This is a genomic window from Pseudomonas kermanshahensis, assembly GCF_014269205.2.
GTDB lineage: Bacteria > Pseudomonadota > Gammaproteobacteria > Pseudomonadales > Pseudomonadaceae > Aquipseudomonas > Aquipseudomonas kermanshahensis.
This window is the reverse complement of sequence record NZ_JABWRY020000001.1, coordinates 1-114,852: the sequence shown is the minus strand read 5'-3', so window position 1 is coordinate 114,852 and position 114,852 is coordinate 1. Positions and strand designations below refer to the sequence as shown.

108 protein-coding genes, 7 tRNA genes and 3 rRNA genes (1 of these 118 only partly in view) are annotated in these 114,852 nt (G+C 60.5%); 41 read left to right on the top strand and 77 right to left on the bottom strand.

From position 1 onward, the window contains the following. The 49 genes from secY to tyrS form a co-directional block, all read right to left on the bottom strand. Positions 1–911, bottom strand: partial view of a preprotein translocase subunit SecY gene (gene secY, locus HU764_RS00590; protein ID WP_003257108.1) — the 5' portion only. The gene continues 421 nt to the left of window position 1, outside the view; 911 of the gene's 1,332 nt are visible here — the first part of the coding sequence; it begins with the start codon at positions 909–911; the stop codon falls past the left edge of the window. Next, positions 912–1,346: a 50S ribosomal protein L15 gene (rplO, locus tag HU764_RS00585; protein WP_003255461.1), complete on the bottom strand. Its 435-nt coding sequence runs from the start codon at positions 1,344–1,346 to the stop codon at positions 912–914. It abuts the gene before it with no gap. A gap of 3 nt (positions 1,347–1,349) precedes the next feature. Beyond that, complete coding sequence (gene rpmD / locus HU764_RS00580; RefSeq protein WP_008089798.1) at positions 1,350–1,526, bottom strand: 50S ribosomal protein L30; 177 nt, start codon at positions 1,524–1,526, stop codon at positions 1,350–1,352. A gap of 2 nt (positions 1,527–1,528) precedes the next feature. Beyond that, entirely contained in the window at positions 1,529–2,029 is a 501-nt protein-coding gene (rpsE, locus tag HU764_RS00575) for a 30S ribosomal protein S5 (protein ID WP_003255465.1), read from the bottom strand. A gap of 3 nt (positions 2,030–2,032) precedes the next feature. Continuing rightward, positions 2,033–2,383 carry a 50S ribosomal protein L18 gene (gene rplR / locus HU764_RS00570; protein WP_008089801.1) on the bottom strand — a complete coding sequence of 117 codons (351 nt, stop codon included), beginning with the start codon at positions 2,381–2,383 and terminating at the stop codon, positions 2,033–2,035. Between the two features lie 10 nt (positions 2,384–2,393). Beyond that, positions 2,394–2,927: a 50S ribosomal protein L6 gene (gene rplF / locus HU764_RS00565; RefSeq protein WP_027594874.1), complete on the bottom strand. Its 534-nt coding sequence runs from the start codon at positions 2,925–2,927 to the stop codon at positions 2,394–2,396. 12 nt (positions 2,928–2,939) lie between these two features. After that, positions 2,940–3,332, bottom strand: a complete 393-nt coding sequence (gene rpsH / locus HU764_RS00560; protein ID WP_027594873.1) for a 30S ribosomal protein S8 — start codon at positions 3,330–3,332, stop codon at positions 2,940–2,942. 209 nt (positions 3,333–3,541) lie between these two features. Next, positions 3,542–3,847 carry a 30S ribosomal protein S14 gene (gene rpsN / locus HU764_RS00555; RefSeq protein ID WP_012316516.1) on the bottom strand — a complete coding sequence of 102 codons (306 nt, stop codon included), beginning with the start codon at positions 3,845–3,847 and terminating at the stop codon, positions 3,542–3,544. Between the two features lie 13 nt (positions 3,848–3,860). Continuing rightward, positions 3,861–4,400 (bottom strand): 50S ribosomal protein L5, encoded by a 540-nt coding sequence (rplE, locus tag HU764_RS00550; RefSeq protein WP_003255474.1) that lies wholly within the window; start codon positions 4,398–4,400, stop codon positions 3,861–3,863. A gap of 20 nt (positions 4,401–4,420) precedes the next feature. Then, positions 4,421–4,735 carry a 50S ribosomal protein L24 gene (gene rplX, locus HU764_RS00545; RefSeq protein WP_003255476.1) on the bottom strand — a complete coding sequence of 105 codons (315 nt, stop codon included), beginning with the start codon at positions 4,733–4,735 and terminating at the stop codon, positions 4,421–4,423. A gap of 11 nt (positions 4,736–4,746) precedes the next feature. Further along, positions 4,747–5,115 (bottom strand): 50S ribosomal protein L14, encoded by a 369-nt coding sequence (gene rplN, locus HU764_RS00540; protein ID WP_002555479.1) that lies wholly within the window; start codon positions 5,113–5,115, stop codon positions 4,747–4,749. A gap of 23 nt (positions 5,116–5,138) precedes the next feature. Then, on the bottom strand, positions 5,139–5,405 hold the full coding sequence (gene rpsQ, locus HU764_RS00535) for a 30S ribosomal protein S17 (RefSeq protein ID WP_003255478.1): 267 nt from the start codon (positions 5,403–5,405) through the stop codon (positions 5,139–5,141). A 2-nt stretch (positions 5,406–5,407) separates the two neighbouring features. After that, on the bottom strand, positions 5,408–5,599 hold the full coding sequence (gene rpmC / locus HU764_RS00530) for a 50S ribosomal protein L29 (RefSeq protein ID WP_002555481.1): 192 nt from the start codon (positions 5,597–5,599) through the stop codon (positions 5,408–5,410). Next, positions 5,599–6,012, bottom strand: a complete 414-nt coding sequence (rplP, locus tag HU764_RS00525; protein ID WP_003255479.1) for a 50S ribosomal protein L16 — start codon at positions 6,010–6,012, stop codon at positions 5,599–5,601. The genes rpmC and rplP overlap by 1 nt, the downstream gene beginning before the upstream one ends. A gap of 12 nt (positions 6,013–6,024) precedes the next feature. Next, entirely contained in the window at positions 6,025–6,711 is a 687-nt protein-coding gene (gene rpsC / locus HU764_RS00520) for a 30S ribosomal protein S3 (RefSeq protein WP_003255481.1), read from the bottom strand. 13 nt (positions 6,712–6,724) lie between these two features. Next, positions 6,725–7,057, bottom strand: a complete 333-nt coding sequence (gene rplV, locus HU764_RS00515; protein ID WP_003103908.1) for a 50S ribosomal protein L22 — start codon at positions 7,055–7,057, stop codon at positions 6,725–6,727. 11 nt (positions 7,058–7,068) lie between these two features. Then, entirely contained in the window at positions 7,069–7,344 is a 276-nt protein-coding gene (gene rpsS, locus HU764_RS00510; protein WP_003255482.1) for a 30S ribosomal protein S19, read from the bottom strand. 16 nt (positions 7,345–7,360) lie between these two features. Next, positions 7,361–8,185 carry a 50S ribosomal protein L2 gene (gene rplB / locus HU764_RS00505; protein ID WP_027594872.1) on the bottom strand — a complete coding sequence of 275 codons (825 nt, stop codon included), beginning with the start codon at positions 8,183–8,185 and terminating at the stop codon, positions 7,361–7,363. A 14-nt stretch (positions 8,186–8,199) separates the two neighbouring features. Then, on the bottom strand, positions 8,200–8,499 hold the full coding sequence (gene rplW, locus HU764_RS00500; RefSeq protein WP_003255484.1) for a 50S ribosomal protein L23: 300 nt from the start codon (positions 8,497–8,499) through the stop codon (positions 8,200–8,202). After that, complete coding sequence (gene rplD / locus HU764_RS00495) at positions 8,496–9,098, bottom strand: 50S ribosomal protein L4 (RefSeq protein ID WP_003255485.1); 603 nt, start codon at positions 9,096–9,098, stop codon at positions 8,496–8,498. The genes rplW and rplD overlap by 4 nt, the downstream gene beginning before the upstream one ends. A 12-nt stretch (positions 9,099–9,110) precedes the next feature. Beyond that, positions 9,111–9,746 carry a 50S ribosomal protein L3 gene (gene rplC / locus HU764_RS00490; protein ID WP_027594871.1) on the bottom strand — a complete coding sequence of 212 codons (636 nt, stop codon included), beginning with the start codon at positions 9,744–9,746 and terminating at the stop codon, positions 9,111–9,113. Positions 9,747–9,826: 80 nt separating this feature from the next. Continuing rightward, positions 9,827–10,138, bottom strand: a complete 312-nt coding sequence (gene rpsJ, locus HU764_RS00485) for a 30S ribosomal protein S10 (RefSeq protein ID WP_003186070.1) — start codon at positions 10,136–10,138, stop codon at positions 9,827–9,829. A 141-nt stretch (positions 10,139–10,279) separates the two neighbouring features. Then, positions 10,280–11,473 carry an elongation factor Tu gene (tuf, locus tag HU764_RS00480; RefSeq protein WP_016484647.1) on the bottom strand — a complete coding sequence of 398 codons (1,194 nt, stop codon included), beginning with the start codon at positions 11,471–11,473 and terminating at the stop codon, positions 10,280–10,282. A 27-nt stretch (positions 11,474–11,500) separates the two neighbouring features. Then, positions 11,501–13,645: an elongation factor G gene (gene fusA, locus HU764_RS00475; RefSeq protein ID WP_027595471.1), complete on the bottom strand. Its 2,145-nt coding sequence runs from the start codon at positions 13,643–13,645 to the stop codon at positions 11,501–11,503. Positions 13,646–13,675: 30 nt separating this feature from the next. Further along, the gene (rpsG, locus tag HU764_RS00470; protein WP_008089143.1) at positions 13,676–14,146 is read right to left on the bottom strand and encodes a 30S ribosomal protein S7; all 471 of its coding nucleotides are present in this window, start codon (positions 14,144–14,146) and stop codon (positions 13,676–13,678) included. A 106-nt stretch (positions 14,147–14,252) separates the two neighbouring features. Continuing rightward, the gene (gene rpsL / locus HU764_RS00465) at positions 14,253–14,624 is read right to left on the bottom strand and encodes a 30S ribosomal protein S12 (RefSeq protein ID WP_003255492.1); all 372 of its coding nucleotides are present in this window, start codon (positions 14,622–14,624) and stop codon (positions 14,253–14,255) included. Positions 14,625–14,835: 211 nt separating this feature from the next. Next, the gene (gene rpoC, locus HU764_RS00460) at positions 14,836–19,035 is read right to left on the bottom strand and encodes a DNA-directed RNA polymerase subunit beta' (RefSeq protein ID WP_186682785.1); all 4,200 of its coding nucleotides are present in this window, start codon (positions 19,033–19,035) and stop codon (positions 14,836–14,838) included. Between the two features lie 64 nt (positions 19,036–19,099). After that, positions 19,100–23,173: a DNA-directed RNA polymerase subunit beta gene (rpoB, locus tag HU764_RS00455; RefSeq protein WP_027595469.1), complete on the bottom strand. Its 4,074-nt coding sequence runs from the start codon at positions 23,171–23,173 to the stop codon at positions 19,100–19,102. Then, the gene (locus HU764_RS00450; protein WP_155951450.1) at positions 23,173–23,343 is read right to left on the bottom strand and encodes a hypothetical protein; all 171 of its coding nucleotides are present in this window, start codon (positions 23,341–23,343) and stop codon (positions 23,173–23,175) included. The genes rpoB and HU764_RS00450 overlap by 1 nt, the downstream gene beginning before the upstream one ends. Before the next feature lie 50 nt (positions 23,344–23,393). Continuing rightward, positions 23,394–23,759 carry a 50S ribosomal protein L7/L12 gene (gene rplL, locus HU764_RS00445; protein ID WP_007957596.1) on the bottom strand — a complete coding sequence of 122 codons (366 nt, stop codon included), beginning with the start codon at positions 23,757–23,759 and terminating at the stop codon, positions 23,394–23,396. A gap of 78 nt (positions 23,760–23,837) precedes the next feature. Continuing rightward, positions 23,838–24,338 (bottom strand): 50S ribosomal protein L10, encoded by a 501-nt coding sequence (gene rplJ / locus HU764_RS00440; protein WP_027595468.1) that lies wholly within the window; start codon positions 24,336–24,338, stop codon positions 23,838–23,840. Between the two features lie 198 nt (positions 24,339–24,536). Next, positions 24,537–25,232, bottom strand: a complete 696-nt coding sequence (gene rplA / locus HU764_RS00435) for a 50S ribosomal protein L1 (RefSeq protein WP_027595467.1) — start codon at positions 25,230–25,232, stop codon at positions 24,537–24,539. Then, positions 25,232–25,663, bottom strand: a complete 432-nt coding sequence (rplK, locus tag HU764_RS00430) for a 50S ribosomal protein L11 (protein ID WP_027595466.1) — start codon at positions 25,661–25,663, stop codon at positions 25,232–25,234. Before rplK ends, rplA begins: the two co-directional genes overlap by 1 nt. Positions 25,664–25,782: 119 nt before the next feature. After that, the gene (gene nusG / locus HU764_RS00425) at positions 25,783–26,316 is read right to left on the bottom strand and encodes a transcription termination/antitermination protein NusG (RefSeq protein ID WP_003255501.1); all 534 of its coding nucleotides are present in this window, start codon (positions 26,314–26,316) and stop codon (positions 25,783–25,785) included. Between the two features lie 9 nt (positions 26,317–26,325). Continuing rightward, positions 26,326–26,694, bottom strand: coding sequence for a preprotein translocase subunit SecE (gene secE / locus HU764_RS00420; protein WP_027595465.1), 369 nt, complete (start codon positions 26,692–26,694; stop codon positions 26,326–26,328). Between the two features lie 44 nt (positions 26,695–26,738). Beyond that, a tRNA-Trp gene (locus tag HU764_RS00415) sits at positions 26,739–26,814 on the bottom strand. A gap of 54 nt (positions 26,815–26,868) precedes the next feature. Beyond that, on the bottom strand, positions 26,869–28,062 hold the full coding sequence (gene tuf, locus HU764_RS00410; RefSeq protein ID WP_016484647.1) for an elongation factor Tu: 1,194 nt from the start codon (positions 28,060–28,062) through the stop codon (positions 26,869–26,871). 87 nt (positions 28,063–28,149) lie between these two features. Beyond that, positions 28,150–28,225 (bottom strand) — tRNA-Thr (locus HU764_RS00405). A gap of 29 nt (positions 28,226–28,254) precedes the next feature. Beyond that, positions 28,255–28,328 (bottom strand) — tRNA-Gly (locus tag HU764_RS00400). A gap of 24 nt (positions 28,329–28,352) precedes the next feature. Further along, a tRNA-Tyr gene (locus HU764_RS00395) sits at positions 28,353–28,436 on the bottom strand. Positions 28,437–28,588: 152 nt separating this feature from the next. Beyond that, positions 28,589–29,014 (bottom strand): hypothetical protein, encoded by a 426-nt coding sequence (locus tag HU764_RS00390; RefSeq protein WP_099452742.1) that lies wholly within the window; start codon positions 29,012–29,014, stop codon positions 28,589–28,591. 7 nt (positions 29,015–29,021) lie between these two features. Further along, positions 29,022–29,771, bottom strand: coding sequence for a pantothenate kinase (locus HU764_RS00385; protein WP_027595483.1), 750 nt, complete (start codon positions 29,769–29,771; stop codon positions 29,022–29,024). After that, the gene (gene birA, locus HU764_RS00380; RefSeq protein WP_186682783.1) at positions 29,761–30,720 is read right to left on the bottom strand and encodes a bifunctional biotin--[acetyl-CoA-carboxylase] ligase/biotin operon repressor BirA; all 960 of its coding nucleotides are present in this window, start codon (positions 30,718–30,720) and stop codon (positions 29,761–29,763) included. The genes HU764_RS00385 and birA overlap by 11 nt, the downstream gene beginning before the upstream one ends. 156 nt (positions 30,721–30,876) lie before the next feature. Beyond that, positions 30,877–30,992, bottom strand: a 5S ribosomal RNA gene (gene rrf / locus HU764_RS00375). A gap of 128 nt (positions 30,993–31,120) precedes the next feature. Beyond that, positions 31,121–34,013 (bottom strand): 23S ribosomal RNA (locus tag HU764_RS00370). A 229-nt stretch (positions 34,014–34,242) separates the two neighbouring features. Beyond that, positions 34,243–34,318, bottom strand: a tRNA-Ala gene (locus tag HU764_RS00365). Between the two features lie 6 nt (positions 34,319–34,324). After that, positions 34,325–34,401 (bottom strand) — tRNA-Ile (locus tag HU764_RS00360). Between the two features lie 77 nt (positions 34,402–34,478). Then, a 16S ribosomal RNA gene (locus HU764_RS00355) occupies positions 34,479–36,015 on the bottom strand. The 16S, 23S and 5S rRNA genes sit together here with 2 tRNA genes alongside, the layout of an rRNA operon. 571 nt (positions 36,016–36,586) lie before the next feature. After that, the gene (gene tyrS / locus HU764_RS00350; protein ID WP_027594419.1) at positions 36,587–37,786 is read right to left on the bottom strand and encodes a tyrosine--tRNA ligase; all 1,200 of its coding nucleotides are present in this window, start codon (positions 37,784–37,786) and stop codon (positions 36,587–36,589) included. 217 nt (positions 37,787–38,003) lie between these two features. On the opposite strand from tyrS, the gene HU764_RS00345 reads away from it, so the two are divergent. After that, entirely contained in the window at positions 38,004–39,425 is a 1,422-nt protein-coding gene (locus HU764_RS00345) for a peptidoglycan DD-metalloendopeptidase family protein (RefSeq protein WP_099428193.1), read from the top strand. 3 nt (positions 39,426–39,428) lie between these two features. Then, positions 39,429–40,520, top strand: coding sequence for an anhydro-N-acetylmuramic acid kinase (locus HU764_RS00340; protein WP_186681387.1), 1,092 nt, complete (start codon positions 39,429–39,431; stop codon positions 40,518–40,520). A gap of 58 nt (positions 40,521–40,578) precedes the next feature. On the opposite strand, the gene erpA is transcribed toward HU764_RS00340, so the two are convergent. After that, positions 40,579–40,929, bottom strand: a complete 351-nt coding sequence (erpA, locus tag HU764_RS00335) for an iron-sulfur cluster insertion protein ErpA (RefSeq protein ID WP_099455778.1) — start codon at positions 40,927–40,929, stop codon at positions 40,579–40,581. 146 nt (positions 40,930–41,075) lie between these two features. Further along, positions 41,076–42,110 (bottom strand): N-acetyl-gamma-glutamyl-phosphate reductase, encoded by a 1,035-nt coding sequence (argC, locus tag HU764_RS00330; protein ID WP_008089527.1) that lies wholly within the window; start codon positions 42,108–42,110, stop codon positions 41,076–41,078. A gap of 142 nt (positions 42,111–42,252) precedes the next feature. Here argC and hemJ point away from each other — a divergent pair, with 142 nt between their 5' ends. From hemJ to HU764_RS00300, 6 genes are all read left to right on the top strand, one after another. Next, positions 42,253–42,678, top strand: coding sequence for a protoporphyrinogen oxidase HemJ (hemJ, locus tag HU764_RS00325; RefSeq protein WP_186704016.1), 426 nt, complete (start codon positions 42,253–42,255; stop codon positions 42,676–42,678). 26 nt (positions 42,679–42,704) lie between these two features. Then, positions 42,705–43,661: an NAD(P)H-dependent flavin oxidoreductase gene (locus HU764_RS00320; RefSeq protein ID WP_186681383.1), complete on the top strand. Its 957-nt coding sequence runs from the start codon at positions 42,705–42,707 to the stop codon at positions 43,659–43,661. A gap of 68 nt (positions 43,662–43,729) precedes the next feature. Next, positions 43,730–44,512 carry an SDR family NAD(P)-dependent oxidoreductase gene (locus HU764_RS00315; protein WP_186681381.1) on the top strand — a complete coding sequence of 261 codons (783 nt, stop codon included), beginning with the start codon at positions 43,730–43,732 and terminating at the stop codon, positions 44,510–44,512. Positions 44,513–44,576: 64 nt separating this feature from the next. Then, the gene (locus HU764_RS00310; protein WP_027594412.1) at positions 44,577–44,915 is read left to right on the top strand and encodes a histidine triad nucleotide-binding protein; all 339 of its coding nucleotides are present in this window, start codon (positions 44,577–44,579) and stop codon (positions 44,913–44,915) included. A 65-nt stretch (positions 44,916–44,980) separates the two neighbouring features. Beyond that, positions 44,981–45,628 (top strand): 2-polyprenyl-3-methyl-6-methoxy-1,4-benzoquinone monooxygenase, encoded by a 648-nt coding sequence (coq7, locus tag HU764_RS00305; protein ID WP_027594411.1) that lies wholly within the window; start codon positions 44,981–44,983, stop codon positions 45,626–45,628. A 10-nt stretch (positions 45,629–45,638) separates the two neighbouring features. Then, positions 45,639–46,679: a DUF2157 domain-containing protein gene (locus HU764_RS00300; protein ID WP_186704017.1), complete on the top strand. Its 1,041-nt coding sequence runs from the start codon at positions 45,639–45,641 to the stop codon at positions 46,677–46,679. A gap of 40 nt (positions 46,680–46,719) precedes the next feature. On the opposite strand, the gene HU764_RS00295 is transcribed toward HU764_RS00300, so the two are convergent. Continuing rightward, positions 46,720–47,142 (bottom strand): OsmC family protein, encoded by a 423-nt coding sequence (locus HU764_RS00295; RefSeq protein ID WP_027594409.1) that lies wholly within the window; start codon positions 47,140–47,142, stop codon positions 46,720–46,722. Between the two features lie 191 nt (positions 47,143–47,333). On the opposite strand from HU764_RS00295, the gene crp reads away from it, so the two are divergent. Then, positions 47,334–47,978, top strand: coding sequence for a cAMP-activated global transcriptional regulator CRP (crp, locus tag HU764_RS00290; RefSeq protein WP_027594408.1), 645 nt, complete (start codon positions 47,334–47,336; stop codon positions 47,976–47,978). Here the strand turns inward: crp and HU764_RS00285 are convergent. From HU764_RS00285 to HU764_RS00270, 4 genes are all read right to left on the bottom strand, one after another. Then, on the bottom strand, positions 47,975–48,679 hold the full coding sequence (locus tag HU764_RS00285; RefSeq protein ID WP_186704018.1) for a lipoate--protein ligase family protein: 705 nt from the start codon (positions 48,677–48,679) through the stop codon (positions 47,975–47,977). The genes crp and HU764_RS00285 overlap by 4 nt on opposite strands. A gap of 144 nt (positions 48,680–48,823) precedes the next feature. Then, positions 48,824–49,657, bottom strand: a complete 834-nt coding sequence (gene trpC, locus HU764_RS00280) for an indole-3-glycerol phosphate synthase TrpC (RefSeq protein WP_027594406.1) — start codon at positions 49,655–49,657, stop codon at positions 48,824–48,826. Then, positions 49,654–50,703: an anthranilate phosphoribosyltransferase gene (trpD, locus tag HU764_RS00275; RefSeq protein ID WP_186704019.1), complete on the bottom strand. Its 1,050-nt coding sequence runs from the start codon at positions 50,701–50,703 to the stop codon at positions 49,654–49,656. The genes trpC and trpD overlap by 4 nt, the downstream gene beginning before the upstream one ends. A 9-nt stretch (positions 50,704–50,712) precedes the next feature. Beyond that, a complete protein-coding gene (locus HU764_RS00270; protein WP_027594404.1) occupies positions 50,713–51,306 on the bottom strand; it encodes an aminodeoxychorismate/anthranilate synthase component II in 594 nt (197 codons plus the stop codon). Between the two features lie 373 nt (positions 51,307–51,679). On the opposite strand from HU764_RS00270, the gene estP reads away from it, so the two are divergent. Next, positions 51,680–53,569, top strand: coding sequence for an esterase EstP (estP, locus tag HU764_RS00265; RefSeq protein ID WP_186704020.1), 1,890 nt, complete (start codon positions 51,680–51,682; stop codon positions 53,567–53,569). 80 nt (positions 53,570–53,649) lie between these two features. On the opposite strand, the gene trpE is transcribed toward estP, so the two are convergent. From trpE to HU764_RS00220, 9 genes are all read right to left on the bottom strand, one after another. Further along, positions 53,650–55,131, bottom strand: coding sequence for an anthranilate synthase component I (gene trpE, locus HU764_RS00260; protein WP_027594402.1), 1,482 nt, complete (start codon positions 55,129–55,131; stop codon positions 53,650–53,652). Positions 55,132–55,201: 70 nt separating this feature from the next. After that, on the bottom strand, positions 55,202–56,020 hold the full coding sequence (locus HU764_RS00255) for a phosphoglycolate phosphatase (protein ID WP_027594401.1): 819 nt from the start codon (positions 56,018–56,020) through the stop codon (positions 55,202–55,204). Continuing rightward, positions 56,017–56,691, bottom strand: coding sequence for a ribulose-phosphate 3-epimerase (rpe, locus tag HU764_RS00250; protein ID WP_099430855.1), 675 nt, complete (start codon positions 56,689–56,691; stop codon positions 56,017–56,019). Before rpe ends, HU764_RS00255 begins: the two co-directional genes overlap by 4 nt. Positions 56,692–56,898: 207 nt before the next feature. Further along, on the bottom strand, positions 56,899–57,726 hold the full coding sequence (locus HU764_RS00245) for an ABC transporter permease (RefSeq protein WP_186704021.1): 828 nt from the start codon (positions 57,724–57,726) through the stop codon (positions 56,899–56,901). Between the two features lie 11 nt (positions 57,727–57,737). Next, positions 57,738–58,985, bottom strand: coding sequence for an ABC transporter permease (locus HU764_RS00240; protein ID WP_027594398.1), 1,248 nt, complete (start codon positions 58,983–58,985; stop codon positions 57,738–57,740). Positions 58,986–59,138: 153 nt separating this feature from the next. Continuing rightward, positions 59,139–60,173, bottom strand: a complete 1,035-nt coding sequence (locus HU764_RS00235) for an ABC transporter substrate-binding protein (protein ID WP_027594397.1) — start codon at positions 60,171–60,173, stop codon at positions 59,139–59,141. Positions 60,174–60,213: 40 nt separating this feature from the next. Then, the gene (locus tag HU764_RS00230; protein WP_027594396.1) at positions 60,214–61,338 is read right to left on the bottom strand and encodes an ABC transporter ATP-binding protein; all 1,125 of its coding nucleotides are present in this window, start codon (positions 61,336–61,338) and stop codon (positions 60,214–60,216) included. Positions 61,339–61,643: 305 nt separating this feature from the next. Continuing rightward, the gene (locus tag HU764_RS00225) at positions 61,644–62,276 is read right to left on the bottom strand and encodes a response regulator (RefSeq protein ID WP_172960400.1); all 633 of its coding nucleotides are present in this window, start codon (positions 62,274–62,276) and stop codon (positions 61,644–61,646) included. A gap of 7 nt (positions 62,277–62,283) precedes the next feature. Then, positions 62,284–64,671, bottom strand: a complete 2,388-nt coding sequence (locus HU764_RS00220; RefSeq protein ID WP_186704022.1) for a PAS domain-containing sensor histidine kinase — start codon at positions 64,669–64,671, stop codon at positions 62,284–62,286. Between the two features lie 93 nt (positions 64,672–64,764). On the opposite strand from HU764_RS00220, the gene HU764_RS00215 reads away from it, so the two are divergent. Then, positions 64,765–65,763, top strand: a complete 999-nt coding sequence (locus HU764_RS00215; protein ID WP_186704023.1) for an alpha/beta hydrolase family protein — start codon at positions 64,765–64,767, stop codon at positions 65,761–65,763. 140 nt (positions 65,764–65,903) lie between these two features. Here HU764_RS00215 and HU764_RS00210 read toward each other — a convergent pair whose 3' ends face one another. The 3 genes from HU764_RS00210 to HU764_RS00200 are packed head-to-tail and all read right to left on the bottom strand — an operon-like array spanning position 65,904 to position 68,357. Beyond that, positions 65,904–66,668: a TerB family tellurite resistance protein gene (locus tag HU764_RS00210; RefSeq protein WP_186681358.1), complete on the bottom strand. Its 765-nt coding sequence runs from the start codon at positions 66,666–66,668 to the stop codon at positions 65,904–65,906. A gap of 1 nt (position 66,669) precedes the next feature. Beyond that, on the bottom strand, positions 66,670–67,341 hold the full coding sequence (gene murU / locus HU764_RS00205) for an N-acetylmuramate alpha-1-phosphate uridylyltransferase MurU (protein ID WP_186681355.1): 672 nt from the start codon (positions 67,339–67,341) through the stop codon (positions 66,670–66,672). Continuing rightward, the gene (locus HU764_RS00200) at positions 67,338–68,357 is read right to left on the bottom strand and encodes an aminoglycoside phosphotransferase family protein (protein ID WP_186681353.1); all 1,020 of its coding nucleotides are present in this window, start codon (positions 68,355–68,357) and stop codon (positions 67,338–67,340) included. The genes murU and HU764_RS00200 overlap by 4 nt, the downstream gene beginning before the upstream one ends. A 130-nt stretch (positions 68,358–68,487) precedes the next feature. On the opposite strand from HU764_RS00200, the gene HU764_RS00195 reads away from it, so the two are divergent. The 11 genes from HU764_RS00195 to HU764_RS00145 all read left to right on the top strand — a co-directional run bounded on the left by HU764_RS00195 (position 68,488) and on the right by HU764_RS00145 (position 82,473). Next, positions 68,488–71,295, top strand: a complete 2,808-nt coding sequence (locus HU764_RS00195; RefSeq protein WP_027594389.1) for an LPS-assembly protein LptD — start codon at positions 68,488–68,490, stop codon at positions 71,293–71,295. Next, positions 71,276–72,595, top strand: a complete 1,320-nt coding sequence (surA, locus tag HU764_RS00190) for a peptidylprolyl isomerase SurA (RefSeq protein WP_027594388.1) — start codon at positions 71,276–71,278, stop codon at positions 72,593–72,595. The genes HU764_RS00195 and surA overlap by 20 nt, the downstream gene beginning before the upstream one ends. Beyond that, the gene (gene pdxA, locus HU764_RS00185; RefSeq protein WP_186704024.1) at positions 72,592–73,581 is read left to right on the top strand and encodes a 4-hydroxythreonine-4-phosphate dehydrogenase PdxA; all 990 of its coding nucleotides are present in this window, start codon (positions 72,592–72,594) and stop codon (positions 73,579–73,581) included. Before surA ends, pdxA begins: the two co-directional genes overlap by 4 nt. Further along, complete coding sequence (rsmA, locus tag HU764_RS00180) at positions 73,578–74,378, top strand: 16S rRNA (adenine(1518)-N(6)/adenine(1519)-N(6))-dimethyltransferase RsmA (protein WP_027594386.1); 801 nt, start codon at positions 73,578–73,580, stop codon at positions 74,376–74,378. Before pdxA ends, rsmA begins: the two co-directional genes overlap by 4 nt. A 163-nt stretch (positions 74,379–74,541) precedes the next feature. Then, the gene (gene apaG, locus HU764_RS00175) at positions 74,542–74,922 is read left to right on the top strand and encodes a Co2+/Mg2+ efflux protein ApaG (protein ID WP_027594385.1); all 381 of its coding nucleotides are present in this window, start codon (positions 74,542–74,544) and stop codon (positions 74,920–74,922) included. Continuing rightward, entirely contained in the window at positions 74,922–75,788 is an 867-nt protein-coding gene (locus HU764_RS00170; protein WP_027594384.1) for a symmetrical bis(5'-nucleosyl)-tetraphosphatase, read from the top strand. The genes apaG and HU764_RS00170 overlap by 1 nt, the downstream gene beginning before the upstream one ends. A 14-nt stretch (positions 75,789–75,802) precedes the next feature. Further along, a complete protein-coding gene (glpE, locus tag HU764_RS00165) occupies positions 75,803–76,132 on the top strand; it encodes a thiosulfate sulfurtransferase GlpE (protein ID WP_027594383.1) in 330 nt (109 codons plus the stop codon). Positions 76,133–76,415: 283 nt separating this feature from the next. Next, positions 76,416–78,338 (top strand): PrkA family serine protein kinase, encoded by a 1,923-nt coding sequence (locus tag HU764_RS00160; protein ID WP_027594382.1) that lies wholly within the window; start codon positions 76,416–76,418, stop codon positions 78,336–78,338. Between the two features lie 119 nt (positions 78,339–78,457). Beyond that, positions 78,458–79,729: a YeaH/YhbH family protein gene (locus HU764_RS00155; protein ID WP_027594381.1), complete on the top strand. Its 1,272-nt coding sequence runs from the start codon at positions 78,458–78,460 to the stop codon at positions 79,727–79,729. Continuing rightward, complete coding sequence (locus tag HU764_RS00150) at positions 79,726–81,294, top strand: SpoVR family protein (protein ID WP_027594380.1); 1,569 nt, start codon at positions 79,726–79,728, stop codon at positions 81,292–81,294. Before HU764_RS00155 ends, HU764_RS00150 begins: the two co-directional genes overlap by 4 nt. A 60-nt stretch (positions 81,295–81,354) precedes the next feature. Continuing rightward, positions 81,355–82,473 carry a multifunctional CCA addition/repair protein gene (locus tag HU764_RS00145; protein WP_186704025.1) on the top strand — a complete coding sequence of 373 codons (1,119 nt, stop codon included), beginning with the start codon at positions 81,355–81,357 and terminating at the stop codon, positions 82,471–82,473. A 139-nt stretch (positions 82,474–82,612) separates the two neighbouring features. Here HU764_RS00145 and folK read toward each other — a convergent pair whose 3' ends face one another. Together folK and folB are read right to left on the bottom strand one after the other, a co-directional pair. Then, on the bottom strand, positions 82,613–83,122 hold the full coding sequence (folK, locus tag HU764_RS00140) for a 2-amino-4-hydroxy-6-hydroxymethyldihydropteridine diphosphokinase (RefSeq protein WP_027594378.1): 510 nt from the start codon (positions 83,120–83,122) through the stop codon (positions 82,613–82,615). After that, positions 83,113–83,469: a dihydroneopterin aldolase gene (gene folB, locus HU764_RS00135; RefSeq protein ID WP_027594377.1), complete on the bottom strand. Its 357-nt coding sequence runs from the start codon at positions 83,467–83,469 to the stop codon at positions 83,113–83,115. The genes folK and folB overlap by 10 nt, the downstream gene beginning before the upstream one ends. 74 nt (positions 83,470–83,543) lie before the next feature. On the opposite strand from folB, the gene plsY reads away from it, so the two are divergent. Continuing rightward, positions 83,544–84,113 carry a glycerol-3-phosphate 1-O-acyltransferase PlsY gene (gene plsY / locus HU764_RS00130; RefSeq protein WP_027594376.1) on the top strand — a complete coding sequence of 190 codons (570 nt, stop codon included), beginning with the start codon at positions 83,544–83,546 and terminating at the stop codon, positions 84,111–84,113. Positions 84,114–84,119: 6 nt separating this feature from the next. Here plsY and tsaD read toward each other — a convergent pair whose 3' ends face one another. After that, positions 84,120–85,145: a tRNA (adenosine(37)-N6)-threonylcarbamoyltransferase complex transferase subunit TsaD gene (tsaD, locus tag HU764_RS00125; RefSeq protein WP_099452716.1), complete on the bottom strand. Its 1,026-nt coding sequence runs from the start codon at positions 85,143–85,145 to the stop codon at positions 84,120–84,122. A 204-nt stretch (positions 85,146–85,349) separates the two neighbouring features. Here tsaD and rpsU point away from each other — a divergent pair, with 204 nt between their 5' ends. The 5 genes from rpsU (at position 85,350) to HU764_RS00100 (ending at position 93,743) form a co-directional block, all read left to right on the top strand. After that, on the top strand, positions 85,350–85,565 hold the full coding sequence (gene rpsU, locus HU764_RS00120; protein WP_003255575.1) for a 30S ribosomal protein S21: 216 nt from the start codon (positions 85,350–85,352) through the stop codon (positions 85,563–85,565). 312 nt (positions 85,566–85,877) lie between these two features. Further along, positions 85,878–87,860 carry a DNA primase gene (gene dnaG, locus HU764_RS00115; protein ID WP_186681346.1) on the top strand — a complete coding sequence of 661 codons (1,983 nt, stop codon included), beginning with the start codon at positions 85,878–85,880 and terminating at the stop codon, positions 87,858–87,860. 67 nt (positions 87,861–87,927) lie between these two features. After that, positions 87,928–89,775: an RNA polymerase sigma factor RpoD gene (gene rpoD / locus HU764_RS00110; RefSeq protein ID WP_085274068.1), complete on the top strand. Its 1,848-nt coding sequence runs from the start codon at positions 87,928–87,930 to the stop codon at positions 89,773–89,775. 131 nt (positions 89,776–89,906) lie between these two features. Then, positions 89,907–93,650, top strand: coding sequence for a bifunctional diguanylate cyclase/phosphodiesterase (locus HU764_RS00105; RefSeq protein WP_099452713.1), 3,744 nt, complete (start codon positions 89,907–89,909; stop codon positions 93,648–93,650). 16 nt (positions 93,651–93,666) lie between these two features. Next, positions 93,667–93,743: transfer RNA gene (locus HU764_RS00100), tRNA-Ile, on the top strand. A gap of 63 nt (positions 93,744–93,806) precedes the next feature. Here HU764_RS00100 and HU764_RS00095 read toward each other — a convergent pair. After that, on the bottom strand, positions 93,807–94,364 hold the full coding sequence (locus tag HU764_RS00095; RefSeq protein ID WP_186704026.1) for an LbetaH domain-containing protein: 558 nt from the start codon (positions 94,362–94,364) through the stop codon (positions 93,807–93,809). 114 nt (positions 94,365–94,478) lie between these two features. On the opposite strand from HU764_RS00095, the gene HU764_RS00090 reads away from it, so the two are divergent. From HU764_RS00090 to HU764_RS00035, 12 genes are all read left to right on the top strand, one after another. Then, positions 94,479–94,940 carry an Lrp/AsnC family transcriptional regulator gene (locus tag HU764_RS00090; protein WP_085274064.1) on the top strand — a complete coding sequence of 154 codons (462 nt, stop codon included), beginning with the start codon at positions 94,479–94,481 and terminating at the stop codon, positions 94,938–94,940. A gap of 193 nt (positions 94,941–95,133) precedes the next feature. Further along, a complete protein-coding gene (locus tag HU764_RS00085; RefSeq protein WP_186681342.1) occupies positions 95,134–95,496 on the top strand; it encodes a toxin in 363 nt (120 codons plus the stop codon). Then, positions 95,474–95,788, top strand: coding sequence for a helix-turn-helix domain-containing protein (locus tag HU764_RS00080; protein ID WP_027594367.1), 315 nt, complete (start codon positions 95,474–95,476; stop codon positions 95,786–95,788). The genes HU764_RS00085 and HU764_RS00080 overlap by 23 nt, the downstream gene beginning before the upstream one ends. Before the next feature lie 162 nt (positions 95,789–95,950). Continuing rightward, entirely contained in the window at positions 95,951–97,633 is a 1,683-nt protein-coding gene (locus HU764_RS00075) for a flavin monoamine oxidase family protein (protein WP_027594366.1), read from the top strand. A 14-nt stretch (positions 97,634–97,647) separates the two neighbouring features. Beyond that, positions 97,648–98,442, top strand: coding sequence for a carbon-nitrogen hydrolase family protein (locus HU764_RS00070; RefSeq protein WP_186704027.1), 795 nt, complete (start codon positions 97,648–97,650; stop codon positions 98,440–98,442). Positions 98,443–98,682: 240 nt separating this feature from the next. Further along, positions 98,683–100,962, top strand: coding sequence for a pyrroloquinoline quinone biosynthesis protein PqqF (pqqF, locus tag HU764_RS00065; protein ID WP_186704028.1), 2,280 nt, complete (start codon positions 98,683–98,685; stop codon positions 100,960–100,962). Between the two features lie 169 nt (positions 100,963–101,131). Further along, entirely contained in the window at positions 101,132–101,203 is a 72-nt protein-coding gene (gene pqqA, locus HU764_RS00060; protein ID WP_003243383.1) for a pyrroloquinoline quinone precursor peptide PqqA, read from the top strand. A 78-nt stretch (positions 101,204–101,281) separates the two neighbouring features. Next, positions 101,282–102,193 (top strand): pyrroloquinoline quinone biosynthesis protein PqqB, encoded by a 912-nt coding sequence (gene pqqB, locus HU764_RS00055; protein WP_027594363.1) that lies wholly within the window; start codon positions 101,282–101,284, stop codon positions 102,191–102,193. Positions 102,194–102,202: 9 nt separating this feature from the next. Then, positions 102,203–102,958: a pyrroloquinoline-quinone synthase PqqC gene (pqqC, locus tag HU764_RS00050; protein WP_027594362.1), complete on the top strand. Its 756-nt coding sequence runs from the start codon at positions 102,203–102,205 to the stop codon at positions 102,956–102,958. Then, a complete protein-coding gene (pqqD, locus tag HU764_RS00045; protein ID WP_027594361.1) occupies positions 102,955–103,230 on the top strand; it encodes a pyrroloquinoline quinone biosynthesis peptide chaperone PqqD in 276 nt (91 codons plus the stop codon). The genes pqqC and pqqD overlap by 4 nt, the downstream gene beginning before the upstream one ends. Then, on the top strand, positions 103,202–104,362 hold the full coding sequence (gene pqqE, locus HU764_RS00040) for a pyrroloquinoline quinone biosynthesis protein PqqE (protein ID WP_186704029.1): 1,161 nt from the start codon (positions 103,202–103,204) through the stop codon (positions 104,360–104,362). The genes pqqD and pqqE overlap by 29 nt, the downstream gene beginning before the upstream one ends. Further along, entirely contained in the window at positions 104,328–106,151 is a 1,824-nt protein-coding gene (locus HU764_RS00035) for a S9 family peptidase (protein WP_186704030.1), read from the top strand. The genes pqqE and HU764_RS00035 overlap by 35 nt, the downstream gene beginning before the upstream one ends. A 33-nt stretch (positions 106,152–106,184) precedes the next feature. Here the strand turns inward: HU764_RS00035 and HU764_RS00030 are convergent, their stop codons facing one another. After that, positions 106,185–106,343, bottom strand: a complete 159-nt coding sequence (locus HU764_RS00030; RefSeq protein ID WP_007904205.1) for a YqaE/Pmp3 family membrane protein — start codon at positions 106,341–106,343, stop codon at positions 106,185–106,187. Between the two features lie 150 nt (positions 106,344–106,493). Continuing rightward, positions 106,494–107,774, bottom strand: a complete 1,281-nt coding sequence (locus HU764_RS00025; RefSeq protein WP_186681328.1) for an aspartate aminotransferase family protein — start codon at positions 107,772–107,774, stop codon at positions 106,494–106,496. A 211-nt stretch (positions 107,775–107,985) separates the two neighbouring features. Here HU764_RS00025 and HU764_RS00020 point away from each other — a divergent pair, with 211 nt between their 5' ends. Further along, positions 107,986–108,909, top strand: coding sequence for a LysR family transcriptional regulator (locus HU764_RS00020; RefSeq protein WP_085274061.1), 924 nt, complete (start codon positions 107,986–107,988; stop codon positions 108,907–108,909). A 380-nt stretch (positions 108,910–109,289) separates the two neighbouring features. Here HU764_RS00020 and HU764_RS00015 read toward each other — a convergent pair whose 3' ends face one another. From HU764_RS00015 to HU764_RS00005, 3 genes are all read right to left on the bottom strand, one after another. Beyond that, positions 109,290–111,068 carry an acyl-CoA dehydrogenase C-terminal domain-containing protein gene (locus HU764_RS00015; RefSeq protein ID WP_186704031.1) on the bottom strand — a complete coding sequence of 593 codons (1,779 nt, stop codon included), beginning with the start codon at positions 111,066–111,068 and terminating at the stop codon, positions 109,290–109,292. A 123-nt stretch (positions 111,069–111,191) separates the two neighbouring features. Next, the gene (locus HU764_RS00010) at positions 111,192–112,475 is read right to left on the bottom strand and encodes a GGDEF domain-containing protein (RefSeq protein WP_186704032.1); all 1,284 of its coding nucleotides are present in this window, start codon (positions 112,473–112,475) and stop codon (positions 111,192–111,194) included. Positions 112,476–112,736: 261 nt separating this feature from the next. Beyond that, positions 112,737–114,542 carry a phenylacyl-CoA dehydrogenase gene (locus HU764_RS00005; protein ID WP_099452704.1) on the bottom strand — a complete coding sequence of 602 codons (1,806 nt, stop codon included), beginning with the start codon at positions 114,540–114,542 and terminating at the stop codon, positions 112,737–112,739. Positions 114,543–114,852: the final 310 nt, after the last annotated feature.

Here is a 114,852-nt window from a genome sequence, read left to right as displayed (position 1 = left end):
GACTGCGAGATGTCCTGCAACCAGCCCATACCTTCGGACTGACCGAACCAGGCACCCAGCGAAGCCGGGAACAGCAAAATGCTGCTGGCGAAAATAGCCGGGATAACCCCCGCCATGTTCACCTTCAACGGCAAGTGGCTGGTCTGCGCAGCGAAGACCTTGCGGCCCTGCTGACGCTTGGCGTAGTGAACGGCGATACGACGCTGACCACGCTCAATGAACACCACGAAACCGATAATCGCTACTGCCAGCAAACCGATTGCGACCAGGGCGAAAATGTTGATATCGCCTGTACGCGCAGACTCGAAAGACTGCCCGATTGCTCTCGGAAGACCGGCAACGATACCTGCGAAGATCAACATCGAGATACCGTTGCCCACACCGCGCTCGGTGATCTGCTCGCCCAGCCACATCATGAACATCGCGCCGGCCACAAACGTGGAAACCGCGACGACATGGAAGCCCAGGCCGACAGAAAACGCCACGCCCTGGTTGGCCAGGCCAATGGACATGCCAATGGCTTGGACCAGCGCCAGGATAACGGTGCCGTAGCGGGTGTACTGGCTGATCTTGCGACGGCCAGCTTCACCTTCCTTCTTCAACTGCTCCAGTTGCGGGCTGACCGCCGTCATCAGCTGCATGATGATCGATGCCGAAATGTACGGCATGATCCCCAGTGCAAAGATGCTCATGCGCTCAAGCGCGCCACCGGAAAACATGTTGAACAAGCTAAGAATGGTCCCCTCATTCTGCCGAAACAGATCCGCCAGACGGTCCGGATTGATGCCTGGAACCGGGATATGCGCACCTATCCGATAGACGATGATCGCCATGAACAGAAAGCGCAGACGAGCCCAGAGTTCCGACATCCCGCCCTTACCGAGCGAAGAGAGAGCACCTTGCTTAGCCATTTATTCCTCGAATTTGCCGCCAGCTGCTTCGATAGCCGCACGCGCACCCTTGGTGGCTGCGATGCCCTTGATGGTGACTGCGCGAGTAACTTCGCCAGACAGCATGATTTTCACACGCTGAATGTGCTGGTTGATCACGTTGGCATCCTTCAGGGATTGCACGGAGATCACGTCGCCTTCCACTTTGGCCAGCTCGGACAGACGCACTTCTGCGCGGTCCATGGCTTTCAGGGAAACGAAGCCGAATTTCGGCAGACGACGGTGCAGCGGCTGTTGACCGCCTTCGAAGCCCGGAGCGATCGAACCACCCGAACGGGAGGTCTGACCTTTGTGGCCACGGCCGCCGGTCTTACCCAGACCGCTACCGATACCACGACCCGGACGATGCTTTTCGCGACGGGAACCCGGCGCTGGACTCAGATCATTGAGTTTCATCGATTAACCCTCGACGCGCAGCATGTAGTAAGCCTTGTTGATCATCCCGCGATTCTCGGGAGTATCCTGGACTTCTACAGTGTGACCGATGCGACGCAGACCCAGACCCTTAACGCACAGTTTGTGGTTAGGGATACGGCCCGAGACGCTCTTGATCAGCGTTACTTTAACGGTTGCCATGATCAGAAGATCTCCTCGACGCTCTTGCCGCGCTTGGCAGCAATGGATTCAGGAGATTGCATGGCTTTCAGACCCTTGAAGGTGGCGTAAACCACGTTCACTGGGTTGGTCGAACCGTAGCACTTGGCCAGAACGTTCTGAACGCCAGCAACTTCCAGGACAGCACGCATTGCACCGCCGGCGATGATACCGGTACCTTCCGAGGCAGGCTGCATGTAAACCTTCGAGGCGCCGTGGGCAGCCTTGGTGGCGTACTGCAGGGTGGTGCCCTTCAGGTCAACCTGGATCATGTTGCGACGAGCAGCTTCCATGGCTTTCTGGATCGCAGCAGGTACTTCGCGCGATTTGCCACGGCCGAAGCCGACACGACCTTTACCATCACCAACCACGGTCAACGCGGTGAAGGTGAAGATACGGCCGCCTTTTACGGTCTTGGCAACGCGGTTAACTTGAACCAGCTTCTCGATGTAGCCTTCGTCGCGCTTTTGATCGTTATTTGCCATAACTTAGAACTCCAGCCCGCCTTCACGAGCAGCATCAGCCAGCGCTTTGACGCGGCCATGGTACTTGAAGCCGGAACGGTCAAAGGCAACTTGAGATACACCGGCGGCTTTCGCACGCTCAGCTACCAGCTTGCCAACCTTAGTGGCCGCGTCGATGTTGCCAGTGGCGCCATCACGCAGGTCTTTGTCCAAGGTCGAGGCGCTTGCCAGAACCTTGCTGCCGTCGGCCGAAATGACCTGGGCGTAGATGTGCTGCGAGGAGCGGAACACGCACAGGCGCACGACTTCGAGTTCGTGCATCTTGAGGCGTGCTTTGCGAGCGCGACGCAGTCGAGTAACTTTTTTGTCGGTCATTTGCTAGGCCCTACTTCTTCTTGGCTTCTTTACGACGGACTACTTCGTCCGCGTAACGCACACCTTTACCTTTGTAAGGCTCTGGTGGACGGAAGTCGCGGATTTCAGCGGCCACCTGACCTACCAGCTGCTTGTCGATACCCTTGATCAGGATGTCGGTCTGGCTAGGCGTTTCAGCGGTGATACCGGCTGGCAGTTCGTAGTCCACTGGGTGCGAGAAGCCCAGGGCCAGGTTCAGGATAGTGCCCTTGGCCTGTGCCTTGTAACCAACACCGACCAGCTGGAGCTTGCGCTCGAAGCCTTGGCTTACGCCCTGGACCATGTTGTTGACCAGAGCGCGGGTAGTACCGGCCATGGCGCGAGCTTGCTGGTCACCATTGCGAGCGACGAAACGCAGCTCACCAGACTCTTCGGTAACTTCAACAGACGAGTGAACGTTCAGTTCGAGAGTGCCTTTGGCACCCTTCACCGAAAGCTGCTGGCCGGCGAATTTGACTTCGACACCAGATGGCAGCTTAACGGGGTTCTTAGCGACGCGAGACATGTCTATCCCCCCTTAGAACACTGTGCAGAGAACTTCGCCGCCGACACCGGCAGCGCGCGCAGCGCGATCAGTCATCACACCTTTGTTGGTGGAGACAATAGACACGCCCAAACCGCCACGTACTTTCGGCAGATCGGTAACGGCCTTGTACTGGCGCAGGCCTGGACGGCTGGAGCGCTTCAGTTCCTCGATGACCGGACGGCCTTCGAAGTACTTCAGTTCGATCGACAGGGAGGGCTTGGCTTCGCCACTGACTTGGTAGCCAGCGATGTAACCTTCATCCTTCAGAACTTTGGCAACCGCGACCTTCAGCGTAGAGGAAGGCATGCTTACGACGGACTTTTCAGCCATCTGGGCATTACGGATGCGAGTTAGCATGTCCGCTAACGGGTCCTGCATACTCATGGGCTAGATGCTCCTGATACAAGAATTATTAGCCTTGCGGCTATCACAACCACCCGAGCGGATTGGGCAAAAAACCCAGGCTCAGGTGAGCCGGTCATTCTAGACACAAGGTAGAAACGAAACAAGCCCCATATAGGGGCTTGTTTGTTGGCGAGGTCACCGGCGGTCGGAAGATTGCTCCCCTTCCACCGGGATCACACCTGCAGCGATTACCAGGAGGCCTTGACCAGACCTGGTACGTCACCGCGCATTGCCGCTTGACGCAGCATGTTACGGCCCAGGCCGAACTTACGGTATACACCGTGAGGACGACCGGTCAGGCGGCAACGGTTGCGCAGACGCGCAGCGCTGGCATCACGTGGCTGCTTCTGCAGAGCGACAACGGCAGCGAAACGCTCTTCTGGAGAGGCGTTCAGGTTGACGATGGTCGCTTTCAGCTCAGCACGCTTTTTGGCGAACTTGGCTACCGTGAGCTGACGCTTCAGCTCGCGGTTTTTCATGCTCTTCTTGGCCATTTTCCTACTCCAATCAGTTGCGGAACGGGAATTTGAAAGCACGCAGCAGAGCGCGGCCTTCGTCATCCGAACGAGCAGTGGTGGTCAGGGTGATGTCCAAACCGCGCAGAGCATCGATCTTGTCGTAATCGATTTCCGGGAAGATGATCTGCTCTTTCACGCCCATGCTGTAGTTGCCACGGCCATCGAAGGACTTGGCATTCAGGCCGCGGAAGTCGCGAACCCGAGGCAGGGAGATCGCCAGCAGGCGGTCCAGGAATTCGTACATCTTGTCGCTACGCAGGGTCACCTTGACGCCGATCGGCCATCCTTCACGGACTTTGAAGCCCGCGATGGATTTACGAGCGAAAGTCACGACCGGCTTTTGACCGGTGATCTTTTCCAGGTCGGCAACAGCGTGCTCGATGACTTTTTTGTCGCCGATCGCTTCGCCCAGACCCATGTTCAGGGTGATTTTGGTAACGCGCGGAACTTCCATCACGTTCGACAGCTTAAGTTCTTCCTTAAGCTTGGGAGCGATTTCGTTCCGGTAAATCTCTTTCAGTCGTGCCATGGTCTTCTACCTAGCAGTGTTCAAGCATCAACCGCTTTTTGGGTCGACTTGAAGACACGAATTTTCTTACCGTCTTCTACTTTGAAACCAACGCGGTCAGCCTTGTTGGTTTCGCCGTTGAAGATGGCAACGTTGGAAGCGTGCAGAGGCGCTTCTTTCTCGACGATACCGCCCTGAACGCCCGCCATCGGGTTAGGCTTGGTATGACGCTTGACCAGGTTCACGCCACCGATGACCAGACGGTCATCAGCGAGAACCTTCAGCACCTTACCGCGCTTACCTTTGTCTTTGCCGGCGATCACGATGATCTCGTCGTCACGACGAATCTTTTGCATGTCGGATCTCCTTACAGCACTTCAGGGGCGAGCGAGACGATCTTCATGAACTTCTCAGTACGAAGTTCACGGGTCACTGGCCCGAAGATGCGAGTGCCGATCGGCTCTTGCTTGTTGTTCAGCAGAACAGCAGCGTTGCCGTCGAAACGAATGATGGAACCGTCAGCGCGACGTACACCGTGACGGGTACGGACGACAACAGCGGTCATCACTTGGCCTTTTTTGACCTTACCGCGCGGAATTGCTTCCTTGACGGTTACTTTGATGATGTCACCGATGCCGGCGTAACGGCGGTGCGAACCGCCGAGTACCTTGATGCACATGACGCGACGAGCGCCGCTGTTATCGGCCACATCGAGCATGGATTGAGTCTGAATCATAAAATTTCTCCGACCCCTAGCCCTTAGACTTCAACAGCGCGTTCGAGGACTTCAACCAGTGCCCAGGACTTGGTCTTGGCCAGCGGACGGGTTTCACGGATGGAAACCTTGTCGCCGATCTTGCACTGGTTGGCTTCGTCGTGCGCGTGCAGCTTAGTCGAACGCTTAACGTATTTACCGTAGATCGGGTGCTTTACGCGACGCTCGATCAGAACGGTGATGGTCTTGTCCATTTTGTCGCTGACGACACGGCCAGTCAGCGTACGGACGGTTTTTTCAGCTTCAGCCATGATCACTTACCTGCCTGCTGGTTGAGCACAGTTTTCACGCGAGCGATGTCACGCTTAACTTGCGAGAGCAGGTGCGACTGCCCCAACTGGCCAGTTGCTTTCTGCATACGCAGATTGAACTGGTCGCGCAGCAAGCCGAGCAGTTGCTCGTTCAGCTGCTGTGCCGATTTTTCACGAAGTTCATTCGCTTTCATCACATCACCGTCCGCTTAACAAAGGAGGTGGCGAGAGGCAGCTTTGCAGCAGCCAGGGCGAAAGCTTCGCGCGCCAGCTCTTCAGAAACACCCTCGATCTCGTACAGGACTTTGCCTGGCTGGATCTGGGCAACCCAGTATTCCACGGAACCCTTACCTTTACCCATACGAACCTCGAGAGGCTTCTTGGAGATCGGCTTGTCCGGGAAGACACGGATCCAGATCTTACCGCCACGTTTCACGTGACGAGTCAGAGCACGACGTGCCGACTCGATCTGGCGAGCGGTGAGGCGACCGCGAGCAACAGCTTTCAGGGCGAATTCGCCGAAGCTGACTTTGCTACCGCGCAGTGCCAGACCACGGTTGTGGCCAGTCATCTGCTTGCGGAATTTTGTACGCTTTGGTTGCAACATTTGGCGTACCCCTTACTTAGCAGCTTTTTTACGAGGCGCTGGTGCTTGTGGTTTCAGTTCTTCTTGGCGACCACCAATAACTTCGCCTTTGAAGATCCAAACCTTCACACCGATCACACCGTAAGTGGTGTGAGCTTCGTAGGTGTTGTAGTCGATATCGGCACGCAGGGTGTGCAGAGGCACACGACCTTCGCGATACCACTCGGTACGAGCAATCTCGGCGCCGCCGAGACGACCGCTCACCTGGATCTTGATGCCCTTGGCACCAATACGCATGGCGTTCTGTACGGCGCGCTTCATGGCGCGACGGAACATTACGCGGCGTTCCAGCTGCTGAGCTACGCTCTGCGCAACCAGCATAGCGTCGAGTTCCGGCTTGCGGATCTCTTCGATGTTGATGTGCACAGGCACACCCATCTGCTTGGTCAGGTCCTGACGCAGCTTCTCGACATCCTCACCTTTCTTACCGATAACGATACCGGGACGAGCGGTGTGGATGGTGATGCGTGCAGTTTGAGCCGGACGATGAATATCGATACGGCTTACGGACGCGCTTTTTAGTTTGTCTTGGAGGTACTCACGTGTTTTCAGATCCTTCAACAGGTAATCTGCGTAAGTAGCACCGTCTGCGTACCAGACGGAGGTGTGCTCCTTGACGATTCCCAGGCGAATGCCAGTGGGATGTACTTTCTGACCCATCTGATCGACTCCGTTACTTGTCCGCAACCTTGACAGTGATATGGCAAGACCGCTTGACGATGCGATCAGCACGGCCTTTGGCACGTGGCATGATGCGCTTCAGCGAACGCCCTTCGTTGACGAAGACGGTGGAGACCTTCAGGTCATCAACGTCTGCGCCTTCGTTGTGTTCGGCGTTGGCAACGGCCGACTCGAGGACTTTCTTCATGATTTCAGCGGCTTTTTTGCTGCTGAAGGCCAACAGGTTGAGCGCTTCGCCCACCTTCTTCCCGCGGATCTGGTCGGCGACCAAGCGGGCTTTCTGGGCGGAGATGCGAGCGCCCGACAACTTAGCGGCTACTTCCATTTCCTTACCCCTTAACGCTTGGCTTTCTTGTCAGCCACGTGCCCGCGATAGGTGCGGGTACCGGCGAACTCGCCCAGTTTGTGGCCGACCATGTCTTCGTTCACGAGAACTGGGACATGTTGGCGACCGTTGTGAACCGCGATGGTCAGACCGACCATTTGTGGCAGGATCATCGAGCGACGCGACCAGGTTTTAACTGGCTTGCGATCGTTCTTCTCCACCGCCACTTCGACCTTCTTCAACAGGTGAAGATCGATAAAAGGACCTTTTTTCAGAGAACGTGGCACTGTCGTATCCCTCTAGTTACTTGCGACGACGGACGATCATGTTGTCGGTACGCTTATTACCACGGGTTTTAGCACCCTTGGTTGGGAAGCCCCATGGCGATACCGGATGACGACCACCGGAGGTACGACCTTCACCACCACCATGCGGGTGGTCAACCGGGTTCATGGCAACGCCACGAACGGTTGGGCGAACGCCGCGCCAGCGTTTGGCACCTGCTTTACCCAGCGAACGCAGGCTGTGCTCGGAGTTCGAGACTTCGCCCAGGGTCGCACGGCACTCAGCCAGTACTTTACGCATTTCACCAGAGCGCAGACGCAGGGTCACGTAGACACCTTCGCGAGCGATCAGCTGAGCCGAAGCACCAGCGGAACGAGCGATCTGTGCACCTTTACCCGGCTTCAGTTCGATGCCGTGAATGGTGCTACCTACTGGGATGTTACGCAGCTGCAGGGAGTTACCGGCCTTGATTGGGGCCAGGGAACCTGCGATCAGCTGGTCGCCAGCGCTCACGCCTTTAGGGGCGATGATGTAGCGACGCTCACCGTCTGCATAGCACAGCAGGGCGATGTGAGCAGTACGGTTTGGATCGTATTCGATACGCTCGACAGTGGCTGGGATGCCATCTTTGTCGTTGCGACGGAAGTCGACCAGACGGTAATGCTGCTTATGACCACCACCAACGTGACGAGTGGTAATGCGGCCATTGTTGTTACGACCACCAGACTTCGATTTCTTCTCGAGCAGCGGTGCGTGAGGAGCGCCCTTGTGGAGCTCCTTGTTGACCACCTTGACCACGAAACGGCGGCCAGGGGAAGTCGGTTTGCATTTAACGATTGCCATGATGCACCCCTTCCTTACTCAGCACTGCTGCTGAAATCGAGATCTTGGCCTGGCTGAAGGGAGACAATTGCCTTCTTCCAGTCATTACGCTTGCCCAGACCACGTGCGGTACGCTTGGTTTTACCCAGAACGTTAACGGTCGACACGTTTTCAACTTTTACGTTGAACAGGCCTTCGACAGCTTTCTTGATTTCCAGCTTGGTTGCGTCAGTAGCAACCTTGAATACGAACTGGCCTTTTTTCTCAGCCAGAACGGTAGCCTTCTCGGAAACGTGCGGGCCAAGGAGGACTTTGAATACGCGTTCCTGGTTCATCCCAGCAGCTCCTCGAATTTCTTCACGGCCGAGACAGTGATCAACACTTTCTCGTATGCGATCAGACTGACCGGGTCGGAACCTTGCACGTCACGTACATCGACGTGTGGCAGGTTGCGAGCAGCCAGGTACAGGTTCTGATCAACAGCGTCCGAAACGATCAGAACATCGCTCAGACCCATGCCGTTCAGCTTGTTCAGCAGATCTTTGGTTTTCGGTGCTTCAACAGCGAAGTCCTGAACCACGACCAGACGGTCGCTACGCACCAGCTCAGCGAGGATGGAGCGCAGAGCTGCGCGATACATCTTCTTGTTGAGCTTTTGCGAGTGATCTTGAGGGCGAGCTGCGAAGGTAACACCACCGCCACGCCAGATCGGACCACGAGTGGTACCAGCACGAGCACGGCCAGTACCCTTCTGACGCCATGGGCGCTTACCGCCACCAGCCACGTCGGAACGGGTCTTTTGCTGCTTGGTGCCCTGACGGCCGCCGGCCATGTAGGCCACGACTGCTTGGTGAACCAGCGTCTCGTTGAATTCGCCACCGAAAGTCAGTTCGGAAACTTCGATCGCCTGAGCGTCATTTACATTAAGTTGCATGTCAGTTTCCCCTTAACCGCGAGCCTTGACAGCCGGACGTACAACCACGTCGCCGCCAGTAGCGCCAGGTACGGCACCCTTGATCAGCAGCAGGTTGCGTTCAGCGTCTACGCGTACTACTTCCAGGGACTGAACAGTCACGCGCTCGGCGCCCATGTGACCGGACATTTTCTTGCCCTTGAACACACGACCAGGAGTCTGGCACTGGCCGATGGAGCCTGGGACGCGGTGCGACACGGAGTTACCGTGGGTGTTGTCCTGACCACGGAAGTTCCAGCGCTTGATGGTACCGGCGAAGCCTTTACCTTTGGACTGACCAGTAACGTCTACCAGCTGGCCTGCAGTGAAGAGTTCAGCTTTGATCGAGTCGCCAGCCTGGAACTCGCCTTCTTCAAGGCGGAACTCCCAGACACCGCGACCAGCGGCAACGTTCGCTTTAGCGAAGTGACCTGCTTGAGCAGCAGTCACACGCGAAGCACGACGCTCGCCGACAGTGACTTGCACTGCACGGTAGCCATCGGTTTCTTCAGTCTTGAACTGGGTGACGCGATTCGGCTCGATCTCAATGACCGTGACCGGAATGGAGACACCTTCTTCGGTGAAAACGCGGGTCATACCGCATTTACGACCGACTACACCAATAGTCATGTTGTAACCTCATGAGTGTACGGGGCTTTCACCCGCTATGGCCGCCCATTTCAGAGCGTTACACGGACAAGACCGAAGTCTTAGCCGAGGCTGATCTGCACTTCCACACCTGCCGCGAGATCAAGCTTCATCAGCGCGTCAACGGTTTTATCCGTTGGCTGGACGATGTCCAGAACACGCTTATGAGTGCGAATCTCGTACTGGTCACGCGCGTCTTTGTTGACGTGCGGGGAGACCAGAACGGTGAAACGCTCTTTGCGGGTAGGCAGTGGAATTGGACCACGCACTTGTGCACCAGTACGTTTCGCGGTTTCCACGATTTCCTGGGTGGATTGGTCGATCAGGCGATGGTCGAAAGCCTTCAACCTGATACGGATTTGCTGATTTTGCATTGGATTTCAGACTCCAGGCTGTTCCCAACGGACGCACTACGCCCGCTAAAAGGAGGCGTGATTCTATAGACGCCCCAATTTAGTGTCAACCCAATAAAAAAAACCCCCGCTGAGCGGGGGTTTTTTCAATCGGTCGAGTGATTACTCGATGATTTTGGCTACGACGCCGGCGCCGACGGTACGACCGCCTTCACGGATAGCGAAGCGCAGACCGTCTTCCATTGCGATGGTCTTGATCAGAGTGACAGTCATCTGAATGTTGTCACCTGGCATTACCATTTCAACGCCTTCCGGCAGTTCGCAGTTACCGGTCACGTCAGTGGTACGGAAGTAGAACTGAGGACGGTAGCCTTTGAAGAACGGAGTGTGACGGCCGCCTTCTTCCTTCGACAGGACGTAGACTTCTGCGGTGAACTTGGTGTGCGGCTTGACCGAACCTGGCTTGACCAGAACCTGGCCACGCTCAACGTCGTCACGCTTGGTACCACGCAGCAGAACGCCGCAGTTCTCGCCAGCACGACCTTCGTCCAGCAGCTTGCGGAACATCTCAACACCGGTGCAGGTGGTGGTGGTGGTGTCACGCAGACCAACGATTTCCAGCGGATCTTGAACGCGGACGATACCACGCTCGATACGGCCGGTAACAACGGTACCACGACCCGAGATCGAGAATACGTCTTCGATTGGCATCAGGAACGGCTTGTCGATAGCACGCTCTGGCTCTGGGATGTAGCTGTCCAGAGTTTCAACCAGCTTCTTGACAGCGCTGGTGCCCATTTCGTTGTCGTCTTTGCCTTCCAGCGCCATACGAGCCGAACCGATGATGATCGGGGTGTCGTCGCCTGGGAAGTCGTAGGTGGACAGCAGGTCACGAACTTCCATCTCGACCAGTTCCAGCAGCTCAGCGTCGTCTACCAGGTCAGCCTTGTTCAGGAAGACCACGATGTACGGAACGCCAACCTGACGGGACAGCAGGATGTGCTCACGGGTTTGTGGCATCGGACCATCGGCGGCCGAGCAAACCAGGATCGCGCCGTCCATCTGGGCAGCACCGGTGATCATGTTCTTCACGTAGTCAGCGTGACCTGGGCAGTCGACGTGAGCGTAGTGACGAATGTTCGAGTTGTACTCGACGTGAGCGGTGTTGATGGTGATACCGCGCGCTTTTTCTTCCGGAGCCGAGTCGATCTTGTCGAACTCAACGACTGCCGAACCGAAAACTTCGGAGCAGACGCGAGTCAGAGCTGCGGTCAGAGTGGTCTTACCGTGGTCAACGTGGCCGATGGTGCCGACGTTAACGTGGGGAAGGGAACGATCAAATTTTTCTTTAGCCACGACAGTGAACCTCTTGCCTAAAGGGGATTAGCCTTGTTTTTTAACGAGTGCTTCGACGATGTTCGACGGAGCTTCGGCGTATTTGGAGAATTCCATGGAGTAGCTTGCGCGACCCTGAGACATGGAACGAACGTCGGTCGCATAACCGAACATTTCTCCGAGCGGTACCTCAGCAGTGATTACCTTGCCGGACACCGAGTCTTCATTACCCTGGATCATCCCGCGACGACGGCTCAGGTCACCCATCACGTCACCCAGGTAGTCTTCCGGGGTTACAACTTCGACCTTCATGATCGGCTCAAGCACCACGCCACCGCCCTTCTGGGCCAGTTGCTTGGTCGCCATCGAAGCAGCGATTTTGAACGCCATTTCGTTGGAGTCGACGTCGTGGTACGAACCGTCGAATACCGTGGCCTTCAGGCCGAGCAGCGGATAGCCGGCAACAACGCCGTTTTTCATCTGCTCTTCGATACCCTTCTGGATCGGGGCGATGAATTCCTTAGGAATCACACCACCAACGACTTCGTTGGTGAAGACCAGACCTTCGGTGATATTGCCCTTCTCGTCGACGTCCGGCTCCGAGAAACGGATCCAGCAGTGACCGAACTGACCACGACCGCCCGACTGACGAACGAACTTGCCTTCGATCTCGACGTTGGACTTGGTGATCTTCTCGCGGTACGAAACCTGAGGCTTACCGATGTTGGCTTCGACGTTGAACTCGCGCTTCATGCGGTCAACGAGGATGTCCAGGTGCAGCTCACCCATGCCCGAGATGATGGTCTGACCAGTCTCTTCGTCGGTCTTGACGCGGAACGACGGGTCTTCCTGGGCCAGTTTGCCCAGAGCGATACCCATCTTCTCCTGGTCAGCCTTGGTTTTCGGCTCTACGGAGAGCGAAATAACCGGCTCAGGGAAGTCCATACGCTCAAGGATGATTGGCTTGTCGGCGTTGCACAGGGTTTCGCCTGTGGTCACGTCCTTCATGCCGATCAGGGCCGCGATGTCGCCAGCGCGCACTTCCTTGATCTCTTCACGCTGGTTGGCGTGCATCTGCACCATACGACCAACGCGCTCTTTCTTGCCCTTGACCGAGTTGATGACGGAGTCACCGGAGGTCAGAACACCCGAGTAGACGCGAACGAAGGTAAGAGTACCCACGAACGGGTCAGTCGCGATCTTGAACGCCAGAGCCGAGAACGGCTCGTCGTCGTCAGCGTGACGCTCGTCTTTACGAACAGCCGGATCGTCTTTGTCCAGATCCTTGTCGTCCGGGTTGATACCCTGGATTGCAGGAATCTCGGTCGGAGCAGGCAGGTAGTCGATGACGGCGTCGAGAACCAGGGGAACGCCCTTGTTCTTGAACGACGAACCGCAGACGGCCGGTACGATTTCGCTGGCCAGGGTGCGCGCGCGCAGACCGGCTTTGATCTCTTCGACGGTCAGCTCTTCGCCTTCCAGGTACTTGTTCATCAGCTCTTCGCTGGCCTCGGCAGCCGCCTCAACCATGTTGGAGCGCCACTCTTCAGCCAGCTCCAGCATATCGGCAGGAATTTCTTCCTCGCGATAGGTGGTGCCTTTGTCGTCGTCGTTCCAGTAGATAGCCTTCATCTTGATCAGGTCGACCTGACCCTGGAAGTTATCTTCCGAACCGATGGCCAGCTGAACAGGAACCGGGGTGTGACCCAGACGGTTCTTGATCTGACCTACGACGCGCAGGAAGTTTGCACCGGCACGGTCCATCTTGTTCACGTAAACAACACGTGGAACGCCGTATTTGTTGGCCTGACGCCATACGGTTTCGGACTGAGGTTCAACGCCGGAGGTACCGCAGAACACAACGACCGCGCCGTCGAGTACGCGCAGCGAACGCTCTACTTCAATGGTGAAGTCAACGTGGCCAGGGGTATCGATGACGTTTACGCGGTAGTTGTCGTACTGACCAACGGAGCCTTTCCAGAAGGTAGTTACGGCAGCGGAGGTAATGGTAATACCCCGCTCCTGCTCCTGAACCATCCAGTCGGTGGTCGCGGCGCCGTCGTGCACCTCGCCCATCTTGTGGCTCAGGCCTGTGTAGAACAGGATCCGCTCGGTAGTGGTGGTCTTGCCCGCGTCAACGTGGGCACAGATACCAATGTTACGGTAGCGGTTAATTGCTGTAGTACGAGCCATAAAGCCCTCGCAAAATGATTGATGCTTGAATTAGAAGCGGTAGTGCGAGAACGCTTTGTTGGCTTCAGCCATACGGTGAACGTCTTCACGCTTCTTGACTGCAGCACCCTTGCCTTCAGCAGCATCCAGCAGCTCGCCAGCCAGGCGCAGAGCCATCGACTTCTCGCCGCGCTTGCGGGCGTAGTCTACGAGCCAGCGCATTGCCAGAGCATTACGACGGGATGGACGAACTTCAACCGGAACCTGGTAAGTGGCACCGCCGACACGACGGGACTTTACTTCGACCAGCGGAGCGATGGCGTCGAGAGCTTTCTCGAAGATTTCCAGGGGGTCGCTGTTCTTGCGCTCTTTGACCTTGTCCAGTGCACCGTAAACGATGCGCTCGGCCACGGCCTTCTTGCCGCTTTCCATCACGTGGTTCATGAACTTGGCGAGGATTTGGGATCCGTACTTAGGATCGTCCAGAATCTCACGTTTTGCTGCTACACGACGTCTTGGCATGATAAGCCCTCAAACGGTCTTCAGGTTAGCCCGGGACGTGGGTCTTCGACCCCTGCCCGACCTTACTCTTATCGACTCAAAAAAATGGATGGGTGCAAACGACCGATTACTTCGGACGCTTGGTACCGTACTTCGAACGACCCTGGTTACGGCCTTTAACGCCCGAAGTATCCAGAGAGCCGCGAACGGTGTGGTAACGAACACCTGGCAAGTCTTTTACACGGCCGCCACGGATCAGGACGACGCTGTGCTCTTGCAGGTTGTGGCCTTCACCGCCGATGTACGAGGAAACCTCGAAACCGTTGGTCAGACGCACACGGCAAACTTTACGCAGTGCCGAGTTAGGTTTTTTCGGCGTGGTGGTGTACACGCGGGTGCACACGCCACGACGTTGCGGGCAGTTCTGCAGCGCAGGAACGTCGGACTTCTCGACCGAACGCTTACGCGGCTGACGTACCAGCTGGTTGATAGTTGCCATCTACTAGCTCCACTGATTGTCTTGCGACTCTATTGTCTTGCAAGAAAGCCAAAAATTGGCGAGACGGAGCCTCACCAAATTTAAGGGTACAAAAGTCTACGGAGGATCTTGCACCCAGTCAAGACGAGGCCCCGGCCCTCCCCGCCCGGTCATCGGCAACAATTCATGTCGACGATGGCCGTTCGGGGCTTGCCGGGGCCCTGCCCTGTACTTAGTTACCGCTGGAATTCAGCGCTTCGGTCAGTGCGGCTTCCACCTCACTGGCGCTCACACGCAGCGGTTTGTCGGCATCACGGCGGCGCTTGCGCTCGCTGTGGTAAGCCAGACCAGTACCGGCCGGGATCAGACGACCCACGACCACGTTCTCTTTCAGGCCGCGCAGGTAATCGCGCTTGCCGGTGACAGCCGCTTCGGTCAGTACGCGGGTGGTTTCCTGGAAGGAAGCCGCGGAGATGAACGATTCGGTCGACAGCGACGCCTTGGTGATACCCAGCAGCACACGCGAGAACTTCGAGATGAACTTGTCTTCGCTAGCGAGACGCTCGTTCTCGACCAGTACGTGAGTCAGTTCCATCTGGTCGCCCTTGATGAAGCTGGAATCACCCGACTCGGCGATCTCGACCTTACGCAGCATCTGACGCAGGATGGTCTCGATGTGCTTGTCGTTGATCTTAACGCCTTGCAGGCGGTAAACGTCCTGGATCTCGTTGACGATGTACTTGGCCAGCGCGCTCACACCCAGCAGACGCAGGATGTCGTGCGGATCGCTCGGGCCGTCGGAGATAACTTCGCCGCGGTTTACCTGTTCGCCTTCGAAGACGTTCAGGTGGCGCCACTTCGGAATCAGCTCTTCGTACGGATCGCTACCGTCGGTCGGCGTAATGACCAGACGGCGCTTGCCTTTGGTCTCTTTACCGAACGCGATGGTGCCGCTGACTTCAGCCAGAATCGAGGCTTCTTTCGGACGGCGCGCTTCGAACAAGTCAGCAACGCGCGGCAGACCACCGGTGATGTCACGGGTCTTCGACGTTTCTTGCGGGATACGCGCGATAACGTCACCAACACCGATCTGTGCACCGTCAGCCACACCGACAAGGGCGTTGGCCGGCAGGAAGTACTGAGCCGGTACGTCGGTACCTGGCAGGTACAGGTCCTTGCCGTTGGCATCGACCATCTTGATTGCCGGACGGATTTCCTTGCCTGCGGCAGGGCGATCCTTGACGTCCAGAACTTCGATGTTGGTCAAACCAGTCAGTTCGTCGGTCTGACGCTTGATGGTGATGTTTTCTTCCATGCCCACGAAGGTCACGGTACCTTTCAGCTCGGTAACGATCGGGTGGGTGTGCGGGTCCCACTTGGCGACGATGGCGCCAGCTTCGACCTTGTCACCTTCCTTGACCGAAATGACCGCACCGTAAGGCAGCTTGTAACGCTCACGCTCACGACCGAATTCATCGGCAATGGCCAGCTCGCCGGAACGCGATACGGCAACCAGGTTGCCATCGGCGCGCACGACCTGCTTCAGGTTGTGCAGACGAACCATACCGCCGTTCTTCACCTGGACGCTGTCGGCAGCCGAGGTCCGGCTTGCAGCACCACCGATGTGGAACGTACGCATGGTCAGCTGGGTACCCGGCTCACCGATCGACTGTGCAGCGATAACGCCGACAGCTTCACCGATGTTCACCTGGTGACCACGAGCCAGGTCACGACCGTAGCACTTGGCGCAGATACCGTAGCGGGTTTCGCAGTTGATCGGCGAACGCACGATAACTTCGTCGATGCTGTTCAGCTCGATGAACTCGACCCACTGCTCGTCAACCAGGGTACCGGCCGGGACGATGACGTCCTCGGTGCCTGGCTTGAACACGTCGCGGGCAATGACACGACCCAGTACGCGCTCACCCAGCGGCTCGACAACGTCACCGCCTTCGATGTGCGGAGTCATCAGCAGGCCGTGGTCGGTGCCACAGTCGATCTCGGTCACGACCAGATCTTGCGCCACGTCTACCAGACGACGCGTCAGGTAACCGGAGTTCGCAGTTTTCAGTGCGGTATCCGCCAGACCCTTACGAGCACCGTGAGTCGAGATGAAGTACTGGAGTACGCTCAGACCTTCACGGAAGTTCGCGGTGATCGGCGTCTCGATGATCGAGCCGTCCGGCTTGGCCATCAGACCACGCATACCGGCCAGCTGACGGATCTGTGCTGCGGAACCCCGCGCACCCGAGTCAGCCATCATGTACATCGAGTTGAAGGACTCTTGCTCGACTTCCTTGCCCTCGCGGTCGATGACCTTCTCTTTCGAGAGGTTGGCCATCATCGCCTTGGACACTTCGTCGTTCGCCTTCGACCACAAGTCGATGACCTTGTTGTACTTCTCGCCCTGGGTTACCAGGCCGGAGGCGTACTGGCTCTCGATTTCCTTCACTTCGTCGGTAGCAGTACCGATGATGCGGGCTTTTTCGTCCGGGATAACGAAGTCGTTAACACCGATCGAAACGCCGGAAATGGTCGAGTAGGCAAAACCGGTGTACATCAGCTGGTCAGCGAAGATGACGGTCTCTTTCAGACCAACCACGCGGTAGCACTGGTTGATCAGCTTGGAGATCGCTTTCTTCTTCATCGGCTGGTTGACCACGTCGTACGGCAGACCTGCCGGTACAACCTGGAACAACAGCGCACGGCCGACGGTGGTGTCGACGATGCGGGTGTTCTTGGTGATGGAGCCATCACGGTCATTCACGGTCTCGTTGATACGGACCTTGATTTTCGCGTGCAGGGCAGCTTCGCCGGCGCGGAATACGCGGTCGACTTCTTGCAGGTCTGCGAATACGCGACCTTCGCCCTTGGCGTTGATGGCTTCACGGGTCATGTAGTACAGACCCAGTACAACGTCCTGCGACGGAACGATGATTGGCTCACCGTTGGCTGGCGACAGAATGTTGTTGGTCGACATCATCAGCGCGCGCGCTTCGAGCTGGGCTTCCAGCGTCAGCGGTACGTGAACGGCCATCTGGTCACCGTCGAAGTCGGCGTTGTACGCCGCACAGACCAACGGGTGCAGCTGGATCGCCTTACCTTCGATGAGCACAGGCTCGAACGCCTGGATACCCAGACGGTGAAGGGTCGGTGCACGGTTGAGCAGTACGGGGTGTTCGCGGATGACCTCGGCGAGAACGTCCCACACCTCTGGCAGCTCGCGCTCGACCATCTTCTTGGCAGCCTTGATGGTGGTCGCCAGACCACGCATTTCCAGCTTGCCGAAAATGAACGGCTTGAACAGCTCGAGGGCCATTTTCTTCGGCAGACCGCACTGGTGCAGACGCAGGGTCGGGCCTACGGTAATTACCGAACGACCGGAGTAGTCCACGCGCTTACCGAGCAAGTTCTGACGGAAACGACCTTGCTTACCTTTGATCATGTCAGCCAGGGACTTCAGCGGACGCTTGTTCGAGCCAGTGATGGCGCGACCGCGACGGCCGTTGTCCAGCAGGGCGTCGACCGCTTCCTGCAGCATGCGCTTTTCGTTGCGCACGATGATGTCCGGCGCCGACAGATCGAGCAGGCGCTTCAGACGGTTGTTACGGTTGATCACCCGACGATACAGGTCGTTCAGGTCGGAGGTCGCGAAGCGGCCGCCATCCAGCGGTACCAGCGGACGCAGGTCCGGCGGCAGTACTGGCAGGACGGTCAGGACCATCCACTCAGGCAGGTTGCCCGAGCCCTGGAAAGCTTCCATCAGCTTCAGGCGCTTGGACAGCTTCTTGATCTTGGTTTCCGAGTTGGTCTGCGGAATCTCTTCGCGCAGGCGGCCGATCTCGTGCTCCAGGTCGATAGCGTGCAGCAGCTCGCGGACAGCCTCGGCACCCATGCGGGCGTCGAAGTCGTCACCGAACTCTTCCAGCGCTTCGAAGTACTGCTCGTCGTTCAGCAGCTGGCCTTTTTCAAGGGTGGTCATGCCCGGGTCGATAACGACGTAGCTCTCGAAGTAGAGAACGCGCTCGATATCACGCAGGGTCATGTCCATCAGCAGGCCGATACGGGACGGCAGCGACTTCAGGAACCAGATGTGGGCAACCGGCGAGGCCAGTTCGATGTGCGCCATGCGCTCACGACGAACCTTGGCCAGGGCAACTTCAACGCCGCACTTCTCGCAGATCACACCGCGGTGCTTGAGGCGCTTGTACTTGCCGCACAGGCACTCGTAGTCCTTGACTGGGCCAAAGATCTTGGCGCAGAACAGGCCGTCACGCTCGGGTTTGAACGTACGGTAGTTGATGGTTTCCGGCTTCTTAACTTCACCGAACGACCACGAACGGATCATTTCAGGCGACGCCAGACCGATGCGGATGGCGTCGAACTCTTCGACTTGACCCTGGTTTTTCAGCAAATTCAGTAGGTCTTTCAAGGCCTTTCCTCCTGGCGGAGCAGGAAGCGGGCATTACCTGCCCCGCTCCCCTTCGCGTCACGTGTTATTCGGTTTCCAGATCGATATCGATACCGAGCGAACGGATCTCTTTGATCAACACGTTGAAGGACTCGGGCATGCCCGGCTCCATACGGTGATCGCCATCCACGATGTTCTTGTACATCTTGGTACGGCCGTTCACGTCGTCCGACTTCACTGTGAGCATTTCTTGCAGGGTGTATGCCGCGCCGTATGCTTCCAGCGCCCACACTTCCATCTCCCCGAAACGCTGACCACCGAACTGCGCCTTACCACCCAGCGGCTGCTGGGTAACCAGGCTATAGGAACCAGTGGAACGCGCGTGCATCTTGTCGTCCACCAAGTGGTTCAGCTTGAGCATGTACATGTAACCAACGGTCACAGGACGCTCGAACTTGTTGCCGGTACGGCCATCGAACAGCACCATCTGGCCGCTTTCTGGCATGTCTGCCAGTTTCAGCATGGCCTTGATCTCGCTTTCCTTGGCACCGTCGAAGACTGGGGTAGCCATAGGCACGCCCTTCTTCAGGTTGTTCGCCAGGGCAAGGATCTCTGCATCGGTGAACTCTTCCAGGCTTTCCTGACGACCGCCGATCTCGTTGTAGATCTCGGTCAGGAACACGCGCAGCTCAGCGGCTTTGCGCTGTTCTTCGAGCATCCGGTCGATCTTCTCGCCCAGGCCTTTGGCCGCGAGGCCCAGGTGGGTTTCAAGGATCTGACCGACGTTCATACGCGAAGGTACGCCCAGTGGGTTCAGTACGACGTCGACCGGAGTACCGTTGGCGTCGTGCGGCATGTCTTCGACCGGCATGATCACCGAGACCACACCTTTGTTACCGTGACGGCCTGCCATCTTGTCGCCCGGCTGGATGCGGCGGCGGATAGCCAGGTAGACCTTGACGATCTTCAGTACGCCCGGCGCCAAGTCGTCGCCTTGCTGCAGCTTGCGCTTCTTGTCTTCGAACTTGTCGTCCAGCAGACGACGGCGATCGACGATGTAAGCCTGAGCCTTTTCCAGCTGTTCGTTCAGCGCGTCTTCGGCCATGCGCAGTTTGAACCACTGGCCGTGCTCCAGACCGTCCAGTACTTCGTCAGTGATCACGGTGCCTTTCTTCAGGCCCGCACCACCGTCGACCACTTGGCCGTTCAGGGCGGAACGCAGACGCTCGAAGGTTGCACCTTCGACGATGCGGAACTCTTCGTTGAGGTCCTTGCGGATCTCGTCCAGCTGCATCTTCTCGATGGCCAGGGCGCGACTGTCGCGCTCAACGCCGTCACGGGTGAAGACCTGGACGTCGATGACAGTACCCTTGGTGCCGGTTGGCACACGCAGGGAGGTGTCTTTAACGTCGCTTGCCTTCTCACCGAAGATGGCACGCAGCAGCTTCTCTTCCGGCGTCAGCTGGGTCTCGCCTTTCGGAGTGACCTTACCAACCAGAATGTCGCCAGCGCCGACTTCAGCACCTACGTAAACGATACCGGCTTCGTCCAGCTTGTTCAGCGCAGCTTCACCCACGTTCGGGATGTCTGCGGTGATTTCCTCTGGGCCAAGCTTGGTGTCACGCGCCACACAGGTCAGCTCCTGAATGTGGATCGTGGTGAAGCGATCTTCCTGAACCACACGCTCGGACAGGCAGATGGAGTCTTCGAAGTTGAAGCCGTTCCACGCCATGAACGCGATGCGCATGTTCTGACCCAGTGCCAGTTCACCCATATCGGTGGACGGGCCGTCGGCCATGATGTCGTGACGCTTGACCACATCACCCTTGCTGACCAGCGGACGCTGGTTGATGCAAGTGTTCTGGTTCGAACGGGTGTATTTGGTCAGGTTGTAGATATCTACACCTGCTTCACCGGTTTCGACTTCGTCATCGGCAACACGCACGACGATACGGCTGGCATCGACCGAGTCGATCACGCCGCCACGACGGGCAACGACGCAGACGCCGGAGTCACGGGCAACGTTGCGCTCCATGCCGGTACCTACCAGCGGCTTGTCAGCGCGCAGGGTCGGTACAGCCTGACGCTGCATGTTCGAACCCATGAGTGCACGGTTGGCGTCGTCGTGCTCGAGGAACGGAATCAGCGACGCTGCGACCGAAACAACCTGCTTCGGCGAAACGTCCATCAAGGTGACGTCTTCTGGCGCCTTGACGGTGAATTCGTTCAGGTGACGAACCGCTACCAGCTCATCGATCAGCTGCTTCTTCTCGTTCATCGCGGCCGAAGCCTGGGCGATAACGTGATCCGCTTCTTCAATGGCCGACAGGAACACGATGTCGTCGCTGACCACGCCTTCCTTCACCACGCGATACGGGCTTTCGAGGAAGCCGTACTGGTTGGTGCGGGCATAGGCTGCCAGGGAGTTGATCAGACCGATGTTCGGACCTTCAGGGGTCTCGATCGGGCACACACGGCCGTAGTGGGTCGGGTGTACGTCACGGACTTCGAAGCCAGCACGCTCACGGGTCAGACCGCCAGGGCCGAGTGCAGAAACGCGGCGCTTGTGGGTGATCTCGGAGAGCGGGTTGTTCTGGTCCATGAACTGCGACAGCTGGCTGGAACCGAAGAACTCTTTCACCGCCGCCGCTACCGGCTTGGCGTTGATCAGGTCTTGCGGCATCAGGCCTTCGCTTTCGGCCATCGACAGACGTTCCTTGACCGCACGCTCAACGCGCACCAGGCCAACACGGAACTGGTTCTCGGCCATCTCGCCGACGCAACGTACGCGACGGTTACCCAGGTGGTCGATGTCGTCGACGATGCCTTTGCCGTTACGGATGTCGACCAGGGTCTTGAGGACCTCGACGATGTCTTCCTTGCTCAGCACGCCCGAACCTTCGATCTCGGTACGACCGATACGACGGTTGAACTTCATGCGGCCTACGGCGGACAGGTCGTAACGCTCGGCGCTGAAGAACAGGTTGTTGAACAGGGTCTCGGCAGCATCCTTGGTTGGCGGCTCGCCTGGACGCATCATGCGATAGATTTCGACCAGGGCTTCCAGCTGGTTGCTGGTGGTGTCGATCTTCAGGGTGTCCGAGATGAACGGACCGCAATCGATGTCGTTGGTGTACAGGGTCTCGATACGGACGACCTGTGCCTTGGCGACCTTGATCAGCAGCTCGGTGGTCAGCTCGGTGTTGCACTCGGCCAGGATCTCGCCGGTAGCCGGATGCACGATAGCCTTGGCGGTGGTGCGACCCAGGACGTATTCCATAGGAACGTCGAGCTGCTTGACGCCGGCTTTCTCGAGCTGGTTGATGTGGCGCGCAGTGATGCGGCGACCCTGCTCGACAATGACCTTGCCGGTTTCGTCATGGATGTCCATGACCGCAACTTCACCACGCAGACGCTGAGGTACCAGTTCCAGGCTGAGTTTTTCGCCGGAAACGTGGAACACGTTGGTGGTGTAGAAGGTGTTCAGAACCTCTTCGGTGCTGTAACCCAGTGCGCGCAGCAGTACCGAGGCCGGCAGTTTGCGGCGACGGTCGATACGCACGAACACGCAGTCCTTCGGGTCGAACTCGAAGTCCAGCCAGGAGCCGCGGTAAGGGATGATGCGAGCGGAGTACAGCAGCTTGCCGGAGCTGTGCGTCTTGCCACGGTCGTGGTCGAAGAACACACCAGGCGAACGGTGCAGCTGGGAAACGATCACACGCTCGGTACCATTGATTACGAAGGTACCGTTCTCAGTCATCAGGGGGATTTCACCCATGTAGACTTCTTGCTCTTTGATGTCCTTGATCGCTTTGTTCGACGATTCCTTGTCGAAGATGATCAGGCGCACCTTGACCCGCAGTGGGACCGCGAAGGTCACGCCACGCAGGACACATTCCTTCACATCGAAGGCGGGTTCGCCCAGGCGATAGCCTACGTACTCCAGGGCAGCATTGCCGGAGTAGCTGATGATCGGGAATACCGATTTGAAGGCCGCGTGCAGGCCGACGTCGCGGAACTGATCCTTGGATGCTCCCGCTTGCAGGAATTCGCGATACGAATCCAGCTGGATGGCCAGGAGGTAAGGCACATCCATGACGTCCGGCAACTTGCTAAAGTCCTTGCGGATACGTTTTTTCTCAGTGTATGAGTAAGCCATCAGCGTTCCCCAGCTTGGTCACCTGCTTGTTTGGCTTCTCCCGGCGGGAGCAGCCAGAAAATCGTGCAAACCCCTTGGTTTGCGCCACCCACATGGGTGTCTTGCAGCTCGTTATCGGGGCCGATCTGATCGGCCACCAATAACGGAAAAAGGCCGGTGGCATAAGCCACCAGCCATCAGCCTTGTGCTCAACGCTCAGGCTGGCATCGCAAAGTCGAAATTACTTCAGCTCGACTTTAGCGCCTGCTTCTTCCAGCTTCTTCTTAGCGTCTTCAGCGGCTTCTTTCGAAACGCCTTCAGCTACGACCTGAGGAGCGCCGTCGACTTTCTCTTTGGCTTCTTTCAGGCCCAGACCGGTCAGTTCACGAACGGCCTTGATCACGTTTACTTTCTTCTCGCCGGCTTCAACCAGAACAACGTTGAACTCGGTTTGCTCTTCAACAACGGCAGCAGCAGCAGCTGGGCCAGCAGCGGCAACAGCAGCGGTAACGCCGAAGGTTTCTTCCATAGCTTTGATCAGCTCAACAACTTCCAGAACGGTTTTCTGGCCGATTGCTTCGATGATTTGCTCGTTAGTCAGGGACATGACTTAAATCCTGTATTGGGGTGACAGCCTTCGCAGCCATCAAATTAAACAAATGATTTTGAAAGAGGTTACGCCGCCTTAGGCAGCAGCAGCTTCTTTCTGGTCGCGAACGGCCGCCAGAGTACGAGCCAGCTTGCTGGTGGCGCCTTGAATCACGCTCATCAGACGTGCGATAGCTTCGTCACGGGTCGGCAAGGTAGCCAGTACATCGATCTGGTTGGCGGCAATGAATTTGCCGTCAAACGCAGCTGCCTTGATCTCGAACTTGTCCTGACCCTTGGCGAACTCTTTGAACAGACGAGCAGCAGCGCCCGGGTGTTCGTTGGAGAAAGCGATCAGGGTCGGGCCAGTGAAGGCGTCGTTGAGGACACTGAATTCAGTATCGGCAACAGCGCGCTTGAGCAGGGTGTTACGTACGACACGTACGTAAACGCCAGCTTCACGAGCCTCTTTACGGAGTCCGGTCATTGCGCCTACAGTCACACCACGGGCATCAGCCACGACAGCGGACAGAGCGACTTTGGCAGCCTCGTTGACTTCAGCGACGATGGCCTTCTTGTCTTCGAGTTTAATTGCCACGGGTTTACTCCTGGTTTCTACCGTTTCATCTGGCCGAAGCCGGATGTCGTTTTGGTGTCTGATTCGATAACGAATCGGGAGCACCATCTGCGTAGGCTTGTGGTTTAAGGCTTGCGCCGCCTACGGTCTTGGATAGCCCCCGCCAGGCAGGGACCCCAATTTTTTGCTGGCGGCGCGACACGTCGCACCGCCATGGTCTTACGCGTTCAGCGAACCCTGGTCGATGACCAGGCCTGGGCCCATAGTGGTGCTCAGGGTAACGCGCTTGACGTAGATACCTTTCGAAGAAGCTGGCTTGATACGCTTCAGATCAGCGATCAGGGCTTCAACGTTTTCCTTCAGCTTGCCAGCTTCGAAGCCGACTTTGCCAACGGAGGTGTGAATGATACCGTTCTTGTCGGTACGGTAGCGAACCTGACCAGCCTTGGCGTTTTTGACAGCGCCGGCTACGTCTGGAGTCACAGTACCCACTTTCGGGTTAGGCATCAGGCCGCGAGGACCCAGAACCTGACCCAGCTGACCAACAACGCGCATGGCATCAGGCGATGCGATGACGACGTCATAGTTCAGGTCGCCGGCTTTCATTTCTGCAGCCAGATCGTCCATACCTACACGGTCAGCGCCGGCAGCCAGAGCGGCCTCAGCAGCTGGACCCTGGGTGAAGACGGCAACGCGTACGGTCTTGCCAGTGCCGTGTGGCAGCACAGTAGCGCTACGAACGACCTGGTCGGATTTACGCGGGTCAACGCCGAGGTTGACGGCAACGTCGAAGGATTCGCTGAACTTCACGGTGGACAGTTCGGCCAGCAGCACTGCTGCTTCTTCGAAGTTGTAAACTTTGCCAGCTTCGATTTTCGAAGCAATGGCCTTTTGGCGCTTGGTCAGCTTAGCCATTACACACCCTCCACGTTCAGGCCCATGCTGCGGGCAGAGCCAGCGATGGTGCGTACAGCAGCGTCCAGGTCAGCAGCGGTCAGATCAGCCTGTTTAGTCTTGGCGATCTCTTCGAGCTGAGCACGGGTCACGGTACCGACTTTAACGGTGTTCGGACGAGCCGAACCACTGGTCAGGCCAGCAGCTTTCTTCAGCAGAACCGAGGCAGGGGTGCTCTTGGTCTCGAAAGTGAAGCTACGGTCGCTGTAAACAGTGATGATCACAGGAGTCGGCAGGCCGGCTTCTTGACCCTGAGTACGGGCGTTGAAGGCCTTGCAGAATTCCATGATGTTCACACCGTGTTGGCCCAGTGCTGGACCAACGGGTGGGCTTGGGTTGGCCTGGCCGGCCTTAACTTGCAGCTTGATGTAAGCCTGAATCTTCTTAGCCATGAGCTACTCCAAAATCGGGTACAAACGCCAGATGGCTCCCCGGATGACTTGCGTTTTATCCCAGTGACGACAAAACCCCGCAGCACACAGGGCTGCGGGGTATGGGATGCTTCGTTCGCCTAGACCTTCTCGACCTGGCTGAACTCGAGCTCTACCGGAGTAGAGCGACCGAAAATGAGCACCGCCACCTGGAGGCGACTCTTTTCGTAGTTAACCTCTTCGACACTGCCATTGAAGTCAGCAAACGGGCCGTCAATGACACGAACCACTTCACCTGGCTCGAACAGCGTCTTCGGCTTCGGCTTGTCGCTGCCGTCGGCAACGCGACGCAGGATAGCCTCAGCTTCTTTATCAGTGATTGGCGCAGGCTTGTCTGCGGTACCACCAATAAAGCCCATCACACGAGGGGTATCCTTGACCAAGTGCCAAGTCCCTTCGTTCATCTCCATCTGGACCAGAACATAGCCAGGGAAGAATTTGCGCTCACTTTTGCGCTTTTGGCCGTTACGCATTTCAACGACTTCTTCGGTCGGAACCAGAATTTCGCCGAAACCGTCTTCCATGCCAGCCAGCTTGACGCGCTCGATCAGCGAGCGCATCACATGCTTCTCGTAACCCGAGTAAGCATGCACTACGTACCAACGCTTAGCCACGGGACACCCTTAGCCAACAATCAAGGAGACCGCCCAGCCGAGCAGGGAATCAAGACCCCACAACAGCAGCGCCATAACCAGAACTACAGCCACGACAATCAGCGTGGTCTGAGTGGTTTCTTGGCGGGTCGGCCACACGACTTTACGGATCTCGGTACGAGCTTCCTTCGCCAGCGCAAAGAACGACTTACCCTTCGCAGTCTGCAAGGCAACAAAGCCAGCAGCCGCAGCCAGGGCGAGCAGTGCGAGTACGCGATACAGGATTGGGGAGGCGGAGTAATACTGATTACCCACGACGCCAACAACCACCAAAGCAACTACAGCCAGCCACTTGAACAGATCAAAACGCGATTCTTGGGCTTCAGTTTTGGGAGTCATCGGGGAGGATCCTGTGAGAAGAAAGCCAATCACACCGAGGTGAATGGCAGGTCAGGAGGGAATCGAACCCCCAACCTACGGTTTTGGAGACCGTCGCTCTGCCAATTGAGCTACTGACCTGTAACGCTGTATCAGGCCGGCCATTATACCGGCCTGATCAAGTAAATCAACTACTTATTCAATAATTTTTGCTACGACGCCGGCGCCGACGGTACGACCGCCTTCACGGATAGCGAAGCGCAGACCGTCTTCCATTGCGATGGTCTTGATCAGAGTGACAGTCATCTGAATGTTGTCACCTGGCATTACCATTTCAACGCCTTCCGGCAGTTCGCAGTTACCGGTCACGTCAGTGGTACGGAAGTAGAACTGAGGACGGTAGCCTTTGAAGAACGGAGTGTGACGGCCGCCTTCTTCCTTCGACAGGACGTAGACTTCTGCGGTGAACTTGGTGTGCGGCTTGACCGAACCTGGCTTGACCAGAACCTGGCCACGCTCAACGTCGTCACGCTTGGTACCACGCAGCAGAACGCCGCAGTTCTCGCCAGCACGACCTTCGTCCAGCAGCTTGCGGAACATCTCAACACCGGTGCAGGTGGTGGTGGTGGTGTCACGCAGACCAACGATTTCCAGCGGATCTTGAACGCGGACGATACCACGCTCGATACGGCCGGTAACAACGGTACCACGACCCGAGATCGAGAATACGTCTTCGATTGGCATCAGGAACGGCTTGTCGATAGCACGCTCTGGCTCTGGGATGTAGCTGTCCAGAGTTTCAACCAGCTTCTTGACAGCGCTGGTGCCCATTTCGTTGTCGTCTTTGCCTTCCAGCGCCATACGAGCCGAACCGATGATGATCGGGGTGTCGTCGCCTGGGAAGTCGTAGGTGGACAGCAGGTCGCGAACTTCCATCTCGACCAGCTCCAGCAGCTCAGCGTCGTCTACCAGGTCAGCCTTGTTCAGGAAGACCACGATGTACGGAACGCCAACCTGACGGGACAGCAGGATGTGCTCACGGGTTTGTGGCATCGGACCATCGGCGGCCGAGCAAACCAGGATCGCGCCGTCCATCTGGGCAGCACCGGTGATCATGTTCTTCACGTAGTCAGCGTGACCTGGGCAGTCGACGTGAGCGTAGTGACGAATGTTCGAGTTGTACTCGACGTGAGCGGTGTTGATGGTGATACCGCGCGCTTTTTCTTCCGGAGCCGAGTCGATCTTGTCGAACTCAACGACTGCCGAACCGAAAACTTCGGAGCAGACGCGAGTCAGAGCTGCGGTCAGAGTGGTTTTACCATGGTCAACGTGGCCGATAGTGCCAACGTTCACGTGTGGTAGGGAACGATCAAACTTTTCCTTAGCCATCGATACAATCCTCCGCAGAAGAAATAGTCTTACGCTGATAAAGCTGATAAAACAAAGGCAGATATTTTCATATCTGCCTTGTTTATATGGAGCTCTTGAGCGGACTTGAACCGCTGACCTCACCCTTACCAAGGGTGTGCTCTACCAACTGAGCTACAAGAGCGAAACACTTTGCGCAAAATCCAGCAAACTTGGAGCGGGTAGCGGGAATCGAACCCGCATCATCAGCTTGGAAGGCTGAGGTTCTACCACTAAACTATACCCGCGGAGCTTGCGGCTCTCGCTAAAACTGGTGGAGGGAGAAGGATTCGAACCTTCGAAGCTCTCGCAACGGATTTACAGTCCGTCCCCTTTGACCGCTCGGGAATCCCTCCAGATGTGGCCGGCATTCTATTTGTCTGCCGCCCTAGTGTCAAGCGTTTTTTCAAATTTTTTCAATCAAATCTGAAACTTAGCTGCTTTGACACCGCTTCCAGCTCTACCACCTCAGTGGTGTTCCCTGTGAAGCGGGCGCCATTCTATCAAGCTATTCGCCAGTTGCAATACCCTGGCAGAAAATAATTTTATGTTTTAAGTCTTTGAAATCGTTGGAAAGAGCGACGAGTACTGTTTGGTCCAGCAAACGCTCGCTTTCCGGGGAAATCTTGAGCCAGAGACCATCAGCACCCGGTAACTGACCCAGCACCGGCAACGCATTGATATCCAGGCTCAACAGCCGCTGGCGCAGTGCATCGAGCTGCTCTTTTGCCGCCAGGCCACCTACTACCAGGCATTCATCACGACGACGGGCCGGCGCGGATACACCGGTTTCACGCAACAGGCGAATTTCTTGCTGACTACCTTTGTACAACGACAGCGGGGCGACATCCTTGGCCTTGAGCGGGGCTTCCTGTTGGTGCCAGACGTAATAGAAGACGTTGAGCACCAGCAACAGCAGAAACAACCAACGCATAAGCACCTCAGTCCAGTGGGCAGGCCATTGCCAGGCCAACGAATACCAGGTCAGGGACTACGCGCGCCGTCGGTGCCGCTTCACGCACCAACGGCGCATCCCCACCGGTAAGGAACACCGTAAAATTCTCCCCCCACAGCGCCCGCGCCTGCTCAAGCTGAGTGTGAGCAAAGCCCTGCAGCATCAACACACAGCCACGCTCCACAGCCTCGACCGTCGAGCGGCCAGGGGCAAGGCTTGTCAGTGCGCGTACTGCCGAAGCATCGTCATAGCGGATACGCCGTGTATGCGTACGCAGCTGGCTGCGCATGAGCGGCATGCCCGGGCAGATGTAACCGCCCAAGTGCTCGCCATCGGCGGCAATGAAATCGGATTTGGCGGCGGTGCCAAGATCAATCACCAGGCAAGCCCCTTTGGCCAGGTGGAATGCACCCAATGCCGCAAGCCAACGATCCATGCCCAGGCGCTGGTAGTCTTCATAACCATTACGCACCCCTGCCATTTGCTGTGCAGGTTCGGCAACGCGCGCCACTACCGAGAACGCCTGACGGATCAGTGCGCAGAGCGCCGCAGTTTCTTCTTCGCTGCGCACACTGACGATACGGCAGCCAGACAAACGCAACGACGCCAACGCACTGACCTCGGCAACCAATGCCTGGTCGGAATCGACAATACCGCCGCCCACGATCGTAGCGTCGGCGGCGTGAATCACCCGCCATTTAATGAAGCTGTTACCGCAATCGAGCTCAAGAATCATCACGCAACCTCAAACTGAGCTCACCACCACTGAAGCTCTTTTCTACACCTTCGACCTCAAGGCGCAAACCGCCCTGCCCGTCCACCCCCAGCACCACCCCATCAATGCGAGTACTGCCGGCAACAAGCGATACATTACGCCCCTGCCATAGATGCGCCTGCTCCCATTCTTCCTGGAAAGCAGCAAAACCATAGCGGCGGTGACGCGCCAATTCATGCTGCAACTGTTGACTGAGCTTCGCCACCAGACGGTTGCGATCAATAGCGGTGCCTACCTCACGCCGCATCGAGGTCCACTCCTGGTCGACCTGGTCATTGGCTTGCATGTTCACATTGATACCTATTCCAAGCACAACGTGACACACGTCTGCAGGATCACCGACCAACTCAAGCAAGATACCGGTGATCTTCTGCCCACGAACAAGCACATCATTGGGCCATTTCAGCCCCACATCCTTTACTCCAAAGCCCTGCAGGGTCCGCATCACTGCCAACCCCACCACCAGGCTCAGCCCTTCGAGCTGACGCATGCCACCTTCGACACGCAGGACGAGACTGTAATAGAGGTTTTCTGCGAACGGACTGACCCATTGTCGACCGCGGCGGCCACGCCCAGCGCTCTGGCGCTCGGCAAGGACCAGGAATGGCGCCGGCTGACCTTCGCTAGCAAGCCGAAGCCCTTCAGCATTGGTTGAATCGATGGTTTCGTGGATGAAAACAGGCCACTGCTCACCCTCGGCGAACTCATTGATCGCTTGTGATTCGAGCAGGGCGAGAGGTGCCGCCAACTGGTAGCCACGCCCACGAACCTTGTGAATGGTGAGGTTCAGCTCAGTCTCCAGGTGCTGCAGCTGCTTCCAAACGGCGCTGCGACTCACCCCGAGGGCTGCCCCCAAGGCTTCTCCGGAATGGAACCGGCCATCCTTGAGGAGATTCAACAACTTCAGCATGCCAGTCTCGACTTGGAATAAGGCTGGCATGATAGCTATGGGTAGGGGGCTTGCATAGGAAAAGGGCTGCCCGGAAAGACCGCAGGAAGGACTATTTTCGATCGGAAAAGACAAAACCCCTACCTGCTCGCGCAGATAGGGGTTTTGCGAAATGAATCTTGACGATGACCTACTCTCACATGGGGAAACCCCACACTACCATCGGCGATGCATCGTTTCACTACTGAGTTCGGGATGGGATCAGGTGGTTCCAATGCTCTATGGTCGTCAAGAAATTCTGTAGCCAGAATGTCCAGATGGACAGCCCAGCGAATTCGGATATGCGATTTTGTGGTTACGAACTTTCGGTTGTTTCGTCTTCACCACCGCAATTCGCGCTAGCAAATTGCTTGGGTGTTATATGGTCAAGCCTCACGGGCAATTAGTATTGGTTAGCTCAACGCCTCACAGCGCTTACACACCCAACCTATCAACGTCGTAGTCTTCGACGGCCCTTTAGGGGATTCAAGATCCCAGTGAGATCTCATCTTGAGGCAAGTTTCCCGCTTAGATGCTTTCAGCGGTTATCTCTTCCGAACATAGCTACCCGGCAATGCCACTGGCGTGACAACCGGAACACCAGAGGTTCGTCCACTCCGGTCCTCTCGTACTAGGAGCAGCCCCTCTCAAATCTCAAACGTCCACGGCAGATAGGGACCGAACTGTCTCACGACGTTCTAAACCCAGCTCGCGTACCACTTTAAATGGCGAACAGCCATACCCTTGGGACCGGCTTCAGCCCCAGGATGTGATGAGCCGACATCGAGGTGCCAAACACCGCCGTCGATATGAACTCTTGGGCGGTATCAGCCTGTTATCCCCGGAGTACCTTTTATCCGTTGAGCGATGGCCCTTCCATACAGAACCACCGGATCACTAAGACCTACTTTCGTACCTGCTCGACGTGTTTGTCTCGCAGTCAAGCGCGCTTTTGCCTTTATACTCTACGACCGATTTCCGACCGGTCTGAGCGCACCTTCGTACTCCTCCGTTACTCTTTGGGAGGAGACCGCCCCAGTCAAACTACCCACCATACACTGTCCTCGATCCGGATAACGGACCTGAGTTAGAACCTCAAAGTTGCCAGGGTGGTATTTCAAGGATGGCTCCATGAGAACTGGCGTCCCCACTTCAAAGCCTCCCACCTATCCTACACAAGCAAATTCAAAGTCCAGTGCAAAGCTATAGTAAAGGTTCACGGGGTCTTTCCGTCTAGCCGCGGATACACTGCATCTTCACAGCGATTTCAATTTCACTGAGTCTCGGGTGGAGACAGCGCCGCCATCGTTACGCCATTCGTGCAGGTCGGAACTTACCCGACAAGGAATTTCGCTACCTTAGGACCGTTATAGTTACGGCCGCCGTTTACCGGGGCTTCGATCAAGAGCTTCGCTTGCGCTAACCCCATCAATTAACCTTCCGGCACCGGGCAGGCGTCACACCCTATACGTCCACTTTCGTGTTTGCAGAGTGCTGTGTTTTTAATAAACAGTCGCAGCGGCCTGGTATCTTCGACCGGCATGGGCTTACGGAGCAAGTCCTTAACCCTCGCCGGCGCACCTTCTCCCGAAGTTACGGTGCCATTTTGCCTAGTTCCTTCACCCGAGTTCTCTCAAGCGCCTTGGTATTCTCTACCTAACCACCTGTGTCGGTTTGGGGTACGGTTCCCAGTTATCTGAAGCTTAGGAGCTTTTCTTGGAAGCATGGCATCAACCACTTCGTCGCCTAAAGGCAACTCGTCATCAGCTCTCGGCCTTGAGATCCCGGATTTGCCTAAGATCTCAGCCTACCACCTTAAACTTGGACAACCAACGCCAAGCTGGCCTAGCCTTCTCCGTCCCTCCATCGCAATAACTGGAAGTACAGGAATATTAACCTGTTTTCCATCGACTACGCTTTTCAGCCTCGCCTTAGGGACCGACTAACCCTGCGTCGATTAACGTTGCGCAGGAAACCTTGGTCTTTCGGCGTGGGAGTTTTTCACTCCCATTGTCGTTACTCATGTCAGCATTCGCACTTCTGATACCTCCAGCAAGCTTCTCAACTCACCTTCACAGGCTTACAGAACGCTCCTCTACCGCATCACCAAAAGGTGATACCCGTAGCTTCGGTGCATGGTTTGAGCCCCGTTACATCTTCCGCGCAGGCCGACTCGACTAGTGAGCTATTACGCTTTCTTTAAAGGGTGGCTGCTTCTAAGCCAACCTCCTAGCTGTCTAAGCCTTCCCACATCGTTTCCCACTTAACCATGACTTTGGGACCTTAGCTGACGGTCTGGGTTGTTTCCCTTTTCACGACGGACGTTAGCACCCGCCGTGTGTCTCCCATGCTCGGCACTTGTAGGTATTCGGAGTTTGCATCGGTTTGGTAAGTCGGGATGACCCCCTAGCCGAAACAGTGCTCTACCCCCTACAGTGATACATGAGGCGCTACCTAAATAGCTTTCGAGGAGAACCAGCTATCTCCGAGCTTGATTAGCCTTTCACTCCGATCCACAGGTCATCCGCTAACTTTTCAACGGTAGTCGGTTCGGTCCTCCAGTCAGTGTTACCTAACCTTCAACCTGCCCATGGATAGATCGCCCGGTTTCGGGTCTATACCCAGCGACTAAACGCCCTATTAAGACTCGCTTTCGCTACGCCTCCCCTATTCGGTTAAGCTCGCCACTGAATATAAGTCGCTGACCCATTATACAAAAGGTACGCAGTCACCTAACAAAGTAGGCTCCCACTGCTTGTACGCATACGGTTTCAGGATCTATTTCACTCCCCTCTCCGGGGTTCTTTTCGCCTTTCCCTCACGGTACTAGTTCACTATCGGTCAGTCAGTAGTATTTAGCCTTGGAGGATGGTCCCCCCATATTCAGACAAAGTTTCTCGTGCTCCGTCCTACTCGATTTCATTGATAAGAGATTTTCGTGTACGGGGCTATCACCCACTATGGCCGCACTTTCCAGAGCGTTCCACTAATCTCAAACCAACTTAAGGGCTGGTCCCCGTTCGCTCGCCACTACTAAGGGAATCTCGGTTGATTTCTTTTCCTCAGGGTACTTAGATGTTTCAGTTCCCCTGGTTCGCCTCTTGCACCTATGTATTCAGTACAAGATACTCAGCTTATGCTGAGTGGGTTCCCCCATTCAGAGATCTCTGGATCACAGTCTGTTTGCCGACTCCCCAAAGCTTATCGCAGGCTACCACGTCTTTCATCGCCTCTGACTGCCAAGGCATCCACCGTATGCGCTTCTTCACTTGACCATATAACCCCAAGCAATCTGGTTATACTGTGAAGACGACATTCGCCGAAAATTCGTTTTGCTCTTTCGAGCCCACAAATTTTACCTTAGCCTGATCCACTACCAGTGAAAGTAGTGTTCAGTCTATTTCTATCACATATCCGAATTTTTAAAGGACGATCTGACAAAAGCCAGAAATCAACATTCGAGGCGAATGCTCATTTCTGAGTTTGATCAAAGTACTGCAAGAGTGGTGGAGCCAAGCGGGATCGAACCGCTGACCTCCTGCGTGCAAGGCAGGCGCTCTCCCAGCTGAGCTATGGCCCCAAATACTGGTAGGTCTGGGCAGATTTGAACTGCCGACCTCACCCTTATCAGGGGTGCGCTCTAACCAACTGAGCTACAGACCTATATAGGGTCTTGATCGTCTTCGACAATGAATCAAGCAATTCGTGTGGGAGCTCATCAGCAGGCTGATGTCGTCGATTAAGGAGGTGATCCAGCCGCAGGTTCCCCTACGGCTACCTTGTTACGACTTCACCCCAGTCATGAATCACACCGTGGTAACCGTCCTCCCGAAGGTTAGACTAGCTACTTCTGGTGCAACCCACTCCCATGGTGTGACGGGCGGTGTGTACAAGGCCCGGGAACGTATTCACCGCGACATTCTGATTCGCGATTACTAGCGATTCCGACTTCACGCAGTCGAGTTGCAGACTGCGATCCGGACTACGATCGGTTTTGTGAGATTAGCTCCACCTCGCGGCTTGGCAACCCTCTGTACCGACCATTGTAGCACGTGTGTAGCCCAGGCCGTAAGGGCCATGATGACTTGACGTCATCCCCACCTTCCTCCGGTTTGTCACCGGCAGTCTCCTTAGAGTGCCCACCATAACGTGCTGGTAACTAAGGACAAGGGTTGCGCTCGTTACGGGACTTAACCCAACATCTCACGACACGAGCTGACGACAGCCATGCAGCACCTGTGTCAGAGTTCCCGAAGGCACCAATCCATCTCTGGAAAGTTCTCTGCATGTCAAGGCCTGGTAAGGTTCTTCGCGTTGCTTCGAATTAAACCACATGCTCCACCGCTTGTGCGGGCCCCCGTCAATTCATTTGAGTTTTAACCTTGCGGCCGTACTCCCCAGGCGGTCAACTTAATGCGTTAGCTGCGCCACTAAAATCTCAAGGATTCCAACGGCTAGTTGACATCGTTTACGGCGTGGACTACCAGGGTATCTAATCCTGTTTGCTCCCCACGCTTTCGCACCTCAGTGTCAGTATCAGTCCAGGTGGTCGCCTTCGCCACTGGTGTTCCTTCCTATATCTACGCATTTCACCGCTACACAGGAAATTCCACCACCCTCTACCGTACTCTAGCTTGCCAGTTTTGGATGCAGTTCCCAGGTTGAGCCCGGGGCTTTCACATCCAACTTAACAAACCACCTACGCGCGCTTTACGCCCAGTAATTCCGATTAACGCTTGCACCCTCTGTATTACCGCGGCTGCTGGCACAGAGTTAGCCGGTGCTTATTCTGTCGGTAACGTCAAAACAGCAAGGTATTCGCTTACTGCCCTTCCTCCCAACTTAAAGTGCTTTACAATCCGAAGACCTTCTTCACACACGCGGCATGGCTGGATCAGGCTTTCGCCCATTGTCCAATATTCCCCACTGCTGCCTCCCGTAGGAGTCTGGACCGTGTCTCAGTTCCAGTGTGACTGATCATCCTCTCAGACCAGTTACGGATCGTCGCCTTGGTGAGCCATTACCTCACCAACTAGCTAATCCGACCTAGGCTCATCTGATAGCGCAAGGCCCGAAGGTCCCCTGCTTTCTCCCGTAGGACGTATGCGGTATTAGCGTTCCTTTCGAAACGTTGTCCCCCACTACCAGGCAGATTCCTAGGCATTACTCACCCGTCCGCCGCTGAATCGAAGAGCAAGCTCTTCTCATCCGCTCGACTTGCATGTGTTAGGCCTGCCGCCAGCGTTCAATCTGAGCCATGATCAAACTCTTCAGTTCAATACTGCTTGGGTTTTTAAGAAACCCTAAACTTGGCTCAGCAATCTCAAATGACTATGTGATTTCTCGCATGGTCACTTGTGACGCTGATAATCTTTGTGACTATCAGTCCGTACTCACAAGCACCCACACGAATTGCTTGATTCAATTTGTTAAAGAGCGTTTGGTTAAGAGCTTTTCACCTCAACCGAGGCGAGCATTCTACGCTTTCCTCATTTGCTGTCAAGCGTTTATTTTGAAGTTTTTCGCGAGAAACTCGTTTAGCTTCAAACACTTGACTCGCTGCGATCTCTCGTAGCGGGAGGCGAATCATACAGCGTTTAGAAACGCTGTCAACCACCTTTTCAACCGCTCACGATCTTTCGATCGAAGCCCTTACAACACTGCCTGAATCGATTAACTCGTTGATACTTAAGGAGTTTCTCGTTCCAATCACGCTGGAAGTGGGGCGCATTATAAGGGGATTCGAAACCCCGTCAACCTTTAATTTCACGAAACCTTAATATCGCTAAAAACAAAGCGGGGAGGCCTGTCGGCCTCCCCGCTTCTATATAGCTACACCTACTAACGATCACTCGGCCTTTAGAGTGACCCGGGCAAACGCCTTCTTACCGGCCTGGCACACGTGGGTGGCGCCCAGTGCAAATACGAAGTCGCGATCGACCACCGCTCCATCTACCTTAACAGCACCGCCATTAAGCAGATCCCGCGCCATCGCCGAGTTCTTCACCAACCCTGCCCGGTTCAGCACGGCAGCGATCGGCAGGTCTTCAGCCGCAGCAACTTCGATCTCTGGCAAGTCTTCTGGCAACTCGCCTTCCTTCATTCGGTTGCCCGCCGCACGGTGAGCATTGGCAGCAGCCTCTTCACCATGGAAGCGCGCCACGATCTCTTCCGCCAGCTTGATCTTGATGTCGCGCGGGTTCGCGCCATTGGCAACATCAGCACGGAACTGCTCGATCTCTTCCATCGAGCGGAAGCTCAGCAGCTCGAAGTAACGCCACATCAACGTGTCCGGGATCGACACCAGCTTGCTGTACATCACCCCTGGCGCTTCCTGGATACCCACATAGTTGCCCAGCGACTTGGACATCTTCTTCACGCCGTCCAGCCCTTCGAGCAGCGGCATGGTCACGATGTTCTGCGCTTCCTGGCCATAGGCACGCTGCAGCTCACGCCCCATCAGCAGGTTGAACTTCTGGTCGGTACCGCCCAGTTCCACGTCAGCTTTCAGTGCCACCGAGTCATAGCCCTGCACCAGCGGGTAGAGGAACTCATGGATGGCGATCGGCTGATTGGTGGTGTAACGCTTGTCGAAGTCATCCCGCTCAAGCATGCGCGCAACGGTGTACTGCGATGCCAGGCGAATGAAGTCAGCTGGCGTCAGCGTGTCCATCCAGGTGGAGTTGAACGCAACCTCGGTCTTGGCCGGGTCGAGAATCTTGAACACCTGCTGTTTATAGGTCTCGGCGTTATCCAGTACCTGCTCGCGGGTCAGCGGCGGGCGCGTGGCGCTCTTGCCGCTCGGATCACCGATCATCCCGGTGAAATCACCAATCAGGAAGATGACCTGATGCCCCAGCTCCTGGAACTGGCGCAGCTTGTTGATCAGCACCGTGTGCCCAAGGTGCAGGTCAGGCGCAGTAGGGTCGAAGCCTGCCTTGATGCGCAGAGGTTGGCCGCGCTTGAGCTTCTCCACCAGTTCCGACTCGACCAATACTTCTTCCGCACCGCGCTTGATAAGCGCCAGCTGCTCTTCAACCGACTTCATAGACAGACCCGCAAGGCTCAGATTCAAGGGGAGCCAACCATACAAGATCGGCCATCAAATACAAGTTTCGCAACGGAATGTGACCTGACCGCAGGCTTGCGGCGTCTACGCGCCCTTGCGTGAAAATGGATTTGGTTATATTTTATACAGTTATTTCATCTTCATCATGTCATTCATCTTTTCCATATTCACTTTTCTTCAAAAAGTCACCTTACCTATGACCAACGAACCGCCTAAAGCGCCCCCGCTTTATCCGAAAAGCCATCTGTTGGCCGCCAGCGGCATCGCCGCCCTGCTCAGCCTGGCACTGCTGGTATTTCCCTCCAGCGAAGTCGAAGCCAAGAAAACCACCCTCAACCTCGAACTGGAAAGCCCGGTCGAGCAACTGAAAGAAGAATCCAAGGCCGCGCCGCTGGTGCAGGCTGACGCTGAGCAAAGCTCGCCGTTCGCCCAGATCGAAGAGGCCGATTCGGCCACCGAGAAAGCCGAACAGGAAAAGCCTGCAGCAGCACCGGTAGCCGAGGCCGCCAAGCAGCCCGGCCACCGCGAAGTCACCGTAGCGCGTGGCGACACCCTCTCCACCCTGTTCGCCAAGGTCGGCTTGCCAGCCAGCGCGGTCCATGAGGTGCTGGCCAGCAACAAGCAGGCGAAGCAGTTCAGCCAGCTCAAGCACGGCCAGGTGCTGCAGTTCGAGCTCGACAAGGACGGCCAGCTGACCAACCTGCACAGCAAGGTCAGCAACCTTGAAACCATTCGCCTGACCAAAAACGCCAAGGGCTACACCTTCAACCGCGAAATCAGCAAGCCCGTGGTCCGCACGGCCTATGCCCATGGCGTGATCAAGAGCTCGTTGTCGGCCTCCGCCCAACGCGCCGGCCTTTCCCACAGCATGACCATGGACATGGCTCGCGTCCTTGGCTACGACATCGACTTCGCCCAGGACATCCGCCCGGGCGACGAATTCGACGTGGTGTACGAGCAGAAAGTCATGGATGGCAAGGTGGTGGGCACCGGCAACATCCTCTCTGCGCGCTTCACCAACCGCGGCAAAACCTACACTGCGGTGCGTTACACCAACAAACAAGGCAATACCAGCTACTACACCGCCGATGGCAACAGCCTGCGCAAAGCCTTCATCCGTACCCCGGTGGACTTCGCCCGCATCAGCTCACGCTTCTCCGCTGGCCGCAAACACCCGATTCTGAACAAGATCCGCGCCCACAAAGGCGTCGACTATGCCGCCCCCCGCGGCACACCGATCAAGGCAGCGGGTGATGGTCGTATCGAACTGGCCGGGCGCCGTGGCGGCTACGGCAATACCGTGATCATCCAGCACGGCAACCGCTACAAGACCCTTTACGGCCACATGCAAGGCTTTGCCAAAGGCATCAAGACCGGCGGCTCGGTCAAGCAGGGCCAGATCATCGGCTACATCGGCACCACCGGCCTCTCCACAGGCCCGCACCTGCATTACGAGTTCCAGGTCAACGGCGTTCACGTTGACCCGCTGAGCCAGAAAGTGCCGATGTCCGACCCGATCGCCAAGGCCGAACGCCAACGCTTCCTGCAGCAGAGCCAGCCACTGATCGCCCGCATGGATCAGGAAAAGGCCACCATGCTCGCAGCGAACAAGCGCTAAGCCATGGCGCTTTATCTGGGGGTCATGTCCGGTACCAGCTTAGATGGCCTGGACATCGCCTTGATCGAACAGCGCGAGCAGCCTCAACTGCTCGCCACTCACTACATCCCCATGCCTACCGACCTTCGCCAGGACTTGCTGAGCCTTTGCGCCAGCGGCCCTGACGAGATTGCCCGCGCTGCATTGGCCGAGAACCGCTGGGCCAGCCTGGCAGCCGAAGGCATCGGCCACCTGCTCGCGAGCCAGGGCTTGCAAGCCAACGCTGTCCGCGCCATCGGCAGCCATGGCCAGACAATCCGCCATGAACCCGCCCGCGGCTTCACGGTGCAAATTGGCAACCCGGCGCTGCTTGCCGAGCTTACCCAGATCAGCGTGATCGGCGATTTCCGACGCCGCGATGTAGCCGCTGGCGGGCAAGGGGCTCCGCTCGTTCCGGCCTTTCACGAAACGCTCTTCGGCCACCTGGGCAAACGGCTCGCCGTGCTTAATGTCGGCGGCTTCAGCAACCTCAGCCTGATTGCCAACGACACGCCGGTGCATGGTTTCGACTGTGGGCCGGGCAACGTGCTGCTGGACGCCTGGATCGAGCACTCGCGCGGCCAGCATTACGATGCTGACGGCGCCTGGGCGGCGAGTGGCGTAGTGATCGAGGACCTGCTTGCGGCGCTGTTGCGCGACCCGTTCTTTGCAGGCGCCGGCCCCAAGAGCACAGGCCGCGAAGTGTTCAACCTGGCGTGGCTGCACAGCCACCTGAGCCAGCTGCCGCCCTATCGTGCCGAGGATGTGCAGGCGACCCTGCTGGAGCTGACCGCGCGCAGCATCATCGAATCACTGTGCACTGCGCAGCAAGGCACTGAGGCACTGCTGGTGTGCGGTGGCGGGGCCCGCAACGGCACACTGATGCGCCGGCTTGCCCAACTGTTGCCAGGTGCCCAGGTGGGCAGCACGGCAGCGCATGGCGTCGACCCGGACTGGGTAGAGGCCATGGCCTTTGCCTGGCTTGCCCATTGCTGCCTGGAAGGCATTCCAGCTAACCGCCCCAGCGTGACAGCGGCCCGTGGGCTGCGCGTGCTTGGCGCCATCTACCCCGCTTAACACCCCGCCAGAATGCAAAACGCCGCGCAAATGCGCGGCGTTTTCGTACAGCCCGTGATCAGATCGAGAACGAAGAACCACAGCCGCAGGTGGTGGCGGCGTTCGGGTTCTTGATGACGAAGCGCGAGCCTTCCAGGCCTTCCTGATAGTCCACTTCGGCACCTGCCAGGTACTGGAAGCTCATCGGGTCGACCACCAGCGACACGCCTTCACGCTCGACGATGGTGTCATCTTCGGCCACATCTTCATCGAAGGTGAAACCATACTGGAAGCCCGAGCAGCCACCGCCGGTCACGAACACACGCAACTTCAGACGCTCATTGCCTTCCTCGTTGACCAGGGTCTTCACCTTTTGGGCTGCCCCTTGGGTGAATTCCAGACCGGTAGGGGTGAAGGTTTCGACGCTCATGCTGATTCTCCCGGCGCAGTTGCCGCCATAAAACTCGATGACGCGCATTATCCGCTTCTCCGAGAAAAATGGTCAAGAATTGTGCGGCTTTAGTCGCGCCCACAAAAAGGCCCGCACACGGCGGGCCTCTGTGCCAGCTTACCCTGTTAGGGGAGCAGGCCCGCGTGGGACAGGCCCATACGCTCATCCAGCCCGAACAGGATATTCAGGTTCTGCACCGCCTGGCCCGACGCGCCCTTGACCAGGTTGTCGATCACCGACAGCACCACCACCAGATCACCGCCCTGCGGACGATGCACAGCGATACGGCAGACGTTCGCACCGCGCACGCTGCGGGTTTCTGGGTGGCTGCCAGCGGGCATCACATCGACGAACGGTTCATCGGCATAACGCTTCTCGAACAGCGCCTGCAGATCGACCGACGTATCTGCCACGGTGGCGTATAGGGTGGCGTGAATACCCCGGATCATGGGCGTGAGGTGCGGCACGAAGGTCAGGCCAATATCCTTGCCCGCCGCCAGGCGCAAGCCCTGGCTGATTTCAGGCAGGTGGCGATGGCCCTTGACCGCATAGGCTTTCATGCTCTCGCCAGCCTCACAGAACAGCGAGCCCACTGCAGCGCCACGCCCGGCACCACTGACACCCGACTTGCAGTCGGCAATCAGGCGCGACGGGTCGGCCAGGCCGGCCTCCAGCAGTGGCAAGAAGCCCAGCTGGGTGGCCGTCGGGTAGCAGCCCGGGACCGCAATCAGGCGTGCCTGGCGGATTTTTTCGCGGTTGACTTCAGGCAGGCCATAGACGGCGTCCTTGAGCAGTTCTGGCGCACCATGAGGCTGGCCGTACCACTTGCCCCACTCGGTGGCATCCTGCAGACGGAAGTCGGCAGACAGGTCGATCACTTTGGTGCCGGCCGCCAGCAGTTCACCTGCCAGGGCGTGGGCGACACCATGGGGCGTTGCGAAAAACACCACGTCGCACGCCGCCAGGGCTTTGCTGTCCGGCACGCTGAACGCCAGGCCGTCATAGTGGCCGCGCAGGTTCGGGTACATGTCAGCTACCGCCACGCCCGCCTCGGAGCGCGAAGTGATGACCGCCACTTCGGCCTGTGGATGCTGCGCCAGCAGACGCAACAGTTCGACGCCGGTGTAACCCGTGCCGCCGACGATACCGACCTTGATCATAACGCTTGCCCCTTATCAACGAGCCCACTGGAAAGCGCACGATAATAGGGGCGCAAGCCGCCTGTAACAACTCTTCGGGTGACCCTTCGGGCGCTTGACCACTACTATCTGACGACCGTGAAAACCTGAAGGAACTCCCTCAATGCTTTACCTATGGATCAAAGCGCTGCATATCGTCAGCGTGGTCTGCTGGTTCGCCGGCCTGTTCTACCTGCCCCGGCTGTTCGTCTACCACGCCCAGAGCCAGGACAGCATCAGCCAGGACCGCTTCGTGACCATGGAGCGCAAGCTGTACCGCGGCATCATGAACCCGGCCATGATCGCCACCTATGTGTTCGGCGCCTGGATGCTCTACCTGACCCCGGGCTGGCTGAGCCAAGGCTGGCTGCACGCCAAGCTCACCCTGGTCATCCTGCTGACCGGCTACCATCACATGTGCGGCGCGCAGCGCAAACGCTTCGCCAGCGGCACCAATACCCGCAGCCACGTCTACTACCGCTGGTTCAACGAAGTCCCGGTGCTGTTCCTGCTGGGTATCGTATTTCTCGTGGTGGTCAAACCGTTCTGACGGTAACCCCCTACAGGAGCCTTGCCATGTCATTGCCCGCCTCGCTCGAACAACGCCTGCGCCTGCCCGTGGTGGCAGCGCCGATGTTCCTGATTTCCAACCCGAGCCTGGTTCTGGCCTGCTGCGCCAGTGGCGTGGTGGGCAGCTTCCCGGCGCTGAACCAGCGCGACAGTGCCGGGTTCAAGGCTTGGCTAGAAGAGATCGAGGCAGGCCTGGCACAGTTGCAAGCACCGGCCCCCTATGCGGTGAACCTGATCGTGCACCCGACCAACCCGCGCTTGCAGGCCGACCTGGCCCTGTGTGTAGCGCACAAGGTACCCATCGTCATCACCAGCCTGGGCGCGGTCAAGGAAGTGGTCGATGCCGTGCACAGCTACGGCGGCCTGGTGTTCCATGATGTCACCACCCGCCGCCATGCCGAGAAAGCCGCCGACGCCGGCGTCGATGGCTTGATCGCCGTCGCGGCGGGTGCCGGCGGCCATGCCGGCACCTGGAGCCCATTCGCCCTGGTGGCCGAAATCCGGCAGTTCTTCGACAAGACCCTGCTGTTGGCGGGCTGCATCAACCATGGCCATGAAATTCTCGCAGCACAACTGCTCGGTGCGGACCTGGCATACATGGGCACCCGCTTCATTGCCACCGCGCAAAGCCAGGCGCAGGATGCCTACAAGCAGATGCTGCTCGATGCCCATGCCGTGGATATCGTCCACACCCCGGCGGTCTCCGGTGTGCCGGCGAGCTTCCTGCGACCGAGCCTGGAGCAGGCGGGCTATGACATGAACGCACTCAAGAGTGGCCACGAACTGGGCAAGCTCAAGCCGATCGACGACGAAGCCAAGGCCTGGAAAACCGTATGGTCGGCAGGCCAGGGAGTGGGCGATATCCATGACCTGCCGGACGCCCGTGTGCTGATCGAACGCCTGCAAAGCGAGTACCGGGAAGCCCTGGATCGCTGCCAGGGTATTCGCGCTCAGGCCTTGTAGCAAAAGGCAACACCTTGCCCAGCCAAGCTGTACACTAGGCGCCCTCTTCAGCCCCCAGGAGCCTTTGCATGACCCGTTACGCCATGATCACTGGTGCTTCCAGCGGCCTGGGCCTGGCCCTGGCGGAAGCGCTGGCACGGCGCGGGCGCAATCTGATCCTGGTGGCACGTCAGCGCGAAACGGTGGAGCCGGTGGCCATCGAGCTGACCCAACGCTTCGGTGTCGAGGTGTTGTTCCGCGCCTGTGACCTCAGCCAGCCGCTTCGCCTTTCGGGCTTTGTGCTAGAGCTGGAAGAAGGTGAGCGGCGAATCGACCTGCTGGTCAACTGCGCGGGGCTGCGCACCTACGGGCCGTTCCTGGCCCACGAGTGGGCCGACGAGCAGGACCTGCTGGAGGTCAATATCCTGGCCATGAGCCGCCTCTGCCATGCCATCGGCAACCTGATGGCTGTACAGGGCGGCGGGCAGATCCTCAATGTCGCAGGCCTGGCCGGCGTCGCACCGGGCCCCTGGATGGCGGCCTACGCGGCCAGCAAAGCTTATGTGTTGAGTTTCTCCCAAGCATTGCGCGAGGAGCTCAAACGCACCGGCATCAAGGTCTCGGTACTCTGCCCTGGCCCGGTACGCTCTTCGCGCCGGTGCATTCCGCGGCTCGAGGGCAGCACGCGCTGCCTCAGCCCCGAGGAAGTGGCGCTGTACACCGTGCGGGCGCTGGACAAAAACCGGACGCTGATCACCCCCGGCCGACGCAATCGCTGGCTGGCGTTCGCGCCACGCCTGCTACCGCGCTGGCTGGTGCGCAAGCTCGCCGGGGTAATCCATCGCCGTTACTGCCCGGTCGGAATGGAATAGCCACTGGGCGAGCGGCGCCCGGCTGAGTACACTCGGCCCGGACCCTCACCATGGAGCAAGTGCTGTGGACGATTTATTCACCAGGATCATCAACCGGGAAATCCCGGCGAAGATCATTTACGAGGACGACCAGGTTCTGGCGTTCCACGATATCGCCCCCCAGGCGCCCGTGCATTTTCTGGTCATCCCGAAAAAGCACATCCGCACCCTCAACGATTTGACCGAAGAGGATAAAGGCCTGGCCGGCCACATCCTGTTCACTGCTCAGCGCCTGGCCAAGGAACTGGGTTGCGATGACGGCTTCCGCGTGGTCATGAACTGCAACGAGCAAGGTGGGCAGACCGTCTACCACATCCATATGCACGTGCTTGGCCAACGCCAGATGCACTGGCCACCGGGCTGATCCAGGGCAAGCGACCCTGGCGCTATTGCGGTAAACTGTCGGGCACACTCTTGCGGAGGTGCCCGATGGCTACCGAACGTCACTACTCGCCGCTCGACCGCTTGTTGCTGCAGGCCGATACCGCCATGCGCACCTTGCTGCCCTTCAGCGGCCAACCGTCCCGCCCATCCCCGGCCATCGTCCAGCCGGATGCCGACTTGGACGACGCCCAGAGCCGCCACATTGCCGGCCTCATGCGCATCAACCATACCGGCGAAGTCTGCGCCCAGGCGCTGTACCAAGGCCAGGCCCTGACCGCCAAGCTGCCCCAGGTGCGCAAAGCCATGGAGCACGCCGCCGAGGAAGAAATCGACCACCTGGCCTGGTGTGAACAGCGCATTCGTCAGCTGAACAGCCACCCGAGCGTGCTCAACCCGTTGTTCTACGGCATGTCGTTTGGCATTGGCGCCCTCGCCGGCCTGGTCAGCGACAAGGTCAGCCTGGGCTTCGTAGCGGCCACCGAGCATCAGGTGTGCAAACACCTGGACGAACACCTGGAGCAAATCCCGCACGAGGACGAAAAGTCCCGCGCGATCCTCGAGCAGATGCGCATCGATGAAGAGCAGCACGCCGAATCTGCCCTCGAAGCGGGCGGCTATCGCTTCCCTGCCCCTGTGCGTTTCGGCATGAGCCTGCTGGCCAAGGTCATGACCAAAAGCACGTACCGCATCTGAAGGCTCCCCCATGACGGAACGTTTCAGCGCCAAGGACCTGGCGCGTGCCGTGCAAGCCGGCATCCTTCAGCCGGGCCAAGACAAGGCCCTGCTGCAGTTTCTGCGCCAGCAACCGGCAACACGTGGCAGTTTTCAGCTGGCGCACGTCGCCTTCTATTTCGGCGCCTTGCTCATCATGGGCGCCATGGGCTGGCTGCTGACCGAAGCCTGGATGTCGATCGGCGACTGGGCACTGCTGGCCATTGCCACCGTGTACATCGTCCTGCTAACCCTGTTTGCCCTTAATGTGCAGCGGCGCGCCCAGTCGATTGCCGCCGGTGTACTGGCGGCGGTCGCGGTCAGCATCGTGCCGCTGGCGGTATTCGCCATCGAACGCCTGGTAGGCTGGTGGCCGATGGATGACAGGCAAACCGCCTATCACCAGTACTACACCTATGTGCAGGGTGGCTGGCTGATGATGGAAGCAGCAACGGTTATTGCCGGGTTGCTCATGCTAAGGCTGATCCCCTTCCCGTTCATCATGATGCCCATTGCCATGGCGCTGTGGTTCATGTCGATGGACCTCAGCGAATGGTTCTATGGCTCGCCGTTCAGCTGGGAACAACGACGCGAAGTGTCGCTGTGGTTCGGCTTGGGCATGCTGCTGGTGTTTCTGGTGGTGGACGGCCGCACGCGTGAGGACTACGCCCACTGGGGGTATCTGGCTGGGCTTGCGGCGTTCTGGGGCGGGTTGACCCTGGTGGACAGCGGTAGCGAATTGGGCAAGGCCCTCTACTGCCTGATCAATATCGGCCTGATGGGCATCGCCGTGCTGTTACGCAGGCCGGTGTTCATGGTGTTCGGGGCATTGGGCGTGGCGGCTTACCTGGGCTACCTGTCGTACGAGGTATTCGCCGAATCGCTGCTGTTCCCGGTGGTGGTGACGGTGATTGGGCTGGGGGTTATCTGGCTGGGTCTGATTTACCAGAAGCGGCGGGAGCGGTTGAGCCAGGTATTCAGAAACGGTTTACCGCAATGGTTGCGAATGGCCCTTCCGGCATTACGTGACTGAAGATAGCAGGGGCCGCTTCGCAGCCCCAACAATCCAGCACTTAACCCAGCTCTACAATCTCGTAACCGTGGGTAATCTCGACACCTGCACGCTCCAGCATGATCGAAGCCGAGCAGTACTTCTCCGCCGACAGTTCCACTGCGCGTTTGACCTGGGCCTCTTTCAAGCCACGGCCCTTGACCACGAAGTTCATGTGGATCTTGGTGAACACCTTCGGGTCTTCACTGGCGCGCTCAGCTTCCAGGAACGCCTCGCAGCTTTCCACGGCCTGGCGCGACTTCTTCAAGATGCTCACTACATCGAAACTGCTGCAACCACCCAGGCCCAGCAGCAGCATTTCCATCGGGCGCACGCCCAGGTTTCGGCCACCGGCCTCGGGTGGGCCGTCCATCACGACGACATGCCCGCTCCCCGACTCGCCGAGGAACATCGCGTCACCGGCCCACTGGATACGTGCCTTCATCTACCCGGACTCCTAATTTTCGGAAAAGGGTGTCAGCTTAGACCTTGTGTGGCTGTCGGAAAAGCTCGAGACGTGTCGGTTTAGTACCGAAACATTCTGTAGTGTCTGATAAGCTGGCGCCAAATGACTGGCGCGTTCTGCCAGACACTCTTTATAAGAAACCTATGCGTCGTATCGAACAGGATTTCGTGATGGTTGCCTCCGCCCTACCCGCCAAGATCAAGAACATCGACAAACTGCTGGTGCACTGCCAACGCCGCCGCTACACCGCAAAAAGCAACATTATCTGCGCCGGCGACAAGGCCGAAACACTGTCGTTCATCATCAAGGGTTCGGTGACCATCCTGATTGAGGACGACGATGGTCACGAAATGATCATTGCCTACCTCAACAATGGCGATTTCTTTGGCGAGCTGGGCCTTTTCGAGCCCGTAGAAGGCGAGCAGCAGCGCAGCGCCTGGGTCCGCGCCAAGACTGAATGCGAAGTAGCAGAGATCAGTTACGACAAGTTTCGCGAACTCTCGCGTCAAGACCCCGACATCCTCTACGCCCTGGGCGGCCAGATGGCCCAGCGCCTGCGTAATACCACGCGTAAGGTTGGCGACCTGGCTTTCTTCGATGTCACCGGGCGTGTTGCCCGCTGCCTGCTCGAACTGTGCAAGCAACCCGATGCAATGACCCACCCGGACGGTATGCAGATCAAGATCACTCGGCAGGAGATTGGGCGTATCGTCGGTTGTTCGCGGGAGATGGTCGGCCGCGTCCTCAAAGACCTCGAGGAACGCAGCCTGGTGCAGGTCAAGGGCAAGACCATGGTGGTCTACGGTACCCGTTAGTCCTTGGGCAAATCGGCCAGCACCTTGGCATAAGCCTGTGACAGGCGCTCGAACCAGGGCGCTTGGGGCGCCACTTCGTGCAAGGCAATATGCGCATCGGCGCGGCAGCGCTGCTCCAGCTCGCAGCATTCGTTGAAGCGGTTGACTGCCGCGACCATCGATTCACGCTCGTTATCCAGCAGCAACGCGCCATGCACCAACACCACCGGGCGTTTGCCACCCAGCCCCTGACGCCAGCGTTGGGCCGTGCCGACCAGTTTTCGGCCATTGAGGTTGACGTTATAGCGGCCGTCGCAGAACGCCCCGTCGATCTCGCCCACCGAAGCCACCCCGCCCCACTCGCGTAGCACCTCGCACAGCGGCAGGCACAGCCGCTCGTAGGCATTTTCGATGCGCCCATGGTCACCTTCACTGCGCGGCGCCACATAGACCAGCGCCACATTGACCGTGGCATGCGACTGCGGCACCGGTTCACCGCCGGTCTCACGCAACAGCACCGGCCAGCCAGCGATCGCCAGCTCGGCACAGGCGGCTTCGAAGTTGTCCAGGCGGCTCATGCGCCGCGGCATGACCAGGGCATGGTCGGTCGGGCGCCAAAACAGCACACCGCTGTCGCGTTCGCCGCGGCAGACGGCGGCCAGCAGGTCCTGTTCGGCATGCAGGCCTTGTTCAACGGTCAGTACCAGGGGTTGATCGGTCATTGATCCACCTTTGATGTTGTTATCGATCCCCGCAGGTTCAACACAGCCACAAGGGTGCCAAAGAACCTGTGGGTGCGGGTTTACCCGCGAAAGGGCCATTACAGGCATACAAAAAAGCCGGCAGTCACGCCGGCTTCGTTTCGATCAGTCCAGTGGCTGAACAGTCTTCTTCACCTGCTCAGGGAAGAACAACCGCTGCAATTCCAGCCCAGGCTGATCAGCGCGCATGAACGCCTCACCCACCAGGAACGAGTAAACCTCGTTGATTGCCATCAGCTCTACATCGGCCCGGTTGAGGATACCGCTCTCGGTAATCGCCAGGCGATCACGCGGAATACGCGGCAGCAGGTCAAGGGTGGTTTCCAGGCTGACCTCGAAGGTGTGCAGGTTGCGGTTGTTCACCCCCACCAGCGGCGTGTCGAGGGTTTTCAACGCACGCTCCAGCTCATCGCCGTCATGCACTTCGACCAACACATCAAGGCCTACAGCCTTGGCTGTGGCAGCCAGTTCGGCCATCTTCACGTCATCCAGCGCCGAGACGATCAACAGCACGCAGTCAGCGCCCAGTGCACGGGCCTCGACGATCTGGTAGGGGTCGATCATGAAATCCTTGCGGATCACCGGCAGCGACACTGCCGCGCGCGCCTGCTGCAGGTACACATCAGCGCCTTGGAAGTAATCCACATCGGTCAACACCGACAGGCAGGTCGCCCCGCCCTTCTCGTAGCTGACGGCGATTTCCGCTGGCACGAAGTGCTCGCGTATCACGCCCTTGCTCGGCGACGCCTTCTTGATCTCGGCAATGACCGCCGGCTGCTTGCGCTTGGCCTGCTCGATCAGCGCATTGGCAAAACCACGTGGCGCGTCGGCGGCCTTGGCCAGGCGCTCCAGCTCAGCCAGGCTGACCCGGGCACTGCGCTCGGCCACTTCCTCAACTTTGCGGGCGATGATCTTTTCCAGCACGGTCGGTACGCTCATGCTTCGTTCTCCAGCTTGAATACGGCGGTGAAGGCACCCAGCTCCTGCAGTTTTTCCCAGGCAAGGCCGGTGTGCAGCACGTCATGGGCAAGTTCCACGCCCTGTGCCAGGGTCATGGCATGATCCGCGGCGTACAGCGCGGCGCCCGCATTGAGCACGATCATTTCCGCGGCTTTCTGGCCGTTCTCGGTCTTGCGTCGGCCCAGGGCATCACGAATCAGCTCGTAGGAGGCCTGTGGGCCTTCGACCGCCAGGCCATGCAGGCTCTGGCTCTTCATGCCGAGGTCTTCCGGCTCTACCCAATACTCGGTGATCTGGCCATTTTTCAGCTCGGCGACAAACGTCGGCGCCGCCAGGCTGAACTCGTCCAGGCCGTCCTTGGAATGCACCACCAGCACGTGCTTGCTGCCCAACCGCTGCAGCACTTCGGCCAGCGGGCGGCACAGGGCCTGGGTGAACACGCCGACCACCTGGTGCTTCACACCGGCCGGATTCGTAAGCGGGCCCAGCATGTTGAACAGGGTGCGCAGGCCCAACTCACGGCGCGGGCCAGCGGCGTACTTCATTGCCTTGTGATGGCTCTGGGCAAACATGAAGCCGATGCCCAGGCTGTCGATGCAGCGGGCGACCTGCACCGGGGTCAGGTTCAGGTAGATGCCAGCGGCTTCCAGCAGGTCGGCGCTACCGCTCTTGCCCGAGACCGCACGGTTACCGTGCTTGGCCACCGGGCAACCGGCAGCAGCGAGCACAAACGAGGAGGCGGTGGAGACGTTAAAGATGTTGGCGCCATCGCCACCGGTGCCGACGATATCGACCACCCCATCGAGGCTCTTCAGCTCGACCTTGTCGGCCAGCTCACGCATCACCGACACCGCGCCGACGATCTCGTCGATGCTCTCGCTTTTCATGCGCATGCCCATCAGGAAGGCGCCGATCTGCGCCTCACTGCATTGACCGGTCATGATCTGACGCATGACGTCGCTCATTTCTTCGGTGGACAAGTCCAGATGACCGACGATGCGGCTCAGCGCGCTCTTGATATCCATGTTCGATCCTTAGCGGCGGCCGCCGGTCTGCTTGAGGAAGTTGGCGAACAGCTCGTGGCCCTGCTCGGTGAGGATGGACTCGGGGTGGAACTGCACCCCTTCGATATTCAGGGTTTTGTGGCGCAGGCCCATGATCTCGTCGACCGTACCGTCTGCATGGGCAGTCCAGGCAGTGACCTCCAGGCAATCGGGCAGGGTTTCACGCTTGACCACCAGGGAGTGGTAGCGAGTCACGGTCAGCGGGTTGTTGAGGCCGGCGAACACGCCCAGGTCGCGGTGCAGCACGGGGCTGGTCTTGCCGTGCATCACCTGGCGGGCACGCACGACGTCGCCGCCAAATGCCTGACCGATGGACTGGTGGCCCAGGCAGACGCCCAGAATCGGCAGCTTGCCAGCAAAGTGCAGGATCGCCTCAATCGACACACCCGCCTCGCTCGGCGTGCAGGGGCCAGGGGAGACAACGATGCGCTCCGGGTTGAGGGCTTCGATTTCAGCGATGGTCATTTCGTCATTGCGAATGACCTTGACCTCGGCACCTAGCTCGCCGAGGTATTGGACGACGTTGTAAGTGAATGAGTCGTAGTTGTCGATCATCAGTAACATCGGGCTAAACCTCTTGAATCTACTGACTTCAGAATACGAACCTTCCTACACCGCCCGCAGCATGGCATTGCCACTAAGGGCATTCGGAAACGGATAAGAAGGCAAACAGAAACGGGCCGGGCTGGCCGGCAGGAGATAAAGTCAGGCGCGCCAACGCCAACGGGCGTGGGCCTTGATAACGCGCATCAAGAGTTTGCTGACGATCAACACAGGATAGGTCTCGCTCATACGTCCCGGCACAGTAGCCTACCGGGGCGATGGGCGCAATATGCCTGTAAACACGGGGAAACGAATGGACTTGGGAGACAAGCCCCGCGATTTGCTATGGTCGATCGGGTAGTCCTCATAAAAACAAAGAAAAGGATGTTCTCTGATGCGAAAAGCTCCCTTGTTGCGCTTTACCCTCGCCTCTTTGGCCCTGGCCTGCAGCCAGGCATTCGCTGCCCCTTCCCCTTATTCGACCTTGATCGTATTTGGCGACAGCCTGAGTGACGCCGGCCAATTTCCTGACCTGACCGGCGGTACGGCAGGCCAGCGTTTCACCAACCGCGATGCCGACGGTAACTTCGCGCCGGTTTCGCCAATGATTCTTGGCGGTCGGCTGGGCATCGAGCAAGACGAACTCAACCCCTCCACGTCGGTCGGCATCCGGCCTGATGGCAACAACTGGGCAGTGGGCGGCTACACGACGCAGCAGATTCTCGATTCGATCACCGAGTCATCGAAAGTGATCGTCCCCCCCAATGGACCTGCGCCAGGCTTTGTCTTCCGTGAACGCCCCGGCTACCTGGCCAATGGCCTGCGCGCCGACCCCAACGCGCTCTATTACCTCACCGGTGGCGGTAACGACTTCCTCCAGGGCCTGGTGAACAGCCCCGCCGATGCCGCCGCTGCTGGAGGCCGGCTGGCTGCCAGCGCCCAAGCCCTGCAACAAGGCGGCGCCCGCTACATCATGGTCTGGTTGCTGCCCGACCTGGGCCAAACGCCGAACTTCAGCGGCACCCCGCAACAGAACCCGCTGTCGCTGCTGTCGGGCGTGTTCAACCAGTCACTGCTCAATCAACTCGGGCAGATCGACGCCGAGATCATCCCACTGAACATTCCGGTATTACTGGGTGAGGCCTTGGCCAGCCCGACCCAATTCGGCTTGGCTAGCGGCCAGAACCTGGTCGGCACCTGCTACAGCGGTCAAGGCTGCGTCGAAAACCCGGTCTACGGCATCAACGGCGCCACTCCGGACCCAACCAAACTGCTGTTCAACGACTCGGTACACCCGACCATTGCCGGCCAGCAGTTGATAGCCGACTACGCCTACTCGATCATCTCCGCCCCCTGGGAACTGACCCTGTTGCCGGAAATGGCCCACGCCACCCTGCGCGCCCACCAGGACGAGCTGCGCAACCAGTGGCAAACGCCCTGGCAAGCCGTGGGGCAATGGCAGGCCTTCGTCGCCACCGGCGCGCAGGACTTGGACTTTGACGGCCAGCGCAGCGCGGCCAGCGGCGACGGCCGCGGCTACAACCTGACCCTGGGTGGCAGCTACCGTTTGAACGATGCCTGGCGCCTGGGCCTGGCGGGTGGCGTATACCGGCAGAAACTGGAGGCGGGTGAACAGGACTCGGACTACAAGCTCGACAGCTACCTGGCCACGGCGTTCGCCCAATACCGCCAGGACCGCTGGTGGGCCGATGCTGCACTGACGGCCGGGCACCTGGACTACAGCGACCTCAAACGCACCTTCGCACTGGGCGTGAATGACCGCAGCGAAAAAGGCGATACCGATGGCGAAGCGTGGGCGGTGACGGGCCGGCTGGGTTACAACCTGGCCGCTGAGAGCAGCCCGTGGCAACTGGCGCCGTTCATCAGCGCCGACTATGCCCGGGTCAAGGTCGATGGTTATGACGAGAAGAGCGGGCGCTCGACAGCGCTGGGCTTCGATGACCAGGAACGGACCTCGCGGCGGCTGGGCATCGGGCTGTTAGGCAGTGTGCAGGTGGCAACGGGGACGCGGCTGTTTGCCGAGGTTGCCCAGGAGCACGAGTTCGAGGATGACCAACAGGACGTGACGATGCACCTGACGACGTTGGCAGCGCACGACTTCACCCTGACCGGGTTTACGCCGCACAGTGACCTGACCCGGGCCAGCTTGGGCTTGAGCCATGAGCTTATGGCAGGGGTGCATGTGCGAGGGAATTACAACTGGCGCAAAAGTGATGAGTTGACGCAGCAGGGGGTGAGCCTGGCGGTAAGCTTGGACTTCTGAGTAGTTTGGGCGCTGAGGAAGCGGGTTCACCCGCTCCCTCATGCCGGCAAGGGGCTGCCAGCAGCCCCCAATTCCCAGCATCACTTGGCGGACGTCTGCTCAGCCAAGGCCACCGCGCGGAACATTGCGCGGCGCTTGTTGATGGTTTCTTCCCACTCCAGCGCCGGCACGGAGTCGGCCACGATGCCGCCACCCGCCTGCACATGCAGCTCGCCGTCCTTGATCACCGCAGTGCGGATGGCAATCGCGGTGTCCATGTTGCCGTTCCAGGCAAAGTAGCCCACTGCACCACCGTAAACGCCACGCTTGACCGGCTCCAGCTCGTCGATGATCTCCATGGCGCGGATTTTCGGTGCACCCGACAAGGTGCCGGCTGGCAGAATCGCCCGCAATGCATCCATGGCGGTAAGGCCTTCACGCAGTTGCCCGGTGACGTTGGAAACGATGTGCATCACGTTGGAGTAACGCTCGATCACCATCTTCTCGGTCAGGCGCACGCTGCCGGTCGAGGACACACGGCCCACGTCGTTGCGGCCCAGGTCGATCAGCATCAGGTGCTCGGCAATCTCCTTCTCGTCCGACAGCAAGTCGTCTTCCAGTGCACGGTCGGCTTCTTCCGTCGCACCCCGTGGGCGCGTACCGGCGATCGGGCGTACGGTGACCAGGTTGTCCTCGACACGCACCAGCACTTCAGGCGAACTGCCGACCACATGGAAGTCGCCGAAATTGAAGAAGTACATGTACGGCGTCGGGTTGAAGCAGCGCAACGCACGGTACAGGTCGATGGGCGCAGACTTGAAGTCGATCGACATGCGCTGGGACGGCACCACCTGCATGCAGTCACCGGCCAGGATGTACTCCTTGATGCGGCCAACCGCGTTCTCGTAATCCTCGCGGGTATAGCTGGAACGGAATTCCGGCTCGGCGGCGAGCGGGCCGCTCAGGTCCAGGCCACGGCGCGGGGTAATCGGCTGGCGCAGGGTCTCCAGCAACCCGGCCAGGCGAGCCTTGCCCTGTTCGAAGGCTTGCTCTTCGGCCGGGTCGACCAGCACGATTGCATGCATCTTGCCCGCCAGGTTGTCGAACACCACCACGGCGTCAGACACCATCAGCAGGATATCCGGCACGCCCAGCGGGTCCGGGTTCGGGCTCGCGCCCAGACGCTTCTCCACATAGCGTACGCAGTCATAGCCGAAGTAGCCGACCAGCCCGCCGTTGAAACGCGGCAGCCCAGGAATATCCGCGACCTTGTAGCGGTCCTTGAACGACTCGACGAAGGCCAGCGGGTCGTCGACGTCGTGGCGCTCTACCTCGACGCCATCCTGCAGGATACTGACGTGGTAGCCATGCACACGCATCACCGTGCGCGATGGCAGGCCGATCATCGAGTAACGCCCCCACTTCTCGCCGCCCTGTACGGATTCGAGCAAATAGGAGTTGGGCTGGTCGGCCAGTTTCAGGTAGATCGACAGCGGCGTGTCGAAGTCGGCCAGGGTTTCACAGGCCAGGGGGATGCGGTTGTAGCCGGCAGCGGCCAGGCGCAGGAATTCTTCGCGGGTCATGAGTAGCCTCGTGGCAAGCAGCAGTAAGGTCAGGCAAACGGACGGGCCGGCAGCGGCCGGCGAGCAGAAGTCAGGCGCGCCAACGCCAACGGGCCAGGGCCTTGATGACTTTCATCCAGAATTTGCCAGTAACCGCCACGGTGGACTCTCTGTCTTGTGAGGCTTGAAGGTCCGCCAACGTTATCCCAGTGGCCGGGTCTGCGCAACCGGGCAGCAATGCACGCAGGTCGTCGATCACCAGGCTCGGCGATTCGTCGTTGATCGGCCGGCCGTGGTTGTAGCCGTAGGTCAGGCCCACGCACTGCACACCCGCGGCCTTGGCGGCCAGCACATCGCTGCGCGAATCGCCGACGAACAGCGACTGTTGCGGCGTGACACCGGCCATCTGCATGACGAACAGCAGTGCCGCGGGGTCGGGTTTCTTTTGTGGCAGGGTGTCTCCGCCGATGATCCAGCGGAAGTAGCGACCGATCTTCATCTGGTCGAGCAGCGGGGCGACGAAGCGCTCGGGCTTGTTGGTGATCAGCGCCATCTCCACGCCTTGCTTGCGCAGCCAGCGCAGGGTGTCGCGCACGCCGGGGTAGACCACGGTCAGTTCATGGCTTTCGGCATAAGCCTCCATGAACAGCGCCAGCGCCTGTTCGGCCAGCGCATCGTCCACCGAGGCATGCTCGATGCCCCCGGCCAGCGCCCGGCGCACCAGCACCTGGGCACCGTTGCCAACCCAGTGGCGTACGGCGTCCAAGCCCGCTGGCGGGCGCCCAAGTTCGAGCAGCATGCGGTCCACGGCGGCGGCCAGGTCTGGCACGGAGTCGATCAGGGTACCGTCCAGATCGAACATCACCAGCCTTGGCAGCGTCCCTGGGAACAGCTGCTCGAAGCCGCTCATGGGCGGGCCTGGGCCAGTTCGGCGCGCATTTTGGCGATCACTTCCTGATAGTCCGGGGCATTGAAGATGGCCGAACCGGCAACGAAGGTGTCAGCGCCAGCAGCGGCGATTTCGCGGATATTGTTGACGTTGACGCCACCGTCGATTTCCAGACGGATATCCCGGCCACTGGCGTCGATCAGCGCGCGCGCCTCACGCAGCTTGTCGAGGGTGCCGGGGATGAACTTCTGCCCGCCAAAGCCTGGGTTGACGCTCATCAGCAGGACCATGTCGACTTTGTCCATCACATACTTGAGGACATCGAGGCTGGTCGCCGGGTTGAACACCAGGCCAGCCTTGCAACCACCGTCGCGGATCAGCTGCAGCGAGCGGTCGATGTGCTGGCTGGCTTCCGGGTGGAAGGTGATGTAGGTGGCGCCGGCGTCGATGAAGTCTCCGATGATACGGTCGACCGGGCTGACCATCAGGTGCACATCGATCGGGGCAGTCACGCCGTACTTGCGCAGGGCGGTGCACACCATCGGGCCGATGGTCAGGTTGGGGACGTAGTGGTTGTCCATCACATCGAAGTGAACGATGTCGGCACCCGCGGCCAGCACCTTGTCGACGTCCTCGCCCAGGCGGGCGAAATCGGCGGAGAGAATGGAGGGGGCAATAGCGTAGGGCTGCATGGCGCACCTGTAGGTCAGAATCACGGTGGCGCGCATTGTAACTCAGGCGAACGGGTAGAGGCTGATTGGTATCAATCCGTGTCGACCGGCTGTTTCAACCTGTACCGGCCTCTTCGCGGGGCAAGCCCGCTCCCACAGGGACCTCACAGTGTTCGGAGCTGTGGGAGCGGGCTTGCCCCGCGAAGAGGCCGGCACAGGCAACATCAATCAAGCAGGCTGCTGGGTTCTCAGCTTCTCACTGCGCCCACGCAACCACTCCAGGGTCAGCAGCACCACCACCGAAAACGCGATCAGTAACGTGGCCGCTGCCGCAATGGTCGGGCTCAGGTTCTCGCGGATACCGCTGAACATCTGCCGTGGCAAGGTCGCCTGCTCAGGCCCGGCGAGGAACAACGTCACCACCACCTCGTCGAACGACGTCGCAAAGGCAAACAGCGCACCCGAGATCACCCCCGGGGCGATCAACGGCAGCGTTACCCGGCGGAACGCCACCAGCGGCGAAGCGCCCAGGCTGGCCGCCGCGCGCACCAGGTTGTAGTTGAAGCCCTGCAACGTCGCCGACACGGTGATGATGACGAACGGCACACCCAATACCGCATGCACCAGGATCAACGAGGTAAAGCTGTTGCCCATCCCCAATGGCGCGAAGAACAGGTAACTGGCCACACCGATGATCACCACCGGCACCACCATCGGCGAAATCACCAGCGCCATCACCAGCGACTTGCCCGGGAAGTCGCCGCGGGTCAGGCCAATCGCCGCCAACGTACCGAACACCATCGCCAGCACCGTGGCCGCCGGGGCGACGATGATGCTGTTCTTCAGCGCCCGCATCCACTCGGCAGAGCCGAAGAAGTCCTGGTACCACTGCAGCGAAAAGCCCTGCAACGGGTACACCAGAAAGCTGCCACTGTTGAACGACAGCGGCACGATCACCAGCACCGGCAAGATCAGAAACAGCAGGATCAAGCCGCAAAGAATGCGCAGGCTGTAGTACCAGACCCGCTCCACGGGTGACATGTAAGGGCTCAGCATGACAAGGCTCCTCAGCTCAGGCGCAGGCGGCTGGCGCCGACCAGCCAGCTATAGATCAGGTACAACAGCACGGTCGCCAGCAGCAGCAGCCCGCCCAGCGCGGTCGCCATGCCCCAGTTGATGCTGGTGTTGGTATAGAAGGCCACGAAGTAGCTGACCATCTGGTCGTTCGGGCTGCCCAGCAATGCCGGGGTGATGTAGTAGCCAATCGCCAGGATGAACACCAGCAGGCAGCCCGCGCCAACACCGGCGTAGGTCTGCGGGAAGTACACCCGCCAGAAGCTGGCGAACGGGTGGCAACCCAGCGAGATGGCCGCACGCATGTAGCTGGGCGAAATGCCCTTCATCACGCTGTACAGCGGCAGGATCATGAACGGCAGCAGGATATGGACCATCGAGATGTACACACCGGTGCGGTTGAACACCAGCTCCAGCGGTTCATCGATGATGCCCATGGCCATCAGCGCACTGTTGATCAACCCGCCCGACTGCAGCAGCACGATCCACGCCGCCACCCGCACCAGGATCGAGGTCCAGAACGGCAATAGCACCAGAATCATCAGCAGGTTGCTCTGCCGGGCCGGGAGATTGGCCAGCAAGTACGCCAGCGGGTAGGCCAGCACCAGGCAGATGGCGGTGATCACCACCCCCATCCACAGGGTGCGGGCAAAGATATCCAGGTAAATGGCCTGGTCAGGCGTGGCCTTGGCCAGCTCGCCAAGGTCATCGATACGGTGGTCGAGCGACGCCAGCAGGTAGAACGAGGTGACCGAGCTGGTATTGCGGCGGATCGCCTGCCAGTAGGCCGGGTCGCCCCAACGCTCATCGAGGGTTTGCAGTGCTTCTTTATAAGAGGCAGGTTCAGCCTTGAACGGCAACGCTCGGGCGGTCTTGGTCAACAGGCTGCGGTAGCCCGCCAGTTCCATGTTCAGGCGCTTGGAGAGGTCGCCCAGGGTCTGGTTCTTGCGCGACTCAGCCAGGTCCTGGCTCAGTGCCTTGTATACCGCCTCACCGGGCAAGCTCTTGCCATCCCACTGCGACACCGCTTCGACGGTACGCGGCAGGCCGGCGACCACCTCCGGGTTGCCGACGCTCTTGTACAACAGCGCAGCGATCGGCACCAGAAACACCAGCAGAAGGAACAGCGCCAGCGGCGCGATCAACGCCTGCGCCTTCCAGCGGTTGACCCGCTCGGCGTGCTTGAGGCGCTGCTTGAGACTTGGACCTGCGCCTTCGTTGAGGGGCACTGCAATGGCCATGGCGAACTCCGTAAAAACCGGCTGAAATCAGGGCTGCTGCGCAGCCATCGCCGGCAAGCCGGCTCCCACAGATACAGCGTTGGGCTCAGGCGCTACGCCTGGCCTGTGGGAGCCGGCTTGCCGGCGATGAGCCGCGTAGCGGCTCCTTGTCGTTTACTTCTTCGCCGCCCAGGCGTTGAAGCGTTGTTCCAGCTGCTCGCTGTTGTCAGCCCAGAAGGCCACGTCGATCTGCACCTGATTGGCAATGTTCTCAGGCGTGGTCGGCATGTCTTTCTTCACCTCGTCCGACAGCAGGCTGACGGCCTTGGTATTGGCCGGGCCGTAGGCGATGTTCTCGGAGTAGGTTTTCTGCTGCTCGGGCTGAACGCTGTAGGCGATGAACTTCTTCGCCTCTTCGACGTTCTTGGCGCCTTTTGGAATTGCCCAGGCATCGAAGTCGTAGATGCCGCCGTTCCACACCACCTTGAGGTTGCTCTCTTTCTGCACGGCGGCGATCCGGCCGTTATAGGCCGAGCTCATGACCACGTCGCCCGAGGCCAGGAACTGCGGCGGTTGGGCGCCGGCTTCCCACCACTGAATGCTGGGTTTGAGTTCGTCGAGCTTCTTGAAGGCGCGGTCTTGGCCTTCCTTGGTTGCCAGCACCTTGTACACATCCTTGGGCGCAACGCCATCGGCCATCAGTGCGAATTCCATCGTGTACTTGGCACCTTTGCGCAGGCCACGCTTGCCCGGGAACTGCTTGGTGTCCCAGAAATCGGCCCAACTGGTAGGCGCAGTCTTGAGCTTGTCGGCGTTGTAGGCCAGTACCGTCGACCAGACGAAGAAGCCCACGCCGCATTGCTGGATGGCACCCGGCACATAGTCGGCTGCATCGCCGAACAGCGCAGGGTCGAGTTCTTCGAACATGCCCTCGTCGCAACCGCGGGACAGCTCTGGCGACTCGACTTCCACCAGGTTCCAGGACACGCTCTTGGTGTCGACCATGGCCTTGACCTTGGCCATTTCACCGTTGTACTCACCGGCGACGATCTTGCCGTTACCCGCTTTTTCCCAAGGCTCGTAGAACGCCTTGACCTGGGCGGCCTTGTTGGCGCCACCGAAAGAGATCACGGTCAGGTCGGCCGCCATGGCCTGGCCAGCGGCGAACAGCCCTAGGGCCAGGGCGGTCAGTTTCAACTGCTTGTGCATTATTATTCTCTCCACAGTACAGGGTTGGTGAAGCAATCCATCAATGGGCTTCGGCAATCGGATCGAGCGCGCGGGCGTGCTCCACCTCCCAGCCCAGCGGTACCACATCGCCCACGGCCAGTGCCGGGTCGAGCTCGGCGATCGGCTGCTTCACGAAGAAGTCGGCCTTGCCACAGACTTCCAGGCGCACACGTACGTGGTCGCCCAGGTAAATGAACTCGGCCACACGGCCAGAGAAGCGGTTGACGCAATTTTCGCTGTGGCCATTGAGGCGCACCCGTTCCGGGCGGATCGACAAGGTCACCGGCTCGCCGGCCTGGCCGACATTCACCGCCAGCGCCTCGACCCGCTCGCCCCGCGCCAGTTGCACCTGGCAGCGATGGCCATCACTGGCCAGCAGGGTGCCGTTGATGCGGTTGTTCTCACCGATGAAGTTGGCGACGAAGGTGTTGCACGGCTTTTCATAGAGGGTGCGTGGGTCGGCGATCTGCTGGATTTCGCCCTGGTGGAACACCGCCACCCGGTCAGACATGGTCAGCGCCTCACCCTGGTCGTGGGTCACATACACCACAGTCACCCCCAGGCGCTGGTGGATATGCTTGATCTCCATCTGCATGTGTTCACGCAGCTGCTTGTCGAGTGCGCCCAGGGGTTCGTCCATCAGCACCAGCTGTGGCTCAAACACCAAGGCCCGCGCCAGGGCCACCCGCTGCTGCTGGCCACCGGACAGCTGGCCGGGGTAGCGTTTGGCAAAGGCATTGAGCTGCACCATGTTGAGCACACGCTTGACCCGCTCGCTGATGTCGGTCTTGCTCAGGTTGCGCACGGTCAGCGGGAAGGCCAGGTTTTCGGCCACGGTCATGTGTGGGAACAGCGCGTAGTTCTGGAACACCATGCCGATGTCGCGCTTGTGCGGCGGCACGTTGTTGATCGAACGCCCGGCCAGCTGGATCTCGCCGGCGGTGGGGGTTTCGAAACCGGCCAGCATCATCAGGCTGGTGGTCTTGCCCGAGCCGGACGGGCCGAGCAAGGTGAGGAACTCGCCCTTGCGGATGTCCAGGTTGAGGTCTTTGACGATCAGCGACTCGCCGTCGTAGCTCTTCTGCACACCACGGAAGCTGACCAGCGTTTCGCTGGTTGCAGCGTTCGAATTCGCCTCGCTCATGCCTGCACCTTCTTGTTGGATGACTGCGTAGGCAAAGACTAGACAAGACGCAAGCGCCCGAAAATCGGGGGTACTGAGAGAATGCCATCATCCAGATGGAAGATTCTGTGTAGGGACCGCCCTACAAGAATGGCGGGATTGGAATAGACCTCAGGCACACCACTTCACCTTGTGGGAGCGGGCTTGCCCCGCGAATACGCCACCCCAGGCAATGAGGTTGAGCTTGCCGGCCCTTTCGCGGGGCAAGCCCGCTCCCACAGTACTCGCTCATTGCCAACCGTCAGGCCATGTCGCAACCAGAACACTCAGACCAGCTTGTGCTCCATGGCGTACTTCACCAGTTCCGCCAGCGAGTTCACCTTGAGCTTCTGCATCAACCGCGCCTTGTGGGTACTGATGGTCTTGCTCGACAGCGCCAGTTGCTGGGCAATGTCGTTGACGTTGGCGCCCTGGGCCAGGCGCTCGAACACCGAAAACTCCCGCTCCGAGAGCAGGGTGTGCAACGGCCGGGACTCGGTCAGGCCCACCTCGAAGACCATGCGGTCGGCCAACGCTGGGTCGATATAGCGCCCGCCCCCGGCCACCCGCCGAATAGCGGTCAGCAATAAGGCAGGGTCACTGTCCTTGGTGGCATAACCTGCGGCACCGGCCTTGAGCGCCCGCGCCGCCATCTGCGCCTCGTCATGCATCGACAACATCAGGATCGCCGGAGGGTCGTTCAGGGCGCGGATTCTGGGGATGGCCTCAAGGCCGCTGACGCCGGGCATCGAGATATCCAGCAACACCACTTCACACGGCATATGGCGCAAGGCTTCGAGCAACTGCTCGCCATTGCCGGCCTCGCCCACCACTTGCATGTCCTTGGCCAGGCCAATCAATTGCTTGATGCCTTCACGGACAATGGTGTGGTCTTCCGCCACCAGCACTCGAATCACGATCGGTCTCCTACTCCAACGGAATGGCCACGCTCAGGCTGGTGCCCTCGCCCGGTTCACTGTCCAGCGTCATGCTGCCCCCCAGCATCAGCACGCGCTCACGCACGCCCACCAGGCCGAACGAGGTGGGCCGGGTCTGATCGCGGCAAAAACCCGTGCCGTCGTCGCTGACGGTCATGCGCAATTGCCCCGCTTCACGCACCAGTTCGATCTCTACGCTGTGCGCCTGGGCATGGCGCATGACATTGGTCAGCGCCTCCTGAAGGATACGAAACAGCCCGGTCGCCTTGGCATCACTCAATGCTGGCAGATTATCCGGTACCTGCACCAGGCAGGGAATCTGTGTACGCGCCTCGAAACGCCGTGCTTGCCACTCGATGGCCGAGGCGATACCAGCGTCGAGAATGGGCGGGCGCAATGCCGTGGCCACGTCGCGCACCAGCTGGAACAGCTGCGCGATCAGGCGCTTCATGCTCGACAAACGCTCGTTAAGGCCTGGGTCCAGCTCGGCAAAGGCCAGCTCACACATCGAGACTTCGAGCTTGAGCACGGTCAGCATCTGCCCCAGCTCATCATGCACTTCGCGGGCGATGCGGGCCTTTTCTTCTTCGCGCACGCTCTCCAGGTGCGCCGAGAGTTCGCGCAGTTGCTCTTGGGAGCGCGCCAACGCCAGTTCTGCCCGCTTGCCCTGGGTGATGTCCCAGACGATACCGTCCCACACCACCCGGCCATCGGCCAGGCGCCGGGTACTGGCCTTGATGTCGGCCCAACGCTGTTCACCCTGGCGCGTGAGGATGCGCCCTTGCCAGGACCAGTCCTGGTTGCTGGCCAAGGCCAGGTCCTGCACCCGGTGATAGTCGCTGCGGTCTTCGGGGTGCACCAGGTTGCGCAGCCCCATCTGCGGGTGCTGGATTTCGGCAGGTGCGTAGCCGACCAAGGCCTCGCTGCCTTCGCTAATGTAGGGGAACTCCAGGTCGCCTTCGGCCGGGTCACGTTCCAGCCGGAACACCAGCCCCGGCACGTTGCCGGCGATGCCTTTAAGGCGCGCTTCACTTTCGCGCAGCGCTGCCAGTGCGCGGTGGCGCTCAGTGACATCAGCGATGTACACCACCAGGTACTCGGCATCACGAAAACGCAGGAAGCTTAACGAAAGCTCCACCGGCAACACGCTGAGGTCGGCGCGCTGGCAGTGGGTCTCGAATTGCCCCACACCCCCTTCGCCCGCCCGCGCGCCGCGCCAAAGCTCCAGCCAACGGTCCATGTTCAAGTTTGGCTCGAAGTCGCTCAGCGGGCGTTCCAGCAACGCGCCCTCACCATAGCCCAGCATGCGCTCTGCGGCATGGTTGGCATAACGGACATGGCTGTCCCAATTGACCCACAAAATGCCCACGGTGCTCTGGTCGATGGCGAACTGGCTCAGCCGCAGCGCCTCTTCACGCACTTGGCGCTCAGCCAGGTTCTCACGGGTGGCCAGCAGGCTACGTTCCAGTTGGCGCTGCTGGCGGCGCTGCCAGATCAACGTGACCAGCGCACACAGCAACAACATGCCAAACAGCATGGCGAGGTTTTGCCAGAAGCCTGCCGACTCGCTCAAGCGTGGGTACTTGGGTTGCAACCAGCGTTGGTGAAGTTGTTCCAAGGCCTTGGCCGGCATGGCCTGCAGGCCACGTTCAAGCACGTCGGCCAGCAACGGCCAGTCGCGCCGCGAACCCACCCGCAGCAGCTGCGGCAGGCCAATATCGCCAACCACCGCCAGCTCGCCGAACTCGCTTTCACGCGACAGGCGGCTGAGCTGGGCTTCATCGAGCACCGCGTAGCTGGCCTGGCCACCCACGACCAACTGCAAGGCCTCGCGCTCGTTGGGCACGCCCTGCAGGTTGAGCGTGCCGTAGTTGCTGCGCAGGTAGTCTGCCAACGGGCTGGGCATGCGCACCGCGACGCGCTGATCGGGTTCGAGTTTTTCAAGCTCGACGGCCATGGCGCCTGTGCGTGGGCCGACCACCAGCTGCGGCACGCGCATGTACGGGTCGCTGAACAGCCACAGGCGCAGGCTTGCCGGGGTTTGTGTAAGGCCGGGGGCAAAATCGATTTCACCGGCCTGCAACGCGTGCTCGAGGCTGGCCTGGTCAGCAAAGTTGCGCCAGGTGAGGTCCAGCCTCAGTGCCTGCGCCAACGCGTTCACCAACTCGACGTTGGCCCCGTACAGTTGCTGCAAGCGCCGGTCGAACTGCGCATAAGGCGCTTGCAGCACCAGGCCGACGCGCAGGCTGCGGTGGGTGTCCAACCACTGCTGTTGCGCGGGTTCAAGGGCAACGCTCGGCACGGCTTCAGGCCTTGCCAAGGCGATCAAGGGCAGCCACAAGCAGCCGATAACCAACAGGCGACGCATTCGCTTCATCTACACGCTCGTCTTGGCAAGGGCGGCCCTAACATGGCCGTCGCGGGCAAATACTATTAGGCTGCCGGTATCATTCTGGCCTTGGGTTGACGCATGTCCACACTTTATCGCACGACGCTGGCAATGTGCTGCCTAGCCTCGATCCTTCCGCTTGGGGCCATGGCCGCCGACGCTGAAAAACCACCGACCACCGCCGAAGCCCCACCGGCCGAAGCCACCCGCCCGCCCCTGCTGGAACGCAGTCAGGAAGACGCCCTGGCCCTGGAGCGCCTGGTGCCCAAGGCCGAGCAGCAAACCCTGCAGGCGGGTGCCGAAAGCTTCCTGGCCCTGTGGAAGCCGGCCAACAGCAGCGACCCCAAAGGTGCGGTGATCCTCGTGCCCGGTGCCGGTGAAACGGCCGACTGGCCGAACGCCGTCGGCCCGTTGCGGCGCAAGTTCCCCGATGTGGGCTGGCACAGCCTCAGCGTCAGCCTGCCCGACCTGCTTATCGATAGCCCGCAGGCGCGTGTCGAAGCCAAGCCCGCAGCGGCCCCTGCCAAGGACGAGGGCGAAACAGCGCCCGCCAAAGACACACCGACCGATGCCAACGCCAACGTCGCCCAGGCGACTGCCGCCGACCCCGACACAGCAGAAAGCACCGATGCCGCACAGGCCAGCGAGCAGAATGACCCGGCCGACGCCGAGCGTATCTTCGCCCGCCTCGACGCGGCGGTGGCTTACGCGCAACAGCATGACTCACGCAGCATCGTGCTGATCGGCCATGGCAGTGGCGCGTACTGGGCAGCCCGCTACCTGAGCGAGAAACAACCCGCGCAGGTGCAAAAGCTGGTGATGATCGCCGCGCAGACGCCGGCACGGGTGGAACATGACCTGGAAAGCCTCGCGCCGACCCTCAAGGTGCCGACCGCCGACGTGTATTACGCCACCCGCACGGGCGATCGCCGTGCAGCGGAACTGCGCTTGCAGGCCAGCAAACGGCAGAAGGACAGCCAGTTCCGCCAGTTGTCGCTGATTGCCATGCCCGGTAACAAAGCTGCTGAACAGGAACAGTTGTTCCGCCGGGTGCGCGGGTGGATGAACCCGCAAGAGTGAGCTGAAATCGATGGGGGTGCTTTGCACCCCTTTCGCGACACAAGGCCGCTCCCACAATTTTGCGCAAAGCCCGAGGGATGCACAGCACTTGTGGGAGCGGCCTTGCGCCGCGAAAAGGGGCGCAAAGCGCCCGCGCTTTTCTACAACCCCCGCCGCTTGCGAATCAGCGCATACGCCTGATGCAACTCCCGGGTCCGCTCGGTCGCTGCACGCACCTGGGCATCCGTGGCACCGCTGCCCGCCAGCTTGTCCGGGTGATGACGGCTAACCAGCCGGCGATATGCCTGCTTGACCTTGTCGCCCTCGGTATCTGCCTCCACGGCCAGCAGGCGCATGGCTGCCGCATAGGTCATGGTGCCGCCGTCCAGCCCGGACTTGCGCGGTTCGTACTCCAACGACAGGGCTTGCACCTGCCGCCGGCTCAAGCCCAGCTTCTGCCCCCAGTCCAACAGCAAGTCGCGCTCTTTGGCGCCGACCTTGCCGTCGGCCCAGACCATGCGCCAACAGGCGCGCAAGGTCCCCTCGGCGGCATGCGGCTGCTCGCGGATACGACGCAGGTGGCCGGCCAGTCGGTCCTTGCCGGCCTTGCCGCGGTTGAACGCGGCAATGGCCCGCAGCCGGGCCGCGTCGGCCAGGTCCAGGCGCACCATCTCTTGGCGTGCCTGCTGGATATGTTGCTCGGCAACCCGGCCATCGCACTTGGCCAGCCTGCCCAGCAGCACGAACAGCAATTCTTCGTCACGCAAGGCCGGGCGCCCGCCCAAGCGCTCGCGCAGGTCCTCCCAGCCGCGCACCTGCAGGCGCCGGTCCATGGCCTGCCCTACCAGGGCACCGAGCAGGGCGCCCGGGATGCTGGCGACGGCAAAACCGGCACCGGCACCAATCACCGTGCTTGGCCACCACATGTCAGGCGCGCTCGCCGATCAGGCGTTCAGCCTGCGCCAGGCGCTCGAGCGTACCGACGTCGACCCAATGGCCACGGTAGTGCTCACCACTGACCTTGCCCTGCGCCATGGCCTGACGCAGCAGGGGCGCCAACTTGAAAGCACCCGGCTGGCAACCGGCGAACAACGCTGGGTCCAGCACCGACAGGCCACTGAAGGTCAGGGTACCCGGTGCGTCGTCGCCATCCACGACCTGCTGGGCTACCAGGCGGAAGTCGCCACGGCCGTGATGGCCAGGGTTGTCGACCAGCACCAGATGCGCCAGGCCCGCAAGCGGCGCTTGCAGGCGAGCGAAATCGTAGTCGGTCCAGACGTCACCATTGATCAGCAGAAACGGCGCCTCACCCAACAACGGCAGCGCCTTGAAGATCCCGCCACCGGTTTCAAGCGGCTCGCCCTCGGGTGAATAGCGGATGCTCAGGCCGAAGCGGCTGCCATTGCCCAGGTGGTCTTCGATCTGCTGGCCGAGCCAGGCATGGTTGATCACCACCTCGGTAATACCCGCAGCCGCCAAGGCGCGCAGGTGGTATTCGATCAACGGCTGACCGGCGACCGGCACCAGGGGTTTGGGGGTATGCAAGGTCAAAGGGCGCATGCGCTCGCCCTTGCCTGCCGCCAGGATCATCGCCTTCATGCACGCGCTCCGGCCTGGAGTTCCGCGATCAGTTCACCTAGCTCCGCCAACTCGGGGCGGCGCTTGATCACTTCATCTATATAGGCGAAGAAGCGCGGGACGTCTGTCAGGTAACGTGGCTTACCGTCGCGGTGGCAGATGCGGGCGAAAATACCGATGACCTTGAGGTGGCGCTGCACGCCCATCAGGTCGCTGGCACGGTGGAACGCCTCGAAGTCGGCCTGTACCGGAATGCCGGCCGCCTGCGCCTTTTGCCAGTAATCCCGCAGCCAGGCTTCGACACGGGCCTGTGGCCAGCTGAGGAAGGCATCCTTGAACAGGCAGGTGATGTCATAGGTGACCGGGCCATAGACGGCGTCCTGGAAGTCCAGCACGCCTGGGTTTGGCGTGCTCTGCATCAGGTTGCGCGGCATGTAGTCGCGGTGCACCAGCACCTTGGGCTGGGCCAGGGCACTGTCGATCAGCGCCTGGCTCACACGCTGCCAGGTGGCTTGCTGGGCTTCGGTGAGGGTCAAGCCAAGCGCGCGCCCGACGTACCATTCCGGGAACAGTTCGACTTCACGGCGCAGCAGGGCATCGTCGTAGCTCGGCAGTGGCGCGTCCATCGGCAGGCGCTGGAACGCCAGCAGCGCATCGATGGCGTCACTGAACAGGGCATCGGCGTTGTCGGCATCAATGATGTCCAGGTATGTCTGATGGCCCAGGTCGCCCAGCAGCAGGAAACCGCGCTCCAGGTCTTCGGCATGGATTACCGGCACATGCACACCCGCACTGGCCAGCAGGTGATCGATGGCGACGAACGGTCGGCAGTTCTCCTGCGGCGGCGGGGCGTCCATGATCACGAAACTGCGCCCAGCGCCCTGCCAGCGGAAGTAGCGACGGAAGCTCGCATCGCTACTGGCGGCCGTCAGGCTACCTGCTGGCACTTCGCCCCAGGCGTTTTTCAGAAAAAGATTGTTGAGCTGCTCATCGAGCCAGACAGTCAGTTGTTGCAAGCGTACATCGTGATCAGGCATTACAAGGGTCTCCGACGGCCCTAGCCGTCAAGCGGGTCATGCTTTATTATCCAGCATCTTTTTCAGACCATCGAGAGGCGTGCGGCCCCACACGCGGGCAGATGGCACGCAGGAAGCCCGGACTAATAAGATGGCATTGAAATCCCCCGCGTTTCGTAGAAAGTTTCCGTTGCTGGTCACCGGCGGTTTGCTGGCCCTGCAACCTCTGGCCACGTCGTACGTCGTGGCAGCCGAACAGTTCGACTGCCAAGTGTCCGCCTCCGGCGGTTGGGACTGCAAGCCCAAGACTCCAGTCAACAACCTGCCGCCGCGTCCGGTGCACGAGGGTGCTGCCCTCAGTTCCGGCACCGAGGCCCAGGCGGCCGAGGCCGAAACCGCGGACAAACCGATGCTGGTCACCGAGGCCAAGGGCCGTGGCCTGAAGTCGCGCAGCGAAGACTACAGCCACCTGGACTGGGTCCCCCGTGACAAGCTCACCGCAGCCCAGCTGGCCGAAACCGGCCCGTACTGCGGTGGCGCGTACATCGAGCCGACCCGCCCAGGCATGGCCGACACCACGCCCAAGGACGAATCGCCGACCTACATCAATGCCAAGGTTTCCAAGTACCAGCAGGAGCAGCAGATCGCTACCCTCGCCGGTAACGTGGTCATGCGCCAAGGCAGCATGCAGGCCGAGGCCGACGAGGCCAACCTCTACCAGACCGAAAACCGTGGCGAGCTCAAGGGCAACGTGAAGATCCGTGACAACGGCTCGCTGGTAGTGGGTGACGAGGCGCAGATCCAGCTCGACACGGGTGAAGCCCAGGTCGACAACGCCGAATACGTGATGCACAAGTCGCACATTCGCGGCAACGCCCTGTACGCCAAGCGTGGCGAAAACGCCATCATCCGTCTGAAAGACGGTACGTACACCACCTGCGAACCGGGCAGCAACGCCTGGCAGCTGAAGGGCAACAACATCACCCTGAACCCGGCGACCGGCTTCGGTACCGCGACCAACGTCACCCTGCGGGTCAAGGATTTCCCGGTGTTCTACACACCGTACATCTACTTCCCGATCGACGACCGTCGCCAGTCCGGCTTCCTGCCGCCGTCGTTCAGCAGCAGCAGCGACACCGGCTTCATGCTGGTCACGCCGTACTACTTCAACCTGGCGCCCAACTATGACGCCACGTTGTACCCGCGCTACATGACCAAGCGCGGCCTGCTGATGGAAGGTGAGTTCCGTTACCTGACCCCATCCAGCGAAGGCCAGTTCGGCGGCGCGTACCTGAACGACAAGGACGACGACCGTAAAGACCAGACTGACTACAAAGATCAGCGCTGGATGGTCAACTGGCAGCACAAGGGCGGGCTGGACGAGCGCCTGATGACCGAGGTGGACTACACCGACATCAGCGACCCGTTCTACTTCCAGGACCTGGAGTCTGACCAGATCGGCGTCGAAAGCCGTGACCTGCTCAACCAGCAGGGTGCCCTGACCTACCGTGGCGACAGCTATACCGCACGGTTGAACGTGCATGCCTACGAGATGGCGACCATCTCGCAGATCACGCCGTATGACCGTCTGCCGCAGATCACCCTCAATGGCGCACTGCCGTTCCAGCCGGGTGGTTTGAATTTTGGGTATGAGACTGAAGCGGTTCGCTTTGATCGTGACCTGAAAAACGACTTCGTACTCGACAAAGATGGCAACCCGGACGCAAGTGCTGGCGTTCCTGGCCGTCGACTGGACGAGAACATCTTCGGTGTTGCCCGCGCCAACGGCACGCGACTGAACGTTGCCCCGTCCATGAGCTTGCCTATGCAAGCCAGCTACGGCTACATCACGCCGAAGCTTAAGTACATGTACACCCACTATGACCTCGATCTGGATGGCAAGGGCAAGAGCGACATCGCCAACAACCCAGCCTCGGTCGCGCTCAACGGCGACTTCAACAGCAGCCTCAACCGCGACGTTCCGATTTTCAGCGTCGACAGCGGCCTGTACTTCGATCGCAACACGTCGATGTTCGGTACCAACTACCGCCAGACCCTCGAACCGCGCATGTTCTACCTCTACGTCCCTTACGAGGACCAGAAGGACATCCCGCTGTTCGACTCGGGCGAAACCCTGTTCAGCTACGACTCGCTGTTCCGCGACAACCGCTTCAGCGGTACCGACCGCATCGGCGACGAGAACAAGCTGTCGCTGGGCGTGACCACGCGCTGGATCGAAGACAACGGCTTCGAACGTCAGAGCTTCAGCATCGGTCAGGCGCTGTACTTCAAGGACCGCAAGGTCCAACTGCCAGGCATCGACTACCGCACCCGTAAAGACTCGCAGTCTGACGTGTCGCCGTACGCACTGCTGTACAGCTACAACTTCAACCGCGACTGGCGCTTCAATTCGGACTTCAACTGGGACCCGGACAGCCGCAGCACCCGCTCGGGCAGCGCGATGTTCCACTACCAGCCTGAAGACAATCCGAACAAGATCGTCAACCTCGGCTACCGCTACCGCAACGACACCATTGCCTACGACTCGACCACGGGTACCTGGAAAGTGGGTGGCGGCGACTACGGCACGCCGGGTGATCCGAACTACATCAAGGATTACTACAAGATCCAACAGCATGACTTCTCGGTCATCTGGCCGATCGTTCCACAGTGGAGCGTGATCGCTCGCTGGCAGCATGACTACAACCGCAACCGCACCCTGGAAGCCATGGGCGGTTTCGAATACGACAACTGCTGCTGGAAGCTGCGCCTGGTCAACCGTTACTGGATCGACTACGACGACTTCAGCCAGGCACTCCCGCAGAACGAAAAAGGCGACCACGGTATCTTCCTGCAGATCGTGCTGAAAGGCCTCGGTGGTGTAGTAGGCAACAAGGTCGAATCTTTCCTCGACGAAGGCATTCAAGGTTACCGTACACGTGAAGACCAAGCTTATTGATCGTCTGCGCCCAGTGTTGCTGGGCGCTGCATTGCTGAGTGGCGCGGTGCATGCCGCGGTACAACCCCTGGACAAAGTGGTGGCCATCGTCGATAACGACGTGGTCATGCAGAGCCAACTGGACCAGCGCGTCCACGAAGTTCAGCAAACCATCGCCAAGCGTGGCGCCGGCGTGCCACCGACCAGCGCCCTGGAACAGCAGGTGCTCGAGCGCCTGATCGTCGAGAACCTGCAACTGCAGATCGGCGAGCGCTCCGGTATCCGCATCACCGATGAGGAGCTGAACCAGGCCATCGGCACCATTGCCCAGCGCAACGGCATGTCGCTGGACCAGTTCCGCGCAGCCCTCGCCCATGATGGTCTGTCGTTCGACGACGCGCGCGAGCAGGTCAAGCGCGAAATGATCATCAGCCGCGTGCGTCAGCGCCGTGTGGCCGAGCGCATTCAGGTTTCCGAGCAGGAAGTGAAAAACTACCTGAACTCGGACCTGGGCAAGATGCAGCTCTCGGAAGAGTACCGCCTGGCCAACATCCTCATCCCGACCCCGGAAGCCGCCAATTCGGACGACATCCAGAAAGCGGCGCGCAAGGTCGGTGAGCTCTACCAGCAACTGCGCCAGGGCGCGGACTTCGGCCAGGTGGCAATTGCCAACTCGGCCAGCGAAAACGCCCTTGAGGGTGGTGAAATGGGCTGGCGTAAAGCCGGCCAGCTGCCACCTGACTTCGCCAAGATGCTCAGCAACATGTCGGTCGGCGACATCACCCAGCCAATCCGCATCCCCAACGGCTTCATCCTGCTCAAACTCGAGGAGAAGCGTGGTGGCGGCGAGAACGTGCTGCGTGACGAAGTGCATGTCCGCCACATCCTGATCAAGCCGAGCGAAATCCGTAGCGAAGCGGCCACCAAGCAGCTGGCCGAGCGCTTGTACGACCGTATCCAGAACGGCGAAGACTTCGGCGAACTGGCGAAGAGCTTCTCGGAAGACCCGGGCTCCGCGCTCAACGGCGGCGACCTCAACTGGGTCGACCCGAACAGCCTGGTACCTGAGTTCCGCGAGCAGATGGCCACCGCCCAGCAAGGTGTGGTGACCAAACCGTTCAAGACCCAATACGGCTGGCACGTCCTGGAAGTGCTGGGCCGCCGCGCCACCGACAGCACCGAGCAGGCACGCGAGCAGCAGGCCATGAATGTGCTGCGCAACCGCAAGTACGACGAAGAGCTGCAGACCTGGCTGCGCCAGATCCGCGACGAAGCCTACGTTGAAATCAAGCTGCCTGGCGCCGACCAGGCCGCCCAGTGAAGCCCCTGCGCTTCGCCGTCACCCCCGGCGAGCCAGCTGGCATAGGTCCCGACCTGTGCTTGCTGCTCGCCGCAGACGCCCAGCCCCACCCCCTGATCGCCATCACCAGCCGTGACCTGCTCGCCGAGCGGGCCACGCAGCTGGGGCTGGCCGTCAACCTGCTGCCGGTAGCGCCTGGGCACTGGCCCGACCAGCCCGCGCCTGCGGGCAGCCTGTATGTGTGGGATACGCCCTTGGCCAGCGCCGTGACGGCTGGGCAACTGGACAAGGCCAATGCTGGCTTCGTATTGGAAACCCTGACCCGCGCCGGCAACGGCTGCCTCGACGGGCATTTCGCCGGTATGATCACCGCCCCGGTGCACAAGGGTGTGATCAACGAAAGCGGCATTGCCTTCTCCGGGCATACCGAGTTTCTGGCCGAGCTGACCCACACCGCACAGGTGGTGATGATGCTGGCGACCCGTGGCCTGCGCGTGGCCCTGGTGACCACGCACTTGCCACTGCGCGACATTGCCGACGCCATCACGGCCGAACGCGTCGAGCGTGTCACCCGCATCCTGCATGCCGACATGCGCGACAAGTTCGGCATTGCCAACCCTCGCATCCTGGTGTGCGGCCTCAACCCGCACGCCGGAGAAGGCGGCCATCTGGGCCGCGAAGAAATCGACATCATCGAACCGACACTGGCCCGCCTGCGTGCCGAAGGCATGGACCTGCGCGGACCGCTGCCGGCCGATACCCTGTTTACCCCCAAATATCTGGAGCACTGCGACGCAGTGCTGGCGATGTACCACGACCAGGGCCTGCCTGTACTCAAGTACAAAGGTTTCGGCGCCGCAGTCAATGTGACCTTGGGCCTGCCGATCATCCGCACGTCGGTCGACCACGGCACCGCCCTGGACCTGGCCGGCACCGGCAGAGTCGACACCGGCAGCCTGCGAGTCGCGCTGGAAACCGCCTACCAGATGGCCGAGAACCGACCATGAACGAGCAATACCAACACCGGGCGCGCAAGCGCTTCGGCCAGAACTTCCTGCACGACGCCGGCATCATCGACCGCATCCTGCGCGCCATCAACGCCAAGGCAGGTGAACACCTGCTGGAAATCGGCCCAGGCCAGGGCGCCCTCACCGAGGGCCTGCTGGGCAGCGGCGCGCAACTGGACGTAGTGGAGCTGGACAAGGACCTGGTGCCGATCCTGCAGCACAAGTTTGCCGGGCGCGACAACTTCCGCCTGCACCAGGGCGACGCCCTGAAGTTCGACTTCAACCAGCTGGGTGTGCCACCGCGCAGCCTCAAGGTGGTCGGCAACCTGCCCTACAACATCTCCACCCCGCTGATCTTCCACCTGCTCAGCCATGCCGGCCTGATCCGCGACATGCACTTCATGCTGCAGAAGGAAGTGGTCGAGCGCATGGCCGCAGGCCCGGGTGGCGGTGATTGGGGCCGCCTGTCGATCATGGTGCAGTACCACTGCCGGGTCGAACACCTGTTCAACGTTGGCCCTGGCGCGTTCAACCCGCCGCCGAAGGTGGACTCGGCCATCGTGCGCCTGGTGCCACATGAAGTGCTGCCGTTCCCGGCCAAGGACCACCTGCTGCTGGAGCGTGTCGTTCGCGAAGCCTTCAACCAGCGCCGCAAGACACTGCGCAACACCCTTAAAGGCCTGCTCGACAGCCAGGCGATCGAAGCCGCTGGCGTAGATGGCAGCCTGCGGCCTGAACAGCTGGACCTGGCCGCCTTCGTGCGCCTGGCTGACCAGTTGGCCGATCAGCAAGCCTGATTAGCGCCTTTTACGGCCTCTTCGCGGTCCGACTTGCCCGCGAAGAGGCCGGCACTGCCACCCCACCCCGCCTGCACATACCTGCCCGCGACCACACCGCTGGCCCTCCCCCCCGCCAATGGCCTAGACTGCATTATTGCGTCAGTTCGCCCAAGGCCTTTGCATGTCCGATCCCCGTTACCAGATCGACGTCAGCGTCGTGACCCGTTACCTCAAAGAACAATCCGACCCCGAAAACAGTCGTTTCGCTTTCGCCTACACCATCACCGTGCAAAACAACGGTTCTGTCACAGCCAAGTTGCTGTCCCGGCACTGGCTGATCACCAACGGTGACGGTGAAGTCGAAGAAGTGCGCGGCGCCGGCGTGGTCGGCCAGCAACCTAACATCGACCCGGGCCAGAGCCACACCTACAGCAGCGGCGCGGTCATCAGCACCCGCGTGGGCACCATGCAGGGCAGCTACCAGATGTTCGCCGAAGACGGTAAACGCTTCGACGCCGAAATCGCGCCCTTCCGCCTGGCGGTACCCGGGGCCCTGCACTGATGGCAACGTACGCCGTCGGTGACCTGCAAGGCTGCCTGCAACCGCTCAAGTGCCTGCTCGAACGTGTTCGCTTCAACCCCGCCGTCGACCGCCTGTGGCTGGTCGGCGACCTGGTCAATCGTGGCCCCGAATCGCTGGAGACCCTGCGTTTCCTCTACTCGATCCGCCAGTCGCTGGTCTGCGTGCTGGGCAACCATGACCTGCACCTGCTGGCCGCCTGGCACAACGTCGAACGCCTGAAAAAAAGCGACACCTTGCGCGAAATCATCGAAGCGCCGGATGCCGACCTGCTGTTCGACTGGCTGCGCCGGCAAAAACTGCTGCACTACGACGAGCCCCGCGGCATTGCCATGGTGCATGCCGGCATACCGCCACAATGGACCCTGGGCAGAGCCCTGGAGCTCGCCGCCGAAGTCGAGGAAGCACTGCGCGACGACGGCCGGCTCAAGCTTTACCTCGACGGCATGTACGGCAACGAGCCTAACAAGTGGAGCAAGAACCTCACCGGCATCGAGCGCCTGCGGGTGATCACCAACTACCTCACGCGCATGCGCTTCTGCACCCCCGAGGGCAAGCTCGACCTAAAGAGCAAGGAAGGCCTGGGCACCGCCCCCAAAGGCTACAAGCCCTGGTATGCGCACAAGGACCGCCGTTCACGCCACGTGAAGATCATCTTCGGCCATTGGGCCGCCCTTGAAGGGCGCGTCGACGAACCCGGCATCATCGCCCTGGACACCGGTTGCGTGTGGGGCGGTGCCATGACCCTCTACAACGTCGACAGCGGTGAATACCATCGCTGCGACTGTTCCGACGACGGCACCGTACGCCCGCCGGCACAACCCACTAGAATCAACGATCAGCCCTGAAGGAAACCGTAGCCATGAGCGAATTCAAACGCATCCCTCCCGAGCAGGCTCTGGCCCTGCGCGCGCAAGGTGCGGTAGTGGTCGACATTCGCGACCCACAAGCCTTTGCCGCCGGCCACATCAGCGGCGCCACCCACCTGGACAACCATTCGGTCGCCGATTTCATCCGCAACGCCGACCTCGATGCACCGACCCTGGTGGTCTGCTACCACGGCAATTCCAGCCAGAGCGCTGCCGCCTACCTGGCGGGCCAGGGCTTTTCAGAGGTGTACAGCGTCGATGGCGGCTTTGAGCTGTGGCGCGCCACCTACCCGGCCGAGACCGCCCAAGGCGCTGCCGAATAATTTTTTCATTTTTACTGCAGCCCGCGCCCCATGCGGGCTCGCGGCTCACCTGACGAACGGTCGCGAGCAACTTCTCGGCCTCACGCCCTTGACCTTGCGTATTACCAACTATCCTTAAGCCCAGGCCATCCAAAAAAGGGGAGAGCCGGTACACCGGCGTGCGGGTCATCGGTAGCGTTTCAAGGGTGTTCTGGGGGGTATACAGCAATCGGCGAACCCGGTTGCATGCCAGCATCAGCTGACTGATCCGGCGTCGTCTCCACGTATCGAGCGAGGTGACGTCATGAGCATTTTTAGCCACTTCCAACAACGTTTCGAGTCCACCCGCCAGGAAGAACTTTCGCTGCAGGAGTACCTCGAGCTGTGCAAGCAGGATCGCAGCGCCTACGCATCGGCGGCAGAACGGCTGTTGCTGGCCATCGGTGAACCGGAGCTTGTCGACACCTCTAACAATTCCAGGCTATCGCGGATCTTCTCCAACAAGGTGATCAGGCGCTATCCGGCCTTTGAAGACTTCCATGGCATGGAAGAATGCATCGACCAGATCGTGTCGTACTTCCGCCATGCGGCGCAGGGCCTGGAAGAAAAGAAACAGATCCTTTACCTGCTGGGCCCGGTAGGTGGCGGCAAGTCGTCGCTGGCCGAAAAGCTCAAGCAGCTGATGGAAAAGGTGCCCTTCTACGCCATCAAGGGCTCACCTGTATTCGAATCGCCACTGGGCTTGTTCAACGCCACCGAAGATGGGGCCATTCTCGAGGAAGAGTTTGGGATCCCACGGCGCTACCTGAACACCATCATGTCGCCCTGGGCCACCAAGCGCCTGCAGGAGTTCGGCGGCGACATCTCCAAGTTCAAAGTGGTCAAGCTCTATCCGTCGATCCTCAACCAGATCGCCATTGCCAAGACCGAACCTGGCGATGAGAACAACCAGGACATCTCTGCCCTCGTCGGCAAGGTGGACATCCGCAAGCTCGAGGAATACCCACAGAACGACGCCGACGCCTACAGCTATTCGGGTGCACTGTGCCGGGCCAACCAGGGCCTGATGGAATTCGTCGAGATGTTCAAGGCGCCGATCAAGGTCTTGCACCCACTGCTTACCGCGACCCAGGAAGGTAACTACAACAGTACCGAGGGGCTGGGGGCGATTCCCTACACCGGTATCCTGCTGGCCCACTCCAACGAATCGGAGTGGCACACCTTCCGAAACAACAAGAACAACGAAGCCTTCATCGACCGGATCTACATCGTCAAGGTGCCCTACTGCCTGCGCGTCAGTGACGAGATCAAGATCTACGACAAACTGCTGGTCAACAGCTCGCTGGCCAAGGCCCACTGCGCGCCCGACACCCTCAAGATGCTGGCCCAGTTCACCGTGCTCTCACGCCTCAAAGAGCCAGAGAACTCCAACATCTATTCGAAGATGCGCGTCTACGATGGCGAAAACCTCAAGGACACTGATCCGAAAGCCAAGTCGATCCAGGAATACCGCGACTCGGCGGGTGTCGACGAAGGGATGAACGGCCTGTCGACCCGCTTCGCGTTCAAGATTCTCTCCAAAGTCTTCAACTTCGACCCACACGAGATCGCAGCCAACCCGGTTCACCTGTTGTACGTGCTCGAACAGCAAATCGAACAGGAACAGTTCCCGGCCGAAGTGCGCGAACGCTACCTGCGCTACCTGAAGGAATACCTGGCGCCGCGCTACATCGAGTTCATCGGCAAGGAAATCCAGACTGCTTACCTGGAGTCCTACAGCGAATACGGCCAGAACATCTTCGACCGCTATGTGCTGTATGCCGACTTCTGGATCCAGGACCAGGAATACCGCGACCCGGAAACCGGCGAGATCCTCAACCGCATTGCCCTCAACGAAGAACTGGAAAAGATCGAGAAGCCGGCCGGTATCAGCAACCCGAAAGACTTCCGCAACGAGATCGTCAACTTCGTACTGCGCGCACGCGCCAACAACAACGGCAAGAACCCGAGCTGGCTCAGCTATGAAAAGCTGCGGGTGGTGATCGAGAAGAAGATGTTCTCCAACACCGAAGACTTGCTGCCGGTCATCAGCTTCAATGCCAAGGCCAGCAAGGAAGACCAGAAGAAACACAACGACTTCGTCACCCGGATGGTGGAGCGTGGCTACACCGACAAGCAGGTTCGTCTGCTGTCGGAATGGTACCTGCGGGTCAGGAAATCGCAATAAAGCGGCAAGCTACACACCGCACGCCCAAGGCTGCAGTGCCAGCCTCGGGCGGCGGCAGCTGCTTTTACGTGCAGCTCGTAGCTTGAAGCGTGCAGCTGTTCCCAGCTACCGGAGGGACCATGAGCTACGTAATCGACCGACGCCTGAACGGCAAGAACAAGAGCACGGTCAACCGCCAGCGTTTTCTGCGGCGCTACCGTGACCACATCAAGAAGGCCGTCGAAGAGGCCGTGAGCCGCCGCTCCATCATGGACATGGAGCATGGCGAGCAAATCAGCATTCCGGGACGGGACATCGATGAACCGGTGTTGCACCACGGTCGTGGCGGCAAGCAGACCATCGTGCACCCTGGCAACAAGGAATTCACTGCTGGCGAACACATCCCCAGGCCTCAGGGGGGCGGTGGTGGCGGTGGCCGCGGCAAAGCCGGCAACTCCGGCGAGGGCATGGACGAATTCGTCTTTCAGATCACCCAGGAAGAGTTTCTCGAGTTCATGTTCGAAGACCTCGAACTGCCCAACCTGGTCAAACGTCACCTGACCGGTGCCGACACCTTCAAGACCGTACGCGCCGGTATCGCCAACGAAGGCAACCCGTCGCGCATCAACATCGTGCGCACCCTGCGTTCGGCCCATGCCCGGCGTATCGCCCTGACCGGCAGCAGCCGCGCCCTGTTGCGTGAGGCGCAGAAAGAACTCGACCGCCTGAAGGTCGAGGAACCTGACAATTTCACGGACATCCAGGAAGTCGAGCAAGAGATCGAACGCCTCAAGGCGCGCATCAACCGCCTGCCCTTCCTCGATACCTTCGACCTCAAGTACAACCTGCTGGTCAAGCAGCCCAACCCCAGTTCGAAAGCGGTGATGTTCTGCCTGATGGACGTGTCCGGCTCCATGACCCAGGCCACCAAAGACATCGCCAAGCGCTTTTTCATCCTGTTGTACCTGTTCCTCAAGCGCAATTACGACCGTATCGAAGTGGTCTTCATCCGCCACCACACCAGTGCGCGGGAAGTGGACGAAGAGGAGTTCTTCTACTCGCGGGAAACCGGCGGCACCATCGTCTCCAGCGCACTCAAGCTGATGCAGGAAATCATGGCCGAGCGCTACCCGGCCAGCGATTGGAACATTTACGCCGCGCAAGCCTCTGACGGTGACAACTGGAACGACGACTCGCCGATCTGCCGCGAGATCCTCTCCAAGCAAATCATGCCGCACGTGCAGTACTACACTTACGTTGAGATCACCCCCCGTGAGCATCAGGCGCTGTGGTACGAGTACGAGCGAATCGGCGAGGGCTTCCCCGACACGTTCGCCCAGCAGCAGTTGGTATCGGCCGGCGACATCTACCCGGTCTTCCGTGAACTCTTCCAGCGCAGGTTAGCCACATGACCGCCAGAGCTCAGAAACGCCAACCCATTTCCACCGGGTCCGAGTGGACGTTCGACCTGATCCAGACTTACGACCGGGAAATCAGTCGTCTGGCCGAGCGTTACGCCCTGGACACCTACCCCAATCAGATCGAAGTGATCACCGCCGAGCAGATGATGGATGCCTACGCCTCGGTCGGCATGCCGCTGGGTTACCACCACTGGTCCTATGGCAAACAGTTCCTCAGCACCGAAAAATCCTACAGTCGGGGCCAGATGGGCTTGGCCTACGAGATCGTGATCAACTCCGATCCGTGCATCGCCTACCTGATGGAAGAAAACACCATGTGCATGCAGGCGCTGGTGATTGCTCACGCCTGCTACGGCCATAACAGCTTCTTCAAAGGCAATTACCTGTTCCGCACCTGGACCGATGCCAGTTCGATCATCGACTACCTGGTGTTCGCCAAGCAGTACATCGCCCAATGTGAAGAGCGCCACGGCATCGATGCGGTCGAAGACCTCATCGACTCCTGCCACGCCCTGATGAACTACGGCGTCGACCGTTACAAGCGCCCCTACCCTATTTCCGCCGAAGAGGAACGGCGCCGGCAAAAAGAGCGTGAAGAGCACCTGCAGCGGCAGATCAACGACCTGTGGCGCACCATTCCCAAGGGCGCAGAAAAAGGCGGCGACCGCGATGATGCGCGCTTCCCCGCCGAACCTCAGGAAAACATCCTCTATTTCATCGAAAAACACGCCCCGCTGCTCGAACCCTGGCAGCGTGAAGTGGTGCGCATCGTGCGCAAGATCGCCCAGTATTTCTACCCACAGCGCCAGACCCAGGTCATGAACGAAGGGTGGGCCACCTTCTGGCACTACACCCTGATGAACGACCTGTACGACGAAGGCCTGGTCACCGACGGTTTCATCATGGAGTTCCTGCAATCGCACACCAGCGTGGTGTTCCAGCCAGGCTTTGACAGCCCGTACTACAACGGTATCAACCCCTATGCGCTGGGGTTTGCGATGTACACCGACATCCGCCGGATCTGCGAAAACCCTACCGAGGAGGATCGCCACTGGTTCCCCGACATTGCCGGCAGTGACTGGCTATCGACCATCAAGTTCGCCATGAGCAGCTTCAAGGACGAGAGCTTCATCCTGCAGTACCTGTCGCCCAAGGTGATCCGCGACCTCAAGCTGTTCAGCATTCTGGACGACGACCAGCGCGATGACCTGTTGGTGCCCGCCATCCATGATGAGACCGGTTATCGGGTCATCCGCGAGCAACTGGCGGCGCAATACAACCTGGGCAACCGCGAACCGAACGTGCAGATCTGGAGCATCGACCGGCGCGGCGACCGCTCGCTGACCCTGCGCCACCAACAGCACAACCGCAAACCCCTGGGCGACTCGACCGAGGAAGTGCTCAAGCACCTGCATCGCCTGTGGGGCTTCGACATCCACCTGGAGACTGTTCAGGGCGACCAGGTCATGAAGACCCACCACATGCCACCCCGCGGCGAGCACAGCGAAAGCGCCGACTATGGCCGCATGGACCTGGCCGTCATCCACCACCTCTAGCACCGCTGCCCCTGCATGACTGCCAACAGGTTATCCTGTGGGCAGTTATGGAGGCTGTACATGCACATCTACAAAGTCGGCGGCGCCGTGCGCGACCGCTTGCTCGGGCGCCCCGTCAGCGATATCGATTGGCTGGTGGTTGGCGCGACCGTCGAACAGATGCAAGCCCTGGGCTATCGCCCAGTGGGCGCTGATTTTCCGGTTTTCATCCACCCCAAAAGCGGTGAGGAATATGCGCTGGCGCGCACCGAGCGCAAGAGCGGGCGGGGGTACGGCGGGTTTACCTTCCATGCAAGCCCCGACGTCACCCTCGAAGAAGACCTGATCCGCCGCGACCTGACCATCAATGCGATGGCGGAGGATGATGCGGGCACGCTGTACGACCCCTACCACGGTAAAGAAGATCTCGACAGGCGCCTGTTACGCCACGTATCCCCGGCATTCGCTGAAGACCCGCTGCGGGTACTGCGGGTTGCCCGCTTTGCCGCACGCTACGCCCCCCTCGGCTTCAAGGTCGCTGACGAGACGCTGGCGCTGATGCGCCAGATCAGCGCCTCCGGCGAACTGCAAGCGCTCACCGCTGAGCGCAGCTGGAAAGAGATCGAGCGCGCGCTGATGGAGCCGCAACCCCAGGTGTTCTTCGAGGTCTTGCACGCGTGCGACGCCTTGCAGGAGTTGCTGCCTGAGCTCATCGACAGCCATCACGCACTGGCAGGCCTGGAGCAGGCTGCGCTGCACGGTCAACCGCTGCACGTGCGCTGGGCTTGCCTGCTGCGCGAGCTGCAGCCGGCAGTGATCAAGGCGGTCAGCCAGCGCTTCAAGGCACCGCGCGAGTGCCAGGAGCTGGCCATGCTGGTGGGTGAGAGCCTGACACACTGCAACCAGGCCTTTGAGCTGGATCCTGAGGCATTGCTGGGGCTGTTGCAGAAGTTCGATGTGTACCGCCGGCCACAGCGTTTTGACGATTTCCTCAGCGCCTGCCAGATGGATGCGCGTGCGCGTCAGGGCGAGCGGGCTTATCCACAGGCTGATTACCTAAGGGGCGCAGCGGCGGCGGCGAGGGCGGTGGATGTGAAGCCGCTGGTGCAGGCTGGGCTGACCGGGCAGGCGCTTGGGGAGGCGCTGAAAGGTGAGCGGCTCAAGGCGCTTGTTGCCTACAAGGGTGGTGCAGAAGGCTGATTTATCGATTGCCTTGCCTGGCCCTTTCGCGGGGCAAGCCCGCTCCCACCAGTACGCCGCTGCTTTCAGGCATTTTGCGGTCCCTGTGGGAGCGGGCTTGCCCGCGAAAGGGCCGGCACAGGCAACCAGATCTCCCGGATCAGGCAGGCGTCAATTGCAACCCGCGCCACTCAAAGGCAACCGGCGCCAGCACCTGATCGATCCGCGCCTCCTGCCACACCTGCGCCATCGGCTTGCCCACCCCCGGGTGCACCAGCTCTGGCGCCAGCAGCGACAATGGCCACAGCACAAACGCGTTTTTCAAAATCTCGGCCCGCGGTAGTACCAAGCCATCGAACGTGCCGTGCAGATCGTCATACAGCAGCACGTCGATATCCAGCGGCAGCCCTTTACGCTCTGGCGCGTAACGGCCGTTGTCGGCCTCGATGAACTTGAGGCGGCGGTCCAGCTCCATCAACGGCAAATCGGTCTTGCCGGTCACCACGAAGTTGATGAACGGCCCACTCTTGATCCCGACCGCCTGGCTTTCGAACGCTGGCGAACAGCGCATGTCGGTAAGAATGCCCGCCAAGGCATCGAGCCCGGCACACAAGTGCGCATGCCGGTCGATATTACTGCCCAAGCCCAGGTAAACCGTGTTCAGAGACATCCGCGCTCGATCTCCACGCCAACACCGCCACGGGCAGCCGGAACCGCGCCTGGCTTGGTCAGCTTCAACCGCACCCACGGAATCTGGAATTCTTCCATCAGCACCGCGACCAGGCGCTCGGCGAAGGTTTCTACCAACTCGAAGCGTGCCTGTTCGGAAAATGCCTGGATACGCGCCGAAACACTGGCGTAGTCCAGCGCCAGGCTGAGATCGTCGCCGGCCGCCGCCGGGCGGTTGTCCCAGGCAAAAATCAGGTCCAGGCGCAAGCACTGGCGAATATCCCGCTCCCAGTCATAGGCACCGATGACGGTATCGACTTCCAGGCCTTCGATGAACACTCTGTCCAAGCACTTCTCTCCACAGCACGACAAGGGCGACTGGCGCCGTTAGAATCAGGGCGTCCTCGCCCGGAATAGTTAGCATGTTTTGGTTATTGGCGCTGCTCGCCTACCTGCTCGGCTCGCTGTCCTTCGCCATTGTCCTGAGCCGCCTCTTCGGCAGCCCGGACCCCCGTGCCAGCGGTTCAGGCAATGCCGGGGCCACCAACATGCTTCGCCTGGCAGGCCGCAAGCTGGCGATCCTGACCCTGCTTGGCGACCTGTGCAAGGGCTTGTTGCCCGTATTGCTTGCCCGCGCTGCCGGCCTCGACCTGCAGGAGCAGGCCTGGGTTGGCGTGTGCGCGGTGCTGGGTCACCTGTTCCCGCTGTACTTTCGCTTCCAGGGCGGCAAGGGCGTGGCAACCGCGGCCGGCATGCTCATGGGCCTATACTTCCCGGCGGCATTGCTGGCCATCGCGGCCTGGTTGCTGACCTTCTACCTCACACGTACCAGCTCGCTGGCGGCGCTTATCGCCACACCGCTGACCTTGCCCCTGCTCGCCTGGCGCGAACCCGAGGCATTGCTGCCGATCAGCGTGCTCACGCTGATGATCGTCTGGGGCCACCGTAACAACCTACGCGACCTGTTCGCCGGGCGTGAACGCCACTTCTGACAACTTTCAGACCGGCGGCAACTGCTCCATCGGCCAGCGCGCCTGCACGCTGATCGCCAGGTCCTGCTGCTGCCCGGCCAACAGGCGCTGGCAGCCGGCATAGGCGATCATCGCGCCGTTGTCGGTGCAGAACTGCGGGCGGGCGTAGTACACGTTGCCCTTCATGCCAGCCAGCATTTCCTCGAGGGAGGCACGCAAGGCCTTGTTGGCGCTGACACCACCGGCAATCACCAGCCGCTTCAGGCCCGTCTGCTTCAGGGCCCGCTTGCACTTGATGGTCAAAGTCTCCACCACCGCCTGCTGGAATGCCAGCGACACGTCGCAACGGGTTTGCTCACCGTCGTCGCCAGCATCACGGCACTGCTGCCAGGTATTCAGGGCGAAGGTCTTGAGGCCACTGAAGCTGAATTCCAGCCCCGGGCGATCGGTCATCGGCCGTGGGAAAACAAACCGCCCTGGCACGCCCTGCTCGGCCAGCCGGGCGATTTCCGGGCCGCCGGGGTAGTTCAGGCCGATCAGCTTGGCGGTCTTGTCGAACGCCTCACCGGCTGCGTCGTCCAGGCTTTCGCCCAACAGCTCGTACTGGCCGATGCCATCGACCCTGACCAACTGGGTATGGCCACCCGACACCAACAAAGCGACGAACGGAAACTCGGGCGGGTTTTCTTCCAGCATGGGCGCCAGAAGATGGCCTTCCATGTGGTGCACGCCAATGGCCGGGATGTCCCAGGCAAACGCCAGGGCCTGGGCGCAGGACGCGCCGACCAGCAGTGCGCCGACCAGCCCAGGACCCGCGGTGTAGGCGATGGCATCGATCTCGGTGGCCACGCAGCCAGCCTCGTCCAATACCTGGCGAATCAACGGCAGCATGCGCTTGACGTGATCGCGTGAGGCAAGCTCCGGTACCACACCGCCGAACACGCGGTGCAGGTCGATCTGGCTGAACAGCGCGTCGGCCAACAAACCGCGTTCGCTGTCATATAATGCGACGCCAGTTTCGTCGCAGGATGTTTCCAATCCCAGTACTAGCATGGGCTCGTCCCTTGTGGGGGCTGAATTCGAAGCCGCGCATGATAGTCGCCGTGTCGGGTGCCGACCAGCGGTTTTCGATCAGAGGCTTTGCATTCCGGCCAGCTAAGGGTTAACATCCGCAACCCTTGAAAACCGACGTTCTCCAGCACACCTTTGTTTTGCCAGGAGCACGTCTACCCCGGTAATGAATTAAGGTAGCCCTGGATGCCAGCCGTCAAAGTTAAAGAGAACGAACCCTTCGACGTAGCTCTGCGTCGTTTCAAGCGCTCCTGCGAAAAAGCCGGTGTACTGGCTGAAGTTCGTAGCCGCGAGTTTTACGAGAAGCCGACCGCCGAGCGTAAGCGTAAAGCAGCTGCTGCTGTTAAGCGCCACGCCAAGAAAGTTCAGCGCGAACAGCGCCGCGCCGTTCGTCTGTACTAATACAGACGTTCTACGCAAAGCTTCTGCCCTGCCCGGCTCACCGCCGGGCCGATGGCAGCGGTTGCTTCACAACTGCTTCAAACTTGGGCAGCTAGCTCAAGGCCTTTTACGCACTCGCTTCATGCGAACTGCATGGGGGCAACCTGCCTGAAACGTCAGAGCTGGTCATTGACCAGATCGTGCACGTCCTGTCTGACGAGCCTTCATTGGCTGGCGACGAGCACATACTTCCCTCGCACTTCCCCTTGCAGCATTCGCCCCAACCGGCGCGTGAGCGATTAGACTTGCCAGTTGCCAGATGACGAGACTGCCATGGCCGGGCTGATTCCCCAGAGTTTCATTGACGACCTTATCAACCGCCTCGACATTGTCGACGTGGTGAGTTCGCGCGTCCAGCTGAAAAAAACCGGCAAAAACTACTCGGCCTGCTGCCCGTTCCACAAGGAAAAGACCCCGTCCTTCACGGTCAGCCCCGACAAGCAGTTCTATTACTGCTTCGGTTGCGGCGCCGGTGGCAACGCCCTCGGCTTCGTCATGGACCACGACAACCTGGACTTCCCCCAGGCCGTCGAGGAACTGGCCCGCGCCGCTGGCATGGAAGTGCCCCGCGAAGAAGGCCGTCGCGCACAAAAGCCGCGCCAGCCAACCGATTCACCGCTGTATCCGCTACTGGAAGCCGCTACCGAATTCTACCGCCAGGCACTGCGCAACCACCCCACCCGCAAAGCGGCGGTGGACTACCTCAAAGGCCGCGGCCTGTCTGGGGAGATTGCCCGGGACTTCGGCCTGGGCTTCGCGCCACCTGGCTGGGACAACCTGCTCAAGCACTTGGGCGCCGACACCCTGCAGCAAAAGGTCATGATCGATGCCGGCCTGCTGATCGAGAACGCCGAAACCGGCAAACGCTATGACCGCTTCCGCGACCGCGTGATGTTCCCGATCCGCGACAGCCGTGGCCGCGTGATCGCCTTCGGCGGCCGCGTACTGGGTGACGACAAACCCAAGTACCTCAACTCCCCGGAAACCCCGGTTTTTCATAAAGGCCAGGAACTCTACGGGCTTTACGAGGCGCGCAAGCACAACCGCAACCTCGACGAAATCATCGTCGTCGAAGGCTACATGGACGTCATCGCACTGGCCCAGCAGGGCCTGCGCAACGCCGTCGCCACCCTCGGTACCGCCACCAGCGAAGAGCACCTCAAGCGCCTGTTCCGCGTGGTGCCCAGCGTGCTGTTCTGTTTCGACGGCGACCAGGCCGGGCGCAAGGCGGCCTGGCGCGCGCTGGAGTCGACCCTGTCGGCCCTGCAGGACGGCCGCCGCGCACGCTTTCTGTTCCTGCCCGAAGGCGAAGACCCGGACAGCCTGGTGCGCGCCGAAGGCACCGATGCCTTCATGGCACGCATCAACCAGCATGCCCAACCCCTGGCAGATTACTTTTTCGAGCAACTGAGCGCCGAAGCTGACCCGCGCTCGCTAGAAGGCAAGGCGCATTTGGCGACCCTGGCTGCACCGTTGATCGAAAAAATCCCTGGCGCCAACTTGCGTCAGTTGATGCGTAACCGCCTGAAGGAAATCACCGGCCTCGACCCTCAGCAAGTCGAGCAACTGGCCCAACAACCGGCAGCCAGTAGCAGCGTCCCGGACTACGATCCGGGCTATGACTACGATGCCATGGCCAGCTACACGCCTGACTACGGCGACATGCCGCAGCACGACTACGCGCCGGCGCAGCAAGAGCAACAATGGAAGCCGAACAAGGCGGGCGGCAAGAAGCCGTGGAGCGACAAGCCTTGGGACAAAAACCGCAAAGGCGGCAAGCCCTGGCAGCAACGCGACGAGGCCCCACCGCGCACCCCGGCACCCGTGGAGCCCCCGACCCTGGCGGCCTTGCGCACGTTGCTGCACCACCCATTACTGGCCGGCAAGGTGGAAGATGCCAGCCACTTCGCCGACGAAGAGCACCTGTACAGCCAGTTGCTGGTGGCATTGATCGAAGCCGCTCAGAAGAATCCTGGGCTAAGCTCAATGCAGTTGATCGCACGCTGGCACGGCACTGAACAGGGCCGTTTGCTGCGGGCGCTGGCCGAGAAGGAATGGCTGATCGTAGCCGACAACCTTGAACAACAGTTTTTCGACACTATAACTAGCTTGTCCGCCCGCCAACGCGAGCGCAGCCTGGAACATCTGCTCAGGAAAGCACGTCAAAGCGAGTTGAGCAGTGAGGAAAAATCGCAGCTTCTCGCCCTGCTTAGCAGGAATGTTCCCGCACAAACGCCGACCTCATCTGGCGCGTGAGGCCCATGCTCGGGTATAATCCTCGGCTTGTTTTTTGCCCGCCAAGACCTTCAGTGGATAGGGTGTTATGTCCGGAAAAGCGCAACAGCAGTCTCGTATCAAAGAGTTGATCACCCGCGGTCGTGAGCAGGGCTACCTGACTTACGCGGAGGTCAACGACCACCTGCCTGAGGATATTTCAGATCCTGAACAGGTGGAAGACATCATCCGCATGATCAACGACATGGGGATCAACGTATTCGAGAGTGCTCCGGATGCGGATGCCCTTCTGTTGGCGGAAGCCGACACCGACGAAGCCGCGGCCGAAGAAGCCGCTGCTGCGTTGGCGGCAGTTGAAACCGATATCGGCCGCACGACCGACCCAGTGCGCATGTACATGCGTGAAATGGGTACTGTCGAGCTGCTGACCCGCGAAGGCGAGATCGAAATCGCCAAGCGTATCGAGGAAGGCATCCGTGAAGTCATGGGCGCCATCGCTCACTTCCCGGGTACTGTCGACTACATTCTCAGCGAATACGACCGCGTCACCACCGAAGGTGGCCGTTTGTCCGATGTGCTCAGCGGTTATATCGACCCTGATGACAACATCGCTGCCCCGACCGAAGAAGTGCCTGTTCCAGGTGCCAAGGTTGCGGCTGCCAAGGAAGAAACGGACGACGAAGAAGAAAGCGAAGAGAGCGACGATGAGGAAGAGGCCGAAAGTGGCCCGGACCCAGTCGTTGCCGCTCAGCGTTTCGGTGCGGTTTCCGATCAGCTTGCCGTCACCCTCAAGGTGCTGAAAAAGCATGGCCGTAGCCATGCCGAGAGCATCGGCGCCATGCAGGCGCTGGCCGATCTGTTCATGCCGATCAAGCTGGTACCCAAGCAGTTCGAGGTACTGGTCGAGCGCGTGCGTGATGCACTGAGCCGCCTGCGTCAGCAAGAACGCGCCATCATGCAACTGTGCGTCCGTGACGCTCGCATGCCGCGTGCCGACTTCCTGCGCATGTTCCCAAGCAACGAAACCGACCAGACCTGGAGCGGTGACCTGGCCAAGCGTAACACCAAGTGGGCTGCTGCCCTGGGTGAAAAAGACGCTGCCATCGTCGCCTGCCAACAGAAGCTGATCGACCTTGAGACCGAGACTGGCCTGACCGTCGCCGAGATCAAGGAAATCAACCGTCGCATGTCGATCGGTGAAGCCAAGGCCCGCCGCGCCAAGAAAGAAATGGTCGAGGCGAACCTGCGTCTGGTGATCTCCATCGCCAAGAAGTACACCAACCGTGGCCTGCAGTTCCTCGATCTGATCCAGGAAGGCAACATCGGCTTGATGAAAGCGGTGGACAAGTTCGAATACCGTCGCGGCTACAAGTTCTCGACCTATGCCACCTGGTGGATTCGCCAGGCGATCACCCGTTCGATCGCCGACCAGGCCCGCACCATCCGTATTCCGGTGCACATGATCGAGACGATCAACAAGCTCAACCGTATTTCCCGCCAGATGCTGCAGGAAATGGGCCGTGAACCGACCCCGGAAGAGCTGGGCGAGCGCATGGAAATGCCTGAGGACAAGATCCGCAAGGTACTGAAGATCGCCAAAGAGCCGATCTCCATGGAAACCCCAATTGGTGACGACGAAGATTCGCACCTGGGCGACTTCATCGAGGACTCGACCATGCAGTCCCCGATCGACGTGGCCACGGTCGAAAGCCTCAAGGAAGCCACCCGTGACGTGCTCTCGGGCCTGACCGCCCGCGAAGCCAAAGTGCTGCGTATGCGCTTCGGCATCGACATGAACACCGACCACACCCTCGAAGAGGTAGGTAAGCAGTTTGACGTGACCCGTGAACGGATCCGTCAGATCGAAGCGAAGGCGTTGCGCAAATTGCGCCACCCGACGCGCAGCGAGCATCTGCGTTCCTTCCTCGACGAGTGATGACAAACCCCGGCCCAGGCCGGGGTTTTTCTTTTGTGGCCAAAGCGGCGACACAATGCCTGATTTCTGCCCCACATCCCCCTGAATGCCCGTCTACACTCGACGTCAGACACTCTGATAGCGAGGCCGCTATGCCCCTGATGCCGGCCATTCTGTTGCTGCTCCTTATCCTGTGGACCACAACGGCCGGCGCCCTGACCCTGACAGACGAGGAAAAAGCCTGGCTGGCTGCCCACCCGCAGTTAAGCCTGGGCGTAGACGCCTCTTGGCCACCGTTCGAGTTTCGCGACCAGGAGGGCCGGTACCAGGGATTGGCCGCCGACTACATCGACACGATCCAGGAACGCCTAGGCGTGACGCTAAAACCGGTCGAGCCCAAGAGCTGGACCGAGGTATTGGCGCAGGCGCGTAATAACCAGCTCGACCTGCTACCCGGCATCATGTCGACTCCCGAGCGCCAGGGTTACCTGGCCTTTACGCGCCCCTACCTCGACTTCCCGATTGTTATCCTGGCCCACAAAGGCGGCGCGCAACCCCGCTCATTGAAGGACCTGTACGGCCTGAAGATCGCCGTGGTCGAAAACTACGCCCCGCACGAACTGCTGCGCACCCACCACCCCGACCTGAACCTGGTGGCCATGCCCAACGTCAGTTCGACCCTGCAGGCACTGGCCACAGACGAAGTCGACGCCGTGGTCGGCGACCTCGCCTCGAGTATCTGGAGTCTTCGCCAGCTCAAGCTCGACGGCCTCTATGTCAGTGGCGAAACGCCCTACCGCTACCAACTGGCCATGGCCGCACCACGGGACAACAAAGTCCTGGTGGGCATTCTCGACAAAGTCATGGCCGACATGAGCAGCGCCGAGATCAACCGTATTCAACAGCGCTGGGTCGGTAACGTGGTGGACCAGCGCCTGTTCTGGTCCGACATGCTGGTGTATGGCCTGCCTGCGGTGCTGTTGCTGGTGGCGGTTCTTGCCGTGGTGATCCGCATCAACCGCAGGCTTAGCTCGGAAATTTCCCGCCGCATCGCCCTCGAACAAGAGCTGCGAAGCAGCGAGTATCACTACCGCGGTCTGGTCGAGAGCCTGTCGGCCATCGCCTGGGAAGCCGACGCCAACGATTTCACCTACAACTATGTCTCGCCCCATGCCGAGGACCTGCTCGGCTACCCGTTGCATGACTGGCTCAAGCCCGGCTTCTGGCGCAGCATCCTGCACCCGGAGGACGCGCTCTGGGCCCAGGCTTATTGCGACAGTGAAACCGCAGCCGGCCGCGATCACAGCCTCGACTACCGGGTCATCCGCGCCGATGGCCAGCCCCTATGGATTCGCAACATCGTCAGCATGATCGAGCATGGCCACCGGCCGGTAATGCGCGGGCTGATGATCGACATCAGCGAGACCAAACGCACCGAAGACGCCCTGCGCCTGTCGGAGCAGAAGTTCGCCTCGGTGTTCCAGCAGTGCCCGGACATCCTGCTGATCGCCCGCCACAGCGACGGCTGCCTGCTGGAGGTCAACGAAGCCTTCGAAGAGCAGATCGGCCTCACCCCAGGTCAAGTGATCGGCCGCACCGCCACCGAGCTGAACCTGTGGGCCGTCGCCGGCACCGGGCCGCGGCTGCTCGAACGCCTGCACCAAGGCGGCATCCGCAACCTGGAAATGAGCTTCCGCCGCAGCAATGGCCAGTTGTTCACAGGCCTGACCTCGGCAGAAACATTCGAGCTCGATGGCACGCCGGCGCTGGTCGTGGCCGTGCGCGACATCAGCCAGCTCAAAGAAACCCAGGAGCAACTGCAAACTTCGGAAGAGAAGTTCGCCAAGGCATTCCACGCATCGCCCGACGGCCTGCTGCTGTCGCGCCAGAGCGACGGGCTGCTGATTGAAGTCAACGAAGGCTTCTGCCGCCTCACCGGCTACGACCTGAACCCGACCATCGACCAGACCTCCCTTGACCTGGGCATCTGGGTGGACCTCAACGAGCGCAAGCGGCTGGTCGACCAGCTCAAGCGTGATGGCTTCGTACGTGACTTCAGCTGCCACATCCGCCGCAGCGACGGGCAGATCCGCCTGTGCGAATTGTCCGCCCGGCCCCTGCCGATTGGCGGTGTCGACTGCATGCTGACCATTGCCCGCGACATCACCGAGCGCCACCTCATGCAGGAAAAACTGCAGCTGGCCGCCACCGTGTTCGAAAACACCGCCGAGGGCGTTATGATCACCGACATCGACCAGCGCATCAGCGCGGTCAACCGCGCCTTCAGCGAAATTACCGGCTACGGCGAGATCGAGGCGCTCGGCCAAACCCCGCGCCTGCTTGCCTCCGGCCAGCACGACAGCGCCTTCTATGCCGCCATGTGGCATCAGCTGACCGACGAGGGGCACTGGCAGGGCGAGATCTACAACAAACGCAAGAATGGCGAGCTGTACCCCAGTTGGCTGACCATCAGCGCGGTGCGCAACAGCGAGTACGAGATAACCCATTTCGTCGCCGTGTTCGCCGACATTTCCAGCCTCAAGCACGCCCAGGCCAAGCTGGATTACCAGGCTCACCACGACCCGCTCACCGGCCTGCCCAACCGCGCCCTGTTCGAGAACCGCCTGCAGGCCGTGCTCACCTGTGCCCAAGTCTCGAACCGCCAGGGTGCGGTGTTGTTCCTCGACCTCGACCGCTTCAAGCACATCAACGACAGCCTCGGCCATCCGGTCGGCGACCTGTTGCTCAAAGGCATCGCCCAACGCCTGAAAGAACAGGTGCGCGACGTCGACACCGTGGCGCGCCTGGGCGGTGACGAGTTCATCATTCTGTTGCCCGGCCTGCACAGGCCCAGCGACGCCAACAGCATCGCCGGCAAACTGCTGGCTTGCTTCAGCGCGCCCTTCCAGGCCGGCGAGCACGAGTTTTTCACCAGCGCCAGCATCGGTATCAGCCTTTACCCACAGGACGGCAGCGACGTCTCCACGCTGATCCGCAATGCCGACGCCGCCATGTACCGCTCCAAAGCCAAAGGCCGCAACCGCGTAGAAGCCTACACCCGCGACCTCACCGCCCAGGCCAGCGAGCGCATCGCCCTCGAACATGAGCTGCGCCGCGCCGTCGAACGCAACGAAATGAGCCTGTGCTTCCAGCCCAAGCTCAGCCTCAAGACCCAGAGCCTGGTCGGCGCCGAAGCGCTAATCCGCTGGAGCCACCCGACCTTTGGCGAAGTGCCGCCAGAGCACTTCATTCACCTGGCGGAAGAGAACGGCACCATTCTGCAGCTCGGTGACTGGGTGCTTGAAAAGGCGTGCCAGCAGATGCACATCTGGAAGATGCACTACGAAGACTTTGGCCCACTGTCGATCAACCTGGCCGGCGCCCAACTGCGCCACCCCCACCTGGCACGGCGCATCGAACAGTTGTTAAAGACCTACCAGCTCAAGGCCGGCGACCTGCAGTTGGAGATCACCGAGAACTTCATCATGAGCCAGGCAGAAGAAGCCCTGGCCGTGCTGCACCAGTTGAAAAAACTGGGCGTGCAGCTGGCCATCGACGACTTCGGCACGGGTTATTCGTCCCTCAGCTACCTTAAACGCCTGCCGTTGGACATCCTCAAGATCGACAAGTCGTTCATCCGCGGCCTACCTGACGACCCCCACGACGCCGCTATCGCCAGGGCGATCATTGCCCTGGGCCGCAGCATGCAGTTCACGATCATTGCCGAAGGTGTGGAGAACCAGGCCCAGCAGCGCTTCCTGGCAGCCGAGGGCTGTGAACAGATCCAAGGCTACATCGTCAGCCTGCCCTTACCCCCGGAGGAGTTCGCCGCGACGTTTCTTCGTATAGCACTATCCGATCTTTCGGATGGCACCCTTTCAAAACCCTCGTTATAATCCGGCCACTTACTGAGGGCCTATAGCTCAGTTGGTTAGAGCAGAGGACTCATAATCCTTTGGTCCACGGTTCGAGTCCGTGTGGGCCCACCAAATACGACAAAGCCGCGCAATCGCGCGGCTTTTTTGTGCCTGTTGTTCAGCGCAACAAAATATTCAGTAGCTCGCCCGAGGCTGAATCTCTACCTGCCGCGTATTGTAAAACGTGTTTCCCGCCGGAATGTCCCGCATCACCAGCGACATGGCACCAATCACCACGTTATCGCCAATGCTGATCCGGTCCGCCACGATGCAGCTGTTGGCGCCCATGCTGACGTTATCGCCAATGCGCAACGCATACGCCTCCAGCCCTAGGGTCTTGATGCCGATCGAGCAATTCTGCCGGATGAAAAAGTTACGCCCGATGCTCACGTGGCGGGTAATCACCACGCCAGGCAGGTGGGCGATGCGCAGCCCGGGGGCGATTTGGGCGCCGATGTCGATGTCCACGGCGTACTTCAGATTGAGCCGTTGCTGCATGCGCGCGGCATGACGCTGGGCCAGGCCGCCTCGTGCGTCGAGGTACTGGGCCAGGCGGAAGGCAAAGAGAAAGCGCAGCTTGTTGTCCTTGCGGGCGCGGCGCAGCACGTTGAACAGCAGGCTGATGCGGCGGCCGGGCTTTTTCTTGTTGGAGACTTCCAGTCGCCAGCATTCGAGCAGATTTGCGAAGTTCACGGCGCGGGTCCAGTACGGTCGGCCTGCCATGATGCCGAAAGAAAGCCAGTGACGCAGCCTTGCTCTGGTTGCCATTGGCTGGCTAGGCTAGCGGGCCCACTGTAGAGACTTGCCATGTCGGATGCCCGCCACATTTCGCTGGATGAAATCGACCGCCAGCTGATCGCCCTGCTGCAAATCAATGCCCGCGAAAGCGTTGCCACCCTCGCCCGCCTGCTGGGTATCGCGCGCACCACGGTCAACTCACGCCTGGAGCGGCTGGAGAAGAACAAGGTGATCTCAGGCTACGGTGTGCGCTTGGGCCAACACGTGATGGGCGGTGGCTTGCAGGCGTATGTCGGGATCAAGGTGCAGCCCCGTTCCGGCAAGGAGGTGGTGCGGCGTCTGAGTGCCATGGGGCAGGTGCAGCAACTGTGCGCGGTGAGTGGCGAGTTCGATTATGTGGCTTGGCTGCGGACCGATTCGCCGGAGCAGCTGGACCAGTTGCTTGATCAGATCGGCAGTGTCGACGGGGTGGAGAAGACCACCACGTCGATCATTTTGAGCAGCAAGGTGGACCGAGGGCAATTGCTTTGAAAGAGAGGCAGTCGATTATGCCTTGCTCTTCGAGTATGCCTTTGAGGCGCAGCAACTCAGGACTCTCTAACCCGTGTCACATGCTGCAATTCACTAGCATCCCAGCACGGCGCCAATGTGTATAGCCTGAAAGGCGGCCCTATTGACGGGCCTGCTCGCCCACCCCAAACTATACGCAGATAACGTACACAAAATGGATGCCATTTTTGTTGAGCTACCGCCGTTCGAACGTCATCGAACCGACTACCTGAGCGACAAGGATTTTCACGCCTTGCAGCAATTTCTGTTGAGGCATCCACTTGCAGGTGATGTCATCAAAGGAACAGGCGGCCTCAGGAAACTCCGGTTTTCTGATACGCAGCGCCACAAAGGCAAGCGAAGCGGCACCCGGATCATTTACTACTATTGGCTCTCTGGCGCACAGTTTTGGCTATTCACCATTTACGGAAAAGACATTCAGGATGATCTGACTGATCTTCAGCGTAAAGCGCTAAAAACTCTGCTCGAACGCGAGTATCTGTCGAGGACAAACCATGCCCCGCAACCTCTTCACTGAGCTCACCGAAGGTCTGCACGCGTTAGCCGAGGAACGCCAAGGCAAAAAGACACTGCGCTCGCACAAGGTCAGCTTCTCCCAACTCCCTCCGCTTGCCCCTAACGAGTTACTAGAGCTGCGGCAGCGGCTGAACATGTCGAGGGCAGTTTTTGCGAACTACCTCAGGACCAATGCCCGGACGCTAGAGAGTTGGGAACAAGGCCGTTCCAAGCCGAATGCACAGGCAGTCACATTGATTCGCCTGGTACAGAGGTTTCCGGAGACCGTGGATCATCTGGCTTCGTTGACCTAATTCGTCGAAATGACTTAAAGCAGCTCGAATACGACGAATCTAATTACATTTGGCCAACACTCTGCATCTTAATTACGAACCCCCCACGCCCTAAAATGACCCCCAGGCATCTCCTATACTCAGGCTCCGCTCTCTGCGCAGCCCCTCTGGCAAGGTCACTTCATGAACAACAAGAACCGCCACCCCGCCGACGGCAAAAAGCCCATCACCATCTTCGGCCCGGACTTCCCCTTCGCCTTCGATGACTGGCTGGAACACCCGGCCGGCCTGGGCAGCATCCCGGCCGAGCGCCAGGGTGAGGAAGTGGCAATTGTCGGGGCCGGGATCGCTGGCCTGGTAGCGGCTTACGAGTTGATGAAGCTGGGCCTCAAGCCTGTCGTCTATGAAGCGTCGAAACTGGGTGGCCGGCTGCGTTCGCAAGCCTTCAACGGCACCGACGGGATCATCGCCGAGTTGGGTGGCATGCGCTTTCCGGTCTCTTCGACGGCCTTCTACCACTATGTGGACAAGTTGGGCCTGGAGACCAAGCCATTCCCCAACCCGCTGACCCCCGCCTCGGGCAGCACGGTGATCGACCTGGAAGGCCAGACCTACTACGCCGAAAAGGCCGCGGACCTGCCCGACCTTTTCCACGAGGTGGCCGACGCCTGGGCCGACGCCCTGGAAAGTGGCGCGCAGTTTGCCGATATCCAGCAGGCGATCCGTGACCGTGATGTACCGCGCCTGAAAGCGCTGTGGAACACGCTGGTGCCCCTGTGGGACGACCGCACGTTCTACGACTTCGTCGCCACCTCGCGCTCCTTCGCCAAGCTGAGCTTCCAGCACCGGGAGGTGTTCGGCCAGGTCGGCTTCGGTACCGGAGGCTGGGACTCGGACTTCCCCAACTCGATGCTGGAAATCTTCCGCGTGGTGATGACCAATTGCGACGACCACCAACACTTGGTCGTGGGCGGCGTCGAGCAGGTGCCGCAAGGCATCTGGCGCCATGTGCCGGAGCGCTGCGCCCATTGGCCGCAAGGCACCAGCCTCAGCTCGCTGCACGGCGGTGCGCCGCGCACCGGGGTCAAGCGCATTGCCCGCGCCGCCGATGGCCAGTTGGCGGTGACCGACAACTGGGGCGACACCCGCCATTACGCCGCCGTGCTTGCAACGTGCCAGACCTGGCTGCTGACCACGCAGATCGACTGCGAAGAGTCGCTGTTCTCGCAGAAGATGTGGATGGCCCTGGACCGTACCCGCTACATGCAATCGTCGAAAACCTTCGTGATGGTCGACCGCCCGTTCTGGAAGGACAAAGACCCGCAAACCGGCCGTGACCTGATGAGCATGACGCTCACCGACCGCCTCACCCGCGGTACCTACCTGTTCGACAACGGCGACGACAAGCCGGGGGTGATCTGCCTGTCCTACGCGTGGATGAGCGATGCCCTAAAGATGCTCCCGCACCCGGTGGAAAAACGCGTGCAACTGGCCCTCGACGCACTGAAGAAAATCTACCCGAAGACCGATATCGCCGGGCACATCATCGGCGACCCGATCACCATCTCGTGGGAGGCCGACCCGCACTTTCTCGGTGCCTTCAAGGGCGCGCTGCCGGGCCATTACCGCTACAACCAGCGCATGTACGCGCACTTCATGCAGCAGGACATGCCCGCCGAACAGCGCGGCATGTTCATCGCCGGCGACGACGTGTCGTGGACGCCGGCGTGGGTGGAAGGCGCGGTGCAGACGTCGCTCAATGCCGTGTGGGGTATCATGAATCACTTCGGTGGCCAGACCCACCCGGACAACCCAGGCCCAGGCGATGTGTTCGATGAAATCGGCCCGATCGCCCTGGCCGACTGAGACAAGGAGGCGCCATGCGTATCGCTCTGTTCCAGGGCGCGCCCAACCCACTGGACGTGCCCGGCAATCTGCAACGGCTGCAGCACCAGGCGCAGCGGGCGGCTGAAAGCGGCGCCCAGCTGCTGGTGTGCCCGGAGATGTTCCTCACCGGCTACAACATCGGCCTGGCCCAGGTCGAGCGCCTGGCCGAGGCCAGTGATGGCCCCGCGGCCATGGACGTGGTGGAGATCGCCCAGGCGCATCGCATCGCCATCGCCTATGGCTACCCGGAGCGCAGCGATGATGGCGCGTTCTACAACAGCGTGCAGTTGATCGATGCCCATGGTCGCAGCCTGTGCAACTACCGTAAGACGCACCTGTTCGGTGAGCTGGACCGCTCGATGTTCAGCGCAGGCCCCGACCATTTCCCCGTTGTGGAACTGGAAGGCTGGAAGGTCGGCCTGCTGATCTGCTACGACATCGAGTTTCCGGAGAACGCCCGGCGCCTGGCGCTGGACGGCGCCGAACTGATCCTGGTACCGACGGCGAACATGGCGCCTTACGATTTCATCTGCCAGGTGACGGTGCGAGCGCGGGCGCAGGAGAACCAGTGTTACCTGGTGTATGCCAACTATTGTGGGGCCGAGGGCGACATCCACTATTGCGGCCAGAGTAGCATCATCGGCCCGGATGGCAGCCTGCTGGCCATGGCCGGGCGGGACGAGTGCCAGTTGCTGGCCGAGCTTGCGCGTGAGCAGGTGGTAGAAGGGCGCAAGGCGTTTCCTTACCTGACCGACTTGCGCCAGGAACTGCATGTCCGCGAGGGCTGACAGGGGCCGCGTTGCGGCCCAATCGCCGGCAAGCCGGCTCCCACCCGAACTGTGTAGCCTCAAAGGCTAGCGCCGCACCTGTGGGAGCTGGCTTGCCAGCGATGGGGCCGGCACAACCACCACAAGACAGTTGCTCCCACAATGACAACGCAAACAGGCCCCGTAGGCGCCGGCTTGCCGGCGATTGGGCCAGGCCAGGCAGCACAAATGCGTTAGCATGAACGCCTACCTGGAGCCCCCATGCCTGACGCCACGCAGCACCTCACCCTCGCCAACGGCCTGCAGCTGACTCTGCGCCATGCCCCGCGCCTCAAGCGTGCGGCGGCCGCGTTGCGGGTGCAGGCAGGCAGCCACGATGCCCCGGCAAAATGGCCGGGCATGGCGCATTTTCTCGAACACCTGTTCTTCCTGGGCACAGCGCGCTTCCCGTTGGAGGACGGCCTGATGCGGTATGTGCAGGCCCTCGGTGGCCAGGTCAACGCCAGCACCCGTGAGCGCACCACCGACTTTTTCTTCGAGGTCCCCCCCGCGGCTTTAGCCGGCGGGCTGGAGCGCCTGTGCCAGATGCTGGCCGAACCCGACCTTGGCATCGAGCGCCAGCGCCGGGAGCGTGAGGTCATTCATGCCGAGTTCATCGCCTGGTCACGTAACCCGCAGGCTCAGCAGCAATTCGCCCTGCTACAGTCGGTTTCGCCCCAGCATCCGCTGAGCAGTTTTCAGGCGGGCAATCGTTATACCCTCGCCCTGCAAGATCCTGCGTTTCAACGCGCCCTTGGCCTGTTTCACCAACGCTTCTACCAAGGTGGGCAGATCACACTGAGCCTGTGCGGCCCACAACCGCTGGAAGCACTGGAACGCCTGGGTCGGGAATTTGGCAGCCTGTTCCCGGCCGGTAGCCGTGCCACGCAGGCATCGCCGCCGCCACTGCGCAGGGCCGGGCAGCCACTGACGTTCGCCCACGAAAGCCTGCCAGAAGGTGCCGAGCGCGCACTGGGGTTGCTGATCGACCTGCTCGACGACAGCCGACCAGGCGGCTGGCTGAGTGCGCTTCGCCAGCGCGGTTGGCTGCAAGGCTTCAAAGCCGAAACGTTGTATGCGTTCGCCGGGCAGCTGCTCTGGCACATCGACCTGCAGCTCGGGGCTGATGCCTGCAAGGATGAGGCGATCGCATTGCTGCATAGCTGGTTCGGTTTTGTCCGTCAGGCCGATCCGCAGCGGCTGAACGCCGCGTTCAGTCAATTGCAGCGCAGCCGTGAGTGGGCCGCCAGCCCGCTGGAGCTGGCACGACGGGACAGCTCAGGCCAGCCCTTCGCCGCACTCGACGAACAAGGCCTGAGCGCGCTGAAGGCACTGCTTGCCAGCCTTCCCAGCAGCGAGCATGGCCAATGGCAGATACCCGCCGCAGACGCTCTGCTGACCGCCGCACCGCCCCCCGCGACCGCGCCGTTACCTAAAGCACTGGCCATCAGCGACATGCTCCCGGCATCACGCCAATACGCCGCCCTTTATCTGCGCTGGCACCTGCCCTCAAGCCTGCGCCATGGCGTGTTCCCAATCCTTTGCCAGGCGCTGCGCCCCTTGCAGGAGCGCGCCGAACGCGCCGGGCTGCACCTACAGTTCAGCGAAGCTGGCGAATATTGGCAGCTACAGTGCGCCGGCCAACCGTCGGCGGTGATGAACGCCGTCACCGAAGCCCTCGCGCTGCTGAACGCGCCCTCACCTGCCGATTGGCACACTCCGCCGCCGCCCGCGCCCGCCCTGATCCCGATCAGAGCCCTGCTCAAGCGACTGCCTGATGCCATGCATACCCACAAGGCCGAACCGCTACCCGCGGGCTCGCTCGAACCGAGGCAGCTTGCGCAGGCGTGGGAACAGGCCCGCTGGCATGGCCTGGCACTGGGCTTTGAAGACACGGGCCCTCTCGGCACCGTGCTGACCCACTGCCCCGGGCAAGGCGCTACGGCCACTGCGCCGCCCCAGTGGCAAGCCCGTCGATGGGTAGACGCTGCACTGGCCGGCAGCGAAAACGCGGTGTTGCTGTTCTGCCCAGTGCCCGCTGACCAGCAAGCCATCGGCCGCCTGCTCGCGCAGCTGTTGCAGGGGCCGGTGTATCAACGCCTACGGGTAGAGCTGCAACTGGGCTACGCGGTGTTCAGCGCCTTCCGTCAGATTGAAGGCTGCGCTGGCCTGCTGTTTGGCGTGCAATCGCCCCATGCCACCCCTGCTCAAATTCTCGCTCACCTGCAACCGGTCCTAAGCAAAGGCGTGGTGCTCGACAGCGCAGCACAGCAGGCGCTGGCCGAGCAGTTCGCCGAGCCTGCGATGGCCAATGCCGAGGTGGCCGAATGGGCGTGGCAGACACACCTGGCGACACGACCCGACAGGCTGAATGACCTACAGTGGTCTATCCTCAGGGCTCGGCAAGCGGACCTTGATGCGCTACTTGGCAGTCTTCTGGCCCCTCATGCCCCTTGGCTCTGCCTGGCCAACAGCGCAGCGCCAGACCCATCCTGGCACTAGCAAAAACGAGGATTGTTACGTTTACTGCAAGGGCGCTTTTCGAAGAATTAACCTTTCGGTACAAATTTTTCTTGTAAGATAGCGCAATCTCAGTCAAGGGAACCTCCGGCGTACGGCGGTACCCAATAAGTAGCTGACCAACTCAACCCCGTTCGGAAGGAGTCATCCCATGTGGACCAAACCTGCATACACTGATCTGCGTATCGGCTTCGAAGTCACCATGTACTTCGCCAACCGCTAAGCCCTGCTTACGGTTCGACGCCTCGGCCCGCCGGGGCGTTTGTGTTTTTTGGATACGGTTTCCCGGTAGAGAGTGGCCATGTACATCCAGATTCTCGGTTCTGCCGCCGGCGGCGGCTTCCCCCAGTGGAACTGCAACTGCGTCAACTGCAAGGGCTACCGCGACGGTAGCCTGCGGGCCACGGCGCGCACGCAATCGTCCATCGCGCTGTCCGACGATGGCGAGCACTGGGTCTTGTGCAATGCCTCGCCCGACATCCGCGCCCAACTGCAGGCCTTCGCGCCGATGCAGCCGGCCCGCGCCCTGCGCGATACCGGCATCAATGCCATCGTCCTGCTCGACAGCCAGATCGACCACACCACCGGCCTGCTCAGCCTGCGCGAAGGCTGCCCGCACCCGGTGTGGTGCACAGACATGGTCCACCAAGACCTGACCACCGGCTTTCCGCTGTTCAACATGCTCAGCCACTGGAACGGCGGCCTGCAATGGAACCGTATCGAGCTCGAAGGCAGCTTCGTTATCGACGCCTGCCCCAACCTCAGGTTCACGCCCTTCCCCCTGCGCAGCGCCGCGCCCCCCTATTCGCCGCACCGCTTCGACCCGCACCCGGGTGACAACCTGGGCTTGCTGGTCGAAGACACCCGCACCGGTGGCAAGCTGTTCTACGCCCCGGGCCTGGGCCAGGTCGACGACAAGCTGCTGGCGATGATGCACGGCGCCGACTGCCTGCTGGTCGACGGCACCCTGTGGGAAGACGATGAAATGCAGCGCCGTGGTGTCGGCACCCGCACCGGGCGCGAGATGGGCCACCTGGCGCAAAACGGCCCCGGCGGCATGCTCGAGGTGCTCGATGGTTTCCCGCGCCAGCGCAAGGTACTTATCCACATCAACAACACCAACCCAATTCTCGATGAAGACTCGCCAGAACGGGCCGAGGTCCAGCGTCGAGGCGTTGAAGTCGCCTTCGATGGCATGAGCATCGAGCTTTAAGGAGGCCTGATGAGCGACCCGTTGCCGATGTCCCCTGCCGAATTCGAGCAGGCCCTGCGCGCCAAAGGTGCCTACTACCATATTCATCACCCGTATCACGTGGCGATGTACCAGGGCCGCGCCAGCCGCGAGCAGATCCAGGGCTGGGTAGCCAACCGCTTCTACTACCAGGTCAACATCCCGATGAAGGATGCCGCGATCCTGGCCAACTGCCCGGACCGCGAAGTACGCCGTGAGTGGATCCAGCGCCTGCTCGACCATGACGGCGCGCCTGGCGAAGACGGCGGTATTGAGGCCTGGCTGCGCCTTGGCCAGGCCGTGGGCCTGGACCCTGATCAACTGCGCTCCCAGGAGCTGGTACTGCCCGGCGTGCGCTTTGCCGTCGACGCCTACGTCAACTTCGCCCGCCGCGCCAGTTGGCAAGAGGCGGCCAGCAGCTCGCTGACCGAGCTGTTCGCCCCGCAGATCCACCAGTCGCGCCTGGACAGCTGGCCACAGCACTACCCCTGGATCGACCCCGCCGGTTACGAATACTTCCGCACGCGCCTGGGCCAGGCGCGGCGTGATGTCGAGCACGGCCTGGCAATCACCTTGCAGCACTACACCACCCGTGCGGGCCAGGAGCGTATGCTGGAGATCCTGCAGTTCAAGCTGGATATTCTTTGGAGCATGCTCGATGCCATGAGCATGGCCTACGAGCTGAACCGCCCGCCTTATCATTCGGTCACCCAGGAACGGGTCTGGCACAAGGGGATCGCCCTATGAGTTTCGATCGCAAGCAAGTGCCCAACTGGCGCCCTGGCTACCGCTTCCAGTACGAGCCGGCACAGAAAGGCCATGTGTTGCTGTACCCCGAGGGCATGATCAAGCTCAACGAAAGCGCTGCGCTGATCGGTGGCCTGATCGATGGCCAGCGCGACGTCGCGGCAATCATTGCCGAACTTGCGCGGCAGTTCCCCGATGTGCCGGAAGTTGCCGACGACATCGAGCAGTTCATGGAGGTGGCCCGTGGCGAACACTGGATCGTCCTCGCCTGAGTTGCCGGCCACGCCCGAGGTCGGCTTGCCGCTGTGGCTGCTGGCCGAGCTCACCTACCGTTGCCCGCTGCAATGCCCGTACTGCTCCAACCCGCTGGACTTCGCCGCCCAAGGCCAGGAACTGAGCACCGCGCAGTGGTTCAAGGTGATGGCCGAAGCGCGAGAAATGGGCGCCGCGCAGATTGGTTTCTCCGGCGGCGAACCGCTGGTGCGCCAGGACCTCGCCGAGCTGATCGGTGAGGCCCGTCGGCTGGGCTACTACACCAACCTGATCACCTCCGGCATCGGCCTGACCGAAGCCCGCATCGCCGAATTCAAAAAAGCCGGCCTGGACCATATTCAGATCAGCTTCCAGGCCAGCGACGAGCAGGTGAACAACCTGCTGGCCGGCTCGAAAAAAGCCTTCGCGCAGAAGCTGGAGATGGCCCGTGCCGTGAAGGCCCACGGCTACCCGATGGTGCTCAACTTCGTTACCCATCGGCACAACATCGACAAGATCGACCGCATCATCGAGCTGTGCATCGCCCTCGAAGCCGACTTCGTCGAGCTCGCCACCTGCCAGTTCTATGGCTGGGCGCACCTCAACCGCCTGGGCCTGCTGCCGACCCGCGCGCAATTGGAGCGCGCCGAGCGCATCACCAACCAATACCGTGACAAGCTCAAGGCCGAGGGCAACCCCTGCAAGCTGATCTTCGTCACCCCGGACTATTACGAAGAGCGCCCCAAGGCCTGCATGAATGGCTGGGGCAACCTGTTCCTGACCATCACCCCGGACGGCACCGCCCTGCCCTGCCACGGCGCCCGCCAACTGCCGGTGCAGTTCCCCAACGTGCGTGACCACGACCTGCGGCATATCTGGTACGACTCGTTCGGCTTCAACCGTTTCCGCGGTTACCAATGGATGCCTGAGCCCTGCCGCTCCTGCGATGAGAAGGAAAAGGACTTCGGCGGTTGCCGTTGCCAGGCCTTCATGCTCACCGGCGATGCCAGTAACGCCGACCCGGTGTGCGCAAAATCGGCTGACCACGGCATCATCCTCAAGGCCCGCGAGGAGGCAGAAACCGCCCAACTCGCGATTGAAGAGATGACCTTCCGCAATGAACGAAACTCCCGTGTCATCGCTCGCGGCTGAATTCAGCGCAGCCCAGGCCGTTGCTGCAGGCACCGACTTCGCCGAGCTCAAGGTCAGCCCGGCCGGGCTGTTCTGGAACGAATTTCGCCCGGCCGACGGCGCCTGCCGAATCTGGCACTGGCACCAGTACCAAGCCCAGTGCCTGACACCGGATGGCTTCAGTGTGCGCAGCCGGGTGTACGAATACGGCGGCGGCAGTTTCTGTGTCGGCGGTGACGGGCTGGTCTTCGTCAACGAAACGGATCAACAGGTGTATACCCAAGGGCTGGACGGCGAAGTGCCGCGCCCGCTGACCCAGGCAGACGACTGCCGCTACGGCGATGTGCACTGGCATGACGGCCAGGTGCTGGCAGTCGAGGAGCACCATGGGCCAACCGTGGAGCATCGCCTGGTTGCCCTGCGCGAAGGCGCCCGCGAGGTGCTGGCTGAAGGTGCCGACTTCTACGCGTCCCCCACCTTGAGCAGCGACGGGCAGCGCCTGGCCTGGGTCGAATGGGACCGCCCGGCGCAACCCTGGACACAGACGCGCCTGTTGTTGCGCGAGCGTGACAGCAGCGGCGCCTGGGGGCCTGCGCGCTGCGTGGCGGGCCTGGACGAATCCCTGCAACAACCGCGTTTCGATGCACAAGGCCGCTTGTATTGCCTGTCGGATCGCAATGGCTTCTGGCAGCCCTGGGGGGAGATCGCCGGGCACTGGCAAGCCCTGCCCGCCGAACCCGCCGACCATGCCGGCGCGCCCTGGCAACTGGGTACCAGCACCTGGCTCGCCCTGGGGCCGCAACGCTATGTAGCCAGTTGGTTCGAGGATGGCTTTGCGCAGTTAGGGCTGATAACCGCAAACCAGCAAGTGGAGCGTTTTGCCAGCGCCTACACCCGCTTTCGCAGCCTGGCGATGGATGCCGGGCAGCTCTATGCCATCGCCGCCTCGCCCGTCAGCCCACCCGCCGTCATTGCCATCGACCTGAGCAATCATGAGGTGCGGGTACTGGCCGGTGGTGCCGAGGTGCTGCCCGCCGAATGCATCAGCAAGCCGCAGGCCATGCGCTACGCCAGCGGCAACGGTATCGCCCATGGTTTCTTCTACCCGGCCATGAACGCCAAAGCGCCCGCGCCCTTGGTGGTGTTTATTCATGGCGGGCCGACCTCGGCGTGCTACCCAGCCCTCGACCCACGCATCCAGTATTGGACCCAGCGCGGCTTCGCCGTCGCCGACCTTAACTACCGCGGCAGCACGGGTTATGGCCGGGCCTATCGCCAGGCGCTGCACCTGCGCTGGGGCGAGAGCGATGTCGAGGATGCCTGCGCGGCGGTTGCGCACCTAGCGGGGCTGGGGCTGATCGACCCGAGCAAGGCCTTCATTCGCGGCGGCAGCGCGGGCGGATACACCACGCTATGTGCCCTGGCGTTCCATGATGTGTTCCGGGCCGGCGCCAGCCTGTACGGCGTCAGTGACCCAGTCGCACTGGGCCGCGCCACGCACAAGTTCGAAGGGGACTACCTGGACTGGTTGATCGGCGACCCGCTGCAGGACGCCGAACGTTATCGCGCACGCACGCCCTTGTTGCATGCAGCGCAGATCAAAGTGCCGGTGATTTTCTTCCAGGGTGAGCTGGATGCGGTGGTGGTGCCAGAGCAGACGCGCCTGATGCTGGACGCCCTGAAGGCAAATGGCATTGCAGCCGAGGGGCACTTCTATGCGGGAGAGCGGCACGGGTTCCGTAATGCACAGAACCTGGCGCATGCGTTGGAAGAGGAATGGGCGTTTTATTGCCGGGTGTTGGGCCAGTAAAGCCAAGGGGGCCGCACTGCGGCCCCGCGTTTCTTAGCGCTTGGCGATGATATACACCGCGTGCACGATCCCCGGAATGTACCCACACAGCGTCAGCAGAATATTCAGCCAGAACGCCCCGGCAAAACCCACCTGCAGAAATACCCCAAGCGGCGGCAGCAAGATGGCGATGATGATGCGAATGAAGTCCATGCACGTCTCTCCTGAAGGGTTACAACAGAGACTAGCCGCGCGTCGTAGAGGTTCCACAGGGCCAGGGTACCCCCCAAAAAAAACGCCCCGGGCCAAATGAAACAGGCCAGGGGCGATGCGCAGGAACGCCAGACGGTTCGTTTAATTCAGTTACGCAGGCATTTCGCGGCGGGCTTGCTGCTGTGCATGCAGGCGGGCAAAGGCGCGGGCCAGGCGCAGGAGCATTTCGTCGATGTTGCCCTTGCTCACGGTCAACGCCGGCGAGAAACGCACCACATCCGCCTGCGGTGCATTGAGCAGCAGGCCTTCATGCAGGGCGGCCGTTACCAGGTCCTGGGCGACGCCTTCGTGCAGTTGCAGGGCCCACAGCAGCCCCTGGCCACGCACCTCGCCCTGGCCATAACGACCAGCCAGGCGGCTCAGGCCTTCGCGCAGGTGGCGGCCGCTGTCCTGCACATGCTCGAAAAAGCCAGGCTCCAGTACGGTGTCCAGCACTGCCAGGCCTGCCGCGCTCATCAGCGCGTTGCCATGGTGGCTGCCTTCCAGCTCACCCGGCTCGGCGCAGCAAGCGGTGCCGCGTGCCAGCAAGGCGGCCAGCGGTACCCCACCGCCCAAGCCCTTGCCCAGGGTGATGATGTCGGCACGTACCCCGTAAGTCTGCTCAGCGAGCAGCGCACCACACCGGCCGATACCGGTCTGGACTTCATCCAGAATCAGCAGGATGCCCAGCTCGCGGCACAGCGTTTCGACGCCTTTGAGGTACGCCTGTGTGGCGGGAATAACCCCCGCCTCGCCCTGGATCGGCTCAAGCATGATTGCCACGGTGCGCGAGTTCACTTCCGCATGCAGTGCCGCCAGGTCATTGAAAGGCACCTTGCTGAAGCCCGGCAGCCCAGGCTCGCAGCGATTGCACGGCAGCGGGTCGGAAGCCGACAGCGCGCCCAGGCTGCGGCCGTGGCAAGCCTGGCTGGCGGTGATGATGTGATAGGCGCCATTGCGGTGCAGCTGGCCCCATTTGCGCGCCAGCTTGATCGCCCCTTCGCACGCTTCGGCGCCGCTGTTCAGCAGGTAGGCCTGGTCGCTGCCGGTGCTCTGGCACAGGCGGTTGACCAGCGCCAGCCGGCCGCGGCTGTGAAACCCCGAACCCGGGTTGATCAGCGCCTGGGCCTGATTGCCCAGCGCCTTGACCAGTACGCTGGGGCTGTGGCCGAGGCTGTTCACCGCGCCGCCCTGGGTGAAGTCCAAGAAGGCATGCCCTTCGCTGTCCCACAACCACGAGCCCTGGCCGCGCACGAAAACCTGCGGGGCACGTTCGGTACTCGGCATCAGGCGCTCACGGGACAACTGCGGCGCATCCGCCACGGTCACCGGCGCACGCTCGGGCTCGGCGACGGCGGCGGCAGCCGAGCGACGCAGGTTGAACAGGTTCATCAGGGCTCCAACCAATCACGGTAAAGGGCGGCCAATGTGCGGTCTTGATGCCGGCACTTGATATTCAGCCTTGCCTATCAAAAGTGTTTTTCATCCGGGGTAACAATCCGGCCCTATGACCGCTGTAACCCACTGGAATACGGCGATAGACTAGGCGCCAAGACGGGTTTCGACCATTTCGTTTTTCCAGCATTTTCGATAAGTGTTGCTTATGGATTTCCGCCAACTGCGTTATTTCGTCGCGGTGTACGAAGAAGGCCATGTCGGCCGCGCCGCCGAGCGCCTGTCTTTGTCCCAACCCGCGCTTTCCCAGCAGATCCGCCAACTGGAGCACAGCCTCGACCTGAGCCTGTTCGAGCGCAGCAACAAGCGCCTGCTGCCGACCTTGGCCGCCCACACGCTGTACAACCATGCCCTGCCGCTGCTCGATGGCCTGCAACGGGCCCAGGAGGCCATGCGCAACTTCAAGGGCCAGTCTTTGCGTACCCTGGCCATCGGCGTGCTGCAGACCGTGCGGCCCAGCCTGGTGCCGCAGTTGCTCGAACGCTTGCGCAAGGCCCAGCCGCACCTTGTGGTGCAAATCTACGAGCTGTCGGGGCTGGAAATCGAACGGCGCCTGCTCAATGGCAGCCTGGACATCGGCATCAGTTACCTGCCACCGCGCCAACCCGGGCTGCATGGCCTGTTGCTGTACGAAGATGAACTGCAATTGGTCATCCCCGACACCCATCCCTTGAAGGACTTCAAGAAGGTGTCGATCCGCCAGGCCGCTGAACTGCCCATGCTGATGCTGGGCGAAGAGTTTCAGATTCGCCAGATCTGGCAGGCGCAACTGGCCAGCCAGGGCCGTCGGCCGCAGGTGCAGGCAGAGATGAACAACATGGCGGGGATTCTCGACAGCCTGGCCCATACGGCGCTGGCTACCATCTTGCCGGGGCGGGCCAAGGACGCGGCCGAGGATGACCAGGGGCTGCTGTGGAAGCCATTGAGCGAGCCGCGGGTGCCGCTCAAGGTCGGGCTGGTGTTCCGCGATGCGCAGCGCCAGCAAGCCTCGGTGGAGCTGCTGCGTACGTTACTGGAAGAAGAGACAGACGCGCGCCAGCTGGGAGGCTCGCCTCTGGATGTGCTGGGCTGACAAAAAAACGCGCACAAAGAAAACCCCGCCGAAGCGGGGTTTTCCAGACTGTTTCCCTGTGACATCCGTATCGCCCCGCCATCCTGGCAGGTGGTCCTTCGTCGTCTTCCTTGATCTGTCCTTTGCGCTTCCTGCGCAACGTCCATGTGGTAAAGATTACCTGTGGATCCAATCTGAGAACAGTGGTGAAAAGTCACCACGTCGTGTAGGAAAAAGCTTACAAAGGGGATTCATTGCGAATCTTATCGACTATTGGGGGCGCTCTGCGCCCCTTCGCGACGCAAGGCCGCTCCTACAAGTACAGCGTAACCTTCATAGCACCGCCGGCCTGTAGGAGCGGCCTTGCGTCGCGAAGGGCCGCAAAGCGGCCCCAAGATCTATCAGAACTGCTCAGCGTCCAGCAGGTACAGCGACTCGCTCCCCGCCTTCACCGACGCCACCAGCGAATCCACCCGTGGCAGCAACCGTGCAAAGTAGAACCGCGCCGTACCCAGCTTGCCCGAGTAGAACGCCTCATCCCCCTCACCCGCCTGCGCCGCACGCGCCATCAGCGCCCACATGTAGCCATAGGCCACATAACCAAAGGCATGCAGGTACTCGACCGAGGCCGCGCCAATTTCATTGGGGTTGCCCTTGGCCTGCTCCAGCACCCACTCGGTCAGCCCGTCCAGCTGGTCGAGGTAAGCGCCGAGCGGCTTGGCGAACTCGTCCAGCGCGCTGTCGGCCCCCGCGATGAAGCGGCGGATCTCGTCGGAGAAGAGCTTGTAGTACGCACCGCCACTGGCAACCACCTTGCGCCCCATCAGGTCGAGGGCCTGGATGCCGTTGGTGCCTTCGTAGATCTGCGTAATACGCACATCACGCACCAGTTGCTCCTGGCCCCACTCACGAATGTAGCCATGCCCACCGAACACCTGCTGGCCGTGCACCGCGCACTCCAGGCCTAGGTCGGTGAGGAAGGCCTTGGCCACCGGCGTCAACAGGGCTACCAGCTCTTCACTGCGCTTGCGTGTGGTGGCGTCTTCGCTGTATTTGGCACTGTCGAGTTGCAGCGCCACGTAGCTCGAGAAGGCGCGCCCGCCTTCGATCAAGGCTTTCATGGTCAGCAACATGCGCCGCACATCAGGGTGGACGATGATCGGGTCGGCAACCTTATCCTTGGCGTGCGGGCCGGTCGGGGCACGGCTCTGCAGCCGGTCACGGGCGTATTCCACGGCATTTTGGTAGGAACGTTCAGCCGATGCCAGGCCCTGAATGCCGACACCCAGGCGCTCGTAGTTCATCATGGTGAACATGGCCGCCAATCCCTTATTGGGCTCACCGACCAGGTAACCGACCGCTTCGTCGAAGTTCATCACACAAGTGGCGGAGGCTTGAATACCCATCTTGTGTTCGATCGAGCCGCAAGTGGCCGGGTTGCGCGCGCCCAGGCTGCCGTCTTCGTTAACCAGGAACTTGGGCACCAGGAACAACGAAATACCTTTCGGCCCGGCGGGCGCGTCCGGCAGCTTGGCCAGCACCAGATGGATGATGTTCTCGGTCAGGTCGTGCTCACCACCGGTGATGAAGATCTTGGTGCCACTGACCTTGTAGCTGCCGTCGGCCTGGGGTTCGGCCTTGGTGCGGATGATGCCCAAGTCGGTGCCGGCATGGGGCTCGGTCAGGCACATGGAGCCAGCCCAGACGCCGGCGTACATGTTGGGCAGGTACTGTTGCTTGAGCGCTTCACTGGCGTGGGCATTGATCGACAGGCAGGCACCGGCAGTCAGCATCGGATACAGGCCGAAGGCCAGGCTCGACGCGTTGACCATTTCCTCGACCTGGGCCGAGATAACCTTGGGCATGCCCATGCCGCCGAACAAGGGATCGCCACCAACGCCCACCCAACCACCTTCGGCGTAGGTGTTGTAGGCCTCGATGAAGCCGGCCGGCGTGCTGACCGCGCCGTTGTCCCAGTGGCAGCCCTCTTCGTCGGCGGCGCGGCTGAGCGGGGCGATGGTCCTGGCCGTCACCTTACCGGCCTCTTCCAGCACGGCCATGGCGGTCTCGGTATCCACCACCTCGGCCAGCGCGGGCAACTGCGCCCATTGCTCGGTCACGTTGAAGACTTCATTCAAAACGAAGCGCATGTCGCGCAGGGGCGCTTTATAGTCGGCCATGACAACCTCTCACTAGTAGGGTCGGGGCGGTCTCGGGGAACCGCGACACTGGGTTGCAGGCAGTGTAACCGAACAACTTTTACGAGACATAGGGTCATCAGCTGACCGTATAGTCGTGTTTGGTCACGCCATGCGGACCGCCCCACGCTGCGATTGTTGCCCATGCACCATGACACAATTGCGCCCGGCCTCTTTGGCGCTATACAGCGCCTGGTCGGCCGACTTGAGCACCGCCTCCGGGTTGCGATGATCGGCCTGGCGCTCGGCCACACCGATGCTGATGGTCACCGACACCGTACCCGCGCCGCTGCCAGCACGGCGCTGACGCCCTGTCGAATCGTCCTGCGGTCGGCTGTTCTGGTCGCGCAGCTGCATCGCATAGTTAGCAATCACCCCGCGCACAGCTTCCACATGCGGCACGCATTCTTCAGCCGTCTTGCCCGCAAAGACCAGGGCGAATTCCTCGCCACCATAACGGTAGGCGCGGCCGCCACCGGTGACCTTGGACAACCGGCTGGCAACCAGGCGCAACACCTGGTCGCCGACATCGTGGCCGTGGGTATCGTTGAATTTCTTGAAGTGGTCGACGTCGGTCATGGCGATCACATAGTTGCGCCCCAGCCGCTGCATACGCTCGTTCAAAGCACGGCGCCCCGGCAAGCCCGTCAGCTCGTCGCGGAAGGCCATCTGATAGGCCTCGTGCGCCACAGCCGCGGCAATCATCAACATCACCTGGCTGCACATGATGTTCAGGGTAAACGGCAGGATGAACGTCTGCGGCAGCATCCAGAACAGGCCGATCAGGCCAATGACCTGCGCCGCATGCAACGGCCTGGGCGCACGCAGGTACTGCACCACCAGCAGGATGAACACGCCGAGGAACAGCGGGTAGACCATCTGGATCAGGCTCATCCACTGGCCATGCAAGGCCGGCCAGCGGATCTCTGCCAGCCAGGCCAGTAGCGCATCGGGGTAGCTTTGCTCCAGTGCCACCGCAACGCTGGCAACGGCGAACAACACTGCGAAGCGGGCGACCAGGTCCTGCAGCAGGTGGGTGCGCTCCTGCCAGGCGCCATACAGCCCGAACAGGGCCGGCAGCAGCAGGCACACCAAGTGGAAGATGACCGCGGCGTCCGCACGCACGTGGCCGTTGTCGCGGTAGAAGTCGGTCTGGGTGTCGAGCAGGAAGTAGGCGATGTACACCGTCACCATCAGAAACAGCTCACGCTGGCGTCGGTAAACGGCGCAGTAGGCACCGCCCAATAGCAGGACCAAGGTGGGCAAGACATTGAACAGCGATGTGAAAAAGACACTGAGGTCTCTTACGTAAGCCGCCGCAAGGCCTGCCTGCAAGAGAAACAGCGAAGGCAGGAAGTGGGTTACGCGTACAGCATCAAGACGAAACAAGGGTAATCTCCAACCCGGCAGATCAATAGTGGCATTGTGCCCTTATTTCATCGGCAGCGCGCGTGAACAGTTGAATACAGTCTTATGCAGCTCCTGTGTAGGAGCAGCCTTGTGCTGCGAAGAGGCCGGTATGACAAACGATTTTCTGTGGCCGTTATGGCCTCTTCGCAGCACAAGGCTGCTCCTACACAGGCATCTGGCTGCAAAATGAAAAAACCCGCCTGCCGGTGAGGGCAGGCGGGTTTTTGTGCACGCGGTGGATCAGTAAGAGAGGCCGAAGTGCTCTTCGTCCATCGCCATCAGGTTTCCAGCACCCGACAGCATGGTCGCCACATGGGTACGGGTGCGCGGCAGGATGCGCTGGAAGTAGAAGCGCGCGGTCTGCAGCTTGGCGGTGTAGAACGCCACTTCTTCAGTACCGGCAGCCAGCTTCTCGGCAGCCAGGCGGGCAATGTCGGCCCAGAAGTAAGCCAGGCAGGCGTAACCGGAATACATCAGGTAATCGACCGAAGCGGCACCCACTTCTTCGCGATCCTTCATGGCCGCCATACCCACTTTCATGGTCAGCTCGCCCCATTCCTTGTTGATCGCCGCCAACGGCTCAACGAACTCTTTGACCGCCTCGTTGCCTTCCTGCGCCTGGCAGAACTTGTGCACGATCTTGGTAAAGCCCTTCAGCGCTTCGCCTTGGGTCATCAGCACTTTACGGCCGAGCAGGTCCAGCGCCTGGATACCGGTGGTGCCTTCGTACAGCATGGAGATACGGCTGTCGCGCACGTTCTGCTCCATGCCCCACTCGGCGATGAAGCCATGGCCGCCGTAGATCTGCACGCCGTGGTTGGCAGCCTCGAAACCGACTTCGGTCATGAAGGCCTTGGCGATCGGGGTCATGAAGGCCAGCAGGGCGTCGGCTTTTTTGCGCTCTTCCTCGTCCTGGCTGTACTTGACGATATCCACCTGCTTGGCGGTGAAGTAGACCATGGCGCGGTTGCCTTCGGCGAAGGCCTTCATGGTCAGCAGCATGCGGCGCACGTCCGGGTGGACGATGATCGGGTCAGCCGCCTTTTCAGGGGCTTTAGGGCCGGTCAGCGAACGCATCTGCAGGCGCTCACGGGCGTATTTCAGGCCACCTTGGAACGCCACTTCGGCGTGGGCCAGGCCCTGCAGCGCGGTGCCCAGGCGAGCAGTGTTCATGAAGGTGAACATGCAGTTCAGGCCTTTGTTGGCCGGGCCGATCAGGTAGCCGGTAGCGCCGTCGAAGTTCATCACGCAGGTGGCGTTACCGTGGATGCCCATTTTGTGCTCGATCGAGCCACAGGTCACCGCGTTGCGCTCACCGACAGCGCCTTCGGCGTTGGGCAGGAACTTGGGCACGATGAACAGCGAGATGCCTTTGGTGCCGGCCGGTGCATCCGGCAGGCGGGCCAGGACGATATGGACGATGTTATCGGCCATGTCGTGCTCACCGGCGGAGATGAAGATCTTGGTGCCGGACACTTTGTACGACCCGTCGGCCTGTGGCTCGGCCTTAGTGCGCAGCATGCCCAGGTCGGTACCGCAGTGCGGCTCGGTCAGGCACATGGTGCCGGTCCACTCGCCGCTGACCAGCTTGGTCAGGTAGGTGTGCTGTTGCTCTTCGGTGCCGTGCTCGGAAATGGTGTTCATCGCGCCATGGGACAGGCCTGGGTACATGCCCCACGACCAGTTCGACTCACCCACCATCTCGCTCAGGGCCAGGCCCAGCGACTCTGGCAGGCCTTGGCCGCCGTGGGCCACGTCGTGGGCCAGGCTCGGCCAGCCACCTTCGACGAATTGCTCGTAGGCCGCTTTGAAACCGGTCGGCGTCTTCACGCCCGACTCGCTCCAGGTGCAGCCTTCCTGATCGCCAACGCGGTTCAGCGGGGCCAGTACCTGCTCACAGAACTTCGCGCCTTCTTCGAGGATCGCGTCGACCATGTCGGGCGTGGCGTCCTGGCAACCCGGCAGGCTCTGATAATGCGCTTCGTAGCCGAGCAGTTCGTCGCGAACGAAACGGATATCACGCAAGGGGGCTTTGTAGTCAGGCATTGCGATGAACCTCTGTGATGAGTTCGGGGGTGATCGGAACTGCCGGCAAGGCTTGGCGGCCGTCGATCAAACAGTTGTTTGAAACTTACGTTTAGCGCGAGCGGATGTCAAGGAGGGACGATAGTGCCATTTACGCCACGAAAAATGGCGTTTACGCCACCCCACACATGAAATCAACACAACCCCTTGTAGGAGCAGCCTTGTGCTGCGAAGAGGCCAGCGATAAAAACGAACATCCCAGGGTGTTTAGCGGACTCTTCGCAGCACAAGGCTGCTCCTATGTATGGACTCGCCCACACTGTCTAGCTGC

Excerpts from the sequence above, each read along its gene's own strand:
- HU764_RS00145 (WP_186704025.1), top strand. The coding sequence starts at position 81,355 with ATGCACATCTACAAAGTCGGCGGCGCCGTGCGCGACCGCTTGCTCGGG.
- HU764_RS00300 (WP_186704017.1), top strand. The coding sequence starts at position 45,639 with ATGACGGAACGTTTCAGCGCCAAGGACCTGGCGCGTGCCGTGCAAGCC.
- HU764_RS00015 (WP_186704031.1), bottom strand. The coding sequence starts at position 111,068 with ATGGCCGACTATAAAGCGCCCCTGCGCGACATGCGCTTCGTTTTGAAT.
- rpmD (WP_008089798.1), bottom strand. The coding sequence starts at position 1,526 with ATGGCAACCGTTAAAGTAACGCTGATCAAGAGCGTCTCGGGCCGTATC.
- HU764_RS00315 (WP_186681381.1), top strand. The coding sequence starts at position 43,730 with ATGACCCGTTACGCCATGATCACTGGTGCTTCCAGCGGCCTGGGCCTG.
- HU764_RS00245 (WP_186704021.1), bottom strand. The coding sequence starts at position 57,726 with ATGCTGAGCCCTTACATGTCACCCGTGGAGCGGGTCTGGTACTACAGC.
- estP (WP_186704020.1), top strand. The coding sequence starts at position 51,680 with ATGCGAAAAGCTCCCTTGTTGCGCTTTACCCTCGCCTCTTTGGCCCTG.
- fusA (WP_027595471.1), bottom strand. The coding sequence starts at position 13,645 with ATGGCTCGTACTACAGCAATTAACCGCTACCGTAACATTGGTATCTGT.
- HU764_RS00150 (WP_027594380.1), top strand. The coding sequence starts at position 79,726 with ATGACCGCCAGAGCTCAGAAACGCCAACCCATTTCCACCGGGTCCGAG.
- rplF (WP_027594874.1), bottom strand. The coding sequence starts at position 2,927 with ATGTCTCGCGTCGCTAAGAACCCCGTTAAGCTGCCATCTGGTGTCGAA.
- rpsQ (WP_003255478.1), bottom strand. The coding sequence starts at position 5,405 with ATGGCTGAAGCTGAAAAAACCGTCCGTACGCTGACTGGCCGTGTCGTC.
- rpsH (WP_027594873.1), bottom strand. The coding sequence starts at position 3,332 with ATGAGTATGCAGGACCCGTTAGCGGACATGCTAACTCGCATCCGTAAT.
- tyrS (WP_027594419.1), bottom strand. The coding sequence starts at position 37,786 with ATGAAGTCGGTTGAAGAGCAGCTGGCGCTTATCAAGCGCGGTGCGGAA.
- rplV (WP_003103908.1), bottom strand. The coding sequence starts at position 7,057 with ATGGAAGTAGCCGCTAAGTTGTCGGGCGCTCGCATCTCCGCCCAGAAA.
- HU764_RS00235 (WP_027594397.1), bottom strand. The coding sequence starts at position 60,173 with ATGCACAAGCAGTTGAAACTGACCGCCCTGGCCCTAGGGCTGTTCGCC.
- pqqF (WP_186704028.1), top strand. The coding sequence starts at position 98,683 with ATGCCTGACGCCACGCAGCACCTCACCCTCGCCAACGGCCTGCAGCTG.
- tuf (WP_016484647.1), bottom strand. The coding sequence starts at position 28,062 with ATGGCTAAGGAAAAGTTTGATCGTTCCCTACCACACGTGAACGTTGGC.
- rpsN (WP_012316516.1), bottom strand. The coding sequence starts at position 3,847 with ATGGCCAAGAAGAGCATGAAAAACCGCGAGCTGAAGCGTCAGCTCACG.
- plsY (WP_027594376.1), top strand. The coding sequence starts at position 83,544 with ATGTTTTGGTTATTGGCGCTGCTCGCCTACCTGCTCGGCTCGCTGTCC.
- HU764_RS00210 (WP_186681358.1), bottom strand. The coding sequence starts at position 66,668 with ATGTGGTGGCCAAGCACGGTGATTGGTGCCGGTGCCGGTTTTGCCGTC.
- HU764_RS00085 (WP_186681342.1), top strand. The coding sequence starts at position 95,134 with ATGGATGCCATTTTTGTTGAGCTACCGCCGTTCGAACGTCATCGAACC.
- folK (WP_027594378.1), bottom strand. The coding sequence starts at position 83,122 with ATGTCTCTGAACACGGTTTACCTGGGCTTGGGCAGTAATATCGACCGG.
- HU764_RS00340 (WP_186681387.1), top strand. The coding sequence starts at position 39,429 with ATGGCGCTTTATCTGGGGGTCATGTCCGGTACCAGCTTAGATGGCCTG.
- birA (WP_186682783.1), bottom strand. The coding sequence starts at position 30,720 with ATGCTGAAGTTGTTGAATCTCCTCAAGGATGGCCGGTTCCATTCCGGA.
- HU764_RS00390 (WP_099452742.1), bottom strand. The coding sequence starts at position 29,014 with ATGCGTTGGTTGTTTCTGCTGTTGCTGGTGCTCAACGTCTTCTATTAC.
- rpmC (WP_002555481.1), bottom strand. The coding sequence starts at position 5,599 with ATGAAAGCGAATGAACTTCGTGAAAAATCGGCACAGCAGCTGAACGAG.
- pqqD (WP_027594361.1), top strand. The coding sequence starts at position 102,955 with ATGAGTTTCGATCGCAAGCAAGTGCCCAACTGGCGCCCTGGCTACCGC.
- rplA (WP_027595467.1), bottom strand. The coding sequence starts at position 25,232 with ATGGCTAAGCTGACCAAGCGCCAAAAGGCCATTGCTTCGAAAATCGAA.
- rplX (WP_003255476.1), bottom strand. The coding sequence starts at position 4,735 with ATGCAAAAGATTCGTCGTGACGACGAGATCATCGTGATCGCCGGCAAA.
- rplL (WP_007957596.1), bottom strand. The coding sequence starts at position 23,759 with ATGTCCCTGACTAACGAGCAAATCATCGAAGCAATCGGCCAGAAAACC.
- HU764_RS00070 (WP_186704027.1), top strand. The coding sequence starts at position 97,648 with ATGCGTATCGCTCTGTTCCAGGGCGCGCCCAACCCACTGGACGTGCCC.
- argC (WP_008089527.1), bottom strand. The coding sequence starts at position 42,110 with ATGATCAAGGTCGGTATCGTCGGCGGCACGGGTTACACCGGCGTCGAA.
- HU764_RS00230 (WP_027594396.1), bottom strand. The coding sequence starts at position 61,338 with ATGAGCGAGGCGAATTCGAACGCTGCAACCAGCGAAACGCTGGTCAGC.
- pqqB (WP_027594363.1), top strand. The coding sequence starts at position 101,282 with ATGTACATCCAGATTCTCGGTTCTGCCGCCGGCGGCGGCTTCCCCCAG.
- trpE (WP_027594402.1), bottom strand. The coding sequence starts at position 55,131 with ATGACCCGCGAAGAATTCCTGCGCCTGGCCGCTGCCGGCTACAACCGC.
- coq7 (WP_027594411.1), top strand. The coding sequence starts at position 44,981 with ATGGCTACCGAACGTCACTACTCGCCGCTCGACCGCTTGTTGCTGCAG.
- rplW (WP_003255484.1), bottom strand. The coding sequence starts at position 8,499 with ATGAACCAGGAACGCGTATTCAAAGTCCTCCTTGGCCCGCACGTTTCC.
- rpoD (WP_085274068.1), top strand. The coding sequence starts at position 87,928 with ATGTCCGGAAAAGCGCAACAGCAGTCTCGTATCAAAGAGTTGATCACC.
- rplE (WP_003255474.1), bottom strand. The coding sequence starts at position 4,400 with ATGGCACGACTGAAAGAGATTTACCGGAACGAAATCGCTCCCAAGCTT.
- rplD (WP_003255485.1), bottom strand. The coding sequence starts at position 9,098 with ATGCAACTTAATGTAAATGACGCTCAGGCGATCGAAGTTTCCGAACTG.
- HU764_RS00320 (WP_186681383.1), top strand. The coding sequence starts at position 42,705 with ATGTCATTGCCCGCCTCGCTCGAACAACGCCTGCGCCTGCCCGTGGTG.
- rpsC (WP_003255481.1), bottom strand. The coding sequence starts at position 6,711 with ATGGGTCAGAAAGTACATCCCACTGGCATTCGCCTGGGAATCGTCAAG.
- erpA (WP_099455778.1), bottom strand. The coding sequence starts at position 40,929 with ATGAGCGTCGAAACCTTCACCCCTACCGGTCTGGAATTCACCCAAGGG.
- rpsU (WP_003255575.1), top strand. The coding sequence starts at position 85,350 with ATGCCAGCCGTCAAAGTTAAAGAGAACGAACCCTTCGACGTAGCTCTG.
- rpsJ (WP_003186070.1), bottom strand. The coding sequence starts at position 10,138 with ATGCAAAATCAGCAAATCCGTATCAGGTTGAAGGCTTTCGACCATCGC.
- HU764_RS00160 (WP_027594382.1), top strand. The coding sequence starts at position 76,416 with ATGAGCATTTTTAGCCACTTCCAACAACGTTTCGAGTCCACCCGCCAG.
- trpC (WP_027594406.1), bottom strand. The coding sequence starts at position 49,657 with ATGAGCGTACCGACCGTGCTGGAAAAGATCATCGCCCGCAAAGTTGAG.
- HU764_RS00035 (WP_186704030.1), top strand. The coding sequence starts at position 104,328 with ATGAACGAAACTCCCGTGTCATCGCTCGCGGCTGAATTCAGCGCAGCC.
- rplP (WP_003255479.1), bottom strand. The coding sequence starts at position 6,012 with ATGTTGCAACCAAAGCGTACAAAATTCCGCAAGCAGATGACTGGCCAC.
- HU764_RS00220 (WP_186704022.1), bottom strand. The coding sequence starts at position 64,671 with ATGAAGCGAATGCGTCGCCTGTTGGTTATCGGCTGCTTGTGGCTGCCC.
- pqqC (WP_027594362.1), top strand. The coding sequence starts at position 102,203 with ATGAGCGACCCGTTGCCGATGTCCCCTGCCGAATTCGAGCAGGCCCTG.
- HU764_RS00020 (WP_085274061.1), top strand. The coding sequence starts at position 107,986 with ATGGATTTCCGCCAACTGCGTTATTTCGTCGCGGTGTACGAAGAAGGC.
- rplN (WP_002555479.1), bottom strand. The coding sequence starts at position 5,115 with ATGATTCAGACTCAATCCATGCTCGATGTGGCCGATAACAGCGGCGCT.
- hemJ (WP_186704016.1), top strand. The coding sequence starts at position 42,253 with ATGCTTTACCTATGGATCAAAGCGCTGCATATCGTCAGCGTGGTCTGC.
- rsmA (WP_027594386.1), top strand. The coding sequence starts at position 73,578 with ATGAACGAGCAATACCAACACCGGGCGCGCAAGCGCTTCGGCCAGAAC.
- HU764_RS00080 (WP_027594367.1), top strand. The coding sequence starts at position 95,474 with ATGCCCCGCAACCTCTTCACTGAGCTCACCGAAGGTCTGCACGCGTTA.
- murU (WP_186681355.1), bottom strand. The coding sequence starts at position 67,341 with ATGAAGGCGATGATCCTGGCGGCAGGCAAGGGCGAGCGCATGCGCCCT.
- HU764_RS00090 (WP_085274064.1), top strand. The coding sequence starts at position 94,479 with ATGTCGGATGCCCGCCACATTTCGCTGGATGAAATCGACCGCCAGCTG.
- HU764_RS00385 (WP_027595483.1), bottom strand. The coding sequence starts at position 29,771 with ATGATTCTTGAGCTCGATTGCGGTAACAGCTTCATTAAATGGCGGGTG.
- rplC (WP_027594871.1), bottom strand. The coding sequence starts at position 9,746 with ATGACTATTGGTGTAGTCGGTCGTAAATGCGGTATGACCCGCGTTTTC.
- rpsL (WP_003255492.1), bottom strand. The coding sequence starts at position 14,624 with ATGGCAACTATCAACCAGCTGGTACGTCAGCCGCGTAAGCGTTCGGTC.
- rpsG (WP_008089143.1), bottom strand. The coding sequence starts at position 14,146 with ATGCCAAGACGTCGTGTAGCAGCAAAACGTGAGATTCTGGACGATCCT.
- crp (WP_027594408.1), top strand. The coding sequence starts at position 47,334 with ATGGTTGCCTCCGCCCTACCCGCCAAGATCAAGAACATCGACAAACTG.
- rplK (WP_027595466.1), bottom strand. The coding sequence starts at position 25,663 with ATGGCTAAGAAGATTCAGGCTTACATCAAGCTGCAAGTTAAGGCCGGC.
- HU764_RS00155 (WP_027594381.1), top strand. The coding sequence starts at position 78,458 with ATGAGCTACGTAATCGACCGACGCCTGAACGGCAAGAACAAGAGCACG.
- secE (WP_027595465.1), bottom strand. The coding sequence starts at position 26,694 with ATGACTCCCAAAACTGAAGCCCAAGAATCGCGTTTTGATCTGTTCAAG.
- rplO (WP_003255461.1), bottom strand. The coding sequence starts at position 1,346 with ATGAAACTCAATGATCTGAGTCCAGCGCCGGGTTCCCGTCGCGAAAAG.
- rpsE (WP_003255465.1), bottom strand. The coding sequence starts at position 2,029 with ATGGCAAATAACGATCAAAAGCGCGACGAAGGCTACATCGAGAAGCTG.
- apaG (WP_027594385.1), top strand. The coding sequence starts at position 74,542 with ATGTCCGATCCCCGTTACCAGATCGACGTCAGCGTCGTGACCCGTTAC.
- rplB (WP_027594872.1), bottom strand. The coding sequence starts at position 8,185 with ATGGCAATCGTTAAATGCAAACCGACTTCCCCTGGCCGCCGTTTCGTG.
- HU764_RS00285 (WP_186704018.1), bottom strand. The coding sequence starts at position 48,679 with ATGACCGATCAACCCCTGGTACTGACCGTTGAACAAGGCCTGCATGCC.
- HU764_RS00025 (WP_186681328.1), bottom strand. The coding sequence starts at position 107,774 with ATGAACCTGTTCAACCTGCGTCGCTCGGCTGCCGCCGCCGTCGCCGAG.
- HU764_RS00240 (WP_027594398.1), bottom strand. The coding sequence starts at position 58,985 with ATGGCCATTGCAGTGCCCCTCAACGAAGGCGCAGGTCCAAGTCTCAAG.
- HU764_RS00200 (WP_186681353.1), bottom strand. The coding sequence starts at position 68,357 with ATGCCTGATCACGATGTACGCTTGCAACAACTGACTGTCTGGCTCGAT.
- trpD (WP_186704019.1), bottom strand. The coding sequence starts at position 50,703 with ATGGATATCAAGAGCGCGCTGAGCCGCATCGTCGGTCATCTGGACTTG.
- HU764_RS00255 (WP_027594401.1), bottom strand. The coding sequence starts at position 56,020 with ATGAGCGGCTTCGAGCAGCTGTTCCCAGGGACGCTGCCAAGGCTGGTG.
- rpe (WP_099430855.1), bottom strand. The coding sequence starts at position 56,691 with ATGCAGCCCTACGCTATTGCCCCCTCCATTCTCTCCGCCGATTTCGCC.
- HU764_RS00170 (WP_027594384.1), top strand. The coding sequence starts at position 74,922 with ATGGCAACGTACGCCGTCGGTGACCTGCAAGGCTGCCTGCAACCGCTC.
- HU764_RS00105 (WP_099452713.1), top strand. The coding sequence starts at position 89,907 with ATGCCCCTGATGCCGGCCATTCTGTTGCTGCTCCTTATCCTGTGGACC.
- HU764_RS00005 (WP_099452704.1), bottom strand. The coding sequence starts at position 114,542 with ATGCCTGACTACAAAGCCCCCTTGCGTGATATCCGTTTCGTTCGCGAC.
- HU764_RS00075 (WP_027594366.1), top strand. The coding sequence starts at position 95,951 with ATGAACAACAAGAACCGCCACCCCGCCGACGGCAAAAAGCCCATCACC.
- HU764_RS00215 (WP_186704023.1), top strand. The coding sequence starts at position 64,765 with ATGTCCACACTTTATCGCACGACGCTGGCAATGTGCTGCCTAGCCTCG.
- HU764_RS00030 (WP_007904205.1), bottom strand. The coding sequence starts at position 106,343 with ATGGACTTCATTCGCATCATCATCGCCATCTTGCTGCCGCCGCTTGGG.
- dnaG (WP_186681346.1), top strand. The coding sequence starts at position 85,878 with ATGGCCGGGCTGATTCCCCAGAGTTTCATTGACGACCTTATCAACCGC.
- HU764_RS00345 (WP_099428193.1), top strand. The coding sequence starts at position 38,004 with ATGACCAACGAACCGCCTAAAGCGCCCCCGCTTTATCCGAAAAGCCAT.
- glpE (WP_027594383.1), top strand. The coding sequence starts at position 75,803 with ATGAGCGAATTCAAACGCATCCCTCCCGAGCAGGCTCTGGCCCTGCGC.
- tsaD (WP_099452716.1), bottom strand. The coding sequence starts at position 85,145 with ATGCTAGTACTGGGATTGGAAACATCCTGCGACGAAACTGGCGTCGCA.
- HU764_RS00270 (WP_027594404.1), bottom strand. The coding sequence starts at position 51,306 with ATGTTACTGATGATCGACAACTACGACTCATTCACTTACAACGTCGTC.
- rplR (WP_008089801.1), bottom strand. The coding sequence starts at position 2,383 with ATGACCGACAAAAAAGTTACTCGACTGCGTCGCGCTCGCAAAGCACGC.
- HU764_RS00295 (WP_027594409.1), bottom strand. The coding sequence starts at position 47,142 with ATGAAGGCACGTATCCAGTGGGCCGGTGACGCGATGTTCCTCGGCGAG.
- HU764_RS00195 (WP_027594389.1), top strand. The coding sequence starts at position 68,488 with ATGGCATTGAAATCCCCCGCGTTTCGTAGAAAGTTTCCGTTGCTGGTC.
- rpoB (WP_027595469.1), bottom strand. The coding sequence starts at position 23,173 with ATGGCTTACTCATACACTGAGAAAAAACGTATCCGCAAGGACTTTAGC.